This is a genomic window from Pseudomonas sp. TE4620 (genome assembly GCF_056279045.1).
The window spans coordinates 4,779,170-4,891,109 of the sequence record NZ_JBWBQO010000001.1 but is presented as its reverse complement, the minus strand read 5'-3'; the positions used below and the strand labels follow the sequence as shown (position 1 = coordinate 4,891,109).

The window sequence follows — 111,940 nt, the reverse complement described above, 5'->3', positions numbered from 1 at the left end:
ACGGGCTGCCTGGCGTTGTTCGGCCGGCGTCAGGGCACGGCGGGCATCGCGAAGCAGGCGGCGAAGTTGCGGGCGGGTCAGCGGCGCGGTGTCGGTCATGGCACGGGCGGTCCCAGAGAGGGCTGCCACCCGCCGGGTGACAGCTCGATTGCCCGCGCAGAAGGGCGGGCAAAGAATTCAGGCTCCCCGACGAACCGCTGTCGGTGTAGCCCTTGAACCCGAAAGTTCAAGGTGGAGATTGCAGGAGGCGTTAAGGCTTTCCGTCAAGCGGACATGCACACCGGCCCCACGTGCAACCCCCGTGGTTGTGCGTATCGGCTCAGGGACATGACCGACTGGCAAGCACTCCAGGGAGTGGCGCCAGTATACCGATACTCAACTCTTATTTGAATCTTGATCGTCGGCCAATGCCTGATCGACGCGTTCAAGCAGGTCGCGCACCTGTTCACGGTTGACCCCAGTGCCGGTCGCTTGCGGGCGTTCCTGGTTATGCAGCAGGTCGTGGGTAATGTTCAGCGCAGCCATCACGGCGATGCGGTCGGCACCGATGACTTTGCCGCTGCTGCGGATTTCGCGCATCTTGCCGTCCAGGTAGCGCGCGGCGCTGACCAGGTTGCTGCGTTCTTCCGGCGGACAGATGATCGAATATTCTTTGTCGAGAATCTGAACAGTGACGCTATTGCTTGAGCTCATGAGTCTTGCTCCAGGGCCTTGAGTCGCAAAATCATCGATTCGACCTTACGCCGGGCGATTTCATTTTTTTCGATGAGGTGGGCGCGCTCTTCGCGCCAGGATTTTTCCTGAGCTAATAAGAGTGCGTTTTGCCGTTTTAGTTGCTCGACCCGCTCAATCAGCAGTTCGAATCGGCCCATCAGCGCTTGCAGATCGTTCTCTTGCATTGGTTGCCACTCGATTCGGTCGTGCGGGTGGTTGCCCGGTTTATGCCCTGGCCGGCCCGGAGTTGGCCGCGTCGATGGTCTTGGCGCGCCTGCCGGTGCTAGGATACAAGGTCTTCATTCTAGTCATTGCGCCGTCTGGCGCCTAGTTGCCCATGCCCAATATCAATTCGCCGTACACCGCCTTCGCCACCTTGCTCAGCAGCAACGGGCATCCTGTTTCCCCTGCCGAACTGCACGGGCTGTTACTCGGGCGCAGCTGCGCCGGTGCCGGCTTCGATGCCGAGGCATGGTTGGCAGACGCCGCCGGCCTGCTGGAAAGCGAACCGGCAGACAACGTTCGTAACGCCTTGATCGGCCTGCAAGAAATGGTCAAGGGCGAACTGACCAGCGACGATATCACCGTGGTGCTGTTGCTGCCGGGTGATGATGAGCCGCTGACCGAGCGTGCCACCGCCCTGGGTCAATGGTGCCAGGGCTTCATTGCCGGTTTCGGTTTGAATGCCGGTGGCAAGGACCTGAGCACCGAGGCCAAGGAAGTGCTGCAGGACCTGGTCGCGATCTCTCAGGTCCAGGACGCCCTGGAAGAGTCCGAAGACGGCGAAAACGACTATATGGAAGTCATGGAATACCTGCGCGTCGCCCCGCTGCTGCTCTACACCGAGCTGAAGCAGCCGGTCGAGCCTGCGGCCAAACCTTCGTTGCACTGATTAACCACGGACTGCCACTGCCCATGAGCCACATCCCCAAGTCGGAATACGCCCGTCGACGCAAGGCGCTGATGGCGCAGATGGAACCCAACAGCATCGCCATCCTGCCCGCCGCCGCGGTTGCCATCCGCAACCGCGACGTCGAGCACGTGTACCGCCAGGACAGCGACTTCCAGTACCTCAGCGGCTTCCCCGAGCCCGAGGCGGTGATCGCCCTGATCCCCGGCCGCGAGCACGGCGAGTACGTATTGTTCTGCCGCGAGCGCAATCCCGAGCGCGAGCTCTGGGACGGCCTGCGCGCTGGCCAGGAAGGGGCGATCCGCGATTTTGGCGCCGATGATGCTTTCCCCATCACCGATATCGACGACATCCTCCCCGGCCTGATCGAAGGTCGCGACCGGGTGTATTCGGCCATGGGCAGCAACGCCGAGTTCGACCGCCACTTGATGGAGTGGATCAACGTCATCCGCTCCAAAGCGCGGCTGGGTGCGCAGCCGCCGAACGAATTCGTTGCCCTGGATCATCTGCTGCACGACATGCGCCTGTATAAATCGGCGGCGGAAGTGAAAGTGATGCGCGAGGCCGCGGCGATTTCCGCCCGTGCCCACGTGCGGGCCATGCAGGCCTGCCGCGCCGGTCTGCGCGAATACAGCCTGGAAGCCGAGCTCGACTACGAGTTCCGCAAGGGCGGGGCGAAGATGCCGGCCTACGGCTCGATCGTCGCCGCTGGGCGCAACAGCTGCATCCTGCATTACCAGGAGAACGACGCGCTGCTCAAGGACGGCGACTTGGTGCTGATCGACGCCGGTTGCGAGATTGACTGCTACGCCAGCGACATCACCCGCACTTTCCCGGTCAGCGGGCGTTTTTCGCCGGAGCAGAAGGCCATCTACGAGCTGGTGCTCAAGGCCCAGGAAGCGGCCTTTGCGGTCATCGCCCCGGGCAAGCACTGGAATCACGCCCATGAGGCCACGGTGCAAGTGATTACCGAAGGCCTGGTGGAACTGGGCCTGCTCAAGGGCCAGGTGCACGAACTGATTGAAAGCGAAGCCTATCGGGCTTTCTACATGCACCGCGCCGGGCACTGGCTGGGCATGGATGTGCATGATGTCGGCGAGTACAAGGTCGGCGGCCAGTGGCGAGTGCTCGAGCCGGGCATGTCCCTGACTGTTGAACCTGGCATTTACATTGGTGCCGATAACCAGAGTGTCGCGAAAAAATGGCGTGGCATCGGTGTGCGAATCGAGGATGACGTAGTGGTAACCAAGCAGGGCTGTGAAATCCTGACCTCCGGCGTACCCAAGACGGTTGCCGAAATCGAAGCCTTGATGGCTGCTGCGCGCAGTGCCGCAGCATGAGCCGGGTCAACCTCGCGATCATTGGCGGCGGCCTGGTCGGCGCCAGCCTGGCCCTGGCCCTGCAAGTCGGCGCCAAGGCGCGTGGCTGGAAGATCCTGCTGATCGAACCGTTCGCCCCGGGTGACAGTTTCCAGCCGAGCTATGACGCCCGCTCTTCGGCGTTGTCTTTCGGTACCCGGCAAATCTACGAGCGTCTTGGCCTGTGGCAACAGATCAGCCGCCGCGCCGAGCCGATCCGTCAGATCCAGGTCTCCGACCGTGGCCGTTTTGGCGCCACCCGCCTGGACGCCCTGGAAGAAGGGGTACCGGCGCTCGGCTACGTGGTCGAGAACGCCTGGCTTGGCCAGTGCCTGTGGCAGGGCCTGGACGCTGAGGTGGTGAGCTGGCGCTGCCCGGCGGAGGTCACCGCCCTGCAGCCGCTGGAAGACGGTTACCGGCTGTCGCTCAACGACGACACCACGCTTGAATGCGACCTGGCGGTACTGGCCGATGGCGGCCGCTCCGGCCTGCGCGAGCAACTGGGTATTCATGTCAGCCAGCGGCCGTACAACCAGAGCGCCCTGATCGCCAATATCACCCCGAGCGAAGCCCACTGCGGCCAGGCTTTCGAGCGCTTTACCGACGAAGGGCCGATGGCCTTGCTGCCATTGCCGGAGAACCGCTGCGCGCTGGTCTGGACCCGCGCCGGTATGGACGCCAAGCGCCTGGCCGAGCTGGACGAACGCAGCTTCCTCAGCGAGCTGCAGGACGTGTTTGGCTACCGCCTCGGTGCGCTGCGCCAGGTCGGCGCCCGGCACTTGTATCCGTTGTCGCTGGTCGAGGCCCAGGAGCAGGTGCGCCCGCATCTGGTAGTCCTTGGCAACGCTGCGCACAGCCTGCACCCGATTGCCGGGCAGGGCTTCAACCTGTCACTGCGCGATGTGCAGTCGCTGGCCGACGGCTTGCTGGCCAGCCCTGGAGTGCCGGGTGATTTCGCCACCCTGCAGGCCTACCGTGAGCGTCAGCGCCTGGACCAGGACCTGACCGTGGGCTTCTCCGACCGCGTCACCCGATTGTTCGGCAGCGCCCAACCCTTGGTCGCTACCGGCCGCAACCTGGGCCTGCTCGGCCTCGACCTGCTGCCTCCGGCCAAGCGCTGGTTCGCCCGCCAGGCCATGGGCCTGGGAACTCGCCCGGATCCACGGAGCTGAGCATGAGCGACCCGCGCAAACTGGCCCGGCGCGCGCGCAGGCTGCGCTGGCTGCTGAATATCTACCCGCCGTACCTGGGCGCGGGCATTCGCGTGCTCAGCGTCAGCCCCGACCTGCGCCACATCCGCGTGCGCATGGGCCTGCGCTGGTTCAACCGCAACTATGTCGGCACCCAGTTCGGCGGCAGCCTGTACTCGATGGTCGACCCGTTCTACATGCTGATGCTGATGGAGCTGCTCGGGCGTGAGTACATCGTCTGGGACAAGGCCGCCAGCATCGATTTCGTGTCGCCGGGCAAGGGCCCGGTGTTCGCCGACCTGCGCATCGACGATGCCCTGCTCGACGACATCCGCCAGCACACCGCCGGCGGCAAAAAGTACCTGCCACGACTTCAGGTCGATATCCGCGACGCCGCCGGTGAACTGGTGGCGCGGGTCGACAAAACCCTTTACGTGCGGCTCAAGCCGCAAGCGAGACAGGCTTAAGGCATGGAAATGCGCGCAGATCTGTTGATTGTCGGTGCCGGTATGGTCGGCAGCGCCCTGGCCCTGGCGTTGCAGCACAGCGGCCTGGAAATTCTCTTGCTCGACGGCAGCCCCTTGTCGATCAAACCCTTCGACCAGCAGTCGGCGTTCGAGCCGCGGGTCAGCGCCTTGTCGGCGGCCAGCCAGCGCATTCTCGAACGCCTGGGCGCCTGGCAGGGAGTCAGCGAGCGACGCCTGAGCCCCTACTCGGACATGCACGTGTGGGATGGCAGCGGCACCGGTCAGATCCACTTCTCGGCGGCCAGCGTGCACGCCGAAGTGCTTGGCCATATCGTCGAGAACCGGGTAGTGCAGGATGGCCTGCTGGAGCGTCTGCACGACAGCGAAATCGGCCTGCTGGCCAATGCCCGTCTGGAGCAGATGCGCCGCTCCGGCGACGACTGGCTGCTGACCCTGGCCGACGGCCGTACCCTGCGTGCGCCGCTGGTGATTGCCGCCGACGGCGCCAACTCGGCGGTACGCCGCCTGACTGGCTGCGAGACCCGCGAGTGGGATTATCTGCACCACGCCATCGTCACCAGCGTGCGTTGTGCCCGGCCACATCAGGCGACCGCCTGGCAGCGCTTTACCGACGAGGGGCCGCTGGCGTTCCTGCCGTTGTTGCGCGATGGCCAGCAGGACTGGTGCTCGATCGTCTGGTCGACCACGCCCGAGCAGGCTGAACACTTGATGGCCTTGAGCGACGAGGCGTTCTGCGCCGAGCTTGAGCGCGCCTTCGAAGGGCGCCTGGGCGGCGTCCTGCAGGCCGACCCACGGGTTTGCGTGCCGCTGCGCCAGCGTCACGCCAAGCGTTACGTGGCCGAAGGCCTGGCGCTGATCGGCGATGCCGCGCACACCATCCACCCGCTGGCCGGGCAGGGCGTCAACCTCGGTTTCCTTGATGCCGCGGTACTGGCCGAAGAGTTGCTGCATGCCTACGAGCGTGGCGAGCGCCTGGCTGATATTCGCGTGCTGAGCCGTTTCGAGCGCCGACGCATGCCGCACAACCTGGCCTTGATGGCGGCGATGGAAGGCTTCGAGCGCTTGTTCCAGGCCGATCCACTGCCGTTGCGCTGGTTGCGCAACAGCGGCCTGAAATGGATCGAGCAATTGCCGGAAGCCAAGGCCCTGTTCGTGCGCCAGGCCTTGGGCTTGAGCGGTGACCTGCCGGAACTGGCGCGGGCCTGAGGGCCCCGCAACATCTGGTAACTCCTCCCTTGTGAGTTCGGTTGAGAAGGCAAATGGGATTAACTACCATTTGCGCCTCTCATGAATTCCGAGGACTGCACCATGTTGCCACGCAAGCACGTAATGGCCGCCCTGGCTCTGACCCTGTTCGGCACGGCCGCCCAGGCGGCGGACGAGGTGGTGGTGTATTCCTCGCGCATCGACGAGCTGATCAAACCGGTATTCGATGCCTACACCAAAGAAACCGGGGTGAAGATCAAGTTCATCACCGACAAGGAAGCGCCGCTGATGCAGCGGATCAAGGCCGAGGGTGAGAACGCCACCGCCGACCTGCTGCTCACCGTCGACGCCGGCAACCTCTGGCAGGCCGAGCAGATGGGCATCCTGCAGCCGATCAAGTCGGACGTCATCGACAAGAACATCCCCGCCCAGTACCGCGCCTCGTCCCACGACTGGACCGGCCTGAGCCTGCGCGCACGGACCATCGCCTACTCCACCGAGCGGGTCAAACCCGAAGAGCTGAGCACCTACGAGGCCCTGGCCGACAAAAACTGGGAAGGTCGCCTGTGCCTGCGTACGGCGAAGAAGGTCTACAACCAGTCGCTGACCGCTACCCTGATCGAAACCCATGGCGAGCAAAAAACCGAAGAGATCATCAAGGGCTGGGTCAACAACCTGTCCACCGATGTGTTCTCCGACGACACCGCCTTGCTCCAGGCGATCAACGCCGGCCAGTGCGACGTCGGCATCGTCAACACCTACTACTACGGCCGCCTGCACAAGGAAAACCCCAAGCTGGCAGTCAAGCTGTTCTGGCCCAACCAGGCTGACCGTGGCGTGCACGTCAACCTCTCGGGTATCGGCCTGACCAAATATGCGCCGCACCCTGAGGCGGCGAAGAAGCTGGTCGAATGGATGACCGGTGCCGAGGCGCAGAAAATCTTCGCCGGCGTGAACCAGGAGTTCCCGGCCAACCCGGCCGTGGCGCCATCTGAAGAAGTGGCTGCCTGGGGCACCTTCAAGGCCGACAGCATTGCTGTGGAAGTGGCCGGCAAACGCCAGGCCGAAGCCATCCGCCTGATGGATCGGGCTGGCTGGAACTAAGCGCCAGGCTTTATCCTTCCGGGGCCCTTATCGGCCCCCTGTGGGGGCGGGCTTGCCCCGCGATTGCAATGTGACTGACACAATGCAATCGCGGGGCAAGGCCGCTCCCACAGAGCCTGTGCTTCTACATAGAGATTTTTCCTTTTGGCCCACCCCGCCCAACGCCGCTGGTACCCCCTGGTCTTCATCATCGCCGCCCTGGTGCTGCTGCCGCTGAGCGTGCTGTTGTTGTCCTGGCAGTCGGTCGACCTGCAGATCTGGTCGCACCTGCTCGATACCCAGATGAGCCGCCTGCTGGGCAACACCCTGACGCTGATCCTCGGTGTCGGCATTGGTGTGACGGTGCTGGGCGTGAGCCTGGCCTGGCTCACCAGCCTGTGCGAGTTCCCCGGGCGGCGCTGGCTCGACTGGGCCTTGATGCTACCGTTCGCGATTCCGGCCTATGTGCTGGCGTTCGTGTTTGTCGGCCTGCTGGATTTCGCCGGGCCGGTGCAAAGCTTGTTGCGCGAATGGTTCGGGCCCTTGCGCCTGCCGCGGGTGCGTTCTACCGGCGGGGTCATCACCGTGCTGGTGTTGGTGTTCTACCCCTACGTCTACCTGCTGGCCCGTAACGCCTTCCTGGCCCAGGGCAAGGGCCTGATGGAAGCGGCGCGGGTTCTGGGACTGTCGCCGCTGCAGGCATTCTGGCGGGTTGCCATGCCCATGGCGCGGCCGGCCATCGGTGCCGGGGTGGCCCTGGCATTGATGGAAACCCTGGCGGATTTTGGCGCGGTGTCAGTGTTCAACTTCGACACCTTCACTACCGCCATCTACAAGACCTGGTATGGCTTCTTCAGCCTCTCAAGCGCCGCGCAACTGGCCAGCCTGCTGTTGCTGGCGGTGATGCTGGTGCTGTACGGCGAGCGCCGGGCCCGTGGCGCCGTGCGCAGCAGCAACGAACGCCCGCGCGGCCAGGCCTTGTATCACTTGCGGGGCATCAAGGCCCTGGCCGCCAGCAGCTGGTGCCTGCTGGTGTTCGCCTGTGCCTTCGTGGTGCCGATGCTGCAGTTGCTGGTGTGGTTCTGGCAGCGGGGGCGTTTCGACCTTGACGAGCGCTATGCCGGGCTGATCCTGCATACCCTGTACCTGGGCGCCATGGCGGCACTGATTACTGTGTGTGTTGCCCTGATGCTGGCGTTTGCCCGGCGCCAGGCGCCGACCTCGACCATCCGCGCCGGCGTCGGCCTGGCCAACCTGGGCTATGCCTTGCCCGGCTCGGTGCTGGCAGTGTCGATCATGCTGGCCTTCAGTTACCTCGATAACCACTTGGTGGTGCCGCTGTCCGGCTGGCTCGGTGGTGCCGGCAAGCCGTTGCTGCTCGGCAGCCTGTCGGCCTTGTTGCTGGCGTATCTGGTGCGCTTTATCGCCGTGGCCTACGGCCCGCTGGAAAACAGCCTGGGACGGATTCGCCCGTCCTTGCCGGAAGCTTCGCGCAGCCTGGGGGTCAGTGGCCCGAGATTGTTTTTCAAGGTGTATCTACCCTTGCTGGTGCCCGGTGCCATGAGCGCGGCGCTGCTGGTATTCGTCGACGTGCTCAAGGAAATGCCGGCGACCTTGCTGATGCGCCCCTTTGGCTGGGATACCCTGGCGGTTCGGGTATTCGAGATGACCAGCGAAGGCGAATGGTCGCGGGCTTCGCTACCGGCGCTGACCCTGGTGCTGGTCGGCTTGCTGCCGGTCATCGGCCTGATTCGACGTTCGGCCCGCCACCCCGGTCAAACGCGCTGAGGGTGTAAGCCTGCTTGCTTGCAGCTACAATGCGCGGCATTCGCTGCGGCCGGTCCTACAGACCGGGTAGCTGCAACGCTGCCAGCCGCCGTAGCCTCGCCACGCCCGGAAGGAGAAACCCATGGGACAGCGTACGCCTCTTTATGACCTGCACTTGGCCCTCGGCGCCAAGATGGTCGATTTTGGCGGTTGGGATATGCCCCTGCATTACGGCTCGCAAGTCGAGGAACACCATCAGGTGCGCCAGGCCTGCGGGGTCTTCGATGTATCCCATATGACCGTGATCGATATCCGTGGCGCCCAGGCCGGTGCCTGGCTGCAACAGGTGCTGGCCAATGATGTCGCGCGCCTGAACGCCACCGGCAAGGCCCTGTACAGCACCATGCTCAACGAGCAGGGCGGGGTGATCGACGACATGATCGTCTACCGCTGTGAAGACGGTTACCGCCTGGTGGTCAACGCCTCGACCCGCGACAAGGACCTGGCCTGGCTGCAGGCGCGGATGATCGGCTTCGAGGTCGAGCTGAGCGAGCGCCCGGAACTGGCCATCCTTGCCATCCAGGGCCCGCAGGCGCGAGAAGAGGTCGCGAAGCTGGTAACCGCTGCCCGCGCCGCTTTGATCCGTGAACTCAAGCCCTTCGAAGGCCTGGCCGACGGTGACTGGTTCATCGCCCGCACCGGTTATACCGGTGAGGATGGCCTGGAAATCATTTTCCCGGCGGTACAGGCCCCGGCGTTTTTCAACGACCTGGTCGGCGCCGGCATCGCCCCCAGCGGCCTTGGCGCCCGCGATACCCTGCGCCTGGAAGCGGGCATGAACCTGTATGGCCAGGACATCGACGAAGCCCACACGCCGCTGACCTCGAACCTGGGCTGGAGCATCGCCTGGGAGCCGGCAGCGCGTGACTTCATCGGTCGCAAGGGCCTGCTGGAAGAAATCGAGCATGGCGTCGAGCAGAAACTGGTCGGCCTGGTGCTCGAAGAGCGCGGGGTTTTACGCGCCCATCAGGTGGTCCGTGTCGCCGGGATTGGCGAAGGGGAGATCACCAGTGGTAGTTTCTCTCCTACGCTGAGCAAATCCATTGCCCTGGCGCGGGTGCCGATGGCCACCGCCGATCGTGCCGAGGTGGAGATTCGCGGCAAGTGGTACCCGGTGCGGGTGGTCAAGCCGACCTTCGTGCGCCATGGCAAGATCCTGATCTGAACCCAATTCTGGCGGGCCAACCGCTGACCCAATCGAGGACAACAATTATGAGCAATATCCCCGCCGACCTGCGTTTTGCCGAAAGCCACGAATGGGCCCGGCTGGAAGCCGATGGCTCTGTGACTGTCGGGATCAGCGACCATGCCCAGGAAGCCCTGGGTGACGTGGTGTTCGTCGAGCTGGCGGAAGTGGGCAAGGTCTTTGCCGCCGGCGATGCGGCGGGCGTGGTCGAGTCGGTCAAGGCCGCTTCCGATATCTACGCACCGGTCAGCGGTGAAGTGATCGCGGTAAACGAAGAGCTGGCCGATAGCCCCGAGTCGCTGAACAGCGACCCATATGCCAGCTGGATCTTCAAACTCAAGCCAAGCGACAAGGCCGAGCTGGACAAACTGCTCGACGCCGCTGGTTACAAAGCCGCCATCGGCGAATAGTTTCACGCAGGCGGCAATCTCTTCCTAGACTCAATATGCCTCGAGTGCTCGAGGCTTGGTCGAGGAAGAGAGAGCCGCTATGTCCCAGTCGCCGTCCCTGAGCCAACTGCAAGACCGCAATCCTTTTCTGCGTCGCCACCTGGGCCCCGATGCCTCAGAGCAGCAGGCCATGCTCGCCACCCTCGGGGTTGGCAGCCGCCGCGAGCTGATCGAACAGACCGTGCCGCCGGGCATCCGTTTGAACCGGCCACTGGAGCTGCCTGAGGCCCTCGATGAACAGGCTGCCCTGGCCAAGCTCAAGGGCTATGCCGAGCAGAACCAGGTGTGGACCAGCCTGATCGGCATGGGTTATCACGGCACCATCACGCCAACCGTCATTTTGCGTAACGTCCTCGAAAACCCGGGCTGGTACACCGCCTATACCCCGTATCAACCGGAAATCGCCCAGGGCCGCCTGGAAGCCTTGCTCAATTTCCAGCAAATGATCATCGACCTCACCGGCCTGGACCTCGCCAACGCCTCGTTGCTCGACGAAGCCACTGCAGCGGCGGAAGCCATGGCTCTGGCCAAGCGCGTGGCCAAGTCGAAAAGCAATGCCTTCTTCGCCGATGAACACTGCCACCCGCAAACCCTCTCGGTGCTGCAGACCCGCGCCGAGGGCTTTGGTTTCGAACTGATCGTCGACGCTGTGGATAACCTCGCGAACTACCAGGTGTTCGGGGCCTTGCTGCAATACCCCGATACCCACGGCGAAGTGCGTGACTTGCGGCCGCTGATCACTCAGCTGCATGCCCAGCAGGCGCTGGCCTGCGTCGCTGCCGATCTGCTCAGCCTGGTGATGCTGATGCCGCCGGGTGAGCAGGGCGCCGACGTGGTACTGGGCTCCTCTCAGCGCTTCGGCGTGCCCATGGGCTTTGGTGGCCCGCATGCGGCGTACTTTGCCTGCCGGGACGAATTCAAGCGGGCCATGCCTGGGCGCATCATCGGCGTGTCCAAGGATGCCCGCGGCAACACCGCGTTGCGTATGGCCCTGCAAACCCGCGAACAGCATATCCGCCGCGAGAAGGCCAACTCCAACATCTGCACCGCCCAGGTGCTGCTGGCCAACATCGCCGCCTTCTATGCGGTGTACCACGGCCCGGAAGGCCTGCAGCGCATCGCCCAGCGCGTGCATGCGTTGACCTTCGTGTTGGCGGCGGGTCTGGAGAGCAAGGGCATCAAGCGCCTCAACGAGCACTTCTTCGACACCCTGACCCTGGAAGTCGGCGGCAGTCAAACGGCCATTATCGAAAGCGCCGAGGCGGCGCAGATCAACCTGCGGATTCTGGGTCGCGGGCAACTGGGCGTGAGCCTCGACGAGACCTGTGACGAAACCACGGTGATGCGCCTGTTCGATATCTTCCTGGGCGCCGACCACGGCCTGGATATCGCCGCGCTGGATGCTCTGGCGCAGCCCGAGGGCATTCCGTCGGCATTGGTGCGACGCTCGGCTTTTCTCAGCCACCCGGTGTTCAACCTGCACCACAGCGAAACCGAGATGCTGCGCTACCTCAAGCAGCTGGAGAACAAGGACCTGGCGCTGAACCAGTCGATGATCCCGCTGGGCTCGTGCACGATGAAACTCAATGCCAGCAGCGAGATGATCCCGATCACCTGGCCGGGTTTCGCCCTGCTGCACCCCTTTGCCCCGGCCGCGCAGGTGCAGGGCTACAAGGCGATGATCGACGAGCTGGAAAGCTGGCTGTGCGCGATCACCGGCTTCGATGCCATCTGCATGCAACCCAACTCCGGCGCTCAGGGCGAGTATGCCGGGCTGATGGCAATTGCCAAGTACCACCGCAGCCGTCATCAACCGCAACGTGATATCTGCCTGATCCCGGCCTCGGCCCATGGCACCAACCCGGCCTCGGCGCAGATGGCCGGGATGCAGGTGGTGATCGTCGAGTGCGACCAGGCCGGCAACGTCGACCTGGCCGACCTCAAAGCCAAGGCGCAGGCGGCTGGCGACAAGCTGTCGTGCCTGATGGCGACCTACCCATCGACCCATGGTGTGTACGAGGAAGGCATCAGCGAGATCTGCGAGGTTATCCACACGCACGGCGGCCAGGTGTACATGGACGGTGCCAACCTCAATGCCCAGGTCGGCCTGGCGCGGCCAGCGGATATCGGCGCCGACGTCTCGCACATGAACCTGCACAAGACCTTCTGCATCCCCCACGGCGGTGGCGGCCCGGGCATGGGCCCGATCGGTGTACGCGCACACCTGGCGCCGTTTGTCGCCAGCCACCCGGTCATCCCGCTGCCTGGCCCCGACCCGCAGAACACCGCAGTCAGCGCCGCGCCCTGGGGCAGCGCGAGCATTTTGCCGATCAGCTGGATGTACATCGCCATGATGGGCCCGCAACTGGCCGATGCCAGCGAGGTGGCGATCCTCTCGGCCAACTACCTGGCCGAGCAATTGGGCGGCGCCTTCCCGGTGCTTTATCGCGGGCGCAACGAACGGGTGGCCCATGAATGCATCCTCGATCTGCGCCCGCTCAAGGCCTTGACCGGCATCACCGAGGAGGATGTGGCCAAGCGCTTGATGGATTACGGTTTCCACGCGCCGACCATGTCGTTCCCGGTGCCGGGCACCCTGATGGTCGAGCCGACCGAGAGCGAGTCGAAGGCCGAGCTGGATCGCTTTGTCGAGGCGATGCTGAGCATTCGCGCCGAGATCCGTGAAGTGCAGGAGGGTAACTGGCCGGCCGAAGACAACCCGCTCAAGCATGCGCCGCATACGCTGGAGGATGTGCTAGGGGTGTGGGAGCGGCCCTACAGTATTGCCCAGGGCGTGGCGCCCAGTGCCCATGCGCGGCAGCACAAGTACTGGCCGGCAGTGAATCGCGTCGACAATGTGTATGGCGACAGGAACCTGTTTTGCGCCTGTGTGCCGGTGGATGACTATCGTTGAAGCGCTATTGGTGTGGGAGGGGATTTATCCGCTCCCACAGCGGTCGCGAGCTTACTCGCTGGCTAGCGCATTCTTGGCCAGGATCGCATTGGCCAGTTCCATGTCGCTGACTTGCAGCCCCGGGTTGTCGGCGCGCACTTTGTGCATCGCCGCTTCCAGGTACGGGCCGCGAATCGCGCCTTCGCTGGCGACGTAGCTGCCGGCATCATCCTGGGCCGCCATGACCAGTTTGTGGTCCTTGAAGGTCAGGTAGGTGGAACCGGTGGTGGCGCCGGACGAGATGACGTTGCGCCAGAAGGTATCGGCCATGGCAGAACCAACCGGCAGGGACAGCAGGGCGAGGGTGGCGACTGCGAATTTGAGGCGCATCGGGGGTGACTCCAACGTGAGGTGAACTGGGGCCTTTGATCGGCTTTGCGCAGATCTAGTTCCCTGCCCGGGTAAAAGCTTTGGCGCAGCCTCAGGCCGTGACGCGAAGCACTTCAGCCTGGCTTGTCTGCCCGGCCGCGACTTTGTCCAGGCCACTTTGCCTGAGGCTGTGCATCCCTTCCTTCAACGCCAGTTGGCGCAGGCCAGGCAGGTCGGCTTCACGGTTGATGAGTGACTTGAGCGCATCGCTGATGCCCAGCAACTCGAAGATCGCGCTACGGCCGTGATACCCGGTCTGCCGGCATTCCCGGCACCCCAGCGGCGCTCCCTTGCAGTGCCGGCACAGGGTACGCACCAGGCGCTGGGCCATGACCCCGATCAGGCTGGCCTTGAGCAGGTAGGGCGCAATGCCCAGCTCCAGCAGGCGGGTGATGGCGCTGCAGGCATCGTTTGTATGCAGGGTCGAGAGCACCAGGTGGCCGGTGAGGGCGGCCTGGATCGCCACCTGAGCGGTTTCCAGGTCGCGTATTTCGCCGATCATGATGACATCCGGGTCCTGGCGCAGCAGGGCGCGGGTGCCGGCGGCAAAGTCGAGGTCGATGGCTGGTTGCACCTGCAACTGGTTGAAGGCCGGTTCTACCATCTCGATCGGGTCTTCGACGGTGCACAGGTTGATCTGCGGGGTAGCCAGGTGTTTGAGGCTGGCGTACAGGGTGCTGGTTTTGCCCGAGCCGGTAGGCCCGGTGACCAGGATAATGCCGTGGCGATGGTCGAGCATGGCCAGCCAGCGCTTGAGGTCGGCGCCGCCGAGGCCCAGTTGGGCAAAGTCCTGTTGCAGCAACTGTGGATCGAAAACACGCAGTACGAGCTTTTCACCGAATGTGGTCGGCAGGGTCGACAGCCGCAGCTCGACCTCTGCGCCGCCTGGCAGGCGGGTCTTGATCCGGCCGTCCTGGGGCCGGCGTTTTTCTGCGACATTCATGCGCCCCAGGCTTTTCAGGCGGCTGACCACCGCCAGAGTCACCGGCCCCGGAAACTGGTAGACCGGGTGCAGCACGCCGTCGATGCGAAAGCGCAGCTGGCCCTGGTCGCGCCGGGGCTCGAGGTGGATATCGCTGGCGCGCTGCTCGAAGGCGTACTGCAACAGCCAGTCGACGATGCTGACAATGTGCGCATCGTTGGCTTGTGCGTCAGCCCCGCGCGCGCCCAGCTCAAGCAACTGCTCAAGATTACCCGCAGCGATTGGCGTCGACTGCTGCTGACTGGCGCCGCTGACCGATTGCGCGACCTGGAAAAACGTCTGGCTGAGCTGACGGATCTGCACCGGGCTGGCCAGCACGCGCTTGATTGGCCGTTGCAGCACCTGCGTCAGGTCCGCTTCCCAGGCGCGTACATAAGGTTGTGCGCTGGCCACGGTGACGCCGCTGGTATCGGCGGCCACCGCGAGGATGCCGTGGCGCCGGGCGAAGCCTGCAGACATCAGGCCGGTGAGGCGGGCGGGGTCGATCTCCAGGGGATCGATACGCAGGTACGGCTGCCCGGCCTGCCTGGCCAGCCATTGGCACAGGCTATCGAGGTCCAGGTGCTGGCCGGGATTAAGCAGGTCGGCAAGCTGCTGGCTGGCGATCCACTCCAGCGGGTGCTGGTCGTGCGGCACCGGCGGGCAATTGCCGCGATCAGCCGGGCTGATGCGTTGCTCGGCCAGCAGCTCGTCCAGCAGGGTGTTCAGGTCAAGCCAGCGATCTTCGCTAAGGTTGTGCATGGCTGCGGGCTTCCTTGCCGCGCCACCGACAGTGATGGCTTGAGCAAGGTTAGCGGCTGAGCCGGGGCTTCCCGCTGAACAAGGGTTACCAGGCTTTTCCGGCAGTGCTCAACTGCACTTCGCTTACGCAAATCAGGTTGCGCATTTTTTGCGCAATCAGCTCGGCGCGGTGCCAGCTAAGGCCGCTGATGCCAATCTCGACGTTGAGCAGGTCATCCTGCTGCTCGACATTCAAGCGATGTGGTACCAGAAATTGCAGGGCAAACAGGTTGAGCACCCGGCACAGGCTGTCGGGCTCGGCTTCGACCTGCAGTTGATAGCAGACATCGCTGTGGGCGTTGTTGGCGGCCCAGACATCGTGGCGCAAGGGCGTAAGGGGGCTGTCCAGCCGTTCGAGAGCGCTCATGGGTTTCTCCGCAGAAAGTGGAGAAATTTTTACATGCGGGCTGGGGTATTTCTTCTCTATGATCGTGCGATATTGCTCAATCTTGAATAGATCAATTCGCAGCTAATGACTTTGGAGAAATAATCATGCACAGCGAACTGGATGCTTATGACCGGCGCATCCTGGCCTTGCTGCAGGAAGATGCCTCGCTCTCCAGCGCACAGATCGCTGAGCGTGTAGGCCTGTCGCAGTCACCGTGCTGGCGGCGCATTCAGCGTCTGAAAGAGGAGGGGGTGATTCGCGCCCAGGTGACCCTGCTCGACCGCAAGAAGATCGGCCTGAACACGCAGATCTTCGCCGAGGTCAAACTCAACGCCCACGGGCGCTCCAACTTCACCGAGTTTACCGAGGCGATCCGCGGTTTTCCGGAAGTGTTGGAGTGTTATGTGCTGATGGGCGCAGTGGATTTTCTGCTGCGCATTGTCACCCCGGACATCGAAGCCTACGAACGGTTCTTTTTCGAAAAGCTGTCGATGGTGCCGGGGATCCAGGAGGTCAACTCGACCGTGGCCTTGTCCGAAATCAAGTCCACGACGAGTTTGCCGGTATTGCCTTGAGCCTTACTTGCGCAGCAGGTGTTTCCAGCCGCGGCTCTGGAACACGGCCATGGCCTGGTGGACGCGGGCTTCGAGCACTTCGTCGCTGATCGGCAGGTTGGCCAGTTCCTGGAGCTTGTTCAGCTCGCCGAACAGGCGGTCCAGGTCCGGGCTTTCCAGCACCTGGCGGGCATGATGTAGCCAGGCCAGCAGGCGCTCGATGCGCGGCAGCTGCTCGGCCAGGTCTTCGGGCTGGCGATGATACAGCGGCAGGTTGAGGGCCTTGGCTTCTTCGGCCAGCAGCACGTTCAGCCAGTTGGCCAGTTGTGCGGCGCCCTGGCGGTCGCCGCGCTTGTTGCGCTCGACGGTCCAGGCACGGGCCAGCAGCCAGCGCGAGGTCTCCAGGGAGAACTGGCCCCAGCGGGTTTCCAGCAGCTCCTCGGCGAACTGCTCGGGCGCTGCGCGGCGTACATCTTCGTCGTCGGCACCGGCGAGCACCAGCGGGCGCCAGTCTTCGAGCAGGGCGTCGAGGCTGTTGCGCAACTCGCGGGTGCTGGCGCGTGGGCCGGCCTGGCCGAGGCTGCTGGCCAGGGCACGCAGTTCCCAGAGGTTTTCGACCCAGTCTTGCAGCAGGCGCCAGTGACCGTTGAAACGGTACTGTTCGGCCAGGCGCTGGCTGCTGCCGAGCAACTGCCAGGCCAACGCGGCGAAGGCGTCGTCGAGGGTCATTTCGGCGTTCAGTTCGGCGGCTGGCAGGCTCAGGGCGTAGCTGCCGGCGTCGAGCAGGCGGTAGCCGCGCTCGGCCTTGCTGATGTCGCAGGGCATCAGCGGCAGCTTGGCTGACAGCTCGGCGGCCAGTTCCAGCAGGGCTTCGGGGGCGCCTTCGCGCAGCTCGAGCTCCAGCTCGCAGATCTCTTCTTTTTGCTTGCCGGCGACCACGGTGCCGAGGTCCAGGGCGGCTTCGATTACCACTTTGGCCTTGCCGCGGCCCCAGGCGACTTCGGCGTACTCACGGGTGAAATCGGTGGTGAACAGCGCCTTGATGGTTTTTTTGTCGACATCGGCCAGTTGCTCTGGCCAGCACTCGGCGTCGAGCTTTTTCAGGTCGAGCTTGGCCTTGGGCAACTGCCATTCGAACTCGTTGCGCTGGGACAGGCCGGCGACGCTCTGGCCGCGGGTCTTGAGGGTCTGGATGACCACCTCGCCGTCGCGGCGCAGGCGCAGGGCGACCTTGGCGGCGGCCAGGTCGCGCTCCGGAGTGTCGAAGTACTGGTTGAGCAGTTCGCGGCTTTGCCACCCGGACTTGTTGCGCTTGTTCAGCAATGGGTGTTCACGCAGGGCGGCGAGGGTCTCGCGGCTGACCCGCAGTTTGATTTCGGTTTCTTTATGCATTGCTGGGTAATCCAGGCTCGAATGACAGGGAGCGTCTTGGGGGTGCAGTGTACAGGAGTCGGCTCGCGGCGGTTTATTCCCGGTGCCGGATGGCCCTATGATGAGCTTCGCCCAAGGAGAAAGCGCATGCCGTTGCCATCGCTCAAAGAGCAGTTCGCCGCCCTGATCGCCGCGCCATCGGTCAGTTGTACCCAGCCGTCGCTGGATCAGTCCAACCGTGCGGTGATAGACCTGCTGGCCGGCTGGCTGGGGGACCTGGGTTTTGCCTGTGACATTCAGCAGGTGACCCCGGGCAAGTACAACCTGCTGGCGAGCTACGGCAGCGGCCCGGGCGGCCTGGTGCTGGCCGGGCACAGCGATACCGTGCCGTATGATCCCGAGCTGTGGCAGACCGACCCGCTCAAGCTGACCGAGGTCGACGGCCGCTGGGTGGGCCTGGGCAGTTGCGACATGAAGGGCTTCTTCGCCCTGATCATCGAGGCCGTGCAGCCGCTGCTGACGCATGACTTCAAGCAGCCATTGTTGATTCTCGCCACCTGTGACGAAGAGAGCTCGATGGCCGGCGCCCGCGCCCTGGCCGAGGCCGGACGGCCGCTGGGCCGTGCGGCGGTGATCGGCGAGCCGACCGGGCTCAAGCCGATCCGCCTGCACAAAGGGGTGATGATGGAGCGCATCGACATTCTTGGGCGCAGTGGCCATTCGTCCGATCCGAGCCTGGGCCACAGCGCGCTGGAGGCCATGCACCAGGTCATGGGCGAGCTAATGAGCCTGCGCCGGCAGTGGCAGCGGGAATACAACAATGCCCAGTTCAGCGTGCCGCAACCGACGATGAACTTCGGCTGCATCCACGGCGGCGACAACCCCAACCGCATCTGCGGGCAGTGCGCCCTGGAGTTCGACCTGCGCCCGCTGCCGGGCATGGACCCTGAAGTACTGCGCAACGCCATCCGGCACAAACTGGCGCCGCTGGCCGAGCAGCATCAGGTGCGCATCGACTACGCGCCGCTGTTCCCCGAGGTACCGCCGTTCGAGCAGGCCGCCGATGCGGAACTGGTACGGGTCGCCGAACGTCTTACCGGCCATCGCGCCGAAGCGGTAGCCTTTGGCACCGAAGCGCCTTATCTTCAGCGCCTGGGTTGCGAGACCCTGGTACTGGGCCCCGGCGACATCGCCTGCGCCCACCAGCCGGGCGAATACCTTGAAATGTCACGCTTGCAGCCTACCGTGCGTCTATTGCGTGAGTTGATCGAACATTATTGCCTCAGCCCGGTAATTGCCCGCTGAGCTGAACCGTTTTGCAGAGGAGATTGCGCGTGACGCCAAGCCTGTTCCGACGATAACCCTTCGAGCGCTGTGTGCTTTCCCGTTCTTGTCCCTATTTTCTACAGGCTCTCCGGTTATGCCCGAATACGTCAATTGGCTGCGTCATGCTTCGCCTTACATCAACGCCCACCGCGACTGCACCTTTGTGGTCATGCTGCCCGGTGACGGTGTCGAACACCCCAACTTCGGCAATATCGTTCACGACCTGGTGCTGCTGCACAGCCTTGGCGTGCGCCTGGTGCTGGTCCACGGCTCGCGCCCGCAGATCGAAAGCCGCCTGGCGGCCCGCGGCCTGACCCCGCACTACCACCGCGGCATGCGCATCACCGATGCGGCGACGCTTGAATGCGTGATCGATGCCGTAGGCCACTTGCGCATCGCCATCGAGGCGCGCCTGTCGATGGACATGGCCGCCTCGCCGATGCAGGGCTCACGCCTGCGCGTGGCTGCCGGCAACCTGGTTACCGCGCGGCCGATCGGCGTGGTCGAAGGCGTTGATTACCACCACACCGGCGAAGTGCGCCGGGTCGACCGCAAAGGTATCAATCGCCTGCTCGACGAGCGCTCTATCGTCCTGCTTTCGCCTTTGGGCTATTCGCCCACCGGCGAGATCTTCAACCTCGCCTGTGAAGACGTCGCCACTCGCGCCGCGATTGAACTGAATGCTGACAAGCTGCTGCTGTTCGGCGCCGAGCGCGGCCTGCTCGATGAACAGGGCCGGCTGGTACGCGAACTGCGCCCCCAGCAAGTGCCGGCGCACCTGCAGCGCCTGGGCAGCGACTACCAGGGCGAGCTGCTTGATGCCGCCGCCGAAGCCTGCCGGGGCGGTGTGGCGCGCAGTCATATCGTCAGCTATGGCGAAGATGGCGCCTTGCTCACCGAGCTGTTCACCCGCGATGGTGGCGGTACCCTGGTGGCCCAGGAGCAGTTCGAGAAGGTGCGTGAAGCCGCGATCGAGGATGTCGGCGGCTTGCTCGACCTGATCAGCCCGCTGGAGGAGCAGGGCATTCTCGTGCGCCGTTCGCGTGAGGTGCTGGAGCGTGAGATCGAGCAGTTCAGTGTGGTCGAGCGCGAGGGCATGATCATCGCCTGTGCGGCGCTGTACCCGATTGCCGATTCCGAAGCGGGCGAGCTGGCGTGCCTGGCGGTCAACCCGGAGTATCGCCACGGCGGTCGCGGTGACGAGCTGCTGGAACGGATCGAGACGCGGGCGCGGGAAATGGGGCTCAACACGCTGTTTGTGCTAACAACGCGGACAGCGCACTGGTTCCGCGAACGCGGCTTTGTGCCTAGCGGCGTCGAGCGGCTGCCGGCGGCGCGGGCATCGCTGTACAACTATCAGCGCAATTCGAAGATCTTCGAAAAAGCGCTGTAAAGCATCGCGGGTCAAGCCCGCTCCCACAGAAGATATTTGTGGGAGCGGGCTTGACCCGCGATAAGGCCCTCAAGCATCAAACGGTATGCAGATACCAGTTGTACTCAAGGTCGGAGATGGAGTGTTCGAACTCCTCCAGCTCGCTCTCTTTACAGGCCACGAAGATATCGATGTATTTCGGATCGATGTACCGGGCCAGGATCTCGCTGTCGTCCAGCTCGCGCAGGGCATCACGCAGGTTGTTCGGCAGGCTCTGCTCGTTCTGCTCGTAGGAGTTGCCTTCAACCGGTTCGCCCGGGTCGACCTTGTTGGTCAGGCCATGGTGAACACCGGCCAGTACAGCGGCCATCAGCAGGTACGGGTTGGCATCGGCACCGGCTACGCGGTGTTCGATGCGCACGGCGTCCGGGGTGCCGGTCGGCACGCGCAGGGCCACGGTACGGTTGTCCAGGCCCCAGCTAGGCGAGTTCGGCACGTAGAACTGGGCACCAAAACGGCGGTACGAGTTGACGTTCGGGCACAGGAACGCCATCGACGCCGGTAGGGTCTCGAGCACACCGCCGATCGCGTGACGCAGTGCGGCGTTCTGCTCGGGATCCTCGCTGGTGAAGATGTTCTTGCCATCTTTGTCCAGCACCGAGATATGGACATGCAGACCATTACCCGCCTGGCCCGGGTAGGGCTTGGCCATGAAGGTGGTGTCCATCTCATGGTCGTAGGCAATGTTCTTGATCAGGCGCTTGAGCAGTACCGCGTAGTCGCAGGCCTTCATCGGGTCGGCAACGTGGTGCAGGTTGACTTCGAACTGTGCCGGGGCGCTTTCCTTGACGATGGCGTCAGCCGGAATGCCTTGTTCCTTGGCACCCTCGAGGATGTCCTGGAGGCAGTCGACGTATTCGTCGAGGTCATCGATCAGGTAGACCTGGGTCGAGATCGGGCGTTTGCCGGAGATCGGCGAGCGCGGCGGTTGCGGGCGGCCGTTCACGTTCTCCTGGTCGATCAGGTAGAACTCAAGCTCGAATGCGGCGCAGATGGTCAGGCCCAGCTCGTCGAACTTGCTCACGACCTGGCGCAGGACTTCCCGCGGGTCAGCGAAGAACGGTTCGCCTTCGAGCTCGTGCATGGTCATCAGCAGTTGCGCGGTCGGGCGCTTTTGCCAGGGCTCGTTGGACAGGGTGTCCGGGATTGGATAGCAGATGCGGTCGGCATCGCCGATGTCCAGGCCAAGGCCGGTGCTTTCGACGGTCGAGCCGTTGATATCCAGGGCGAAGAGGGAGGCCGGCAGGTTGATGCCTTTCTCGTAAACCTTGTGGAGGCTGGTGCGCTCGATGCGCTTGCCGCGCACCACACCATTCATATCTGCAATCAGAAGGTCAACGTAGAGAACCTCAGGATGTTCCTTAAGGAACGCGTTCGCTTCGTTAAGCTGAACGGCACGCGGGGGTACCGACATGATGCAACACCTTTGTTGTTAAAAATATCAATCAATGGGGGCTTGCAGGTTCAGTCAATCGGAAAGCCTTGCTGAAGTCAAGCCAGCCCCATGATGCCCTAAAATGGCCCTCAAGCGGCATTTTTGCTGCAATTGGGGGCGCCGACAAGGGCTGCTTTCGTACGGTAACGGCGATCTTGAGCGGGCCGTGTTCTATTTTTTACGGGGGTGTTGTGTAAAAAAATGAACAAGGCTAAGCTCGGTGGCAACCCATAACACCAATAATACCGGGGGTTACATGTCACGCCTGCCGACAACCGGCATCATCGCCCGCCGTTCACAGAACGGTTTGCACGCATTCCTCGCGGGTGGGTTGCGCCCTGCGCCAGCACCTTGCGCCCCGGCTGAAATAATTGACGGCCCAGGCGTCCTGCCTGCTGTCGACGCTACTTCGAATGACCTCTGCCATCACTATAGCGGGCTCGTCAGCCTTGCGGGAACTGCCCGTTGCGGCCTCCCTGCGCCTGACTTTTGCTTTAGCCCCGTGGGGCATCCAGAATGTCTGGGACGGCCCACTCCGGGTCACGTCCTGACGTCAGTCCAGACATTTACCTCCTGAGGTATTTATGAGTAGCAACCTCGACCAGCTCACCGATTGGTTGAAAGAACACAAGATCACCGAAGTCGAGTGCCTGATCAGCGACCTCACCGGTATCACCCGCGGCAAGATCTCGCCGACCAACAAGTTCATCGCCGAAAAAGGCATGCGCCTGCCCGAGAGCGTGTTGCTGCAGACCGTGACCGGCGACTATGTCGATGACGACATCTATTACGAACTGCTCGACCCGGCCGACATCGACATGATCTGCCGCCCCGACGAGAACGCGGTGTTTCTCGTGCCCTGGGCCATCGAGCCGACCGCCCAGGTGATCCACGACACCTACGACAAGCAGGGCAACCCGGTCGAGCTGTCGCCGCGCAACGTGCTCAAGAAGGTTTTGAAGCTCTACGCCGACAAGGGCTGGCAGCCGATCGTGGCGCCAGAGATGGAGTTCTACCTGACCAAGCGCTGCGAAGACCCGGACTTCCCCCTGCAGCCGCCGATTGGCCGCTCCGGGCGCCCGGAAACCGGTCGCCAGTCCTTCTCTATTGAAGCGGCCAACGAATTCGACCCGCTGTTCGAGGACGTCTACGACTGGTGCGAGCTGCAGAACCTGGACCTCGACACGCTGATCCACGAAGACGGCACGGCGCAGATGGAAATCAACTTCCGTCACGGGAATGCCTTGTCGCTGGCCGACCAGATTCTGGTGTTCAAGCGCACCATGCGCGAGGCTGCGCTCAAGCACAACGTCGCCGCCACCTTCATGGCCAAGCCGATGACCGGCGAGCCGGGCAGCGCCATGCACCTGCACCAGAGCATCATCGACGTGCACACCGGCAAGAACATCTTCTCGGACGAAGACGGGCGCATGAGCGAGCTGTTCCTCAACCACGTCGGCGGCCTGCAGAAGTTCATCCCGGTGGTGCTGCCGCTGTTCGCCCCCAACGTCAACTCGTTCCGCCGCTTCCTGCCCGACACCTCGGCGCCGGTGAACGTCGAGTGGGGCGAAGAGAACCGTACCGTCGGCCTGCGCGTACCGGATGCCGGCCCGCAGAACCGCCGGGTCGAGAACCGCCTGCCAGGCGCCGACGCCAACCCCTACCTGGCGATCGCCGCCAGCCTGCTGTGCGGTTTCATCGGCATGGTCGAAGGCATCAAACCGAGCGCGCCGGTACAGGGTCGTGGTTACGAGCGGCGCAACCTGCGCCTGCCGCTGACCATCGAGGACGCCCTCGAGCGCATGGAAAACTGCAAGGCCCTGGAACCCTACCTGGGCAAGAAATTCATTACCGGCTACGTCGCCACCAAACGCGCCGAGCATGAAAACTTCAAACGCGTAATCAGCTCCTGGGAACGTGAGTTCCTGCTGTTTGCGGTCTGATCAACCCGGAGCCGCAGGACCGCGGCCGTCAACAAACGGAGAAGCACATGAGCGTCAACAACCCGCAAACCCGTGAGTGGCAAACCCTTAGCAGTGAGCATCACCTGGCACCTTTCAGTGACTACCAACAGCTGAAAGAGAAGGGGCCGCGGATCATCACCAAAGCCGAGGGCGTGCACCTGTGGGACAGCGAGGGCAACAAAATCCTCGATGGCATGGCGGGCCTGTGGTGCGTGGCGGTCGGTTATGGCCGTGAAGAGCTGGTTGAAGTGGCCGCCAAGCAGATGCGCGAGCTGCCGTACTACAACCTGTTCTTCCAGACTGCCCACCCACCGGCACTGGAGCTGGCCAAGGCGGTTACCGCCGTGGCGCCCAAGGGCATGACCCATGTGTTCTTCACCGGTTCCGGTTCTGAAGGCAACGACACCAACCTGCGCATGGTCCGCCATTACTGGGCGCTCAAGGGCAAGCCGCAGAAACAGGTGATCATTGGCCGTATCAATGGCTATCACGGCTCCACCGTGGCCGGCGCCGCCCTGGGCGGCATGAGCGGCATGCATGCCCAGGGTGGCACGCTGCCGGGCATCGAGCACATCCCGCAGCCATACTGGTTCGGTGAGGGCGGTGACATGACCCCGGACGAATTCGGGGTCTGGGCTGCCGAGCAGCTGGAAAAGAAAATCCTCGAAGTCGGCGAAGACAAGGTCGCCGCCTTTATTGCCGAGCCGATCCAGGGCGCCGGCGGGGTGATCATTCCGCCAGAAACCTACTGGCCGAAGATCAAGGAGATCCTCGCCAAGTACGACATCCTGTTCATTGCCGACGAAGTGATCTGTGGCTTCGGTCGCACTGGCGAGTGGTTCGGTTCCGATTACTACGACCTCAAGCCCGACCTGATGACCATCGCCAAGGGCCTGACCTCCGGTTACATCCCCATGGGCGGTGTGATCGTACGTGACGAAGTGGCCAAGGTGCTTAGCCAAGGCGGCGACTTCAACCACGGCTTCACTTACTCCGGCCACCCGGTGGCGGCGGCGGTAGGCCTGGAAAACCTGCGGATTCTGCGCGACGAGAAGATCATCGAGCGGGTTCAGGCCGAAACGGCACCGTATTTGCAGAAACGTCTGCGTGAGCTCAACGATCACCCGCTGGTGGGCGAAGTGCGTGGCCTGGGCATGCTCGGTGCCATCGAGCTGGTCAAGGACAAGGCCACCCGTGCCCGTTACGAAGGCCAGGGTGCGGGCATGATCTGCCGCCAGTTCTGCTTCGACAACGGCCTGATCATGCGCGCCGTGGGCGACACCATGATCATCGCGCCGCCGCTGGTGATCAGCCACGCCGAGATCGACGAGCTGGTGGAAAAGGCGCGCAAATGCCTGGACCTGACGCTCGAAGCGCTGAAATAGCCAGGTGCTAGGCTAGCGTAATGGCATCAATGGGTTTCAAGGCGCCTCTGTTGTTGAAAGAGCGCCTTGTAACTTGCCAGACTAGCGGCTGTTTCAGTCGCTCGGAGCTTGCGCCGAATAAGCCGGCCGCTGAACAGATGGCTAAATAAAAAATTCTGGAGCATTACGCATGAAGAAATTGGGCAAGACGTTGTTGGCCGTGTCCCTGATGGGCGCCATGGCCAGTGCTGTTCAGGCGGATGACAAAGTACTGCACGTCTATAACTGGTCCGACTACATCGCACCAGACACCGTCGCCAAGTTCGAGAAACAGTCCGGTATCAAGGTCGTCTACGACGTCTTCGACAGCAACGAAACCCTCGAAGCCAAGTTGCTGGCAGGCAAGTCCGGTTACGACGTGGTGGTACCGTCGAACAACTTCCTGGCCAAGCAGATCAAGGCTGGCGTCTATCAGGAGCTGGACAAGTCCAAGCTGCCAAACTGGAAGAACCTCGACGAAGACCTGCTCAAGGCCGTTGGCGATGCCAGCGACCCGGGCAACAAGCATGCGTTCCCGTACATGTGGGGCTCCATCGGCATCGGCTACAACCCGGAGAAGGTCAAGGCGGCGCTGGGCGTCGACAAGATCGATTCCTGGGACGTGGTGTTCAAGCCGGAAAACATCGCCAAGCTCAAAAGCTGCGGCGTGAGCTTCCTCGATGCCCCGACCGAGATGATTCCGGCGGCGCTGCACTACCTGGGCAAGCCGACCAACAGCACGAAAAAAGAAGACCTCAAAGCCGCCGAAGACCTGTTCCTCAGCGTGCGTCCTTCGATCGGCTACTTCCACTCCTCCAAGTACATCTCGGACCTGGCCAACGGCAACATCTGCGTGGCCGTAGGTTATTCGGGTGACCTGGAGCAGTCCAAGGCTCGTGCCCACGAAGCCGGCGACAAGGTCAAGCTCGACTACATCATTCCGAAAGAAGGCGCCGGTACCTTCTACGACATGGTTGCCATCCCTAAAGATGCCGTCAACGTCGAGGCTGCCTACAAGTTCATGGACTTCCTGATGCAACCGGAAGTCATGGCCGAGATCACCAATGCCGTCCGTTTCCCGAACGGCAACAAGGCGGCCACCGCACTGGTGGACAAGGACATCTCGGGCGATCCGAGCATCTACCCACCGGCTGATGTGAAGAAGCAGCTGTACGCAATTGCTGACCCGGGTGCCAAGGCCCAGCGCGAAATCACGCGCAGCTGGACCAAGATCAAGTCGGGCAAGTAACAGCGGTGACCTCCCTGGGCGCGGTGTAAATCCCGCCCGGGGAGCATGAAAGCACAAATTTTTTTTGCGGCATGAGTGCATCGAAGGTAAGTTGCGCGCCGGTTTGCTTATCCGGCAGGTATTTCTGCCGTTTGCCACGGGCACATTTGTGAGGACCTCCCACTTGTCTATTTCTGTATTTCGCAAGGCCATGTTGGCTGGAGCGGGTCTGACGCTGGCGATCAGCGTCCAAGCGGCGCCCACGGTGCACATTTATAACTGGTCCGACTACATCGGTCAGACCACCCTCGCGGACTTCGAAAAAGCCACTGGCATCAAGCCGGTGCAAGATGTCTTCGACTCCAACGAAACCCTGGAAGGCAAACTGCTGGCCGGTCGCACCGGCTATGACGTGGTGGTGCCGTCCAACCATTTCCTCGGCAAGCAGATCAAGGCGGGCGCGTTTCAGAAGCTCGACAAGGCGCTGCTGCCAAACTATGCGAACCTCGACCCGGCGCTGATGAAGCGCCTGGAAAAGAACGACCCGGGCAACCAGTACGCCGTCCCCTACCTGTGGGGCACCAATGGCATCGGCTATAACGTCGACAAGGTCAAGGCGGCGCTGGGTACCGACAAGATCGATTCCTGGGCCGTGCTGCTCGAGCCGGAGAACATCAAGAAGCTCTCCAAGTGCGGAGTCGCGTTCCTCGACTCGGCCGACGAGATGCTCCCGGCGGTGCTCAACTATATGGGGCGCGACCCCAACAGCACCAACCCCAAGGACTACGCCGATGCCGAGAAAAAGCTGCTGGCCGTGCGTCCCTACGTGACCTACTTCCACTCCTCCAAGTACATCTCCGACCTTGCCAACGGCGACATCTGCGTGGCTGCCGGTTTCTCCGGCGATGTATTCCAGGCCAAGTCCCGCGCCGAAGAAGCCGGCAAGGGCGTCAAGGTGGCCTATGCGATTCCCAAGGAAGGCGGCAACCTCTGGTTCGACATGCTGGCGATCCCCAAGGACTCCAAGAATGTCAAAGAGGCCCATGCCTTCATCAACTATTTGCTGCAGCCTGAGGTAATTGCCCAGGTCAGTGATTACGTCGGTTACGCCAACCCGAACCCCAAGGCTGGCGATCTGATGGACCAGAGCGTGCGAACCGACGCAGCGGTTTACCCACCGCAAGAAGTGCTGGACAAGTTGTACGTCAACTCCGAGCTGCCTCCCAAGGTGCAACGGTTGATGACCCGTAGCTGGACCAAGGTCAAGTCGGGCAAGTAAAAATCCAGGGTCCGTCACGGCAGGGGCGGACGCAAAAAATCTTGTTGGGAGTTTCACAAATGGCAGTTGCCTCCGGTGCCTATAAGAAAGCCCTCGAGGGCGACCAGCAACCTAAACAGGTGCTGGTCAAAATCGACCGGGTCACGAAAAAGTTCGACGAAACGGTCGCCGTGGACGATGTGTCCCTGGAAATCAAGAAGGGCGAGATCTTCGCCCTGCTCGGTGGTTCCGGTTCGGGCAAATCCACCTTGCTGCGCATGCTCGCCGGCTTCGAACGGCCCACCGAAGGGCGCATTTTCCTCGATGGCGTAGACATCACCGATATGCCGCCCTACGAGCGGCCGATCAACATGATGTTCCAGTCGTACGCATTGTTCCCGCACATGACCGTGGCGCAGAACATCGCCTTCGGCCTGCAGCAGGACCGCATGCCCAGGTCTGAGATCGACGCCCGCGTGGCCGAGATGCTCAAGCTGGTGCACATGACCCAGTACGCCAAGCGCAAGCCGCACCAGCTCTCCGGTGGCCAGCGTCAGCGTGTGGCCCTGGCCCGTTCGCTGGCCAAGCGGCCGAAACTGCTGCTGCTCGATGAGCCGATGGGCGCGCTGGACAAGAAGCTGCGCTCGCAGATGCAACTGGAGCTGGTGGAGATCATCGAGCGGGTCGGCGTGACCTGTGTGATGGTGACCCACGATCAGGAAGAGGCCATGACCATGGCCCAGCGCATCGCCATCATGCACCTGGGCTGGATTGCCCAGATCGGCAGCCCGATCGACATCTATGAAACCCCGACCAGCCGCCTGGTTTGCGAGTTCATCGGCAACGTCAACCTGTTCGAGGGCGAAGTGGTCGACGATGCCGAAGGCCACGCGGTGATCGCCAGCCCCGAGCTTGAGCGCAAGATCTACGTCGGCCACGGTGTCACCACTTCGGTGGAAGACAAGCGCATCACCTACGCCCTGCGCCCGGAAAAACTGCTGGTGACCACCGAGCAGCCGACCTGCGAGCACAACTGGTCGCGCGGCAAGGTCCACGACATCGCCTACCTGGGTGGCCATTCGGTGTTCTACGTCGAGCTGCCTGGCGGCAAGATCGTCCAGTCGTTCGTTGCCAACGCCGAGCGCCAGGGCACCCGGCCGACCTGGGACGACCAGGTCTACGTCTGGTGGGAGGATGACAGCGGCGTGGTACTGCGCTCATGAACGCCCGCAAGCTCAAGCGAGCCTTCAACCGAATAAAGCCCGAGGGGCGCCATGTGGTGATCGGCGTGCCGTTCATCTGGCTGTTCCTGTTCTTCATGCTGCCGTTCTTCATCGTTCTGAAGATCAGCTTCGCCGAAGCCGACGTGGCGATCCCGCCGTACACCGAGATCTACAGCTACGTCGAAGACAAGGTGCAGCTGGTGCTCAACCTGGCCAACTATGGCCTGTTGACCGAAGACGAACTGTACATCTCGGCGTACCTGGGGTCGTTGAAGATGGCCTTCGTCAGCACGCTGCTGTGCCTGCTGATCGGCTATCCGATGGCCTACGCCATCGCCAACGCCCGCAAGGAAACCCAGACGGTACTGTTGCTGCTGATCATGATGCCGACCTGGACCGCAATCCTGATCCGCGTCTATGCCTGGATGGGCATCCTCAGCAACAACGGCCTGCTTAACGCCCTGCTGCTGTGGCTGGGCTGGATCGATCAGCCGTTGCAGATCCTCAACACCAACCTTGCGGTGTATATCGGCGTGGTCTATTCGTACCTGCCGTTCATGATCCTGCCGCTCTACGCCAACCTGGTGAAGCATGACCAGAGCCTGCTTGAAGCCGCCTCGGACCTGGGTTCGAGCACCTTCAACAGCTTCTGGAAAATCACCGTGCCGCTGTCGAAGAACGGCATCATCGCCGGCTGCATGCTGGTGTTCATTCCGGTGGTGGGCGAGTTCGTCATTCCTGAGCTGCTTGGCGGCCCGGAAACCCTGATGATCGGTAAAGTGCTCTGGCAAGAGTTCTTCAACAACCGTGACTGGCCGGTGGCCTCTGCCCTGGCGGTAGTGATGCTGGCGATCCTGATCGTACCGATCCTGCTCTTCAACCGTAGTCAGGCCAAAGAGATGGAGGGCAGGGCATGAAGCGTTTCAGTTTCTCCAAATTGATGTTGGTCCTGGGCCTGCTGTTCATCTACCTGCCCATGCTGATCCTGGTGATCTACTCGTTCAACGCCTCCAAGCTGGTGACGGTGTGGGGCGGCTGGTCGGTGAAGTGGTACGTCGGCCTGCTCGACAACACCCAGTTGATGGGCTCGGTGATGCGCTCGCTGGAGATCGCCTGCTACACCGCGATCGCCGCCGTGGCGCTGGGCACCCTGGCCGCCTTCGTGCTGACCCGGGTCACCCGCTTCAAGGGCCGCACGCTGTTCGGTGGCCTGGTTACCGCACCGTTGGTAATGCCCGAGGTGATCACCGGTCTGTCGCTGTTGCTGCTGTTCGTGGCCATGGCGCAGATGATCGGCTGGCCGCAGGAGCGTGGCATCGTCACCATCTGGATCGCCCACACCACCTTCTGCGCAGCCTATGTGGCGGTAGTGGTGTCGGCGCGCCTGCGTGAGCTCGACCTGTCGATCGAAGAAGCGGCCATGGACCTCGGTGCCCGGCCGTGGAAGGTGTTCTTCCTGATCACCATCCCGATGATCGCACCGTCGCTGGCAGCGGGCGGGATGATGTCCTTTGCCCTGTCGCTGGATGACCTGGTACTGGCCAGCTTCGTCTCGGGCCCGGGTTCGACCACCCTGCCGATGGAAGTCTTCTCTGCCGTGCGTCTGGGCGTGAAGCCGGAAATCAACGCCGTGGCCAGCCTGATCCTGCTCAGCGTGTCGCTGGTGACCTTCATGGTCTGGTACTTCAGCCGTCAGGCCGAAGAGCGTCGCCGTCGGGCGATCCAGCAGGCTATCGAAGAAAGCGCTGCCGACTCGTGGAAACAACCGGACGTGCGTCGCGCGCCGGCGCCGGTTTCGGCGTGATCTGAAACCCTTCGCGGGGCAAGCCCGCTCCTACAAATGGGCAGGAGCGGGCTTGCCCCGCGATTGGTTTTCACTCCGGCCAGTGCCAGGCCGGCTCGTCGAGCATCCCCTGACCGGCAACGCGGGTCTGCCCCAGCACCTTCTCCAGCACGATCGAATTGCAGCTCGCATCCTGTTCCAGCGCTGCCACCAGGCGGCGTGCATGTGACACCACCCACACCTGACACTGCTCCGAGGCGCGAACGATCAAGCGCGCCAACGCTGGCAGCAAATCCGGGTGCAAGCTGGTTTCCGGCTCGTTCAGCACCATCATGGTCGGCGGCCTTGGCGTCAGCAGCGCGGCGACCAGCAGCAGGTAGCGCAAGGTACCGTCCGATAGCTCGGCGGCGCTCAGCGGCCGCAACAAGCCCTCTTGATGAAACAACACCCCGAACGCCCCACCCGGCACTGCATCGATCTCCAGGCGTGCGCCCGGGAAGGCATCGGCGATGGTTGCCTGCAAGGCCTGCGGGTCGCCGATCTCGATGATGGTCTGCAGCGCGGCGGCCAGGTCGCGGCCGTCGTGGTGCAGTACCGGCGTGCGCGTACCCAGTTGCCGGCGGCGGGCCGGGGCATCACGGTCGGTGCGAAAGTGATCGTAGAAGCGCCAGCCACGGATGCGCTCGCGCAGCAGCAACACCTCCGGTGAGGAGCGCAGGTTGCCGACCTGGTCGAACAGGCTGTCGAAGCTCGGCGTGTGCTGCGCCAGCACCTCCCATTGGCGGCCTTCACGGACCTTGACCATCGGCCCCTGGCGGTCCACCAGCAGGCTGGCCGGGCGGTACAACGGACCTGCCCAGATGCTTTCGCGCTTGATCTGCGGGTCGAGGGCGAAAGATGACCTGCTCGGCTCCGGCAGGCCGAGACCGATGGCGTAGCCGAATTCTTCGTCGCCAAAGCCCAGGCGCAAGCGCCGTGCATGCTGGCGCGGGCCGCCCTGGATGGCGACTTCGCCGTTGCTCATGCGCCGGCTGATCTGCTCGGGGCCGGCCCAGAACGTCGACTCCAGCCCGCCCTCCACCGCCAGGGCGTTGACCACACCGCCTTGCGCCGTTTCGGCGAGCAGGCGCAGGGCCTTGTACAGGTTGGACTTGCCGCTGCCGTTGGGCCCGGTGATGACGTTAAGGCGTGCCAGTGGCAGTACCAGGTGATTGATCGAGCGGTAGTTGGCGACAGCCAGGGTGGTCAGCATGGCAGCGTCCATTCAGGTAAAGAGGGCAGTATCGCCGATTCCGCGTGGTGAACGAATTGTGTACACCGACAAGCGATCAAGGGAACCCTGATCTACGCTAACACTCGCATTCCTAAATAGATCTGGCACATGCAAGGAGCCTGCATGAGGGTGTTGCGTCCTTTATCGCTCGTCTGCCTGGGGGTGTCGCTGGTGCTGACGGGATGCGGGGAGAAAAAAGCCCCTGAAGCCGAACTGCCCAGGGTTGGTGTTCAACGTGTTCAGCCCAGTGATTTCGCAGCGTCCGTAACCCTGACCGGCGATGTTCAGGCGCGGGTGCAGACCGATCTTTCCTTTCGCGTGGGCGGCAAGATCATTGCCCGCAGCGTCGATGTCGGCGATCACATCAAGGCCAACCAGGTACTGGCCAGGCTTGACCCCAAGGACCTGCAGACCAACGTCGACTCGGCCAAGGCCGAGGTCTTCGCCGAGCAGGCGCGCGTGACCCAGACTGCCGCGGCCTTTGTTCGCCAGCAAAAACTGTTGCCCAAGGGCTACACCAGCCAGAGCGAGTACGACTCGGCCGAAGCCGCCTTGCGCAGCAGCCAGAGCGCACTCAAGGCCGCCCAGGCGCAACTGGCCAACGCCCGAGAGCAGTTGAGCTACACCGCGCTGGTCGCCGAGGCGGACGGGGTGATCACCGAGCGCCAGGCCGAGGTCGGCCAGGTGGTTCAGGCCACGGTGCCGATCTTCAGCCTGGCCCGCGATGGTGAGCGCGATGCGGTGTTCAATGTCTACGAAGCCTTGCTGGTGGCCCCGGCCACCCGTGAGGCAATCAAGGTCAGCCTGGTGGATAACCCGAAAATCCAGGCTCAGGGTTACATCCGTGAGGTCACCCCGACGGTTTCGGCGCAAAGCGGCACGGTGCAGGTCAAGGTGGCATTGAATGATGTGCCGCCCGGCATGGACCTGGGCTCGCCAGTTACTGCCACCGGCAAAGTTCAGGGCAAGCCGAGCGTAGAGTTGCCCTGGTCAGCGCTGACCAAAGACCTGCATGAGCCGGCGGTGTGGCTGGTGGGCGAGGGTGACAAGGTGCGCTTGCAGAAGGTCAAGGTGATGCGCTACCTGACCGGCAAGGTGGTGGTGGGCGATGGCCTCAAAGGTGGGGAAACCGTTGTGGTAACGGGCGGGCAACTGCTAAATCCGGGCATGCAGGTGGAAATCGCGCCGCTCAAGGACAGCGGGGTGGCGCAATGAAAGCAATCACGTTTGTCTTGGGCGGCGTACTACTGCTCGTAGGTTGCGGCAAGCAAGCCAGTGCGCCAGAACCTGTGCGACCAGTGCTGTCGGTCATTGCCCAGCCACAGGTACAGGCCAATCTTGGACGTTTCGCTGGCAGCATCCAGGCCCGTTTTGAAAGCACCCTGGGCTTTCGTGTGGGGGGCCGGATTGCCCGGCGCTGGGTCGATGTCGGCAGTCAAGTGCAACCAGGCGATGTGCTTGCCAGCCTTGATCCCACCGACCAGCGCAACCAGTTGCGCGCCGCTGAGGGCGACCTGGCGAAGATCCAGGCGCAGTGGATCAACGCCCAGGCCAACGCCCGACGTCAGCAGCAGTTGTTTGATCGCGGCGTGGGTGCGCAAGCCCAGCTGGACATCGCGCAGACCGACCTGAAGACCACTGGAGCCTCCCTCAAGCAGGCGCGGGCGGCGGTTGACCAGGCCCGTGATCAACTGGGTTACAGCGAGCTGAAGGCCGACCATGGCGCCGTAGTCACCAATTGGCAGGCCGAGGCCGGGCAAACGGTGAGTGCCGGCCAGGCCGTGGTGACCCTGGCGCGACCGGATATCAAGGAAGCGGTGATCGACCTGCCGACCAGCCTGGCCGAGCAATTGAACACGCAGCTTCAGTTCCTGGTGGCCTCGCAACTGGACCCGGATATCAACACCACAGCAACCCTGCGTGAGCTGGAGCCGCAGGCCGATGCCACCACGCGCACCCGTCGCGCCCGCCTGACCTTGGTCGATACGCCGAATGCGTTCCGTCTCGGCACGGCTATCAGCGTCACCCTGACCTCGGCGGTTTCGCCACGCACCGAACTGCCGGCGTCGGCCTTGCTCGAAAGCGACGGCAAGACCCGGGTATGGGTGGTCGATCCGCAGCAAAAAACCGTCGCCACACGTGATGTGAAGCTGCTTGAGCGTACCCCCGGCAGCGTAGTGCTGGCCTCGGGCGTACAGCCTGGCGAGCGAGTAGTAACCGCCGGTGTAAACAGTCTCAAACCGGGCCAGAAGGTCATCGTCGACGAGGAAGACCCGCAATGAATGGAAGCTTCAACCTGTCGGAGTGGGCGCTGAAGCACCAATCCTTTGTCTGGTACCTGATGTTCGTCGGCTTGCTGATGGGCGTGTTTTCCTACATGAACCTGGGGCGTGAGGAAGACCCTTCGTTCACCATCAAGACCATGGTCATTCAGACCCGCTGGCCGGGTGCGACCCAGGATGAAACCCTGTACCAGGTCACCGACCGCATCGAAAAGAAGCTCGAAGAGCTGGACTCCCTCGACTATGTGAAAAGCTACACCCGCCCTGGCGAGTCGACCGTTTACGTCAACCTGCGCGACACCACCAAGGCGGCGGACATCCCGCAGATCTGGTATCAGGTGCGCAAGAAGATCCAGGATATTCGCGGCGAGTTTCCACAAGGCATTCAGGGCCCGGGTTTCAACGATGAGTTCGGTGACGTGTTCGGCTCGATCTACGCCTTTACCGCCGATGGCCTGAGCATGCGCCAGCTGCGCGACTACGTCGAACAGGTGCGCGCCGAGATCCGTGAAGTGCCCAACCTGGGCAAGGTGGAAATGATCGGCACCCAGGACGAGGTGCTCTACCTGAACTTCTCGACCCGCAAGCTGGCGTCGTTCGGCATCGACCAGCGCCAGGTATTGCAGGCCCTGCAGAGCCAGAACGCAGTCACCCCGGCCGGGGTGATCGAGGCCGGTCCCGAGCGCATTTCGGTACGCACCACCGGGCAGTTCGCTTCGGAAAAAGACCTGGAAGCGGTCAACCTGCGGATAAACGACCGTTTTTTCCGCCTGGCGGATATCGCCGAGATCCAGCGAGGCTTTGTCGACCCACCCGCGCCGATGTTTCGCTACAACGGCCAGACCGCCATTGGTCTTGCCATCGGCATGAAGGCCGGCGGCAACATCCAGGTGTTCGGTGCCGACCTGCACAAGATGATGGACCGCGTGGTCTCCGAGTTGCCGGTTGGTGTTGGCGTGCATACGGTGTCTGACCAGGCGGTGGTAGTAGAGGAGGCCGTGGGCGGCTTTACCAGCGCCCTGTTCGAGGCGGTGGTGATCGTCCTGGTGGTCAGCTTCATCAGCCTCGGGGTACGCGCCGGTCTGGTGGTGGCCTGTTCGATTCCGCTGGTGCTGGCCATGGTCTTCATCTTCATGGAATACAGCGGCATCACCATGCAGCGGATCTCCCTGGGCGCGCTGATCATTGCCCTGGGCCTGTTGGTGGACGATGCGATGATCACCGTCGAGGTCATGGTCACGCGCCTGGAAATGGGCGAGTCCAAGGAGCAGGCAGCCACCTTCGCCTACACCTCGACCGCCTTTCCGATGCTTACCGGTACCCTGGTGACGGTCGCGGGCTTCGTGCCGATCGGCCTCAATGCCAGCTCGGCAGGGGAGTACACCTACACCCTGTTCGCGGTGATCGCGGCCGCCTTGCTGGTGTCCTGGGTGGTGGCCGTAGTATTTGCCCCGGTACTCGGCGTGCATATCCTCAGCACCAAGGTCAAACCGCACAGCGAAGAGCCGGGGCGTATCGGCAAGGCCTTTGGCAACAGCCTGCTGTGGTGCATGCGTCATCGCTGGCTGACCATCATCGGCACTGTGTTGCTGTTCGTGCTGGCGGTGTTCTGCATGCGATTCGTGCAGAACCAGTTCTTCCCGTCCTCGGACCGCCCGGAAATTCTCGTCGACCTCAACCTGCCGCAAAACGCCTCGATCGAGGAAACCCGCAAGGCGGTGGATCGCCTGGAAGCGACGCTCAAGGGCGACCCGGATATCGTGCGCTGGAGCACTTACATCGGCCAGGGCGCGATCCGTTTCTACCTGCCGCTGGACCAGCAACTGCAGAACCCGTACTACGCCCAGCTGGTGATTGTCAGCAAAGGCCTGGAGTCGCGCGAGGCATTGATGGCGCGCCTGCAAAAGCGTCTGCGTGAAGACTTCGTCGGCATTGGCAGCAACGTCCAGTCACTGGAAATGGGCCCGCCGGTCGGGCGACCAATCCAGTACCGGGTCAGCGGCAAGGACATCGATGAAGTGCGCAAGCACGCCATTGCCCTGGCCTCGCTGCTCGACCAGAACGAGCACATCGGCGAGATGATTTACGACTGGAACGAGCCGGGCAAGGTGCTGCGGGTCGAGATCGCCCAAGACAAGGCGCGCCAGCTCGGGTTGTCGTCCGAAGACGTGGCCAATGTGATGAACAGCATCGTCAGCGGCGCGCCGGTGACCGAGGTCAACGACAACATCTACCTGATCGACGTCATCGCGCGCGCCGTAGACAGCGAGCGCGGCACGCCGCAGACCCTGCAAAACCTGCAGATCGTCACCCCCAACGGCACCTCGATCCCGCTGCTGGCCTTCGCCACCGTGCGCTATGAGCTGGAACAGCCGCTGGTATGGCGTCGCGACCGCAAACCGACCATCACCATCAAGGCCTCGGTGCGCGGCGAAATCCAGCCGACCGACCTGGTGGCCGAGCTCAAGCCGCAGATCGACGAATTCGCCAGCAAACTGCCGGTGGGTTACGCCGTGGCCACCGGCGGTACCGTAGAAGAAAGCGGCAAGGCCCAGGGCCCGATCGCCAAGGTGGTGCCGCTGATGCTGTTCATGATGGGCACCTTCCTGATGATCCAGCTGCACAGCGTGCAGAAGCTGTTCCTGGTCGCCAGCGTGGCGCCGCTGGGCTTGATCGGCGTGGTCCTGGCGCTGGTGCCGACCGGCACGCCGATGGGCTTTGTGGCGATCCTGGGGATTCTTGCGCTGATCGGCATCATCATCCGCAACTCGGTGATCCTGGTGACCCAGATCGACGAGTACGAAGCCCAGGGCTACTCGCCCTGGGATGCGGTGCTGGAAGCGACCAACCACAGGCGCCGGCCGATTTTGCTGACTGCGGCAGCGGCGAGCCTGGGCATGATCCCGATCGCCCGCGAAGTGTTCTGGGGGCCGATGGCCTACGCCATGATCGGCGGGATCATCGTCGCCACCTTGCTGACCCTGCTGTTTTTGCCGGCGCTGTACGTGGCCTGGTACAAGATCCGCGAGCCGCAGCGCCAGTGATTACGCCATCGCGGGTCCAGCCCGCTCCCACAGTTTCAACGGTGTATTCTGTGGGAGCGGGCTTGACCCGCGATGCTTTTAGATCCAGACCGCATCCCAATGAGGATAGTCACCAATTCGCTGCACCAGCCCTGCACGAATAGGGTTGGCAACAATGTAACGAGCTACTGCCTGGACATCTTCTTCATAGCGCAATGCACGATCATGAAACCCAGGCTGCCAGAGTCTGCTTTTGAGTTTGCACGCCTTGCAAATGGCGCAGCCACTGCGTGACTTGAGCCTGCGCATTAGTGTTTTCAATGTGCAGGACTGCAACTCGATGAGCCAATGAAAGTGATCAGGCATTACTACCCAGGCCAGTGATCGCGCAGCGCCTTCTTGCTCAGCTAGTTTGAATTGGGCAACGACGAGCCGGGCCAAGCCAAACTCTCTGAGTATGGGGGCCCGGTTTTCAGTGATGCTCGTCAGTAGATACAACCTGCCGGGTTCGGAAATTCGCCCCCGTCGCAGGCGCTTGGAGTGTGGACGGTCCATGTCGACTTCCTTGAGTTTGAAACTTCAAGGTAGCTGGACTCGCTGGGGGAGCATGGAGGTCTTGAAAACAGAATGTTTCCCTGTGCCATAGATGTGGGAGCGGCGACCCGACTTGACCCGCGATAAATTCAGCGCTTGTTCAAGCCCTTCGCCAACCGGTCCCCGCCCAGCTGAATCAACGCCACCAGCACCACCAGCATGACGATCACCGTCAGCATGATCTGGCTGTCGAAGCGCTGGTAGCCATAGCGATAGGCGATGTCGCCCAGGCCTCCGGCACCGATGGCGCCGGCCATGGCCGAGGAGTTGATCATGGTCACCAGGGTGATGGTAAAGCCGCCAACAATGCCCGGCAGGGCTTCGGGCAGCAGTACATGCCAGACGATATGCCAGCGCCGGCAGCCCATGGCCTGGGCCGCTTCGATCAGGCCGTGGTCGACCTCGCGCAGGCTGACTTCGGCAATGCGCGCAAAGAACGGTGTGGCGGCAATGGTCAGCGGTACCACTGCCGCCCAGACGCCGTAGGTGGTGCCGACGATCAAGCGGGTGAAGGGAATCAAGGCCACCATCAGGATCAGGAACGGAATCGAGCGGAACAGGTTGACGAAGGCGCCGAGCACCCGGTTCAGGGCAGGCGCTTCAAAGATCCCGCCCTTGCCACTGGTGACCAGGATCACCGCCAGCGGCACGCCGGCGAGCAGGGCGATCAGCGATGAGACGCCGACCATCAGCAGGGTGTCGAGCACGCCCTGGAGCAAGCGATCAAACCACATAACCCAATACCTCCACTTGTGCCGCCCATTGCCGGGCGCGCTCAATCACTTGCTCGTGGCGGTGCGGCGAGTTGGCCACCGACACAACAAGCTGCCCCAACGCGCGGCCCTGGATCGGTTCGATGCCGCCTTGCAGCAAGCTGATCCGACCGCCGAGCAAGGCGAATAATGAAGACAATTCCGGCGCCTGCTTGTCTTTGCCACTCACCCGCAAGCTCAACACCAGTGCTGCCTCAGGCCCCGCCGGTTGCGGCTGCAAGCGAGCCTGCAACGCAGCTGGCAGAGCAGGCTGCAAGGGCGCGAGCAGGGTCTTGCTGACCTCATGCTGCGGATCGCCGAACACCTGCCAGACAGCGCCTTGTTCAACGATGCGCCCACGCTCGAGCACCACTACCCGGTGGCAGATATCGCGGATCACCGCCATCTCGTGGGTGATCAACACGATGGTCAAACCCAGGCGCTGGTTGATATCGCGTAGCAGGCCGAGGATCGACTCGGTGGTTTCCGGGTCGAGTGCCGACGTAGCCTCGTCACACAGCAGGATCTCGGGGTCATGCACCAGCGCCCGGGCAATGCCGACGCGCTGCTTCTGCCCGCCGGACAACTGCGCCGGGTAGACGTGATGCTTCTCCTGCAGGCCGACCAGTTCCAGCAATTGGGCAACCTTGCGCTGGCGCTCGGCCTTGGGCACGCCGGCGACCTTGAGCGGTAGCTCGACGTTCTGCCAGACGGTCTTGGCCGACATCAGGTTGAAGTGCTGGAAGATCATGCCGATGCGCCGACGCAGGCGCACCAGGCGGTCTTCGTCGTACTCGCCGATGTCTACCTGGTCGATCAGCACCCGACCCTGGCTGGGTTGCTCCAGGCGGTTGATGGTGCGGATCAGCGACGACTTGCCGGCGCCGCTGCGGCCGATGATGCCGAAGATCTCGCCGTGCTGGATGTTCAGGTCGATGCCGTCCAGCGCCGGGGCCTGTTGGCCAGGGTACGTCTTGCCGAGGCCAATGAAGCGTACATGGGCGTTGCCCAGCTCCGGGTGCAAGGCCCGTTGCCGGGCCTGTTGCAGGGGCGCGAAAGTGGCCTGCTGCTCCTGCGCCACGCGGGCGCTGATGGCGCTCATTTCAGCTCTCCCAGCCGGCTTGGTAGAGCTTGCCGTGGGCCTGGTCGAGGGCAGCACGCACCACCGGCGAGTGCTGGTAGATGTCGATGAACCTGGCCAGGCGCGGGTCGTCCTTGCTCTGCGGGCGGATGACGAACTGGATCACGTATTCCTTGTGGTCGAGGCCGTCGAACAGCAGCGCCGAAGTGGCGTCGAAGGTCTTGGCCAGGCGGATGTAGGCCGGGTAGCCCTGAACCAGGTCGGCGTCGTCGTAGGCACGCACCAGTTGTACTGCTTCAACCTGGAGGATCTTCAGCTTCTTCGGATTGGCGACAATGTCTTCTTCGGTAGCCTTGTAGCCGACGCCGGGCTTGAGGGTGATCAGGCCGGCCTTGGCCAGCAACTGCAAACCGCGGCCGCTGTTGATCGGGTCGTTGGCGATGGCCACGCTGGCGCCCTCGGGCAGCTCGGCGAAGCTCTTGTACTTTTTCGAATACAGGCCGACGTTGTTGATGATCCCCGGGGCGAAGGGCACCAGGTCGAAACCGGCAGCAGCCTTGGCGTTTTCCAGGAACGGGATGTGCTGGAAGTAGTTCACGTCGATGTCGCCGGCCGCCAGGCTGACATTCGGCGCGATCCAGTCGCTGAACTCGATCAGTTCGACGTCCAGGCCCTGTTTCTTGGCCTCGCTGACGGCGGCTTCAAGCGGGATCGAGAAGGCTGCGGTGGTGCCGACTTTCAGGGCATCGGCGGCCTGGGCGGCGCCGAACAGGCCGAGGCTCAAGGCCAGGGCTGCGACCGGGCGGGCAATAAAGGTCTTAAGCATGCTGTAGCGCTCCCGTCGGGGTCGTGGTGGTGTGGCGATAGCTGGCGCCAGGATGGTCTGCCGGCAGGTGAGGCTGGTCGCTGGCGAAGAGTTTTTCGCGCAGGCTGCCCTGTTCGTAGGCGGTCTTGTACGAGCCGCGGCGTTGCAACTCGGGGATGACCAGGTCGATGAAGTCGACATAGCTTTCCGGGGTGACCGTGCGCGCCAGGTTGAAACCGTCGAGGCCGGTTTCGGCGATCCAGCTTTCCAGCGCGTCGGCGACCTGGATCGGCGAGCCGATCAGGGTGATGTAGCGCCCGCCCAGAGCGTGCTGTTCGAGCAGCTTGCGCCGGGTCCAGTCGTTGTTCTGCAGGTTCTTGGTTGCAGACTGGATGGCATTGCTTTTCACGTACTGGATCGGCTCGTCCAGTTCGTACTCGGAAAAATCGATAGCGGTGGAACTGGCAAAGTGCGCAACACCGGCCTCGGGGCTGGCATAGCGTAGGTACTCGGCGTGCTTGGCCTTGGCCTGTTCTTCTGTGCGGGCGACGATCACCGTCAGGCCCATGAACACCTTGATGGCTTGCGGGTCGCGCCCGGCTGCGACGGCGGCAGCGCGGACCTTGTCGACCTGGGCGCGGGTGGCGGCCTTGTTCTGGCCGCTGATGAACACGCATTCGGCATGGTTGCCGGCAAAGCCCAGGCCACGCTCGGAGCTGCCAGCCTGGAACAGCACCGGCGTACGCTGCGGCGACGGCTCGCAGAGGTGATAGCCCTCGACCCGGTAGAACTCGCCTTGATGCTTGACCTTGTGCACCTTGTCGGGCTGGGCGTAGATCCGCTGCTGCTGATCATTGAGCACCGCGCCGTCTTCCCAGCTGCCTTCCCAGAGCTTGTACAGCACCTGCAGGTACTCGTCGGCCTGGTCATAGCGGCGGTCGTGCTCGGGTTGCTGGTCCAGGCCCATGGCCTTGGCAGCGCTGTCGAGGTAGCCGGTGACGATGTTCCAGCCGACCCGGCCACCGCTCAGGTGGTCGAGGGTGGAAAGGCGCCGGGCAAACAGGTACGGCGGCTCGTAGGTGAGGTTGGCGGTCAGGCCGAAACCCAGGTTGCGGGTGACTGCGGCCATGGCCGAGACCAGCAGCAGCGGGTCGTTGACCGGTAGCTGGATCGACTCTTTGAGCGGTACATCGACCGACTGCTGGTAGACGTCGTAGACACCGACGATATCGGCGATGAACAGCCCGTCGAACAGCCCGCGCTCGAGCAACTGGGCAAGCTCGGTCCAGTATTCGAGGGTTTTGTACTGGCTCGAGTTGTCCCGCGGGTGGGTCCACAGGCCGTGGTTGATATGGCCAACGCAGTTCATGTTGAAGGCGTTGAGCAGGATCTTTTTCTTGGCCATCAGATGGTGCCCCGCAACGGTGGGTTTTCATCGTTGAGGTAGTAGTTGCCGATGGCGTGGTACTTCCAGCGCACCGGGTCGTGCAGGGTGTGCACCCGGGCGTTGCGCCAGTGCCGGTCGAGGCCATGCTCGGCCAGGGTGGCCTGGCTGCCCGACAGCTCGAACAGAGTGGTGCCGGCGGCGAGGGAAATCTCGGTGCTGATCGCCCGCGCTTCGGCCACGGCGATGGAGGCGGCGGCGACGGTTGCGGCATTGGGCTCGGCCTGGGCGCGGTCGAGGTATTCGCCGGCGCGTTCGAGCAGCGCTTCAGTGGCGTGCAAACGGATCGCCAGGTGGCCGAAGGATTTCAGCGTCAGTGGATCTTCGCTGGCCTTATCGACCCCGGAGTCGACCCATGGCCGGCTGCGGGTGCGCACGAAGTGCAGGGCATCTTCGTAGGCGGCGCGGGCGATGCCGGTGTCGATGGCGGCGTGGAGGATCTGCGCCAGCGGGCCGACCGTGGTCGGGCGCTCGAAGGCGCTCTGGAACGGCAGCACGTCTTCGGCGCCAACCTGGACGTTATCGAACAGCACCGAACCGCTGCCGGTGGTGCGCTGGCCGAAGCCGCTCCAGTCGTCGATGACCTTCAGCCCGGTACTGTCTGCCGGGACGAAGGCCAGGCGCTGGATGCCGTCCTCATCGACAACCGAGGTGGGAATGCGCTGGGCATAGAGCGCACCGGTGGCGTAGAACTTGCGCCCGTTGATGCGGTAAGCATCGCCGTCGCGGCTAAGGGCGGTGGTGCGGTCGTGGGCGGTCTTGGTGCCCAGCTCGGCCAGGGCATTGCCCAAGCGCTGGCCGGCCAGTACTTCGGCGTACAGGCGCTGCTGTTGCGCCGCGCTGCCGTTGACCCGCAGCACTTCGAGGGCATAGAAGTGGTTCTGCGGAATCTGCCCCAGCGAGGCGTCCGCCTGGGCGATGCGGGCGATGACCTTGGCCAGGGTGACGCTCGATACGCCTGCGCCACCAAAGGCCTTGGGTACGCTGATGCCCCACAGGCCGGAGCGCGAGAACAGTTCAAGTTCAGGGTGTGGCAGGCGTCGTTCGCGGTCGCGCAGGGCGCTGTCGCGGCGCAGCTGGACGGCGATTTCCTCGGCGACTTGCAATGCCTGGGCGTCAGTGTGGATGACCGCGACGTTGGCGTGCGGTTGTGGCAAAAGGCTCATAAACAGGGCTCCAGTGGTCTGGTCAAATCCAGGAGTGCCGGGCAGGCAAGGTACCGTTGAGGTGATAGGCGCCGACGGCGTGGTATTTCCAGCGCACCGGATCGTGCAGGGTGTGCACGCGGGCATTGCGCCAGTGCCGGTCGAGGTTGAACTCGGCCAGGGTGGCGCGGCTGCCGGAGAGCTCGAAGAGCTTCTCGCTGGCCAGCAGCGAAATCTCGGTGGTCAGCACCTTGGCTTCGGCCACGGCAATCGAAGCGCGAGCGGCCGCAGCGGCATCGACCGGCGCGGCGCTGACTTCGTCGAGCACCCGCGCAGCCTTGGAAAGCAGCGCCTGGGCGGCATGCAGCTCAAGCTGCAGGCGGCCGACGTCGGCGATTACATAGAGATCATCGCTGGCACGATCGACCTTGGCGTCGATCCATGGCCGGGCTTTGTCGCGAACGAAGGCGATGGTGTCGGCAATCGCCGCTTCGGCGATACCGGCATCGATGGCCGCCTGGATCAGCTGCGAAGCCGCGCCCTGGATGTTTGCTACTTCGCTCTGTTTCCAGGTGTCGATCACCAGCTCCGCATCGACCTGCACCTTGTCCAGCAGCACGGTGCCGCTGGCGGTGGTGCGCTGGCCGAAACCCGACCAGTCATCGACGATGCGCAGGCCCGGGGTGCCGCGGCGGACAAAGGCCATGACCTGACGGCCGTCATCGTTCAACGCCTTGACCGCGACCCAATGGGCAAACAGGGCGCCGGTGGAATAGAACTTCTGGCCGCTGAGCACATAGTGATCGCCCTCGCGGGTGATCCGTGCCTTGAGGTCCAGGGTGTGCTTGGTGCCGCGTTCCGGCCCGGCATTGCCGATGCGCCAGCCATCGAGCACCGAGGTGAACAGCAGCTCTTTCTGCCGCTCCGTGGCGGTGCCTTTGAGCAGTTGCAGGATGCCGAACTGGTTTTGCGGGATCTGCCCCAGCGCCGGGTCGGCAGCGCTGATGATGCGAAAGACTTCCGCGATGGTGACAAACGACACCTGCGCGCCGCCAAAGGCGCGCGGGATGCTGATGCTGCCCAGGCCGCTGCGGGTGAACTGCTCGATTTCTGCCCAGGGCAGCTTGCGCTGCTGGTCGCGCTTGGCCGCCTGGGTGCGTGCTGCTTCGGCCAGCTCGTGGGCTGCCTGCAGGGCTTGTTCGTCGTTGCTCAGCACCTTGGCCGGCAGCAACAGCGGGGCGCTGTCCAGATCGCTGTGGACTGTGGTTTCTGCCAGATTGGACATCAGTACCGCTCCTTGGCTGCACTCAATGCCCTGGCGTTACGCACTGGGGTGATTGTGTTCCTGACCATACCTACCTCACGAATTGAAAACGTCGGCGCGGGTTGCGACGACAAAATTGCGCTGGTCCGGTGGTCCGGTGCATATACCCTAATAGTGTATAAAAATTAAATAAACTAACTTTTAGGAATAAATATAGAAGTACTTGGCGGTCGCTGGACGAACGCCTGCCGGAGCTGGGCAGGCGCTGTAAGAGGGGCGGGGAAAGGGCGGGGAAAACTCAGTAGCCGGTGTTCTGCGTACCGAGGAACTTGCTCAGGAATTGGCGTGTGCGGTCTTCCTTGGGGTGGGCGAACAGCGCCTTGGCTTCGCCCTGTTCAACGATCACGCCCTTGTCGAAGAAGATCACCCGGTTGGCCACGTCGCGAGCAAAACTCATCTCGTGGGTGACGATGATCATGGTGCGCTTTTCTTCAGCCAGGCCACGAATGGTCGCCAGCACTTCGCCGACCAGCTCGGGGTCGAGCGCCGAGGTCGGCTCGTCGAAGAGGATCACTTCCGGCTCCATCGCCAGGGCCCGGGCAATCGCTACCCGCTGCTGCTGACCGCCGGAGAGCTTGCGCGGGTAGGCGGCTTCCTTGCCGGCCAGGCCGACCTTGGCCAGCAGCTTCATGCCCAGGGCCACGGCTTGTTCGTGCGGAGTTTTCTTGACCACCAGCGGGCCTTCGATGACGTTCTCCAGCGCGGTACGATGGGGGAACAGGTTGAAGTTCTGAAACACGAAGCCGACTTCCTGGCGCAACTGGCGGATCAGCCCGCTTTGCTGGCCCAGCGGGCGGTTGGCGTCGATTTCTACCTTGCCGACCTTGATGCGCCCGCTGCTGGGGGTTTCCAGCAGGTTCAGGCAACGCAGGAAGGTGGTCTTGCCCGAGCCGCTGGGGCCGATGATGGCGATCACCTCGCCGGCCTCGACCTTGAGGCTGATGTCATCGAGCACGGTCTGGCCGTTGAACTGCTTGCTCAGTCGTTGTACCTCGATCATGCCTCAGGACTCCTGGTCGTGCCGGTTGACCCGCGCTTCCAGGCGGTTCTGCAGGTGCGCGAGAACGCTGGCCAGCACCCAGTAGATCAGTGCGGCGGCAAGGTACATGGTGAAGATCTCGAAGGTGCGCGCAGTAATCAGCTGCGCCTGGCGGAACAGCTCCGGCACCTGGATGGTGGCGGCCAGGGCGGTGTCCTTGACCAGCGAAATAAAGCTGTTGCCCAGTGGCGGCAAGGCGGTGCGCGCCGCTTGCGGCAGGATTGCCCGGCGCATGGCCTGGCCACGGGTCATGCCGATGCTGGCGGCAGCCTCCCACTGGCCGCGGTCGATGGAACTGATCGCGGCGCGGAGAATTTCACAGGCATAGGCGGCCATGTTCAGCGAGAAGCCGATCAACGCTGCGGGCAGCGGGTCGAGCTCGATGCCCAGTTGCGGCAGGCCGTAGTAGATCATGAACAGCTGCACCAGCAGCGGCGTGCCGCGAAAGAACGACACGTAGACTCGCGCCGTCCAGCTCAGCAGCTTGATCGACGACAGGCGCATCAGCGCCAGGCCAAAGCCCAGCAACAGGCCAAAGAACATCCCGCCGAGGCTGAGAATGACCGTAAAGTATGCGCCCTTGAGCAAAAAGGGCGCGGACTCCAGCGCCAGTTGCAAAGCTGCTTCCATTATTGGGTGACGTCAGCGTTGAAGTACTTTTCCGAAAGCTTTTTCAGTGTGCCGTCGGCGCGTAGCTTGTCGAGAGCTTTGTTCACTGCTGCCAGCAGTTCCGGCTCGCCTTTGCGCAGGGCAATACCGGCTTCCTGGCGGGAGAAGGCGTCACCGGCGGCAGTGGTGTCCTTGGCTTTCTTGGCGTATTCCAGCGCCGCCAGACGGTCGATCAGGATGGCGTCGATCCGGCCGACGCGCAGGTCCTGGAACTTGGTCGGATCGTCTTCGTAGGTGCGCACGTCCGCGGTCGGCACGTTGGCTTTGACCCACTGTTCGTAGTTGGTGCCCAGGCCCACGCCGACTTTCTTGCCGCCCAGGTCGGCAGCGGACTTGATGTTCAGCTCGGCGGCCTTTTTCGTCAGCACCAGCGCCTGAATCCCGGAAACGGTGTAGGGCGCGGAGAAGTCATACTTCTTCTTGCGCTCATCGGAGATGGTCACCTGGTTCACCACCGCGTCCAGGCGCTTGGACTCCAGTGCCGCGAGGATGCCATCCCACTTGGTTGGCTGCAGCTTGACCTTGACCCCCAGCTCCTTGGCCAGGGCTTCGGAAAGCTCCACTTCGAAGCCGGCCAGCTTGCCGTCGGCGTCGACGAAGCTGAACGGTGGATAAGTGCCTTCAAGGCCGATGTTGATCACGCCCTTGTCTTTGATCTGCTGCAGTTGCTCACCAGCGACAGCCTGGCCGAGCAGGCTGGCGCCGAGCAGCAAGCCGAGGCCTGCGGCGACTGCCTGTTTACCGAAAGCGGAAATCTTCATGGTTAGCCCCAATGTTGTTGTGAGTGTGGCGCTGACTATAGGGTGACGCTTTTAGTCTTAAAAATAATATAAATTCATTTTCTTATATTATTTTCAAATAAGTTAGTTAGCCGTTCCAGACCTCAGGGTAGGCGAATAATGCCGGGGCCCCACCGGTATGCAGAAAAATCAGCGGGCCGTCATCGAATCGCTGACGGGCAATACCATCAAGCAGCCCGGCCATGGCCTTGCCGGTGTATACCGGGTCAAGCAGCAAGCCTTCCTGGCTGGCCAGCAGGCGGATGGCGGCGAGGGTACCGGCGTTCGGTTCGCCATAGCGCGGGGCGAAGTACTCATCCCACAATTCGATCTTGAAGGTGGCCGGCAGGCGCAGGCCCAGCAGCTCGGCGGTGCGCTCGGCCAGGCCTTGGACTTTCGGGCGCTGGTCTTCGTCGCTGCGCGACACGGTGACGCCGATCACCGGCAGCTTCGGCAGTTTTTCTGCCAGGGCGATGGCCAGGCCGCTGTGGGTACCGGCACTGCCGGAGGCCAGCAGCACCCCGGCGAACTGCTCGCCGCAATGTTCGATCTGTTCGGCCAGCTCCAGGCCTGCGCGTACATACCCCAGGGCACCGAGGGCGTTGGAGCCGCCAATCGGCACGATGTAGGGCTTGCGGCCACTGGCGTGCAGGCGCACAGCCAGGGCTTGCAGTTGTTCGTCGGCATTGTCGAGGTTATCGACCAGCTCGACCTTGGCGTCGAACAGCTCCAGCAACAGGCGGTTGCCGTTGTGCTGGTAGTTGGCTGAGTCGCTGGCGATCGGGTTTTCCAGCAAGGCTACGCAGGCCAGGCCCAGTTGCGCGGCCAGCGCCGCGGTCTGGCGCACATGGTTGGACTGGATGGCGCCTGCGGTGACCAGGGTGTCGGCGCCCTTGGCCAGGGCATCGGCGGCCAGGTATTCGAGCTTGCGTAGTTTGTTGCCGCCCAGCGCCAACGGCGTGCAGTCGTCGCGTTTGACGTAGATGTCGCGGCCGGCCCAGGCTGACAGCCGATGCAGTTTTTCCAGCGCGGTAGGGGCGCCAAGCAGGTCCAGACGATTGAAGCGGGCAAGCTGTCGGTCGATCATGGGGTCACGTCGGCTAGGTAAAATTCGACTATAGGCAGCCCGGGGCAGGTGGGCAACTCCCGGGCTTATGCCCCCTTTATTGCGTTCTGGAATAAAGGGTTATTTTTTCTGTCGCAGGAAATTGCCGTAAAGTAATCGGCACTTCGGCGGCACCACCATCCACCGACCGCCGCTGCAGCAGGAGAGGTAACCGTGAGCGACAACGCGCAAACAGGGCATTGGCAGTTGCAGACCATCGTCGGCCAGCTGCGTGCCGCCCGCGACCAGTGGCGCAGCAGTAACGGGCGCAGCAGCGGCGAGCAGGGCGGCCGCGAGCTGCCGTCACGCGAGGCCATGCGCCATATTCTCGAGCAGTTGTGTGGTGCCCTGTTCCCCATGCGCCTGGGCCCGGTCGACCTGCGTGAAGAGAGCGAAGACTTCTATGTTGGCCATACCCTCGATGCCGCGCTGACCGCCTTGCTCGCCCAGGCGCGCCTGGAGCTGCGCTACGTGGCGCGCCACGGCAAGCAGGCCACGGCCGAGATCGACGCCACGGCGCTGCGCCTGATCCAGGACTTTGCCGCCGCCCTGCCAAGCCTGCGCAGCATCCTCGATACCGATGTGCTGGCCGCTTTTCATGGCGACCCGGCGGCGCGCAGCGTCGATGAAGTGCTGCTGTGCTACCCGGGCATCCTCGCGGTGATTCACCACCGCCTGGCCCACCATCTGTACCGCGCTGGCCTGCCATTGCTGGCGCGGATCAGCTCGGAGCTGGCGCATTCGGCCACCGGCATCGACATTCACCCGGGGGCGCAGATCGGCCCGAGCTTCTTCATCGACCACGGTACCGGCGTGGTGATCGGCGAAACGGCGATCATCGGCGAGCGGGTACGCATCTACCAGGCCGTGACCCTGGGCGCCAAGCGCTTCCCTGCGGACGAGGACGGGCAGTTGCAGAAGGGCCATCCGCGCCACCCGATTGTCGAGGACGACGTGGTGATTTATGCCGGCGCGACTATTCTGGGACGAATCACCATTGGCAAGGGTTCGACCATCGGCGGTAACGTCTGGCTGACCCGCAGCGTGGCGCCGGGCAGCAACCTGACCCAGGCCAATCTGCAGCATGATGACGGTACCCAGAAGTAGGCAATCCGAGGCTTGGCTTGCGGCAACGGGTCGCATCGCGACCCCCATCCATGTTTAACTTGAACGCTTGTTCAAGTTAAAACGGTGGTCCGCTGCCGGTGTTCAACAGGAGGAAACCCTTTGCTGAACCCGTTCAATCCAAGCTTCTCCCCCCTCGGCGAGGTGCACAACCAATGAGTGCACCCAGCTCCGAATCCAGCGGCAAGATCCGCATGAACCCGCCGGTTTTCTACTTCGCGGCGAGCTTTATCCTGATATTCGGCCTGGTGGTCATCAGCAACCCGCAAGCCGCTGGCGAGTGGCTGCTGGCGGCGCAGAACTGGGCGGCCAACACCGTTGGCTGGTACTACATGCTGGCGATGACCCTGTACCTGGTCTTCGTGGTGGTCACCGCCTTGTCTGGCTACGGCAAGATCAAGCTCGGTGCCGACCACGACGAGCCCGAGTTCAGCTACCTGTCCTGGGCCGGCATGCTGTTCGCCGCCGGCATCAGCATTACCCTGTTCTTTTTCTGCGTCTCCGAACCCCTGACCCACATGCTGCAGCCGCCGCAAGGCGAGGCCGGCACGGTCGAGGCCGGGCGCCAGGCCATGCAGTTGCTGTTCCTGCACTGGGGCCTGCATGGCTGGGGGGTGTTCGCCTTTGTCGGCATGGCCCTGGCCTATTTCGCCTACCGCCATAACCTGCCGCTGGCCCTGCGCTCGGCGCTGTATCCGTTGATCGGCAAGCGCATCAACGGTCCGATTGGTTATGCCGTCGACGGCTTCGGCATCATCGCCACGGTGTTCGGCCTGGGCGCCGACATGGGCTTTGGCGTGTTGCACCTGAACTCCGGCCTGGACTACCTGTTCGGCGTGCCGCACACCCAGTGGGTGCAGGTGATCCTCATCACCCTGATGATGGGCGCGGCGGTCGCGGTGGCGGTTGCCGGGGTCGAGAAGGGCGTGCGGGTGATGTCCGACATCAACATGTTCCTGGCCTGCGCGCTGCTGCTGTTTGTGCTGTTCGCCGGCCCTACCCAGCACCTGTTCAACACCCTGATCCAGAACCTCGGTGACTATCTTGGCGCCTTGCCGCGCAAGAGCTTTGACGTTTATGCCTACAACCAGGCCAATGAGTGGCTGGGCGGCTGGACGGTGTTCTACTGGGCCTGGTGGATTGCCTGGGCGCCGTTTGTCGGCCTGTTCATCGCGCGGATTTCCCGCGGCCGGACCATCCGCGAGTTCGTCTTCGGCGTGTTGCTGATTCCGCTGGGCTTCACTCTGGCGTGGATGTCGATCTTTGGTAACAGCGCGTTGTTCCAGGTGCTCGAGCACGGCATGACCGCGCTGGGCCAGTCGGCCCTCGACAACCCGTCGATGACCCTCTACCTGTTGCTGGAAACCTACCCGTGGAGCAAGGCGGTGATCGCCGTCACGGTGTTCATCAGCTTCGTGTTCTTCGTCACCTCGGCAGACTCTGGCACCGTGGTGCTCTCGACCCTCTCCGCCCGTGGCGGCAATGCCGATGAAGACGGGCCGAACTGGCTGCGGGTGTTCTGGGGCGCGATGACCGCACTGGTGACCAGCGGCTTGCTGTTCGCCGGCAGTATCGATTCGCTGAAATCGGCGGTAGTGCTCACCTCGCTGCCGTTCTCGGTGATCTTGTTGCTGATGATGTGGGGCCTGCACAAGGCCTTCTATCTGGAGTCGCAACGACAGATCGCCCAGTTGCATTCGCTGGCGCCGTTCGCCAATTCGCGGCGCGGCCGCGGTGGCTGGCGTCAGCGCCTGAGCCAGGCCGTGCACTTCCCGTCACGCGACGAGGTGTACCGCTTCATGGACGACGTGGTGCGCCCGGCGATTGCCGAGGTGACCGAGGTGTTTAGCGAGAAGGGCCTGCACGTCATCACCCAGGAAGACCCGAGCCACGACAACGTCAGCTTGAAGATCGGCCATGGCGAAGAGCAGCCGTTCATTTACCAGGTGCAGATGCGCGGTTACTTCACGCCGTCATTTGCCTTGGGCGGCCTGGGTACCCAGGAGCTGAAGAACCGTCGTTACTACCGTGCCGAGGTGCACCTGAGCGAGGGCAGCCAGGACTATGACCTGGTGGGCTACAGCAAGGAGCAGATCATCAACGACATTCTGGATCAGTACGAACGGCATATGCAGTTCTTGCATCTGGTGCGCTAAAAGCATCGCGGTCTTGCCCGCTCCCACAGTGTGGACTGCTGGGAGCGGGCAAGACCGCGATGGATCTTAAAACGGCGCATCCCCGAGAATCGTCGCCCGGTGCATCACCCGCCGCGCCGGCCGGTAATCATCCACCGCGTAATGCTGGGTCACGCGGTTATCCCAGAACGCCACGTCGTTTTCCTGCCAGCGCCAGCGAATGGTGAACTCCGGGCGGGTCGCGTGGGCGAACAGCAGCTTGAGAGTCGCCTCGCTTTCAGCCTCGCTCAGTTCGTTGATGCGGGTGGTGAAGCCCTCATTGACGAACAGTGCCTTGCGCTTGCTCACCGGGTGGGTACGGATTACCGGGTGCGACAGCGGCGGGTTGTTACGCCGTGCCGTTTCCCAGCGCGCCAGGTCCTCAGGGGTGGTGCCGAAACGCTCCAGCGGGAACGACTTGGTGAAATCATGGGTGGCGGTGAGGCCAGCCAACAGCTGCTGCAGCGGTGCCGACAGTGCCTCATAGGTAGCAATGCCACTGGCCCACAAGGTATCGCCACCGTAGGCCGGCAGTTGCTTGGCACTGAGCACCGCACCCAGTGCCGGGGTTGGCAGGAAGGTCACATCGGTGTGCCAGATGGCGTTGTCGCGCACGTCGGTGACGGCGGTGTCGAGCACCAGCACCTGCGGGGTTTCCGGTACATTGGGGTAGATCGGGTGGATATGCAGGTCGCCAAAGCGCGCGGCGAAATCGGCCTGCTGCTGCGGGTTGATCGGCTGGTCGCGAAAGAACAGTACCTGGTGCTTGAGCAGCGCCTGTTCGATGGCGTCGCGTTGTTCTTTGTTGATTTCGCGGCTGAGGTCGATGCCGCTGATCTGGGCGCCGAGCGCCGGGCTCAGCGGGGTAATGGTCAGGCTCATGGTTGTTCTCTGTTCGTTTTCAATGGCTCTGGCCGTGCCAGGGCACCAGCTTGCGCTGCAGGGCGCGCAGGCCCATTTCCAGGGCAAAGGCAATCAAGGCGATCACCAGGATGCCCAGCACCACCACGTCGGTGACCAAAAACTGCGCCGCCGACTGCACCATGAAACCCAGGCCGCTGGTGGCGGCGATCAGCTCGGCGGCCACCAGGGTTGACCAGCCAACCCCCAGGCCAATGCGTACGCCGGTAAGAATGTCGGGCAGGGCGCTGGGCAAAATCACGTGGCGAATCAGCTGCCAACGGGTGGCGCCCAGCGACTGCGCCGCGCGCAGCCTGGTCGGGTCGACGGTGCGCACGCCAGTGGCGGTGGCAATGGCGATCGGGGCGAAGATCGCCAGGTAAATCAGCAGCACTTTCGACAGCTCGCCGATACCGCACCAGATCACGATCAGTGGCAGGTAGGCCAGGGGCGGAATCGGCCGGTAGAACTCGATCAGCGGGTCGAGAATGCCGCGGGCTATACGGTTATGGCCGATGGCGATGCCGATCGGGATTGCCGTGACAATCGCCGCGCCAAGGGCCAGGCCGATACGTTGCAGGCTGGCGCCCAGGTGCTGCCACAGGGTGGACTCCATGTAGCCCTGGGTCAGCAGCAACCAGGCCTTGCCCAGCACCGCTTCCGGCGAGGGCAAAAAAAGTGGCTCGATCCATTCGGCGGCGGTCACCGCCCACCACAGCAGCAACAGCGTGGCCAGGGTCAGGCCGCTGATCCAGCGGGTGCTCAGGCTGCGCCGGGGTTTGCTCGGCGCAGTGTGGCTGGCGGTGCGTTTGCTCGCTACCGGGACATCCAGGCTGCTCATGCGGACTCCTGCCGCGTTGCGGCACTGCGTTGGGAGAACACCCGGGCCAGCACGTGCTCGCGGGTTTCGATAAAGCGCGGGTCGGACTTGATCGAACGGGCCGACTCGCCGGCGCTGTAGCGCTGGCCAAAGTCCAGTTGCAGGCGTTCGACGATCTGCCCGGGGTTCGGCGCCAGCAACACCAGTTCGGTGGCGAGGAACACCGCCTCTTCAATGTCGTGGGTAATCAGGAATACCGGCTTGGCGGTACGCTGCCAGACCTGCAACAGCAACTCCTGCATCTGTTCACGGGTAAAGGCATCCAGCGCGCCGAACGGCTCGTCCATCAGCAGAACCCGCGGATCGGCGGCCAGCGCCCGGGCCAGGCCCACGCGCTGCTTCTGGCCACCGGACAATTGCCAGATGCGCCGGTTGCCGAAGTCCGCCAGGTCGACCAGGGCGAGCATTTCGCGGGCCTTTTTCTCGCGGCTGGCGCGTGGCACGCCGGCCAGTTCCAGGCCGAAGGCGACGTTGGCCAGCACGTCTTGCCAGGGCAGTAGAGCATCATCCTGGAACACCACGCCGCGCTCGGCGCCCGGACCTTGTACCGGCTCGCCGTCGAGGGTGATACGGCCACTGCTGGGCGCCACGAAACCGGCAATCAGGTTGAGCAACGAGGTCTTGCCGCTGCCCGAAGGGCCGAGGGCCACCAGCAATTGCTGCGGGCCCAGGCTCAGGTTGATATCGGCTAGCACCGGCTCGGCCGCGCCGGGGTACTGTGCGCTGATGCGCTCCAGTTGTAACAGGGCCATGGTCTGCTCCGAGTCTCAGTTGGCGATGAATTTGGCGCTGACGTAAGGCGCGTAGTCCGGCAGCACCGCTTCGACCTTGCCTTGCTCCTTGAGGAAGGTGGCGGTGTCGGTGATTGCCTGGGTGGTCGGTGCACCGAGTGCTGCGACCTGGTCGGCGGCCAGCGGGAACACGTTGCCTTGCAGCAGGCCAGGGATGTCAGCCGCCTTGGCGCCGGAGAGCTTGACCAGCTTGTCGACGTTACTCTGGTTTGCCAGCCACGCTTGCGGGTCCTTGCGGTAGTCGGCGTAGGCATCCAGGGTGACCTTGGCGAAGGCCTTGACGATCTCCGGGTGCTTGGCGGCGAAGTCCTTGCGCACGATCCAGGCATCGAAAGTCGGCGCGCCTTTTTCGGCCAGCTCAGCGGAGGTGATCAGCACCTTGCCGTTTTCCTTGGCCACGCCCAGGGCCGGGTCCCAGATGTAGGTGGCGTCGATGTCGCCGCGCTTCCAGGCGGCGATGATTGCCGGTGGCGCGAGGTTGAGGATCTGTACCTTGGCCGGGTCGATGTTCCATTGCTTGAGTGCGGCCAGCAGGCTGTAGTGACCGGTGGAGACGAACGGCACGGCAATCTTCTTGCCGATCAGGTCCTGTGGCGAGTTGATGCCGGCGCCGTCGCGGGCGACCAGGGCTTCGGCTGCGCCGATCTGGGTGGCGATCAGGAAGGTTTCCACCGGCAGTTTGCGGGTCGCAGCGGCGGCCAGCGGGCTGGAGCCGAGGTAGCCGATCTGCACGTCGCCGGAGGCCACGGCGGTGATCACGTCGGCGCCGCTGTCGAATTTGCGCCAGTCGATATCGGCCTTGCTGGTTTTCTCGTAGGTGCCGTCGACCTGGGCGACTTTCGCCGGGTCGACGGTGGTCTGGTAGGCCACCGTCAGGTCGGCCGCCTGGGCAAACCAGCTGGTGCCGGCCAGGGTCAGGGCGGCGAACAGGCGCAGGGGAGCATGCAGGGTCATGGTTAACTCCTTGTCAGGCGGGCGATTGTGTTGGTGTGGGATAAGACTAGATGATCTAAGAAAGTTAAAATAAATAACTTTTTAGCATTAGCTTAGGAGCCAATTGATTTAAGGCTTGCGAAAGGGGGGAGTCATCGCGGGGCAAGTCCGCTCCAGCCTATAGGCGCCATCGGCCTGGGCGACAAAAGTGACGCTGGTCAAGGTCAGGGCGCAGAGGAAACGCAATGATGGCCTGGCCATGAGGGCTACTTTGTCGAAGGGGAAGGATCGGCGAAGCTAAGCGATCTAAAAAACCGCTTTGAAATATCCTTTAGGAATTAGCTTATGTGCCGATAACGGCAGCGAAGAAAAATCTTGGGTGATATTCCGTAATAATCTGAAAAATTACGAAATAAGTCTTTTTGGATTTATAGGATTGTCATTATCCTTCACCCCCACCGCTGGTGCATTAGACCAAAGTAGTGAAATGAATAGTTACGATTGACTTGACGGTCACCCTTTGGTGCTAATCGCCCATCGACGTCGAGCGGGACACAAAGATCCTGCCGTAAGCGACACACAAGAATTAGAACGTAGAGGAGCAAAACATGTACAAGTCCACCTTGGCACTTGCCGTGGCCGTTGGGGTTCTGGCCCAGCAGGCGGGTGCTGCCGGCTTCATCGAAGACAGCAAGGCAACACTGAAGCTGCGCAACTTCTATATCAACACCGACAACCGTAACCACGGTACCAACACCAGCACCAACTACCAGGAAGAATGGGGTCAGGGCTTCCAGGTCGATTACGCCTCGGGCTTCACCCAGGGCACCGTCGGCTTTGGTGTTGACGCTATTGCCCTGTTGGGCGTGCGTCTGGACTCGGGCAAGGGCCGTCATGGCAACCCGACCAGCGCCTCCTATGGCGGTTCGGTGTTCCCGACCGACAGCAACGGTCGTGCAGTTGACGAGTACTCCAGCCTGGGCCTGACCGCCAAGGCCAAGATTTCCCAGACCGAACTGCGCTACGGCACCCTGCTGCCGAAGCTGCCGGTCATCTCGTACAACGATGGTCGCCTGCTGCCGCAAACCTTCGAAGGTGGTCAGATCACCTCGAACGAGTTCAAGGACCTGACCCTGATCGGTGGTCAGATCGAGCACGTCAAAGGCCGTAACTCCAGCAACAACGAAGAAATGTCGATCGCTGGCGCCAACAACGCCCGTACCGGCAAGTTCAGCAACAAGTTCCTCTACGCCGGTGCCGACTACAAGGTCACCAAGGACCTGCTGCTGCAGTACTACTATGGCAACCTGGAAGACTTCTACAAACAGCACTTCCTGGGTGCGGTACACAACTGGGCAATCGGCCCGGGCGTGCTGAAGTCCGACTTCCGTTACTTCCACAGCACTGACGACGGCGCCAACAGCAACGATCCGGCCTACTTCACCAGTGGCTGGTACGGCAACGGCACCAAGGGCAAGGTTGATAACGATCTGTACAGCGCCCTGTTCCTCTACACCGTCCAGGGTCACACCTTCGGTGGCGGTTACCAGGTCTCTAGCGGTGACAGCGACTTCCCTTGGCTGAACCAGGGTGACGGCTCGTCCAACTACACCATCACCGACTCGCAGATCCAGAAGTTCGGCCGTGCCGGTGAGCGTACCTGGCAGGCTCGCTACTCCTACGATTTCGCCAAGGTCGGCCTGGCGGGCGCTACTGCCGGCGTCACCTACCTCAAAGGCGATAACATCGATTCGGCAATCGGTGACCGTACCGAGTGGGAGCGTGATATCACCGTGGCCTACGTGGTACCGGAAGGCACCCTCAAGGGCCTGGGCATCATGTGGAAAAACGCCACTTGGCGCAGCGACATTGCCAACACCAAGGACCAGGACGAAAACCGTCTGATCCTCAGCTACTCCATCCCGCTGCTGTAAGGCGAGAAAAGCGCGCCCGCCCGGCCCTGTGCCGCGCGGGCGTTGTTTTGCCTGTTTTTTGATATTTCTGTTAGTTCTAAATAAATCAATATTTATTCTTTTTAATTTCAGCAGGAAGCAGGCACAGTGAAGCCATAACGAACCCAGCCAAGGAGCCGCACCATGAGCCTCAGACTCGGCGATATCGCCCCCGACTTCGAACAGGATTCCAGCACCGGCAAGATCCGCTTCCACGAATGGCTGGGCGACAGCTGGGGCGTGCTGTTCTCCCACCCGGCCGACTTTACTCCGGTGTGCACCACCGAACTGGGTTTCACCGCCAAGCTCAAGGAGCAGTTCGCCGAGCGCGGAGTCAAGGCCATTGCCCTGTCGGTGGACCCGGTCGATTCGCACCACCGCTGGATCGAAGACATCAACGAAACCCAGAACACTGTCGTCAACTTCCCGATCCTGGCTGATGCCGATCGCAAGGTTTCTGACCTCTACGACCTGATTCATCCCAATGCCAGCGACACCCTGACGGTGCGTTCCCTGTTCGTCATCGACCCGAACAAGAAGATCCGCCTGACCATCACCTACCCGGCCAGCACCGGGCGCAACTTCCACGAGATCTTGCGGGTAATCGATTCGCTGCAACTGACCGACAACCACAAGGTTGCCACCCCGGCCAACTGGCAGGACGGTGACGAAGTGGTGATCGTGCCATCGCTCAAGGATGAAGACGAAATCAAGCGCCGCTTTCCCAAGGGTTACCGGGCGGTCAAGCCATACCTGCGCCTGACCCCGCAACCCAATCGTTGATCTTTAGCCATAGCAGGGAACTCGGGCCGTTTACGGCCCTTTTTTTATTCCCCTGGAGGCCGGTAGGAGCGGGCTTGCCCCGCGATGCTCCTATAGTTCCGTAAAGAATAAACAAATGAAAAAATATGATTTATAGATATATGTATCGAGCTGTTAAGGTCACTCCACTCCAGCGAGAACTGCAACTCGCGGCCCTCTAGAACACGATCAAGGATGCGCTCCAATGCTGGTTGTTTCTCTCGGTGGTAGTCCCAGTCTGCGTTCGCGCTCCGGCGTCCTGCTTGAGCGCAGCCGCCAGTGGCTGCAGGGTCAGGGCGTGGAAGTGGTGACATTCCAGGTGCGCGACTTTCCCGCCGAAGACCTGCTGCATGCACGCTTCGACAGCCCCAGGGTGCAGCATTTTCTGCAGTTGGTAGAGCAGGCCGACGGCTTGGTGGTTGCCACTCCGGTGTACAAGGCTTCGTTTGCCGGTGCGCTGAAAACCCTGCTCGACCTGCTGCCCGAACGCGCCCTGAACCACAAGGTGGTGCTGCCGATCGCAACCGGCGGCAGCATCGCCCATATGCTCGCTGTGGACTACGCGCTCAAGCCGGTACTGTCTGCGCTCAAGGCCCAGGAAACCCTGCAAGGCATCTTCGCCGACGACAGCCAGATCGCCTACGGCGAAGGCAGTGCCGCCGCGCAACTGGCGCCGGCGCTGGAGCAGCGCCTGCTGGAATCGCTCGAACTGTTCCACAGCGCCCTGGCGCGTCGACCCAAACCGGTCGCCCCGGGCGTGTTGAATGAACGTCTGCTCAGTGCTCGCTGGAGCATCTGAGGCTTTCCACCCGTTACCTGTAATTCCCACCTTACTCGCCCGCCAACGGGCAAGCAGGTGCAGCCTGAACCCCAACAGCAAAGGAGAGCGCTATGCGCACTGTCATTTTGCGTCGTGGTCTGGTCGCTCTGTTTGCTGCGGCTGTGTCCTTCGGCGCCATTACTCAAGCCCAGGCTGAAAGCCTGCGTATCGGTTACCAGAAGTACGGCACCCTGGTGCTGCTCAAAGCCAAGGGCACGCTGGAAAAACGCCTTGCCGCCCAGGGCGTGCAGGTGCAATGGACTGAATTCCCCGGTGGCCCGCAACTGCTCGAAGGCCTGAACGTCGGCTCGATCGACTTCGGCGTCACCGGCGAAACCCCGCCGGTGTTCGCCCAGGCCGCTGGCGCCGACCTGCTGTATGTCGCCTACGAGCCGCCGGCGCCGCACAGCGAAGCGATCCTGGTGCCCAAGGGCTCGCCGATCCAGTCGGTGAAGGAACTCAAGGGCAAGAAAGTCGCGCTGAACAAAGGCTCCAACGTTCACTACCTGCTGGTTCGCGCCCTGGAAGACGCCGGCCTCAAGTACAGCGACATCCAGCCGGTGTTCCTGCCGCCCGCCGATGCCCGCGCCGCCTTCGAGCGCGGCAGCGTCGATGCCTGGGTGATCTGGGACCCGTACCAGGCGGCTGCCGAGCAGCAGCTGCAGGCGCGAACCCTGCGCGATGGCCAGGGCATCGTCGACAACCACCAGTTCTACCTGGCGACCAAGCCTTATGCGCAAAAGCACCCTGAAGTGATCAGCGCGCTGGTCGATGAAGTGCGCGCGGTGGGCGAGTGGTCCAAGGCCAACCCGCAGGAAGTCACTGACCAGGTCGCGCCGCTGCTCGGCCTGCCGGCCGACATCACCCTGACCTCGGTCAAGCGCCAGGGCTACGGCGCTGCCTTCCTGACCCCGCAAGTGATCGCTGCCCAGCAGAAGATCGCCGACACCTTCAAGACGCTCAAGCTGATTCCCAAGCCCTTGAGCATCAAGGATGTGATCTGGACCCCACCGGCCAAGGTCGCCAGCGCCCCTTGACGATTTGCCCGCGCCGGGGCGCCGCCCCGGTCTGCGCCACCCCTAGGAGACAACTCCAATGAGCCTCAACGTATTCTGGTTTCTTCCCACCCATGGCGACGGCCATTACCTTGGCACCGCCGAGGGCGCGCGCGCCGTCGATCACGGCTACCTGCAGCAGATTGCCCAGGCCGCCGACCGCCTCGGTTTTGGTGGCGTGTTGATTCCGACCGGGCGTTCCTGCGAGGACTCCTGGCTGGTTGCCGCGTCGCTGATCCCGGTAACCCAGCGCCTGAAGTTCCTGGTCGCGCTGCGCCCGGGGATCATCTCGCCGACCGTGGCGGCGCGTCAGGCGGCAACCCTGGATCGTCTTTCCGGTGGCCGTGCCTTGTTCAACCTGGTCACCGGCGGCGATCCGGAAGAGCTGTCCGGTGACGGCCTGTTCCTCAGCCATGAAGAGCGCTACCAGGCCTCGGTGGAATTTACCCGCATCTGGCGCCGGGTGCTGGAAGGCGAAACCGTCGACTACGACGGCCAGCACATCCAGGTCAAAGGCGCCAAGCTGCTCTATCCGCCGATCCAGCAGCCGCGTCCGCCGCTGTACTTTGGCGGCTCTTCAGAAGCGGCCCAGGACCTGGCAGCCGAGCAGGTCGAGCTGTACCTGACCTGGGGCGAGCCGCCTGCGGCGGTGGCCGAGAAGATCGAGCAAGTGCGCGCCAAGGCCGCCAAGCAAGGCCGCACGGTGCGCTTCGGCATCCGCCTGCACGTGATCGTGCGTGAAACCAACGCCGAAGCCTGGCAGGCCGCCGAGCGGCTGATCTCGCACCTGGACGACGACACCATCGCCCGCGCCCAGGCCTCGCTGGCACGCTTCGATTCGGTCGGCCAGCAACGCATGGCCGCGCTGCATGGCGGCAACCGCGACAACCTCGAAGTCAGCCCCAACCTCTGGGCCGGTGTCGGCCTGGTGCGCGGCGGTGCCGGCACGGCGCTGGTCGGCGACGGCCCGACCGTGGCCGAGCGGGTCAAGGAATACGCAGCATTGGGCATCGATACCTTCATCTTCTCCGGTTATCCACACCTGGAAGAGTCGTACCGGGTCGCCGAGCTGCTGTTCCCGCACCTGGACGTGGAGCGCCCGCAACTGCCGCAAAGCGGTGGCTACGTGAGCCCGTTCGGCGAGATGGTCGCCAACGACATCCTGCCTAAATCCTCGGCGCAGCGCTGAGGGCCGGGCCATGAGTCGTAAATCCACTCCCTGGCAGCAACGCCTGGCGCCCTGGGCGTTGCCGCTGCTGTTGTTGGCGGTCTGGCAACTGGCAGTCAGCGTCGGCTGGCTGTCGACGCGGATTTTGCCGGCGCCCAGCGCGGTATTAAGCGCTGGCGTCGAGCTGGTACGCAGCGGCGAGATCTGGACCCACCTGGCAATCAGTGGCTGGCGCGCCGCCGTCGGTTTTGTGATTGGCGGTGCCATCGGCCTGGCGCTGGGCTTTATCACCGGCCTGTCGAAATGGGGCGAACGCCTGCTCGACAGTTCGGTGCAGATGATCCGCAACGTACCTCACCTGGCGCTGATTCCGCTGGTGATCCTGTGGTTCGGCATCGACGAGTCGGCAAAGATTTTTCTGGTGGCCCTGGGCACTTTGTTCCCGATCTACCTGAACACCTACCACGGCATCCGCAACGTCGACCCGGCGCTGGTGGAAATGGCCCGCAGCTATGGTTTGTCCGGCTTCGAGCTGTTTCGCCAGGTGATTCTGCCCGGTGCCTTGCCGTCGATCCTGGTCGGCGTGCGCTTTGCCCTGGGCTTTATGTGGCTGACCCTGATCGTTGCCGAAACCATTTCGGCTAACGCCGGCATCGGCTACCTGGCAATGAACGCCCGCGAGTTCCTGCAGACCGATGTGGTGGTCCTGGCGATCGTTCTCTATGCCGTGCTCGGCAAGCTTGCCGATCTGGCCGCACGCGGCCTCGAGCGGGTCTGGCTGCGCTGGCATCCGGCCTATCAAGCGAGCAGGGGAGAGGGCGCATGACCATCCTCAAGGATCCACCACCACGGCTGCTGCGCGGGATTCCGCTGGCGGCGCAGAACCTGCAGAAGACCTTCGGCCAGCGCCAGGTACTGCGCGATATCGACCTGCACATTCCGGCTGGGCAGTTCGTCGCCATTGTCGGGCGCAGTGGCTGCGGCAAGAGCACCTTGCTGCGCTTGCTCGCCGGCCTCGACCAACCCAGTGGCGGCGAGTTGCTGGCAGGTTCCGCGCCGCTGCGCGAAGCCCAGGAAGACACCCGCCTGATGTTCCAGGAAGCGCGCCTGCTGCCGTGGAAGAAGGTTATCGACAACGTTGGCCTGGGCCTCTCGGGCAACTGGCGGCCACGGGCGCTGGAAGCGCTGGCAGCGGTCGGCCTGGCCGAGCGTGCCAATGAATGGCCGGCGGCCTTGTCGGGTGGCCAGAAGCAGCGCGTGGCCCTGGCCCGGGCACTGATTCACCAGCCACGCCTGTTGCTGCTCGATGAGCCGCTGGGGGCACTGGATGCCCTGACCCGGATCGAGATGCAGCAGTTGATCGAACGGCTGTGGCGCCAGCACGGCTTCACCGTGTTGCTGGTTACCCACGACGTCAGCGAGGCGGTGGCGGTAGCCGACCGGGTGATTCTCATCGAAGACGGCGAGGTGGGCCTGGACCTTATCGTCGACCTGCCACGCCCGCGGGTACGCGGCTCACATCGCCTGGCTGCACTGGAAACCGAAGTTCTCAACCGGGTTCTGTCGATTCCGGGCACACCGCCCGAGCCGGAACCTGTCGCACCTTTGCCGACGCAATTGCGTTGGGCTCTCTGACCTGTAAGGAACCAAGCAGATGACTATCAAAGCGATCAACGTACGCAACCAGTTCAAAGGCACCGTCAAAGAAATCCTCGAAGGCCCGGTATTGTCGGAAATCGATGTGCAGACCGCCTCGGGTATCGTCACCTCGGTGATCACCACCCGTTCGGTGCGTGAGCTGGAATTGACTATTGGCAGCGAGGTGATTGCCTTTGTGAAGTCGACCGAAGTGTCGATCGCCAAGCTCTGAAAATCGCGGGTCAAGCCCGCTCCCTGTAGGAGCGGGCTTGACCCGCGATGAGGCCGTCAGCGTTTAGGCAGAAAGGGCGGTAGGTACAAGCCCAGATACGCATCAAACACCCGCATCCCTTCCTCGGCCATGCGCGGCGTAATCTGCCCATGCAACTGCACCGAACGGGCATACACCCGGTCTCCCAGCTCCATGGCCAGGGCAAACACATCGACATCTTCCGGTAACACCGGCAACTGGAAATGCGCGGCAAACAGCCTGTGCATCAGGTCGCCCAGCTCGATGTCGTGCTGGCGGTCAGCCTGGGTCACTTCGCTCAGGCCATGCTGGGCGAGAATCAATTGCCGGGCCGCGGCGTCTTCGTTGTAGATCACCAGCATGCGCTGCTCGACCAGGCGCGACAGGTCGTGCCAGGTGTTCAGCGCCGCTGAATCAATCGGTGCTTCAAGGCAGGCGCGAAAGGCGCCGTGCACGTCGGCGGTGAGTGCTTCAAGCAACGCCGGGACACTGGCGAAGAAGTGATACACCGACGACGGCGGAATCTGCGCGCGCTCGGCCACGCTGTAAATCGACAGGCTGGCCACCCCTTCGCTGGCCAGCAGCGTGCGCGCCGCCTCGAGGATCGAATCGATCCTCGCCTGGCTGCGGGCCCGGGGTTTGCGCGGGGTAACGGTGCGGGTCATGTCAGTTGCTGATCGCCAGGATGCTCGCCTGGTAAGCGCTGACGAACAGGTCGAAATCAGCCTTGTCCTCTTCACGCTCAAGCTTGGCCTGGGCTTCCAGGGACTGGCGCGCTGCGCTTTCGAAACCTTGCTGCTGCTCGGCTGAAAGGGCTTGGGCGCGGAAGAACTCGGCATGCACCTGGCTTTGGCGCAAGGCGAAGCGGCTGAAGCTTTCCTTGTGCTCGGTCATGCTCGCCAGCACCTGCGCCGATGGCGTCAGGGCAGGGTCGCTGACCTTGGCTTTCTGCGCCTGCAGGGCCTTGGCGTGTTCGTCGCCGCCCTGGCTGCGGTCAAGCAGTTCGGCCAGTGGCGCGATGCGTTCGAGCAATTCATCGGCCCACTGCTTGAGTTCGACCGGCTGGCCGTCACGCTGCAGTTGCAGGCCCGGGCGGCGACCTTCCTTGACCACGCTGAGGAAGTTGCCGGTGCAGTTGCCGCACTCCTGGTTGCCCAGCAGCGGGCTGTCTTCCAGGGCGCAGAACAGCAGGAAGGCGTCGAGGAAACGCGCTTGCGGCAGGTCGATACCGGTGGGCAGGAACGGGTTGATGTCCAGGCAGCGTACTTCGACGTACTGGATGCCACGGGCCATCAGCGCCTGGATCGGCCGCTCGCCGCTGTAGGTGACGCGCTTGGGGCGAATGTTGGAGTAGTACTCGTTTTCGATCTGCAGGATGTTGGTGTTCAGCTGAACCCACTCGCCATCCTTGTGCGTACCGATCTCGACATAGGGCGCGTACGGCGTGGCCACCGCCTTGCGCAGGCTGTCGGTGTAGCTGGCGAGGTTGTTGTAGCACGGCGTCAGGCCGGCCTGGGCGTTGCTCTGGTAACCCAGGTCGCTCATGCGCAGGCTGGTGGCGTAGGGCAGGTACAGGGTGTCGGCGTCGAACTGCTCAAGCTGGTGCGGGCGGCCACGCAAGAAGCCGGCATCCAGGGCCGGCGAGGCGCCGAACAGGTACATCAGCAGCCAGCTGTAGCGACGGAAGTTGCGGATCAGGGCGATGTAGGCCGACGACTGATAGTCGCGATCATCCACCGTGCTGTGTTCCGCTTCGCGCAGCAGCGGCCAGAGTTTTTCTGGCAGCGAGAAATTGTAGTGAATCCCGGCGATGCACTGCATGGTGCGGCCGTAGCGCAGGGCCAGGCCCTTGCGGTAGACGTACTTGAGCTGACCGATGTTGGAGGTGCCGTACCAGGCGATCGGAATGTCTTCCTCGGCCGGCAGCGGGCAGGGCATCGACGGGCTCCAGAGGAACTCGTTGCCAAGCTTGGTGTAAGCGAAGCGGTGGATGTTCTCCAGGCTTTCGAGGGTCTGCGCCGGGTCCGCCAGGGCTGGGGTGATGAACTCCAGCAGCGACTCCGAGTAGTCCGTGGTGATCTGCTCGTGGGTCAACGCCGCGCCCAGGGCTTCGGGGTGCGGAGTCTGGGCCAGACGACCTTCCTCGGTCACACGCAGGCATTCACGCTCGATGCCGTGCAGGCACTGCTTGAGCAGGGAGAGGTTGTCGCCTTGGCCGAGCAGGCTCAGGCGGCGGTTGAGAAGTTCGCTCAAGATGGATTCCTTCACGCGTCAGTCGCCCCAATATGGGGGTAGAGATGACGGTCTACAAGGGTGGACAGAGGAACTGGCGTTGTCGCCTGGTTTTGGCCGGCTTTCGGCAGCGCCTGCGCTCTGCCGAAAGTACCGCAGTTTGGCCATTTGCGGCTAGAGGACGACGAAAGTCCCCTGTGCTTTTGCCACCAGTTTGTCGCCCTGGAGTACATCTGCGTCGACCACCAGCGTGCGCCGCCCGGCATGCAGCACCCGGGCGATGCACAGCACGTCACCTTCGCTGACCGCGCGCAGGTAGTTGATCTTGCATTCGAGGGTCACGCTCTGCTGGTCGAAACCATGGGAACTGGAGCAGGCCAGGCCCATGGTGGTGTCGACCAGGCTGAAGATTGCCCCGCCATGCAGCTTGCCGCCGCGGTTGCGCAGGTGCGGCTCCAGGGCCATGGCCACCTCGGCAACGCCGTTTTCCAGGCGTTGCAGACGGCAGCCGAGCAACTGGCTGAAGGCGCTGAAGACGACGTCGTCGGGAACCGTCATCACTTCTTCTTCAGCTGCTTGGCGTTGGCGAACAGCGAGGCCATGGCGTTGTTGGCCGGTGCCGGGGTTTCCTTGGCGCGGGCTGGGGCACTCTGTTGGCGCGGGGCCGAGCCCGGGCGGCTGCCACGGGCGCCGTCGATCTTCTCGCCCGGGGTGTCGCTCATGCGCATCGACAGGCCGACGCGTTTGCGCGGGATGTCGACTTCCATGACCTTGACCTTGACCACGTCGCCGGCCTTGACCGCTTCACGCGGATCCTTGATGAACTTCTCCGACAGCGCCGAGATATGCACCAGGCCATCCTGGTGCACGCCGATGTCGACAAAGGCACCGAAGTTGGTGACGTTGGTCACCACGCCTTCGAGGATCATCCCCAGTTGCAGGTCCTTGAGGTCTTCGACGCCTTCCTGGAACTCGGCGGTCTTGAACTCCGGGCGTGGGTCGCGGCCGGGTTTGTCCAGTTCCTGGAGGATGTCGGTGACCGTCGGCAGGCCGAAGGTTTCGTCGGTGAACTTCTTCGGGTCCAGGCGCTTGAGGAAGCCGCTGTCGCCGATCAGCGAACGGATGTCACGGTCGGTCTCGGCGGCAATGCGTTGCACCAGCGGGTAGGCTTCCGGGTGCACCGCCGAGGCGTCCAGCGGGTTGTCGCCGTTCATGACGCGCAGAAAGCCTGCGGCCTGTTCGAAGGTTTTTTCGCCCAGGCGGCTGACTTTCTTCAGCGCGGCGCGGGTCTTGAAGGCGCCGTTGGCGTCGCGGTGGGCGACGATGTTCTGTGCCAGGGTGCTGTTGAGGCCGGAGATGCGCGCCAGTAGCGCCACCGACGCGGTGTTGACGTCGACGCCGACGGCGTTCACGCAGTCCTCGACCACCGCATCCAGGCCACGGGCCAGCTTCAACTGCGAAACATCGTGCTGGTACTGGCCGACACCGATGGATTTCGGCTCGATCTTCACCAGTTCCGCCAGCGGGTCTTGCAGGCGGCGGGCGATCGACACAGCGCCACGGATCGACACGTCGAGGTCCGGGAACTCCTTGGCCGCCAGCTCCGAGGCCGAGTACACCGAAGCACCGGCTTCGGAGACCATGACCTTAGTCATTTTCAGCGCTGGATATTTTTTGATCAGTTCGGCGGCGAGCTTGTCGGTTTCGCGGCTGGCGGTGCCGTTACCGATGGCGATCAGCTCGACCGAGTGCTTGGCGCACAGCGCGGCGAGCACGGCGATGGTCTGGTCCCACTGGTTTTTTGGTACGTGCGGGTAGACGGTGGCGGTGTCCAGCAGCTTGCCGGTGGCATCGACCACGGCGACCTTGCAACCGGTGCGCAGGCCCGGGTCCAGGCCCAGGGTGGCGCGCGGGCCGGCCGGGGCGGCCAGCAGCAGGTCGTGCAGGTTGTGGGCGAAGACGTTGATCGCCTCGCCTTCGGCGTTGTCGCGCAGCTCGCCGAACAGGTCGGTTTCAAGGTGGCTGTAGAGCTTGACCTTCCAGGTCCAGCGCACCACTTCGGCCAGCCATTTGTCGGCAGGACGGTTCTGATTTTGCAGGCCGAAACGCTCGGCGATCATCATTTCGCACGGGTGCAGGGTGCCCGGCAGTTCTTCGCCGACTTTCAGCGAAGCGGACAGCACGCCTTCGTTGCGGCCGCGGAAAATCGCCAGGGCGCGGTGCGACGGTACGCTCTTGAGCACTTCGTCGTGCTCGAAGTAGTCACGGAACTTCGCCCCTTCCTCTTCCTTGCCGGCCACCAGGCGGGCGCTGAGCACCGCTTCCTGCTTGAGAAAGCTGCGCAGCTTGTCGAGCAGGCTGGCGTCTTCGGCAAAGCGCTCCATGAGGATGTACTTGGCGCCTTCGAGGGCGGCTTTGACATCGGCCACGCCTTTTTCGGCGTCGACGAAACGCGCGGCTTCGGTTTCAGGGCTCAGTTGCGGGTCGCTCAGCAGGCCGTCGGCCAGCTCGCCGAGGCCGGCTTCCAGGGCGATCTGGCCCTTGGTGCGGCGCTTTTGCTTGTACGGCAGGTACAGGTCTTCGAGGCGGGTCTTGGTGTCGGCCAATTTGATTTCACGGGCCAGTTCCGGGGTCAGCTTGCCTTGCTCTTCGATGCTGGCAAGGATGCTGACACGCCGTTCGTCCAGCTCGCGCAAGTAGCGCAGGCGCTCTTCAAGGTGACGCAGCTGGGTGTCATCCAGGCTACCGGTGACTTCTTTCCGGTAACGGGCGATAAAAGGCACGGTCGAACCTTCATCAAGTAGAGCCACGGCCGCTTCGACCTGTTGTGGGCGGACACCGAGTTCCTCGGCGATGCGGCTGTTGATGCTGTCCATAAAACCACCTGACAAATTGTGAATACAAAGGCCGCGGGCGGGCGCTGTAGAGCGCTTGTGGTCAATGCGGCGCTGGCTGAAAGCGGCGCATTATACCCAGCGCGTCCGGCTTGCGGTGATAGCAGCAGGCCAGTTGTCGGCCCGGCAATACTGGCACCCGGGGAAAAATCTGCTAACAATGCACACGGCACGGCCATTGATGGCTAAGCCATAATGCGTGCCGAGATTAGAGGAGCTACCCATGAGCAGCACTGCACAAACCGCCGAAGGCGACAAAATTCTCATCGTCGACGATGACCCGGGCCTGAGCAGCCTGCTGGAACGGTTCTTCACCAGCAAGGGTTATCGCGCCCGTGCAGTACCCAATACCGAACAGATGGACCGCCTGCTGGCCCGCGAGGTTTTCAACCTGGTGGTGCTCGACCTGATGCTGCCCGGCGAAGACGGCCTGACCGCCTGCCGCCGCCTGCGCGCCGCCAACAACCAGATCCCGATCATCATGCTCACCGCCAAGGGCGACGAGCTGAGCCGCATCAAGGGCCTGGAGCTGGGTGCCGACGACTACCTGGCCAAGCCGTTCAACCCCGACGAACTGATGGCCCGGGTCAAGGCCGTGCTGCGCCGCCAGGCCCCGGCAGTACCGGGTGCACCGGGCAGCGAGGACGAAACCGTCACCTTCGGCGACTACGCGCTGTCGCTGGCCACCCGCGAACTCAAGCGCGGCGAAGAAGTGCACATGCTCACCACCGGTGAGTTCGCCGTGCTCAAGGCGCTGGTGATGCACGCCCGCGAGCCGTTGACCCGCGACAAGCTGATGAACCTGGCCCGTGGCCGCGAGTGGGACGCCCTCGAACGCTCCATCGACGTGCAGATCTCGCGCCTGCGCCGGATGATCGAACCCGACCCGTCCAAGCCGCGTTACATCCAGACCGTCTGGGGCGTTGGTTATGTGTTTGTGCCGGATGGTAATGCCAGCAAGTGATGTTTCGTTTGCAGGAGTAGCTCACCGCCAGCAGGGCAGGCCTTCGGGGTTGCCCTGTTTTTGCCTGTGCAGCGCTTTGCAAAGCCTGCGAGCCCCGCTCGTTCCCGCATAGTGTGTAGCCGTTGTCGATGAAAACGCCCCTGTGGTTCCCGCAAAGCTTCTTCGCCCGCACCCTCTGGCTGGTGCTGATCGTTGTGCTGTTCTCCAAGGCCCTGACCCTGGTGTACCTGCTGATGAACGAGGACGTGCTGGTCGACCGCCAATACAGCCATGGCGTGGCCCTGACCCTGCGCGCCTACTGGGCTGCCGATGAGTCCGATCGCGACAAGATCGCCGAGGCGGCGGGGCTGATCCGGGTGGTTGGCTCCGGGGTGCCCGAGGGTGAGCAGCACTGGCCGTACAGCGAAATCTACCAGCGCCAGATGCAGGCCGAACTTGGCGCCGACACCGAGGTGCGCCTGCGTGTACATGCGCCGCCGGCCTTGTGGGTACGGGCGCCGAGCCTGGGCGATGGCTGGCTGAAGGTGCCGCTGTATCCGCATCCGCTGCGTGGGCAGAAGATCTGGAGCGTGCTTGGCTGGTTCCTGGCCATCGGCCTGTTGTCGACCGCCTCGGCCTGGATTTTCGTGCGCCAGCTCAACCAGCCGCTCAAGCGTCTGGTGTTCGCCGCCCGGCAATTGGGCCAGGGGCGCAGCGTGCGCTTGCCGATCAGCGATACGCCGAGTGAAATGACCGAGGTGTACCGTGCCTTCAACCAGATGGCCGAGGATGTCGAGCAGGCCGGGCGCGAACGTGAACTGATGCTCGCCGGGGTCTCCCATGACCTGCGCACACCGCTGACGCGCCTGCGCCTGTCGTTGTCGTTGCTGGCCAACGAAAGCGACCTGACCGACGACATGGTCCGCGATATCGAAGACATGGACGCGATTCTCGACCAGTTTTTGGCGTTCATCCGCGATGGTCGCGATGAGCCGGTCGAAGAGGTCGATTTCAGTGAACTGGTGCGTGAGGTGGTGGCGCCGTTCAACCAGCCGGAGGAACAGGTGCGCCTGTGCCTGGAGCCGATCCCGCCGTTCCCGCTGCGCCGGGTGTCGCTCAAGCGCTTGCTCAACAACCTGATCGGCAACGCCCTGTACCACGCCGGCAAGGGCGTTGAAGTGGCGGCCTATGTGTCTGGCGAGAATGGCGCGCCCTACGTGGTATTGAGCGTGCTCGACCGCGGCGCCGGGATCGACCCGGGCGAGCTGGAGGGCATCTTCAACCCGTTCATCCGCGGCGACCGTGCCCGCAGCGGCAAGGGCACCGGGCTGGGCCTGGCGATCGTCAAGCGGATCGCCGCCCAGCACGGTGGCAATGTGCAGTTGCGCAACCGTTCAGGCGGCGGCCTGGAGGCGCGGGTGCGGCTGCCGCTGGGGCTGATGCTGCCGCGCGACGCTGTTTAGCCTTTGCCCTTGGTGCGGGTCAGGTTCGGCCCGCCATTCTTCTCCAGGTGTTCGATGATCATCCCTGCAACGTTCTTGCCGGTGGTGACTTCGATGCCTTCCAGGCCAGGCGAGGAGTTGACCTCCATCACCAGCGGGCCGTGATTGGAGCGCAGGATATCCACACCGGCCACGCTCAGGCCCATGACCTTGGCGGCGCGGATGGCGGTCATGCGCTCTTCCGGGGTGATCTTGATCAGGCTGGCGCTGCCGCCGCGGTGCAGGTTGGAGCGAAACTCACCGGGCTTGGCCTGGCGCTTCATCGAGGCGATGACCTTGTCGCCGACCACGAAACAGCGGATATCGGCGCCTCCGGCTTCCTTGATGTATTCCTGGACCATGATGTTCTGCTTCAGGCCCATGAAGGCTTCGATCACCGACTCGGCCGCCTTGGTGGTTTCGCACAACACCACGCCGATGCCCTGGGTGCCTTCGAGCACCTTGATCACCAGCGGCGCGCCATTGACCATCTGGATCAGGTCGGGGATGTCGTCCGGCGAGTGGGCAAAACCGGTGACCGGCAGGCCGATACCCCGGCGCGACAGCAGCTGCAGCGAGCGCAGCTTGTCCCGCGAGCGGGCGATGGCCACCGATTCGTTGAGCGGGAACACCCCCATCATTTCGAACTGGCGCAGCACCGCGCAGCCGTAGAAGGTCACCGAAGCGCCGATTCGTGGGATCACCGCGTCGAAGTTTTCCAGCGGCTTGCCGCGGTAGTGGATCTGCGGTTTATGGCTGGCAATGTTCATATAGGCGCGCAGGGTGTCGATCACAACCACCTCATGGCCTCGTTCGGTACCGGCTTCGACCAGGCGACGAGTGGAATACAGACGCGGGTTTCGCGACAGCACGGCGATCTTCATGCAACACCTGTGGAGGGAGTGATAGTGGCCGGGAATGCCGGCTTGTCCTGAACGTACTTGAGCCCCGGGTTGACCACCAACTGGCCATGGATCAGGGCTTTGGAACCGAGCAACAGGCGATAGCGCATGGCCTTGCGGCAGGCCAGGGTGAATTCCACCTCCCACACCCGGTCACCCAGCGCCAGGGGCGTGCGGATCACGTAGCGGGTCTGGGCTTGGCCGTTGGAGCTCTTGATGGTTTTCATCGTCACCAGCGGCGCCTCGCAGCGCCGGTGACGCAGTTGTACCACCGAACCCAGATGGGCGTTGAAACGCACCCACTGTTCGCCATCGCGCTCGAAGGGTTCGACTTCGGTGGCGTGCAGGCTCGAGGTGCTGGCGCCGGTGTCGATCTTGGCCCGCAGGCCGGCCAGGCCGAGGTCCGGCAGGGCCACCCACTCGCGCAGGCCGATCACGGTCAAATGGTCAAATGTCTTCAAAATGCTCAACCAGCGTAGTAAGTCGTCAGGCACCAGGGCGGGCATGAACGACAGGTCGGTGAACTGTAAGCACGCCGCGTGTTTTTTGCATCCGCCAGATACGGTAGTACAGTTCCCTTTACGAAAATAAGTGGGGAAATGTCATGGCACAAAAGCCGGAAGAGGATGACAAGGTCCGTCTGGACAAATGGCTATGGGCGGCGCGCTTCTACAAGACCCGGGCGCTGGCCAAGGCGGCCATCGAAAGCGGCAAGGTGCATTGCCGGGGCGAGCGCTGCAAGCCGGGCAAGGAGCCGCGGTTGGGCGATGAGTTCGTCCTGCGTACCGGCTTTGACGAGCGTACGGTGGTGGTCAAGGCGCTGTCGGTAGTGCGTCGCGGCGCGCCTGAAGCTCAGGCGCTATACGAGGAAACCGCGCAGAGCATCGCCCGCCGGGAACAGGCTGCGGCGATGCGCAAGGCCGGTGCCCTGGGGGTCAGCACTGATGGCCGGCCCACCAAGAAACAGCGGCGCCAGCTGCATCAGTTGCATGACAGCGCCGGTTAAGCGCGCGGGTTGACCACATTCAGGCGCCCGAGCAGTGGCAGCCGCGCCATGAGCTCGAACAGCGGTGCGCTCAGGCGCATCAGGGCAGCGCTGGCCTTGGCGGCAAACGGGGTATAGCAGCTCCAGCCCAAGGCCAGTACCGCCATCAGCACGCCGCCGATGTAGTCGTCCTGGCCCCAGTGCGCGCCTGCCACCAGGCGCGGCAACATGAACAGCAGCGCCAGGGCCCAGACCAGCAATTGCTGTAGCAGCTTGCGGCTGAACAGGCTCATGAACATCGCCCAGATCAGCAGCACCGAGGCGTGATCGCCAGGGAAGCTCTGGCTGGAGCGGTCCTTGAGTTCCCAGCGTGCTTCAAGTTGCGGGTAGAAGTCGCTGAGGTGAATGGCATCGCTGAACACCATCGACGGGCTGTTGTGCTGCCAGCCCATGGCGTTCATCCATTTCGAGAACAGCGCGCGGATCACCAGCAGCAGGACCAGGGTAGCGAAGAAGCCGAAGAAGGCCTGGCGCACCTGGCTGGCCTTGAATACCCAGTCGCCACGGATCAGCAGGCTGAGGAGGATCAGGCCGACGACAATATCGAACGGGCGCAGGCTGCCGACGGTCCAGATGTAACGCCAGACGCTATTGTCGGCCAGTGGCCGGTTGAGCAGGTGAAACAGCCATTCGTCGAAAGTCAGGCAGATGATCTGGCCAACAGGCCACAACCAGAAACACAGTAGAGCAACGGGCAAAACCGTGCAGAGAATCAAGGGACCCCAAGCCCACCTTGCTTGGAACAGTGAAGAATTGTCCATAAACTACCTCTTTGCTGCGAACCACGAGTGCACCATTCTGGTGCTCTAGACTGGGCTTTATAGGCCCTTGAAATTATTTTGTCATCATTCAGAAAGCCAAAGCCCATGTCCGATTTGCCAGATACCGACTACACACAACGCTTCCTTTTCGACGACCGCGACGTTCGCGGTGAAATGGTCGGGCTGGAGCGCAGCTACGCCGAAGTGCTGGCCAAGCACCCTTATCCGCAGCCTGTGGCACAGCTGCTCGGCGAGCTGATGGCGGCAGCCGCGCTGCTGGTCGGTACGCTGAAGTTCGATGGCCTGCTGATCCTCCAGGCGCAGTCGAGCGGGCCGGTGCCCCTGCTGGCTATCGAGTGCACCAGCGAGCACGAAATTCGTGGCCTGGCCCGTTATGCGGCCGAGCAGATCAAGGATGATGCAACCCTCGCCGATCTGATGCCTGGCGGCCACCTGGTGCTGACCATCATTCCGGTCAACGGCCAGCGCTATCAGGGCACGGTGGAACTGGACGGCAAGGATCTGTCGGAATGCTTCACCAACTATTTCGTCATGTCCCAGCAGGTCAACACCTGCATCACCCTGGCCGCCGACGGCATTCGTGCCCGTGGTCTGCTGGTGCAGCAGCTGCCGGCCGACCGCCAGAAGGACATTGAGGAACGCGAGGAAAGCTGGAACCACGTCAAGGCGCTGGCCAATACCCTGAAGGCTGAGGAATTACTAGGCCTGGACAACGAGACCGTTCTGCATCGCCTGTATCACGAGGATGCCGTGCGCCTGTTCGATATCCAGCCGCTGCATTTTCGCTGCAGCTGCTCCCGTGAGCGCTCCGGCAATGCCCTGGTGAGCCTGGGCAAGCATGACGCGCTGGAGCTGATCAACGAGCATGGCGGCCAGATCGAAGTCGATTGCCAGTTCTGCAATCAGCGCTACCAATTTGATGCCGCCGATATCGAGCAATTGTTCGCCGGTGGCGGTGTAGACACACCGTCAGATACTCGTCACTAAAACGTTTCACCACAGGTAAATCTCCTGTCTAACGCCGGAAACACGCCGTTCTGACAGGAGGGCCCTACTTTTTTTGGGCGTTTCTGGCATAATCCGGCCACTTTTTTCGCTGTAGTAGTTTTCAAAGCTCTACTACAAAACGTTTGGAGCACTCGGCCGCAGGCCGGATGGGGAATCTCATGACGCAAGCCAACAACACCGTCTACACCGACCTGAGCGTCGATGAGCTGGTAAAAGAAGCGCTGAACCGCGGTGAAGGCGAGCTGGCCGATACTGGCGCGCTGGTCGTGAAAACCGGTCACCGTACCGGTCGTTCGCCGGTGGATCGTTTCATCGTCGAAGAGCCGTCCACTCAGGACGCCATCGCCTGGGGCCCGATCAACCGCAAGTTCCCGGCCGACAAGTTCGATGCCCTGTGGGACCGCGTCGAGGCGTTCAACAACGCCCAGGATCACTTCGTTTCCTACGTTCACGTAGGCGCGGCTGCCGATCACTACCTGCCAGTGAAGATGACCACCCAGACTGCCTGGCAGAACCTGTTCGGTCGTTGCCTGTTCATCAATCCTGAACAGTACAACCCTGCTGGCCGTGACCAGTGGCAAGTGCTCAACGTTGCCAACTTCGAGTGCGTGCCTGAGCGTGACGGCACCAACTCCGATGGTTGCGTGATCCTCAACTTCGCCCAGAAGAAAGTCCTGATCGCCGGCATGCGTTATGCCGGTGAAATGAAAAAGGCCATGTTCTCGGTACAGAACTTCCTGCTGCCGGCTGCCGACGTGCTGCCAATGCACTGCGCCGCCAACATCGGCGAAGAGGGCGACGTGACCCTGTTCTTCGGTCTGTCGGGTACCGGCAAGACCACCCTGTCGGCTGACGAAAGCCGCTACCTGATCGGCGACGACGAGCACGGTTGGGGCGAAGGCGTTGTCTTCAACATCGAAGGTGGCTGCTACGCCAAGTGCATCGACTTGTCCGAGAAGAACGAGCCGGTCATCTGGAAAGCCATCAAGCACGGCGCAGTACTGGAAAACGTCGTCATCGACGATGCCAAGCACGCCGACTACACCGATGTCAGCCTGACCCAGAACAGCCGCGCCGCCTACCCGCTGGAGCACGTTGCCAAGCGTTCCGAGAAGAACCTCGGTGGCGAGCCTAACGCGGTCATCTTCCTGACCTGCGACCTGACCGGCGTGCTGCCGCCAGTGTCGATCCTCAACGAAGAACAAGCGGCCTACCACTTCCTGTCCGGCTACACCGCTCTGGTGGGCTCGACCGAAATGGGTTCGGGCAGCGGCATCAAGTCGACCTTCTCCACCTGCTTCGGCGCGCCGTTCTTCCCGCGTCCGGCTGGCGAATACGCAGAGCTGCTGATCAAGCGTATCCGCGGTTTCGGCTCCAAGGTCTACCTGGTCAACACCGGCTGGACCGGCGGTGGCTACGGTGTGGGCAAGCGCTTCAACATCCCGACCACCCGCGCGGTGATCGCAGCGATCCAGAGCGGCGCCCTGATCGGCAGCGAAACCGAGCACCTGGACACCATCAACCTCGACGTGCCACTGGCCGTACCGGGTGTTGAAGCCAACCTGCTCAACCCACGCAACACCTGGGCTGACCAGGCTGCTTACGATGAAGCTGCAAAAGCCCTGGCTGGCTTGTTCATCGAAAACTTCAAGAAGTTCGAAGTGTCCGACGCCATCAAGGCTGCTGGCCCACAGCTGTAAGCTGAAGCCTGCGTAAACAAAAAGCCGCCCTCAGGGGCGGCTTTTTGTTTTCCGGCTGTTCAATCATGGCCATTGTTGCCTGGCATGCAGCACCCGGATGATCTCGACGCAGTCTTCCACCACGCGATAGATCATTAAGTAGTTGGGACGAACCACGATTTCATGCGTACCGGGAAATCTTCCCGCTTTGTACATCGTCGGTGAGTATTGCGCTTTCCGGGCTTTGCTTTCAAAAGCCTCGTCCAGCGCGATTGCCGCTTCCGGGTTGTCGGCTGCAATGTGGTCCATGATCAGTTCGCGGTCGCTCAGTGCCATGGCTCGCCACACCAGTCTCATCAATGCGAACGAGCTTTCAGCGCTGCGCGGCGCTCGGCGAACAAGCGGCGAGCTTCATCATCCTCGATTGACGGAGTAGTGTCCTGCAGGCTGGCTTCGACTTGTGCGCTGAACCAGGTTTCGTAGGCCGCCGCTTCATGTGCTGTTTTAAGGGCCTGGGCACGATCAGGTCTTTGATAGGTCTGGAGTGTCTCGGGGTCGTAGCTGGAAGTGTCGACCTTGAAGTAGTCAATGCCTAGCGCCTGGAGATAGCTCACCAGCGTCTCGAGTTTTTTGAACAACCGGACATTGCCACTGCGTTGTGCAGTGAGTATGTGCTCCTGGTCCCTGGCGGAGACTTGAACAGCCCAGCCCCCCGCTTGCGCGACTACATGCGTGGTGTTGATGCAGCCAATCTCGACCATCTTGCTGAGTTCGGCATGGTCCATGTTATGAGTTGGCATGGGTGAATGTCTCTGCTTCATAAGGTCGATCCATGCTATGCAATCTATAGTTGATTGCAACTATAGGGCTTCTGAAGTGTTTGTGGGAAGCTTCGCACTCTTCCACAAGTGTCTCAGGTCCCTCATGTCCGAACTCCCACAACGCCAAGCCTTCCGCCATCTGCACCCGATCCTCAGCCGCTGGCAGGACAGCGACCTCAATGGTCATATCGCCGGTGCCACGGTTTACGCCTACTTCGACACTGCGATCCAGGCCTACCTGCTGCAACAGGCCGGGCTGGATTTGCAGGAAGGCGAGGTGGCCGGGTTCGTGGTCAGTTCGGCGGCGGATTTTTTCGCCTTGCCGGCCTTCCCCGACACCCTTGAAGTCGGCCTGCGGGTGGCACGCCTGGCGGGCAGTTCGGTGGAGTACCAGTTGGCGTTGTTCCGGGTCGAGGACGGGCAGCCTTGCGCGGCCGGCAAGGTGGTGCAGGTGTTCGTCGAGCGCGAGTCAGGGCGGCCGGCGCAGTTGCCGGCCACGCTGCAGGCGGCACTGGAGCGCTTGCAAGGCTGAGACCGCTCAATCGTTGAGGCGGATGATGCCTTCGCGTACGGCAAACAGCACCAGGCCGGGTACATCGTGAATCTGCAGGCGATGCATGATCTGCGAGCGGTGCGCCTCGATAGTCTTCACGCTCAGGCCGAGGCCGTCGGCAATCGAGCGGGTCGACTCGCCGCGGGCAATCAAGCGCAGGATTTCCAGCTGGCGCGCAGTCAACTGCATCGTGGTGCTGCCGCTGGGACGCTTGCGGCTGTGCTTCACCGCCTGGCCAATGACCATCGGCAGCACCGCTGACGACAGGTACTGGCCGCCGTTTTTCAGCGCCTGCAGGGCTTGCTCCAGCTCCAGTACGGTGGCGCTCTTGAGCAGAAACCCGTGAGCACCCAGCTGCAGGCAACGCATGACGAAGTCCAGCTCCGAGCGCGACGAGAGCATCAATACATGGCTTGAGGGCACGCGCAAAAACAGCTCACGCAGGATCTGCTCGCTGTCGAGGGTGTCGGCGGTCATGTCCAGCAGGATGATGTCGGGCTTGAGCTTCTCGGCCAGGGCGACAGCGGTCATGCCGTCGCCTGCGTCACCGACTACGGCGTATTGTTTTTTTTGTTCGAGCAGCGCTCGCAGGCCCGCTCGAAAGAGCGGCGAGTCATCGGCAAGTAGTATTCGGCAAAGCATGGGTTCGAGCCTGTTTCGCAAAAGAAGAGGGGCGGCAGGTTTGCTCGGTCCGGATGAGCGCTGCCGCGCGGTGGCGCGATCAGTATCGGGGGCCTGCCGCAGGTCCCGACAGCGCCGGCCATCATAGGCGTTCGAACACCGAGGGCAGGATCGGCCGCAAGGGCAGGTCGAGGCCGTGGATGCTCTCGCTATGCCCGATCAGCAGCAGGCCACCCGGGCGCAGGCAGGCCAGCAGGCGATGAACCACGCGCTGCTTCTCATCCTGACTGAAATAGGTCAGCAAATTGCGCAGAAAAATCACATCGAACAGGCCCAGGTCGGTGGGCAGCGACTGGATCAGGTTGATCGGGCGAAACCGCAGGCGCTCGCGCAGGGACGCCACCATGCGCATGCGCCCGGCCATTTCGCCGACGCCGCACAAGCAGTAGCGTTGCAGCCAGCCTTCGGGAAAGTAACGGGCCTGGGCGACGTCATAGATGCCTTCGCCTGCCTGCTCGAGCAGGTTGCGGCTGACGTCGCTGGCCAGCACGCTCCAGTCGTCGTTCACGGCGTGTTCGTTGGCGACCATGGCCAGGCTGTAGGCTTCTTCGCCAGAGGCGCAGGCAGCGCTCCAGAGCCTTAACGGGCGGGGCATGTCGCGCAGCCACTGGGCGAGGAATTCGAAATGGCGATGTTCGCGGAAGAAGTAGCTGTCGCGGGCAACCAGCAGGTCGAGCACCCGCTGTTGTTCCTGCTGCTGATCAGGCTGTTCGACCAGATGCAGGTACTGTTCGAAGGAGGCCAGTTGCAGGTGCCGCAGGCGCTTTCCCAGGCGCGCTGCCACGGCGGCGCGGCGGTCGGCGGCGAGGAACACGCCGGTGCGCTGGCTGACCAGGGTGCGAAAGCGCAGGAACTGGGCTTCGCTCAGTAACGGAGGGCGGCTGCCGGCAGGCATCTCACACCCCTCGTGCACAGGGCAATCGGGCCGTCTTTGCGTGATAGCTGCGCATTCCCTGCGTCCATTGGCTGATTGGGAACGGCCGATGATAGCTACTGGCTATAACCGCCAGAATCGGGGTTGCCCCTAGGTCACAGGTGGCTGGCAAGCAGAAGGGAATTCAGGGCCTGCCGGGACTGGCCGGAAGATCGGCCTGCAGGGCTTGATCGGTAACGCGCGGGGTGATGCAGCGATCCCTGCCCATGGGGGCAGGGACTAGGAGTTTGGCTTAAGCCCGAAAGGCTTCAGCGGTGACGCCAGTGCTTTTTGTGCTTGCGGTGGCCGTAGTGGTGGCCACGGTCGTAGTAACGACGGTCGTCGTAGCCGCGACGGTAGCGACGGTCATCGCGCTCGTCTTCATCGGCCTTGTTGCCCATGTAGTTACCCAGCGCGCCGCCGGCACCACCGCCTGCGGCCGCACCGATATAGCTACCGGTGGTGCCGCCCATGCTGCGGCCGACCACGTTGCCGCCGGCTGCGCCCAGGGCACCACCGATTGCGGCTTCACCGCGCTGGCGCTTGTCGGCACCGACCGCACTGCCGGCTGCGCCGCCCAGGCCCGCACCGATTGCACCGCCGGTGCTGCCGCCGATCGACTGACCGACCACCGAGCCCAGTACCCCACCCAATGCGCCGCCAATACCGGCTTCGGTGGTGCCACCTGCCGAGGCAACGCCGCTGAGCAGGCCAAGAGACAACAACAGAATCGAGGAGTACTTCATCAAGAAAGCCTCATAGGGATGACGAGGCGATCCTGAGGCTGGGGAGGGGGGCTGGCAAACGAAATCCGACGAGTAACACGAGTTGTACACAATTTTCTAAGTTACTGTTTTCACTGTGAAACTTTATCGTTTTTCGCGTGTCTGAGCTTACTTGGAACGCGGCCCTGACAGTGATGTCAGGGCCTTTTTTGTGCCTGTTTGCCGCCGATTCTGTCAGAGGATCCGGGCGTTGTCGCTGGCAGGTTGCAACTGGATCGCGACGAACTTGGAGGTCGGCGTGTGGCTGCCATCGCCCACGCTCTCCAGCGGTACCAGCGGGTTGACCTCCGGATAGTAGGCCGCCGCCTGGCCGGCCGGAATATCGAAGGCCAGCAGGGTGAAGCCCTTGACCCGCCGCTCGCGACCATCGCTCCACAACGAGACGATATCGGCCTTGTCCCCGGGGTGGAAGCCCAGGCGGACGATGTCGGCCTCATTGGCGAACAGCACGTTGCGCTGGCCCTTGACCCCACGGTAGCGGTCATCCAGGCCATAGATGGTGGTGTTGTACTGATCGTGCGAGCGCATCGACTGCATGATCAGGTCCGGCATCTGGCCGCTGGCGCGCACACGCTCGTGCAGCAGGTCGTCCGGCAGGGCGTTGGCCTTGAAGTTGGCCCGGCCGCTGGCGGTCTTCCATTGCCGCTGGCCGGCGCTGTTACCCAGGTAGAAGCCGCCCGGGTTTTGCAGGCGCTGGTTGAAGTTGTCAAAGCCGGGGATGGTCTGGTCGATCAGGTCGCGGATGCGCCCGTAATCGGCGATCAGCCAGTTCCAGTCCACAGGCTTGGCACCGAGGGTGGCGTTGGCAATCCCGGCGATCACTGCAGGCTCTGAGCGCATTTGCCGCGACAGTGGCTGCAACTGGCCATTGGAGGCGTGGACCATGCTGAACGAGTCTTCCACCGTTACTGCCTGAGGGCCTTGGCCCTGCAGGTCGATATCGGTCCGGCCCAGGCACGGCAGAATCAGCGCCTGCTTGCCATGCAGCAGGTGGCTGCGGTTGAGCTTGGTGCTGATCTGCACGGTCAGCGCGCAGTTGCGCAGGGCCTGGGCGGTGCGTACGGTGTCCGGGGTGGCTTGGGCGAAGTTGCCGCCCAGGGCAATAAACACCTTGGCCTGGCCGTCGGCCATGGCGCGGATCGCCTCGACGGTGTTGTGGCCATTGTGGCGCGGTACCTTGAAGCCGAAGCGGCGCTCCAGGGCGTCGAGCAGGGCCACCGGCGGCCGTTCGTTGATGCCCATGGTGCGGTCGCCCTGCACGTTGCTGTGGCCACGCACCGGGCACAGGCCGGCACCGGGAACGCCGAGGTTACCGCGCAGCAGCATCAGGTTGGCGATTTCCTGGATGGTCGCCACCGAATGGCGATGCTGGGTGATGCCCATGGCCCAGCACATGATGACCTTCTTGGCCTTGCAGTACATGCGCGCGGCTTGCTTGATCTCGGCCAGGGTCAGGCCCGACTGCGCGGTGATCTGCTCCCAGGAGGTGGCGTCGACCGCGGCCAGGTAGCCCAGTACGTCCTGGGTGTGCTGGTTGAGAAAGTCGTGATCGAAAATTGCCGGGGCACCGCTGGCCTGGGCTTCACGCTCCCACTGCAATAGGAACTTGGCCATGCCGCGCAGCACCGCCATGTCGCCGCCCAGGGCTGGGCGGAAGTAGGCGGTGTTGGTCGGGCGGTCGCCGTTGGTGAGCATCTCCAGCGGGTGCTGCGGGTGCTGGAAACGTTCCAGGCCGCGTTCTTTCAGCGGGTTGACGCAGACCACCTGGGCGCCGCGCTTGACCGCTTCGCGCAGCGGTTCGAGCATGCGCGGATGGTTGGTGCCGGGGTTCTGGCCCCAGACGAAGATCGCGTCGGCATGTTCGAAATCGTCGAAAGTCACCGTGCCTTTACCGACCCCGACACTCTGCCCAAGCGCCACGCCGCTGGCCTCGTGGCACATGTTCGAGCAGTCGGGGAAGTTGTTGGTGCCGTAGGCGCGCACAAACAGTTGGTACAGGTAGGCCGCCTCGTTGCTGGCCCGGCCAGAGGTATAGAACTCGGCCTGGTCCGGGCTTTCGAGCTGTTGCAGGTGTTCGGCGATCAGGGCGAAGGCGCCATCCCAGTCGATTGGTTGGTAGCGGTCGGTGCTGGCGTCGTAGACCATCGGTTCGGTCAGCCGGCCCTGGTATTCGAGCCAGTAGTCGCTCTGGGCCAGCAGCGAAGTGACGCTGTGGCGGGCGAAGAACGCGGCATCGACGCGGCGCTTGGTCGCTTCCCAGTTCACCGCCTTGGCGCCGTTTTCGCAGAACTTGACCATGCCGCTTTCCGGCGAGTCGCCCCAGGCGCAGCCAGGGCAGTCGAAGCCGCCGTTCTGGTTGGTCTTGAGCAGCGCGCGGATGTTCTTCAGGGCATTGTCGCTGCCGATCCAGGCCTGGGCCACGCTGCGCAGCGCGCCCCAGCCGCCAGCGGCGCCGTGGTAGGGTTTGTAGCGGGGCACAGGCTTGTGGTCGGCTTGGTGATGCAGGCTCACGTTCGGTTCTCCCGCACGGGGCTGAACACCCGTGGTGCGCTGTGTTTGGGCAGGTGAATAAGGTTGAGGTTGTGCCGCCGTGCCCACTGCAGGGCCAGGCCGGTAGGCGAGGACAGGCTGACCAGGGTCTGGATGCCGGCGCGCAGCACCTTCTGGATCAACTCCAGGCTGCAGCGGCTGGTGACGATCGCCAGGCCGCCGTCGAGGCTGATGTGCTGGCGCACCAGGGCACCGATCAACTTGTCGAGGGCGTTGTGCCGGCCGATGTCTTCGCGGCCCAGGAGGATCTCGCCCTGGTTGTTCATGAACAGTGCCGCATGCACCGCGCCGCAGTGCTGGCCCAGGGGCTGGAAGGCATCCATGCGCTGGCGCAGGCCGGCCAGCCATTGCGCGGGTGGCAGCGGAGCACCGGGCAGCACGGCAAGGTCGGGCAGCGCCTGCTCCACCGCCTCAACACCGCACAGGCCACAGCCACTGGTGCCGGCCAGTTGCCGGCGCTGGGTCTTGAGGTTCCAGAAGGCGCGGTTGGCAATCTCGACTTCGGCATGCACGGCAGAACCGTTGCCGGTGAACTTGACGTCGTAGATCTCGTTGGCCGAAGCGATGATGCCGCTGCCGATGCTGAAACCGACGATAAAGTCTTCAAGGTCCGTGGGGCTGACCAGCATCACGGCCTGGCTGATGCCGTTATAGGCGATCGCCAGCGCGACTTCCTCGGCCAGTGCGGTATGGGCCTGGCTGTCGTCGTCAAGGTGGCAGTAGTCGTAGGTGTTGCTGGCCGCGGGCGCAGTCACAAGCGGGGTGGACGCCGCACAGGCCGGGGGTTTAGTGCTCATCAGCAGAGGTACCGGCGGCTGTTCAGCTTTAAGCCTAGGCTTGCGCTCGGGTATCGTCTAATCGCTAATGCTGATGCTTTGATAGACGGCGTCGATCAAGCCTCGCCGCGCAGCGCTTGATATTCGCCCAGGCACACCTCGGCCAGGGCCGAGCGCGGCGCCGTGCGGCGCATGATCAGGCCCAATGGTGCCAGGGTGCAGGCCTGTTCGATCGGTTGCAGGCGCAGCCGTTCGGTGAGCACTTCCAGCCCTGCCGCCAACGGCATGATCGCGCAGCACAGGCCGCCGCTGACGGCCTGGGCCAACTGATGGACGGCATCGGTCTGCAGCAACAGCTGCGGGGTCAGGCCGCGGCTGTGGAAGTTATGGTCGATCGACTGGCGAAAATGCATGCCGGCGGTGAGCAAGCCCAGCGGCAGTTCGGTCAGCTGTTGCCAGCTTAGGGGCTGCTCGTCGAAGCGGAAATGATCTGGATCATATAAAAGCCCCATGCGCGTCTCGCCCAGCGGCAGCGCCTGGAAGCGTTCGTGGTCGAGCCGGTCGAGGTATGACACGCCCAGGTCCAGCTGGTTGCTGGTCAGCTGTTCGAGGATCTGCTCGGAGCTCAGGGCGCTGAGTTCGAAGCGCAGTTCCGGGTGCTGCTGGTGCATGCGCCGTAACAATGGCAAGGGGTCGAAGCTCGACAACGGCACCACGCCCAGGCGCAGGGTACCGACCAGGTGGCCACGGCAGGCGGCCGCTTCGGCGTTCAGGCCATCGTAGGCGGCGATCACCGAGCGCGCCCAGGCCAGCACCCGCTCGCCCTGGGCGGTGAAACCCTCGAAGCGCTGGCCACGGTTGACCAGGGCCAGGTCCAGCTCTTGCTCCAGGTTGCGCAAGCGCATCGACAGGGTTGGCTGGGTCACGTGGCAGCGGGCGGCGGCCTGGCCGAAGTGGCGGGTTTCATCCAGGGCGATGAGGAATTTGAGTTGTTTGATGTCCATCGTCGCTCCACGGCGCAAAGCAGGCGAAGCATTCTAACCTGTCCTAGACTCCAGGCTCCGAGATTCATCACCAAGGAGAGCGGTATGAGCATTTTCAGTTTCGTCAAAGAAGCAGGCGAGAAACTTATCGACCTGTTGACCCCGGGTAATGCCAATGCCAGCGAGCAGTTGAAGGAGCATGTCTCCAAGGTAGGCTTGGGCAATCCGAACATTCAGACAACTGTCGAGGGCAGCAAGGTGACGGTCACCGGCGAGGTGGCGACCCAGGAAGAGAAGGAAAAAATCCTCCTGGCCCTGGGCAACATTGCAGGTGTGGAGTCGGTGGATGACCAGATCACCGTTACCGGCCCGGTTGTTGCGGCGGCCCGCTTCGTCGTGGTCAAGAAAGGCGACACCCTGAGCGCCATTTCCCTGGCCGTGTACGGCAATGCCAACCAGTACAACAAGATTTTTGAAGCCAACAAGCCGCTGCTCAGCCACCCGGACAAGATCTACCCGGGCCAGACCCTGCGCATCCCCGAGTAATCACAACCCTTCGAGCAACGCCCGGTAGTCTTCCACCGCGGCGAACTCTTCGGTATCCCGCGGCCCTTTGCGGCTATCGGGCTGGCGCACCGCAAGCAGGTGCGCCACGCCGAAGTCGCGGGCGCTGCGCAGGATCGACAAGGTGTCATCGATAAACAGGCTGCGTTGCGGGCTGAAGCCGATATCGGCCTGCAGGGCGCTCCAGAACTGCGGGTTCTCCTTGGGGTAGCCGTAGTCATGGGAGCTGATCAGGCGCTCGAAGTAAGGCGCCAGCTCCACCCGCTCCAGTTTCAGCGACAGCGAATCGCGATGGGCGTTGGTGATCAAGATCACCCGCTTGCCGGCCTGTTTGATCGCCTGCAAAAAGGTGTCGGCATCCGGGCGCAGGGCGATCAGGTGGGCGGTCTCAAGCTTCAGCTCGCGCACCGGGAGGTTCAGCTCGCGGCTCCAGAAGTCCAGGCAGTACCAGTTCAGCGAGCCGGCGTGCTGCTCGAACAGCGGCTGCAGCTCGAGCTCGGCCATGGCCCGGCTGATGCCGTGCAGTTCGGCGTAGCGCTGGGGCAGCTGCTCGAGCCAGAAATGGTTGTCGAAGTGCAGGTCGAGCAGGGTGCCGTCCATGTCCAGCAGGACGGTATCGATGGTGGACCAGGCTAAAACGGGCATATGAAATTCTCGAACAGTCATTAGGCAGCGGCCGGGCAAGCCACGGTATAGTAACCCGTTCACGCCAAGGAGCCGCCCCATGCGCCAGAAACCCACCGTCCTCTCTCGCGAGATTGTCGCCAGCAGTCGCCTGTTTCGCGTCGAAGCCGTGCAATTGCGCTTTGCCAACGGCGCCGAGCGCACCTATGAGCGCCTGGTCGGGCGCGGCAACGGTTATGGCGCGGTGATGATCGTGGCGATGCTCGACGCCGAGCACGCGGTGCTGGTGGAGGAATACTGCGGCGGTACCGACGAGTACGAGCTGTCGTTGCCCAAGGGCCTGATCGAGCCGGGCGAAGACGTGCTGGCGGCGGCCGACCGAGAGCTCAAGGAAGAAGCAGGTTTCGGTGCCCGGCAACTGGAGCACCTGACCGAGCTTTCGCTGTCACCGGGTTACATGAGCCAGAAGATCCAGGTGGTGCTGGCCACCGACCTCTACGAGGAACGCCTGGAAGGCGATGAGCCCGAGCCGATGCGTGTCGACAAGATCAACCTGCGCGAGCTCTCGGCCCTGGCCCAGCATCCGCAGTTTTCCGAAGGCCGGGCCCTGGCGGCGCTGTACCTGGTGCGCGACTTGCTGAGCCAGCGTGGGGTGTTCCCGCTATGAACGATATTGAACTGATGCAGCACGTGGTGGAGCTGGCTCGCCAGGCGGGCAAGGCCATTTTGCCGTTCTGGCGTGCCGATGTGGCGGTGACGGCCAAAGCCGACGAATCGCCGGTCACCGCCGCCGACCTGGCTGCCCATGACGTCATTGCCGAGGGTTTGCGCGCCCTGGCGCCGCAGATCCCGGTGTTGTCGGAAGAGGACTGCGATATTCCCCTGGGCGAACGGCAAGGCTGGCAGCGCTGGTGGCTGGTCGATCCGCTGGATGGCACCAAGGAATTCATTGCCGGCACTGAAGAATTCACCGTCAACATCGCTCTCATCGAGCAAGGCCAGGTGGTGTTTGGCGTGGTGGCGATTCCCACCAACGGGCGTTGCTATTACGGCGGCAAGGGCTTCGGGGCCTGGCTGGCGGAAGCGGGCGGCGTGCCTAAGGCCATCAGCGTGCGCAACGCGCCGACTGCGGGTGAGCGATTTACCGTGGTTGCCAGCCGCCGGCACTCCAGCCCGCAACAGGAAGCCTTGCTGGCCGGCCTGAGCCAGTCGGTAGGGGAGCTGGAGCTGGCCAATATCGGCAGTTCGCTGAAGTTCTGCTTATTGGCTGAGGGCGTTGCCGATTGCTACCCGCGCCTGGCACCGACCTCGCAGTGGGACACCGCAGCAGCCCAGGGCGTGCTCGAAGGCGCCGGCGGCGAAGTGCTTGGCCTCGATGGCCAGGCCTTCGTCTACCCTGCGCGCGAGTCCTTGCTCAACCCGTTCTTCCTGGCCTTGCCGGCGGCCGCGCCGTGGCGCGACAAGCTGCTGCAACAAGCCCTAGCGGTGTAGCACGTACTGGCCGCTGAATAGCACGGCAGCCTCGCTGCTGCCGGCATTGCTGACCTGGGTGTGCAGGTTCAGCCGCGCCCGGCCCCGGCGCTGATAGGTGGCGATGAAACGCTCCCAGACCTTCTCCTCCGGTGCCGCGCAGGTGGCGATGGCCGCGCCGGTGACCGGCAGCGGATAACTGATCTGGCCTTCCTGGATGACGATATGCCCGTCATCGACCCCCGCTTCGCGCAACCTCAGGTGCAGCCAGCCCCAACCGACCAGCACCGCCGCGCAGTACAGGCTGCCGCCGAACATGGTGCTCTTGTGGTTGACGTTGGCCTCCAGCGGTAGCTGCAGGCGCAGGCAATGCTGCTGCCAGTCGAGCACCTGCAGGCCCATTTGCCGGGTCAGCGGGATGTCGCTGTGCAGTACCGATTCCAGGTAGTGGCTGTCCGTGCTCATGGACGGTTGTCCTCCAGGTCATCGCTGTGATGGTTGTCGCCGAAGCTCAGGCCGTGTTTACGCAGCTTGTCGTGCAGGGTCTTGCGCGGGATGCCGAGGGCCTCGGCCAGGCTGCGTAGCGAACTGTGCGAGCGCGCCAGCTCCGCGGCGATCAGCGAGCGTTCGAACTGCTCGACCTGTTCGCTGAGGTTGCCGCTGCCGATGCTGGCCACGGGACCGTTGGCCGCAGGCGGCAGGTCACCGTCCAGGGCCAGCAGGCGGCAGGTCACCGTCCAGGGCCAGTTCCAGGCCCAGGGCGAAGCGCTCGGCAGCGTTTTGCAGCTCACGGACGTTGCCCGGCCATTCATGGCGCAGCAGCAACGCCCGTTGCGCCGGTTGCAATGCCGGCACTGGCAGGCCGTGGCGCTCGCCGGCGGCGTGGGCAAAGTGCTGGAACAGCACCAGGATGTCTTCGCCGCGCTCGCGCAGCGGCGGAATGCGCAGTGGCGCGACGTTCAGGCGGTAATACAGGTCGGCGCGAAAGCGCCCCTGGTCAGCGGCCTGGCGCAGGTCTTCCTTGGTTGCGGCAATGATGCGGATATCCAGCGGGATCAACTGGTTGCCGCCCAGGCGCTCGACTACACGCTCCTGCAGCAGGCGCAGCAGCTTGACCTGGACATCCAGGCTCATGCTTTCGATTTCATCGAGGAACAACGTGCCGCCGTTGGCGAATTCGAATTTGCCGATGCGACGCTTCTGCGCGCCGGTGAAAGCCCCTGGCTCGTGGCCGAACAGCTCGCTCTCGACCACCGATTCGGCCAGGGCGCCGGCGTTGATGGCCACGAACGGGCCGTCGCGGCGGCTCGACAGGTCGTGCAGGGCGCGGGCCACCACCTCTTTGCCGGCGCCGGTTTCGCCAAGGATCAGCACATCGGCGCGGGTGCCGGCCAATGCGCCAATTTGCTCGCGCAGGCGCAGCATCGGCGCCGAGTGACCGACTAGGCGCGTGCTCAACTCCTGGCGATCGCTCAGGGCCAGGCGCAGGCTGCGGTTGTCCAGCACCAGGCGGCGCAGGGCCAGGGCGCGGCGCACACTGTCGAGCAGGGCATCGCTGGCGAAGGGTTTCTCCAGAAAGTCGTAGGCGCCGGCACGCATGGCCTGCACCGCCAGCGGCACGTCGCCGTGGCCGGTGATCAGCAATACCGGCAGTTCCGGGTCCTGGGCGTGCAGTTGCTGCAGCAACTCAAGGCCGTCGATGCCAGGCATGCGGATATCGCTGACCACCACGCCCGGCCAGTCGCGCGCTCGATGCGCCCGGCCAGGCCCTGGGCGTCGCTCAGGGGCAGGATCTTCAGCCCGGCGAGGTCGAGGGTCTGGCTCAGCGCCTGGCGCAGGTGCGGGTCGTCGTCGACCAGGATCACCTGCGTGCGGCTGTCGATGAGCGGCTCGGTCGTCATGCCGATGGGTCCTCCGAAGTGGGTAGGGTGGCGCCGGGCTTGGCGATGCGCAGTTGCAGGGTAAGCAGGGCGCCGCCTTCCGGGTGGTTGCCCAGCAGCAGCTCGCCGCCCAGCGCCCGCATCAAGGTATCGCAGATTGCCAGGCCCAGGCCAAGGCCCTGAGTGCGCGTCTTGGTGGTGAAAAACGGCTCGCGGGCGCGGGCCAGGGCCTGGCTGCTGAAGCCCGGACCGTTGTCGCGTATGTACAGGTAGACGTTGCCATCGCGCTGTTCGGCACTGAGCCAGAGTTTGCGCGGGTTGGCTTTTTCGGTCAGCGCGTCGAGGGCGTTGGCCAGCAGGTTGCCGAGCACCTGGCGCAAGCGGGTTTCGCCGGCCTGGACCCACAGGGTTGCCTCTGGCAGGTCGCGCACCAGTTCCACGGCCATTGCCCGCCGACGCTTGGCCAGCAGCGCCAGTGCGTCGTCCAGCGCCGGCTGCAGGGCCACGCTTTCCGGGGCGTGGCGGTCGCGGCGGGCGAAGGCGCGCAGATGGGCGATGATCGAGGCCATGCGCCCGGTCAGTTCGCTGATCAGCTTAAGGTTGCTGCGGGCATCGTCGGTACGCTGGTGATCGAGGAGGATCTCGGCGTTCTCGGCATAGCTGCGGATCGCCGCCAGCGGCTGGTTGAGTTCGTGGCTGATGCTTGCCGACATGGTGCCCAGTACCGACAACTTGCCGGCCTGCACCAGCTCGTCCTGGGCGCGCACCAGTTCTTGCTGGGCCTGTTCGCGCTCCAGCACTTCTTCCTTGAGGCGGCTGTTGAGGCCTTCGAGGTCGGCGGTGCGCTCGATCACGCGCTTTTCCAGCTCCTGGCGGCCGTGGGCTTCAAAGTCGATGCGGTCCATGTAGTGGCGGCGCCGCTGCATGATCAGGCCGAGCAGCAGCATTAGCACCAGCAAGGTGGCGCCGCCGATGGCCACCACCGTGCGTACCGAGCGGTCGATCAGCGTGCGCGGGGCGAGGATGCTGACCTGCCAGCCGGTCTCGTCGATGGCCTGGGTCTGGGTCAGCCAGGCCTTGGGGTCGAGGGTCAGCGGCTTGGGTGACTGGGTCGGGTAGGGCTGGATGGCAACGATGGCTTCGCGCTCGGCGTCGCTCAATGGCCGGGTGGCACGGAAGCGCCAGTCGGGGCGCGAGGTCAGGATCACCACGCCATTGTGGTCGGTCAGCAGCAGCTGCTCCGGGGTCTTGCCCCAGAGGGTTTCGGTATGGTCCAGATCGACCTTGACCACCAGCGCGCCGATCACCTGATCGCGGTCGCGCACCGCGGCGGCGAAGAAGTAACCACGCTTGGCCGAGGTAGTGCCCTGGCCGAAGAAGCGCCCCAGGCGCCCGGCAATGGCTTCGCTGAAATAAGGGCGGAAGGCAAAGTTGCGGCCGATGAAACTGTCGTGCTTGTCCCAGTTGGAGGCCGCCAGGGTGTTGCCGTTGGCGTCCATCAGGTACATGACTTCGGCGCCGGTCTGGGTGGCGATGTCCTTGAGCAGGCGGTTGGCGTTGGTCAGGGTTTCCAGGCGCAGCGGGTCGGCCAGCACTGCGCGCAGGGCCGGCAGGTCGCCGAGGATCTGCGGCAGGGTTTCGTAACGGTGCAGGGTGCCGAGCAGGTTGGCCACGTAGAGGTCGAGGGTCTGGCGGTTCTGTCCGGCCAGTTCGTCCTGGTAGTAGCGCTCGGCGAGGTGCTGCAACGGCCACAGCAAGGGTGCCAGGCACACGGCAAGGATGGCCAGGCTGCGCCAGCGAGGGCGGCGGGGTACGGGTGGAGTTATGTTCATCGCAACTGCGCCAGAATGATCTGGCGCATTATGCGCTACTTCAGGCAGTCGATCAGCGCCTGCTGCCAGTGCGGCTGGCTGACGTGCCACTCGCGTTGCAGGCGGCTGCAATCGAGGCGCGAGTTCAGCGGGCGGCGAGCCGGGGTCGGATAATCGCTGGAGTCGATTGGCAACAGCTTGGCGCAGGACAGGCCCTGGGCCTTGAGTTGCTCGCCAATGGCCTGGGCAAAACCGAACCACGAGGTCTCCCCTTGCGCGGTCAGGTGATAGACACCCCAGGCACCGGCCTGGCCAGCCTGCCAGCGTTCGATCAGGGCACGGGTGCTGTGGGCGATGGTGCCCGCCCAGGTCGGCGCGCCGATCTGGTCGGCGACGATGCGCAGCTCGGGCTTTTCCTGCAACAGGCGCTGCATGGTCAGCAGGAAGTTGCGTCCGTGGCGTGAGTACACCCAGCTGGTACGCAGGATCAGATGCTGGCCACCTACCGCGGCAATCGCCTGTTCGCCGGCCAGCTTGCTGTGGCCGTAGACGCCGAGCGGGTTGGGCTCGTCGCCCTCCGTGTAAGGGGTGGCCTTGCTGCCATCGAACACGTAGTCGGTGGAGTAGTGGATCAGCGGAATGCCAAGCTTCGCGGCTTCCTCGGCAAAAATGCCAGGGGCCTGGGCGTTGATCGCAAAGGCCAGATCCGGCTCGTTTTCGGCCTGATCCACCGCAGTGTGGGCCGCGGCGTTGATGATCAGGTCGGGCTTGAGCTGCTGCACCTGGCCACGGATGGCTTCGGGGTACGCCAGGTCGAGCTGGTCACTGCCCAGGACCTGCAACTGCGCCAGGTCGCCCAGTTGCTGTTGCAGCGCCTGGGAAACCTGGCCGTTGCGGCCGGCGATAAGGATGCGCGGTTGGCTGTGCTTCACGGGAACAGGTCTGCCTCATGCAGGAACTTGCCGACCTGGTCCTTGGCTGAAAGCACCGGTGCGCTTTCAAGTTCCCAGTCGATCGCCAGGTCCGGGTCATCCCAGCGGATGCAGCGCTCGGCAGACGGCACATAGTAGTCAGTGGTCTTGTAGAGAAACTCGGCGAAGTCGCTCAGCACCAGAAAACCATGGGCAAAGCCCTTGGGAATCCACAACTGGCGATTGTTCTGGGCCGAAAGCCTGACACTGACCCAACGGCCAAAGGTCGGTGAGTGGCGGCGGATATCGACGGCCACATCCAGCACTTCGCCTGCAGTTACCCGCACAAGCTTGTCCTGGGTATGTTCAACCTGGTAATGCAAACCGCGCAGCACATTTTTTTGTGAGCCGGAATGATTGTCCTGAACAAAGTGGGCATCGATGCCTGTTGCTTCCTGGAACGAGCGCTCATTGAAGCTCTCGAAGAAAAAGCCTCGTTCATCACCGAAGACCTTCGGCTCGATCACAAGAACATCAGGCAGCGCGCTGGCTGTTACTTTCATTAACGTTTCCCTACGAGACCGAACAGGTACTGACCGTAGCCGGTCTTGCCGAACATCTTGCCTCGCTCCAGCAGATGCGCTTCATCGATCCAGCCCTGCTGGTACGCGATTTCTTCAAGGCAGGCGACCTTGAGGCCCTGACGGTGTTCGATGGTCTGCACGTATTGCGATGCTTCCAGGAGACTGTCGTGGGTGCCGGTGTCCAGCCAGGCGAAACCGCGCCCGAGCAACTGGACATTGAGGTCGCCGCGCTTGAGATAGGCGTTGTTGATGTCGGTGATTTCCAGCTCGCCGCGTGGCGAAGGTTTGACCGCCTTGGCGATCTCGACCACGTCGTTATCGTAGAAATACAGGCCTGTCACTGCGTAACTGGACTTGGGTTGTGCCGGTTTCTCTTCGATGGAAAGGGCGCGGCCTTCATCGTCGAATTCGACGACGCCGAAACGCTCCGGGTCCTTGACCCAGTAGCCGAACACGGTGGCACCGGCACCCTGCTGGGCTGCCTTGCGCAACTGCGGAGTGAAGCCCTGACCGTGGAAAATGTTGTCGCCCAGGATCAGGCACACCGAATCATCACCAATGAATTCTTCGCCGATCAGGAAGGCCTGCGCCAGGCCGTCCGGAGAGGGCTGCTCGGCATAGCTCATTTCGATACCGAACTGGCTGCCATCACCCAGCAGTTGCTTGTAGTGCGGAAGATCCTGCGGGGTGGAGATCAGCAGGATTTCGCGAATACCGGCCAGCATCAGTACCGAGATCGGGTAGTAGATCATCGGTTTGTCGTAGATCGGCAGCAGTTGCTTGGAAACACCCAGGGTGATGGGGTGCAGGCGGGTGCCGGAGCCGCCCGCCAGGACGATACCTTTGGTCATGCAATCAGATCCTTGAATTCGCTGGCGCCCAGGCGCTGGCCTTGATAACTGCCGTCTTGTACCCGCTGGCACCATTGCAGGTTGTCCAGGTACCACTGTACGGTCTTGCGCAGGCCGGTCTCGAAGGTTTCTTCGGGAACCCAGCCCAGTTCACGCTCGATCTTGCTGGCATCGATCGCGTAGCGCTGGTCGTGGCCCGGGCGATCCTGAACGTAGGTGATCAGGTCGGCGTAGTTGGCAATGCCAGCCGGACGTTGTGGCGCCAGCTCTTCGAGCAGGGCACAGATGCCGCGTACGACGTCGATGTTCTTCTGCTCGTTGTGGCCGCCAATGTTGTAGGTCTCGCCAACTTCGCCTTCGGTTACCACCTTGAGCAGGGCGCGGGCATGGTCTTCGACGAACAGCCAGTCACGCACCTGCAGGCCGTTGCCATACACAGGCAACGGCTTGCCTGCCAGGGCATTGAGGATCACCAGCGGAATGAGTTTTTCCGGGAAGTGGAATGGGCCGTAGTTGTTCGAGCAGTTGGTGATCAGTACCGGCAGGCCATAGGTGCGCTGCCAGGCGCGGACCAGGTGGTCGGACGCAGCCTTGCTGGCGGAGTAGGGCGAGCTTGGTGCGTAAGGCGTGGTTTCGGTGAACAGGTCATCGACGCCATGCAGGTCGCCATACACTTCGTCGGTGGAAATGTGATGGAAACGGAACGCCGTGCGCTCATCGGCCGGCAGGCTCAGCCAGTAGGCGCGGGTGGCCTCGAGCAGGCTGTAGGTGCCGACGATATTGGTCTGGATGAAGTCCGAAGGGCCGTCAATCGAGCGGTCGACATGCGACTCTGCCGCCAGGTGCATGATCGCATGTGGCTTGAAGCGCTCAAGCACAGCGCTAACGGTGGCCTGATCGACGATATCCGCCTGGACGAACTCATAGCGGGTGTCGGTCGCGATACTGGTCAGCGATTCCAGATTGCCTGCATAGGTCAGTTTGTCGAGGTTGAGCACTTCGTGCTCGGTATTGGTGATCAGGTGACGCACCAGCGCCGAGCCGATAAAGCCGGCCCCGCCGGTGATAAGAATTCGCATGTCGGACTGCCTTTCTTCCGTAACTGACATTGAACTTAGGGTGCACAGCTTGTGGCCGGGTGCAGGCAGGCGCAAGCAAAAAGCGCCGAACAGTCCTTCTTACCCGGGCTGCTCGATAAAACTGAGCAAATGTTGCGCAATTTTAGCCGTTATTCTTGCCAACCGGCACAAGCAGTGGCGATATAGGCAACAAAAAAATGAGGTCCCCCTGCCCATGTCGCTCAGTACCCTGATCCATCGCTCCAGCCAGCCATGCCCTGAAGTCAGTGAACAGCAGGCCGCAACCCTGTTGCAGGAACACTTTGGCCTGAGCGGCTCATTGCAGGCATTGGGCAGCCAGCAAGACCTGAATTTTCTTATCGATTCGGACCATGGGCGCTACGTGCTGAAGGTTTGCCATGGCGCCTATGCCGAGCAGGAACTGCAAGCCCAGCATGCCGCCCTCGGCTTCCTGCGCGATCAGGGGCTGCCAGTGCCTGCGGTGCAGGCTGCCCGATCCGGTGAGCAACTGCTGACGGTGACTGTCGACGGCCAACCGCTACGCGTGCGCTTGCTCGACTATATAGAAGGCCAGTCACTGACCCGCATCAAGCACATGGAGCCGCGCCTGGTAGCTGAGCTCGGCCGCCTGTGCGCGCGGGTCGACCAGGCTCTGGCCAGTTTCACCCACCCGGGCCTTGAGCGCACATTGCAGTGGGATCCGCGCCATGCCCAGGCGTTGATCAATCACCTGTTGCCGATACTGGATAACAACCCGCAGCAAGCCAGGGTAAAAGCCGCCGCAGATCAGGCCTGGGGACATCTGCAGCCGTTGATCAACGATCTGCCATCGCAAGCCGTGCACCTGGACATTACCGATGACAACGCCGTATGGGCGCGCGATGAGCAACGCCAGTGGCAACTGCAGGGGGTCATCGATTTCGGCGACCTGATGCACACCTGGCGCATTGCCGACCTCTCGGTCACCTGCGCGGCCTTGCTGCACCACGCCGAAGGCGATCCCCTGCGCATCTTGCCGGCGATCGAGGCTTATCATGCGTTCAACCCGCTGAGCGCCGCCGAACTCAACGCCTTGTGGCCATTGGTGGTGGCCCGCGCTGCGGTGCTGGTATTGAGCAGCGAGCAACAACTGAGCGTCGACCCCGGCAACAGCTATAGCCGGGACAATCTGGCCCATGAGTGGGAAATTTTCGACGTCGCTACCAGCGTGCCTTCCGAACTGATGCAGGCGGCGATTCTGCAGGCGACCGGGCATGAGCTGCCTGCGCTGGCGCTGGAAGGCTCGGCGCCACTCCTGCCGAACCCGGTGGCTGCCCAGGTGATTGGTGTGGACCTGGGCGTGCTAAGCGAGCATTACCAGGCGGGCAACTGGCAGCAAGCCGGCATTGACCAGCGCGTGCTGGCGCAGCAGGGCAGTGCTTCAGGCGCTGCCAGCAGCCTGTATGGGCAGTACCGCCTGTCGCAGACCCACATCGACAATCCCGCGGAACCTGCGACGTTCGCCCTGCATGTCGAACTGCATCTGCCTTGCGCCACGGTGCTCCAGGCTCCTTGGGCCGGGACCTGGCACCAATATGGCGAAGGCAGTGGCTGCCTTGAGGGCAGTGAATGCAGCCTGTGGTTGCACGGGCTGGATCAGACGCCGGCCGACGGGCAGGCATTGGCCATCGGACAGTCTCTGGGCGCCACTGGCGCATTGTTGACGGTCCAGTTATGCCGGGTGGCCGGCTTGTATCCGCCAGCTTTTGTCGTGCCTTCGCGGGCCCAGGCCTGGCAGGCACTGTGCCCCTCGCCGCAAGCCATCCTCGGCTTTGCCTGCGACGCCGAACCGCTGGTCGATGCCCAGGCTTTGCTGGCTCGGCGCGATGCCAGTTTCGCCCGCTCGCAAAAACACTATTACCAGCAGCCGCCGCATATCGAGCGCGGCTGGCGCAACTACTTGTTCGACATGCAGGGGCGGGCCTACCTGGACATGCTCAACAACGTTGCGGTGCTCGGCCACGGGCACCCGCGCATGGTCGCCGAGTCGGCGCGGCAATGGTCGTTGCTCAATACCAACTCGCGTTTTCATTATGCCGCCATCGCCGAATTCTCCGAGCGCTTGCTGGCCCTGGCACCAAGCGGCATGGACCGGGTATTTCTGGTCAACAGCGGCACCGAGGCCAACGATCTGGCGATCCGCCTGGCCTGGGCCTACAGCGGTGGGCGTGACCTGCTGAGCGTACTTGAGGCCTATCACGGCTGGTCGGTGGCCACCGATGCGATTTCCACCTCCATCGCCGACAACCCCCAGGCCTTGAGCACCCGGCCGGACTGGGTTCACCCGGTGATTGCGCCCAACACCTATCGCGGCGCCTACCGTGGCGCCGAGAGCGCCGCCGACTATCTGCGCGACGTCGATGCCAAGCTCGACGCGCTGGCTGCCGAGCAGCGGCAACTGGCCGGGTTCATCTGCGAGCCGGTGTACGGCAATGCCGGCGGCATCTCGTTGCCTGCGGGTTACCTGCAGCAAGCCTATGCCAAGGTGCGGGCGGCGGGCGGGGTATGCATCGCCGACGAAGTGCAGGTCGGCTATGGCCGGCTGGGCACCTGGTTTTGGGGTTTTGAAGAGCAGGGCGTGGTGCCGGACATCATCACCATGGCCAAGGGCATGGGCAACGGCCAGCCACTGGGCGCGGTCATCACCCGCCGCGAGATTGCCGAGGCGCTGGAAGCCGAGGGCTATTTCTTCTCCTCCGCCGGCGGCAGCCCAGTCAGTTGCCGAATCGGCATGGCCGTGCTTGATGTCATGGAAGAAGAAGGGCTATGGGACAACGCCCGGGAAGTCGGCGGCTACTTCAAGTCACGGCTGCAACAATTGGTCGATAAACATCCGCTGGCGGGTGCCGTGCACGGCTCCGGCTTCTACCTGGGGCTGGAATTGGTGCGTGACCGCCAGAGCCTGGAGCCGGCCAGTGCCGAGACTACCCTGCTGTGCAACCGCCTGCGTGACCTGGGTATCTTCATGCAGCCTACGGGCGATTACCTCAACATCCTCAAGATCAAGCCGCCGATGTGCACCACCCGCGCGAGCGTGGACTTCTTCGTCGACAGCATCGACCGGGTACTGTTGGAAGACCTGTAACCCTTGAGCTAAAGCCGGTTAATCCGATTGTTATCGAATTAACCGGCTTTTTTACGCCTGATATTTTCTATTTGCCACTTTTAAAGCCGATATTTATCGGATATAAATGCCTCCATTATCACCAGGGTGGCCTGGCCTTGTTGGCCCGAGCACCTGCCGAGGAGGAATGCATGAGCCGCACTGTCACTGTTGCCGCCACCCAGATGGCCTGCTCCTGGGACCGCCAGGGCAACCTGGAAACCGCCGAGCGGCTGGTCCGCGAAGCGGCTGCCAAGGGCGCGCAGATCATCCTGATCCAGGAACTGTTCGAAACCCCGTACTTCTGCCAGAAGCCCAATCCGGACTACCTGCAACTGGCCACAGCGGTTGAAACCAACGCCGCCATCGGTCATTTCCAGAAGCTCGCCAAAGAGCTGCAGGTGGTGCTGCCGATCAGCTTCTACGAGCTGGCCGGGCGTGCGCGTTTCAACAGCATCGCGATCATCGATGCCGACGGCAGCAACCTCGGTGTGTACCGCAAGACCCATATTCCGGATGGCCCCGGCTACCACGAAAAGTACTACTTCAACCCGGGCGACACCGGCTTCAAGGTCTGGCAGACCCGCTACGCGAAAATCGGCGTCGGCATCTGCTGGGACCAGTGGTTCCCCGAGTGTGCACGCAGCATGGCCCTGCTCGGCGCCGAGGTGCTGTTCTACCCGACCGCCATCGGTAGCGAGCCGCACGACCAGAGCATCTGCTCGCGCGACCACTGGCAGCGTGTGCAGCAAGGTCATGCCGGTGCCAACCTGATGCCGCTGGTGGCCAGTAACCGTATCGGCCGCGAACAACAGGACGGCTACGACATCACCTTCTACGGCTCCTCCTTCATCGCCGACCAGTACGGCGAGAAGGTCCAGGCGCTGAACGAGACCGAGGAGGGTGTGCTGGTGCATACTTTCGACCTCGATAAACTTGAGCACACCCGCAGTGCCTGGGGTACTTTCCGCGACCGTCGTCCGAATCTGTACGGCCCGCTGAAGACCCTCGACGGCGCGCTGCAATCCTGAAAGTTCAGCAAGGATCCTCTATGAAAACGCTTACCAGTACCCCGCGCGCCGACGGCTTCCACATGCCTGCCGAATGGGCGCCACAAACCCAGGTCTGGATGGTCTGGCCCGAGCGCCCGGACAACTGGCGCCTGGGTGGCAAGCCGGTACAGGCTGCCCACGTGACCCTGGCCAAGGCCATCGCCCGTTTCGAGCCGGTGACCGTTGCCGTCTCGGCCGCGCAGTACGACAACGCCCAGGCCCGTCTGGACCTGCCGAACATCCGCGTGGTGGAAATCAGCAACGACGACGCCTGGGTGCGTGATACCGGCCCGACCTTCGTCATCAACGACAGCGGTGAAGTACGCGGCGTCGACTGGGGTTTCAATGCCTGGGGCGGCTTCGAGGGTGGCCTGTACGCGCCGTGGAACCGCGACGAGCAACTGGCCAGCAAGGTGCTGGAGATGGAGCGCTGCCAGCGCTACCACACCGAAGGCTTCGTGCTCGAAGGCGGCTCGATCCATGTCGACGGTGAAGGCACCCTGATCACCACTGAAGAATGCCTGCTCAACCACAACCGCAACCCGCACCTGAACCGCGAGCAGATCGAAGCCATCCTGCGTGACCACCTGGCCGTGGACAGCATCATCTGGCTGCCCGATGGTCTGTACAACGACGAAACCGACGGCCACGTCGACAACTTCTGTTGTTACGTCCGCCCAGGAGAAGTGTTACTGGCCTGGACCGATGATCCGCAAGACCCCAACTATGCACGCTGCCATAGCGCACTTGAGGTGCTGGAAAACAGCCGTGACGCCAAAGGTCGCGCCTTCACCGTGCACAAGATGCCGATTCCGGGGCCGCTGTTCGCCACTGAAGAAGAGTGCGCCGGGGTCGATCCGGTGGCCGGCAGCCAGGAGCGCAACCCGTCGGTGCGCCTGGCTGGCTCCTACGTCAACTTCCTGATCGTCAACGGCGGCATCATCGCCCCGAGCTTCGACGACCCGGCAGATGCCGAGGCTAGAGCGATTCTGGCGCGGGTGTTCCCTGACCATGAAGTGGTCATGATCCCCGGGCGCGAGATGCTCCTGGGCGGCGGCAACATCCATTGCCTGACCCAGCAACAACCGGCGCCAGCCAAAGGCTGAAGTGCAGTAAGAAAACAGCCCGTCGATTGACGGGCTTTTTTATGCGTGGACGACGACCGGCATAGTCTTCTGGCACACCTCTTGTATTTGTTTTGCATTGTATTTCAAACAGATAGACCAGCATGGTTCTGTCACAAAGTTTGAGTAGGTTAGCCGCTCACGGCCCCAGGGAGTACGTGTCGAAATGAATGCAGCAAGTGAGCCGGCTTCGCCCCCATCAGCGGTGAATCACGAGTCCCTCCAGCGCGTGGCGCAGTGGTTGAAACACCATGGAGCAAACCGGGTCAGGAAGGCCGATCAGCGTCGCTCGTTACTGGCGCGTTATCCGGCAGGCCTGCTGAGCGAGGCAGAGCTGGAAGCGCTGCTGGGTGATGGCAGCCGCTAGAGGGTTCGGCAACAACAATGAAAAGGGCGGCATTGCCTGAACAATGACGCCCTTTTTTTATTGCCTGGTGTTTAGAAGCTGTAGGTGCCGGTCACGATCAGGCTGCGCGGGTCGCCAAACTGGATCTGCGCGGCGCTGGTGGCCGAGCTGTAGTAGGTTTTATCGGTGATGTTGTTGAGCGCCGCGCGCAGGTCCCAGTCCTTGGTACGAAAGCCCGCCAGCGCGTCCCAACGGCCATAGCCGGGCAGCACGGCGGTGTTCTGGTTGTCGGCATAGCGCTCGCCGACCAGGGTCAGGCCGGTTTCGCCGTACCAGCCCATTTCCGGTTTCCAGGTAACGAACAGGCTGCCGTTGCGCTTGGCAACGTTGCTCACGCGGTTGCCTTCCTGGCCGTTGTTGTCCTCGACGATGGTTGCATCCTGGATACCGATACCGCCGCGTACGTACCAGTTGCCAACGATGTTGCCGGTGGCGGTCAGCTCGACGCCGCGTGAGCGCTGCAGGCCGCTGAGCAAGGTGATGCCCGGGTTGTTCGGGTCGCTGGTGCGGCGGTTGTAGAGTTCCAGCTCATAGACCGCCAGAGTGGTGCTCAGGCGTTCGTCGAGCCAGTCGCTCTTGACCCCGATTTCCTTCTGCCGGGTCTGCTCCGGGCTGGTTTCGTTGGTATTGCCGGCCGCACCCGGGGTAATGCCGATCAGGCCGCCGCCGACTGGCGAGAAGGTCTTGCTCCAGGAGGCATAGAAGGAGTGTTCCTTCCACGGCAAATAGACCACGCCCAGACGCGGGCTGGTGCTGTTGCTGTCCTGCTTCTCGGAGATACCGCGGACCTTGTTGGTGGTTTGCACTTCGAACTGGTCGAAACGCACCCCGGCCAGCACTTGCCACTGATCATTCAGGCGCAGTTGGTCCTGAAGGTACAGGCCGCGGCTGTCGACCACGGTGTGGTTGTTGCTGGAGACCACCATGGTGCCGTTGTGCTGCAGGTTACGGTTGGGGTTGTTCAGGTCCAGGCCCGGCACCGGGCGAGCGCCTGCGCCGGAAGTCGCTGCAGTGTAGAGGATCGGATCGCGGCGCTGGTTACCGAACTCAAGGCCGGTGAGCAGGGTGTGCTGCAGGCCGAAGGTGTCGAAATTGCCTTCCAGTTCCAGGTTGTTGAACAGGTTGCGGGTGTTCAGGTCCTGCTGCCAGCGCTGGCGGGTAACCTGGTTGGTGGTGGCGTTGTAGCCGGTCAGGTAAGTGTTGTCGAAATCGCTGTTGAGCTTGAACAGGCCCAGGGTGTGGCGCACTTGCCAGGTGTCGTTGAGCTGGTAGTTCAGGCGCGAGCGCAGCGATTGCGCCTTGTCGTCGATGAAGTCGCGCTGGGTATCGCCGTAGGTGGTGTCGCGACCAACGTCGGCCGGGCGGCCGTTGACGCTGGGGATGCCGCGATCGGGGGTACGGTTGTAGCGGCTGTACTCGTATTGCACCAGCCAGTTCAACTGCGGGGTCAGCTGCCAGCTCATCGAGGGTGCGAACAGCTGGCGGCTGCCGTCGATGCCGTCGCGGAAACTGTTGTTGTCCTGGTTGCCCATGTTCAGGCGCAGGCTGATGTTGTCGCTCGGGTCGGCGCTGAGGTCGGCATACAGGCTGCGCAGGTCCTCGCTGCCGCCCTGGGCCTCGATGCTGGAACGGCGGCCGGCTTCCGGCATCTTGCTCACCCGGTTGACGATCCCGCCCTGGCTGCCACGGCCATAGAGCACCGCGGCAGGGCCCTTGAGCACCTCGACCCGCTCGATATTGTGCAGGTCGCGCACGTATTGGCTGTCGTCGCGAATACCGTCGAGGTAGAAGTCGTTGCTGGCATCGAAGCCACGGATGCGCACGCTGTCAAAGCGCGTATCGGCGCCGCTGCTGACGTTGGGGATGCCGCTCAGGGCTTTGCCAAGGTCGTTGCTGCCGTAATCCAGCACGTTGCTGGTCTTCACCGAATCGATAGCCTGCGGCACGTAGCGGGCGGGCGTGGCGGTACGGGTTGCGGTGCTGACTTCACGTACCCGCGGGTCATCGCGTTCACGGTCAGACTCGGCGGTAACCGAGACTTCGGGCAACGTGGTGGTGGCAGCAGTGACCAACCCTGAGCTGAAAAACAGCGACAGGCCCAGGGTCAGGGGAGAGAGGCGGCAAGGGGCAAGCATGACGGACATCCGGGCATTTATTAGAGTGAGGAAATTTTGCGCGAATGATAATGCTTGCCATTTACTAACGTTAATTGTTTCTGGATCTATCGACGAGCTGTTTGTTTCAAAATATTTCTGTCTATCAGCCTTTAGTTTTAGCGGTGAATTTGTACTGTTTTTCGCAACAAAGCTGTAACCCGTGCAGCGTTTTTCGCAACCTTCATCCGGCCTAACCTGACGTCATCATTTTTTCAGGAGGCGCTCATGCCGGTACAAACCACCCTTCACTATGTGTTCGATCCGCTGTGCGGCTGGTGCTACGGCGCCGAGCCGTTGATCAATGCGGCCAGCGGGCTGATGCCGGTTGTGCTGCACGGTGGCGGGATGATGGCCGGAGCCAATCGCCAGAAGGTCTCGGCGCAGTTGCGCGACTTCGTCATGCCCCATGACCGGCGTATTGCCGAGTACACCGGGCAGCCCTTCGGCCAGGACTACTTCGAGGGCCTGTTGCGTGACAACGACGCCGTCTTCGATTCACAGCCACCCATAGCGGCGATCCTGGCAGCAGAGCAGCTCGCCGGGCGTGGCCTGGAGTTGCTGGCGCGCTTGCAGCGTGCGCACTACGTGGAAGGCCGGCGGATTGCCGATGATGGCGTGCTCAAGGCCATCGCCGCCGAGATGGGCCTGCCTGCACCCGCCTTTGCCAGTGCATTGCGCGATGTGGATACCCAGAGCCATATGCGCACCAGTCGTGCGTTCATGGCCAGCGTCGGTGGCCAGGGCTATCCAACCCTGGTGCTGGAACGCGAAGGGCGGCTGCAGGTCATCGACATCGGTCCTTTCCTCGGCAAGCCTGAGGCCTTCGTGCATTGGCTGGACAGGGAGTTCTATCTGAGCGCGGAGAAAGATACCGCAAACGCGGCGTTCTGTGCCGCGGATGGCTGCGATCTGTAAGCAGAAACACTTACTTTTCACGAATTTTTGACATGCTGATCCGCACACGGATAGGATTCGGTCAACGCCTGTAGGCCCATCGGCCAAGAGTCCAGAAAAAAGGCCCGCTGCGAACACTCGCAGGCGGGCTTTTTATTTTCAGACCCGTGAGCGTCAACCCACGCAGGGGGCGTGGTTTTTGGCGTTTGGTCGCAGAGCGTCTTTGACTAAGTAATAAGGAAAATAAAATGTTGAAAACCAGGATCAGTCTGGTCGCGCTGGGGCTTATGGCCGCGACTCAGGCTATGGCCAATGACCAGGCCGAGGCCAAGGGCTTCGTAGAAGACAGCAAAGCCAGCGTTCTGCTGCGCAATGCCTTCATCAATCGTGACAAGAAGCACCATACCAACGACCAGAGCGAGTGGGGCCAGGCCTTCATCGGCAAGTTCTCCTCCGGCTACACCCAGGGCACCGTTGGTGTCGGTGTCGACGCCTTCGGCCTGTACGCAGTGCGTCTGGACGGTGGTAAAGGCCGCAACGGCGGTGGCGGTATCGACTTCTTCAAGCCGGCGGACGGCGACTCGCCGACCAACCAGCAGAACTCCCCGCACAACCTGGCCCGTGGTGGCGCAGCAATCAAGTTCCGCATCTCCAACACTGTACTGAAGTACGGTGACCAGATGCCTGAGCTGCCAGTGCTGCAGTACGACGATGGTCGCCTGCTGCCAGAAAGCTACACCGGTACCCTGATCACCTCCAAGGAGATCAAGGGCCTGGAACTGAACGCCGGTCGTTTCACCCAGGAAGCCCGTAAAAGTGCTGAAGGCCGTGACAGCGGTGGCCTGAAGTCGATCAACGTATTCGGCGGCAGCTACAAGTTCAGCGAAAACCTCTCGGCTTCGCTGTACACCTCCGACGTCGAAGACGTGCTGAAGAAGCACTACCTGGGCGTGAACTACGTTCACCCGATCGCCGACGACCAGTCGCTGACCCTGGACTTCAACGGCTACAAGTCGGACATCGACAAGAAGTACGTCGCTGCCGCCGACCTGACCGGTGACTCCAACACCATCTGGAGCCTGGCGGCTACCTACGCCTTCGGCCCGCACTCGATTACCATCGCCCACCAGCGCAGCACTGGCGACACCGGTTATCAGTACGGCTTCTACCAGAACGCCGGTGGCGTGGGTGACGGTGGCTCGACCATCTACCTGGCCAACTCCTACTGGTCCGACTTCAACGCTGAAGACGAGCGTTCCTGGCAGCTGGGCTACGGCCTGGACTTCGGCGCCTTCGGCGTACCGGGCCTGACCTACAAAGTGGCCTACGTGCGTGGTGACAACATCAACACCCACGGCTTCGGCGAAGGTAAAGAGCGCGAAATCTTCAACCAGTTCAAGTACGTGGTTCAGGAAGGCCCGGCCAAGGACCTGTCCGTCAAACTGCGTAGCTCGTTCCTGCGTACCTCCGAAAGCGTTCGTCAGAACGGCTACAACGACGACGGCAACGAAGTTCGCGTGTTCGTCGAGTACCCGATCAGCATCCTCTGATAGCTGTCTGGTGTCTCCAGCAACCCCGGCCTAGGCCGGGGTTGTTTGTTTTCGCCGCACAGCAGGTTTGATCGCCTGCACCTCGCCGCTCTCCGGCTCGAAGCTGTCGCTGCGGGCCATGCGCCACATCCGTGCATAGAATTCACTGTCGATCGAGCCGCTGAGCAACTCACCGGGCTTGAGGAACACATGCAACTGCGAAAACAGGCGGATCTCGCTGGCGCTGATGCGCCGAACCAGGTGCTTGGGCTTGAGCTCGGCCGGGTGATCCAGGCCTGCAGCAGCCAGCATTTCGGCCAGGGCATGCAGGGTGTTGCGATGGAAGCTGTAAACCCTGTCGGCCTTTTCCGGCACCACCAGGGCGCGTTGGCGTAACGGATCCTGGGTCGCCACGCCGGTCGGGCATTTGTTGGTGTGGCAGCTTTGCGACTGGATGCAGCCGATGGCGAACATGAAGCCGCGGGCCGAGTTGACCCAGTCGGCGCCAATGGCCAGCACGCTGGCAATGTCGAAGGCGCTGACGATCTTGCCGCCGGCACCAATGCGAATCTTGTCGCGCAGGTTCAGGCCCACCAGGGTGTTGTGCACGAACATCAGCCCTTCGCGCATCGGCACGCCGATGTTGTCGCTGAACTCCCGTGGCGCGGCGCCGGTGCCGCCTTCCTTGCCGTCGACGACAATGAAGTCCGGGACGATGCCGGTAGCCAGCATGGCCTTGGCGATACCCATGAATTCCCACGGGTGGCCAAGGCAGAACTTGAAGCCCACCGGTTTACCGCCAGACAGCTCACGCAACTGGCCAATGAACTGCAGCAGTTGCACGGGGCTACGGAAGGCGCTGTGCGCCGCCGGTGAGATGCAGTCCTGGCCCATCAGCACGCCACGGGTGGCGGCGATTTCGGCGCTGACCTTGTGCCCAGGCAGGATCCCGCCGTGGCCGGGTTTGGCGCCCTGGCTGAGCTTGACCTCGATCATTTTCACCTGTGGGTCGCCGGCCTGTTCGGCGAAACGCTGCGGATCGAAACGACCCTCCGGGGTGCGGCAGCCAAAATAGCCGCTGCCGATTTCCCAGATCAGGTCGCCACCGTGCTCGCGGTGATGGGGGCTGATGCTGCCTTCGCCGGTGTCATGGGCGAAGCGGCCACGTTTTGCGCCCTTGTTCAGCGCGGCAATGGCATTTGCACTGAGTGCCCCAAAGCTCATCGCCGAGATATTGAAGATCGACGCCGAGTAAGGCTGGCGGCACTGCGGGCCGCCGATGTTGATGCGAAATGAGGCAGGGTCGGGGGTTTCGACTGGCAGCATGGAATGGCTGATGAACTCGAAGCCTGGCCGGTAGACATCGTTGAGCGTACCAAAGGCCTTCTCGGCGCTCTCGTTCTTGGCCCGTGCATACACCAGCGAGCGCTGGGCCCGGGAGAACGGCAGCTTGTCATCGTCGCCTTCCAGCAAGTACTGGCGGATCTCCGGGCGGATGGTTTCGATCAGGTAGCGAATGTTGCCCAGGATCGGGTAGTTGCGCCGCACCGCGTGGTGGCTCTGGCGCAGGTCATTGAGGCCGACCAGGCTGAGCAGGGCGCTGATCAGGGTGAACGGCCACAACCAGGAATGGGCAGAAACAAACGGCAGGCTGGCAAAACTGAAAACGAGACAGCCGACAAGGCAGGCGTAGCGGCTGGGAAGCGAAGCTTTCATGGATCTTCCGCTGATATGAGAGATCCTTCCTAGGATAGGCAAAGCGTCCCGCCAGAAAACCAGTGGTTTCGGTAAAACACTTTTATCCCGGGCGTGCTTGCCAGAGGGCCGTGCTCATGCGCAGGGTGTGGTTGCCCGGGCAAGTATTTGCAGAAACGCCTCGGCTGCCCGCGAGCGCCGCTGGCGGTGGCTGATGGCGAGCAGGTCGATGCTGGCGGCTGCTTCGTTCAGGGGCCGGTAGCACACGCCGCGCTGGTTCAGGGCACGGGTGCAGGCAGGCACCAGGGCAATGCCCTGGCCGGCGGCTACCAGGGCAATGATCGAAGTGATCTGCCGTCCGCGCGGGCCCCGCAGCAAGGGCAATTGGCAATGCTGGAACAAGCGCTCGATGGCATCGTTGAGCCCGGTGCCTTGCTCGTCGGTGTACAGCACCACAGGATGCGCTTGCAGCTGGGTGAGGCTGATGGTGTCGAGTGCCGCCAGCGGATCGTTCGTGGCCAGTGCCACCAGCAGCGGCTCCTGGTCGAGTGGCTGGACGTGCAGCTCCGTGAACTCCTGGGGTGGCAACAGCCGACTGAGGCCGATTTCCAGGGTGCCTTCGACGATGTTGCGCCATTGCGCGCTGGAGGCTTCTTCAACCAGGGTCAGGCGAACCTGCGGGTAGGCGTGGGAAAACTGCTGGATTGCCTGGGTGAAGTGGTCACTCAAGGCCACCGAGCTGGCATAGCCGATGCTCAACTGCCCGGCTGTGCCGGCGGCCAGCTTGGCGGCGAAGCTTTCGCTGCGTGTCAGTTGCTCCAGTACCCCGCGGGCGTAAGGCAGGAACTGCTGGCCTTCGCCGGTCAGACTGACTGCACGGCTGCTGCGCTCGAACAGGCGAAAACCCAGCTGGCTTTCCAGGGCCGAGATCTGCCGGGTCAGTGCCGGTTGCGCCAGGTGCAGGCGCTGCGCGGCGCGGCCGAAATGCAGGTCGTCGGCGACGGCAATGAAATAGCGCAGCTTTCGCACATCGAGCATGTTGCACCTTGAGGTATCAATCGGTCGGAAATCGGTATTGGCCAGTGCCAATGACCGCACCTTATAAACAATACTCGTCACTGTAACGAGTTTTCCCATGCAATCGCGCCTGTCTGCCGCACGAATCGCGATGTTCCTCTGCGGATGCGCCGCGTTTCTGCCGCTCTACGCTACCCAGGGCATCCTCGCCGAGCTGGCGCAGAGCTTCGCCGTGGATGCGCGGCACGTCAGCTGGAGCATCACCGCCACGACCCTGGCCGTGGCCCTGGTCGCGCCCTTCGTCGGCGTGCTGACCCGGCGCTGGAGCCAGAAGACCGTGCTGGTGGCGGCAACCCTGTTGCTCAGCGTGCCGGGCTTGATGCTGGCAGGGGCCAGTGACCTCAACAGCCTGCTGTTCTGGCGCTTTGTCCAGGGCATGCTGATCCCGGTGATCTTCGCCACCAGCGTGGCTTACGTCGGCGAGCGCTGGCAGGGGGCGAAAGTCACCGAAGTTACCAGCCTGTACGTCGCCGGGACCATTCTCGGCGGTTTCGCCGGGCGTTTTCTGACCGGGGTCATGACCCAATACCTGGGCTGGCGCGAAGCGTTCATCCTGCTGGCGTTGCTGACCGTGCTGATCGGCCTGAGCATTCACCGGCTGCTGCCCAGCGGCGCGCGCCTGATCGAAATCACCATCGCCAACAGTCGTATCAGCATGCTGCGCAACCGACCGTTGCTGGCGGCCTATCTGGTTGGTTTCTGTGTGCTGTTTTCGCAGATCGCCACCTTCACCTATGTCGGCCTGCACCTGCTGGCCGCGCCGTTCAACCTTGGCGTTGCCGCGCTGGGTTCGGTTTATGCGGTGTTTTTGCTGGCGCTGGTGGTCACGCCGATTGCCGGCAAGCTGGCCAGCGCCAGGCCGCCGGCGCACTTGGTGGTATTCGCCGGGGTACTGGGGCTGCTGGGCTCGATGCTGACCTTGCTCAGCAGCCTGTGGTGGATCGTGCTGGGGCTGGCGCTCAGTTCCACCGGCGTGTTCCTGGCCCAGGCGGCGGCCAATGCCTTTGTTACGTCCACTGCCAGGCACAACAAGGCCGGCGCGGTGGGCTGCTATCTGACGTTCTATTACCTGGGCGGCAGCGTCGGTGCGCTGTTGCCGGCGCTGCTGTGGCAGCGCTGGGGCTGGTCAGGCTGTGTGCCGCTGATCATGGCCGCGCAGTTGCTGGTGATGCTGATCGCCTGGTTCGGCTGGCAGCCCACCGATTCCACCGACAAGAACGCGTTCAAAGAAACCGCTGACCCCTCCATTACAAGGACGTAAATACGCCAATGAACACCGTGATAGCCCTGCACAGCAAGCTGCTTTCGATCGTCGAGCCGGTCCTCAATGACATGCCGGCCAGCACCCTCAAGCACGCGTTGTTCGAAGCCTTCTGGGCGGTAGAAGAAGAGCTGATGGAGATTGAAAAGGCCTTTGCCCTGTTGACTGAGCGCAAGCATTCACCGGCAGTGCTGCGCAAGTTCTTCGCCAGCTGGTCGAAAACCAACAACTCCGCGGCCAGTGTCTCGGGCCTTGCCAACCGCCTGACCCTGCTGGCCCGCTCCGACGCCGGCTCCATGGCTGCCGACCAGCTGTATCGGGCCTGCGGCAGCCTGCAGCGGATCACCGATGAAGACCTCGGGGCCCTGGGCAATACCCTGCACGCCGATTTGTTCTACAACATGGCGACGCCCCTCTGCGGTGATGATCAGTGGATGCTCAAGGCCAACTGCCTGCCTTCGGCCCAGTCCTTCAAGGACTGGACCGATCGCCAGCGCCTGCGCGAGCGCGACCTGCTGCAAGGCCTGCTGACCACCCTGGTGCATGAGGTTTATACCCACGGCGAGGTCGAGTTCATCCATCCGTTGTTCAAGCAGTGGTTCGTCCGTGACATGGGCATACCGGCAGAGCGCGCGCGGGCAACGGTGGCCTGGGTCACCGTGCACACTGGCGGCACCGAGAGCAATCATTTTGCCCACGCGGTGGCGGCGGTCGAGCAGTTTGTCGAAGCCATGCAGATCAATATCGACCAGGCGGCGGCGCGAGAGATTTTCGAGCACTACCTGCGGTTGAAGGCTGGCGTGATGAAGGAATGCGCCGAGCTGTTGCACTGACCGCTGGATAGGCCGCGCGCAGGCACAGTTCGCTGCCGGCTGAACCCAACTCCGGCAGTTTTATAACGGTCGTGGAGCAAGGCCATGCTACAAAGCAGCTCCACTTCGCCGAGTGACGTCCGAGCATGTCCGCCATCCGTACCGAACAAGCTGCCCCTGGCTTTGGCCTGCTGTGCCTGGCCAGCTACCTGCTGTCGTTGTCCTATGGCTCGACCTTCCTGTTGTCGCTGTTGGTCAGCAGCCGTGGCGGCAACGAGCAGGATGCCGGGCAGATCATTTCAGTTGCCATGCTTAGCACCATCGTCGCCGTACTTGGCAGTGGCCATCTGGCCGACCGCTTGGGTTCGGCACGAGCCATCGCCCTGTCGGCGCTGAGCCTGGTGGCGGCTTGCCTGGGCTTCGCCCTGGTGCCTGGCACCGGCGCGGGCTTGATGCTCTGCGGCCTGATGCTGGGCCTGGGTTGGGGGGCTTTTTACACCCTGGGCCCGATCCTGGTGGCCGAGCGGGTCGAAGCCCAGCGGCGTACCCACTGCTTCGCTTTGCTCTCGGGCAGCATGATGAGCGGCATCGGTTCCGGGCCGCTGGCGGGCAAGCTGGCAGCGCTGTTGCAACTGCCGGTGCAGACGGCGTTCTACACCGCCGCGGGTGCCGCAGTCGCGGGCCTGCTGATCTTCAACCATCTGGCCCGCCAGCCACGGCACGCCACTCAGCCGGTTGGCATCAGCCGCCGCGCTGGCGCAACCGTACTGGCCTCGCCCGCACGCTGGCCGGTTCTCATGGTCGGCCTGGGCGGCGCGATCTTCGGTGGTCTGGGCAGCTTCCAGACCTCTTATGCCGCCGGGCGCGGCCTGGATTATTCGCTGTTCTTCATCGGCTTCATGAGTGCGGCCATCAGTTGCCGTTTGCTGATCGCCGGCTGGGTGGTCAAGCGTGATGCCTACCGTGCCTCGTGCCTGCTCTCGGGCTTTATCGTGCTCGCCGTGCTGGCGCTGGGCTGGTGGGTACAGGGCAACCTTGGCTATCTGCTGGCCGCAGCGCTGCTGGGGGTTGGATACGGTCTGAACTATTCGGTAATCAACGGCCTGGCCGCCAACCAGGCACCGCCCGGGCATACCCCGCAGGCCTTGCTGCTATTCAGCCTGGCGTACTTTCTCGGGGTGTTCGGCTTTCCCTGGCTGGCCGGGCAGCTGATCGTCAGCGGCGGCACCGAGGCGATGATGCTGTGCCTGCTGCTGGTGGCGTTGCTCAACTGGGCGGTCAGCCTTGGCCGCCTGTTCGGGCGCAGGCGCGCCCGTAGCGTTGCGCAGGCGTTACTGGTCCGGGGCGATGGCAAACATTAACTGGTCGGCTTCCAGGTAAACGATCGCCTCGCGGCCGATGACATCCACCGGGCGAGCGGCAACTGCCTCATGCTCGGGGACGATCTTCTCCAGGCGCTTGGTCACCAGGTCGACCCTCCAGATGCAGGCGAAGCCGCCGTTGTTGTCGAAGTACAGGACCGGCCGGGTCGGGCTCCAGGTCGGGTTGACCAGGCTCCAGCCGCCGGCATCCTTGTCCATCACCCGGTCGTAGGGGTTGCTGTCGCCGGTAAGGTGCGGGTAATAGATCAGCAGGCCGGAGTTATCGTGGTTGAGGTCGCCGCTGATCTGCGCCTTGGCGAAACGCTTGCTGTTGGACTCGGCCGCGTACAGTTGCGTTGAAGGCTGCGGCGTGGCCTTGGAACCCAGTGTGTAGGCCATGCTTTGCTGCGCCTCGCCGCTCATTTTCTGCCGGTAGTAGAACACCCCGTCAATGATCCCGGCATAGCGCCGGCCCTGATCGTTGGCGGTGATACTGTTCCAGCCATCAAAGCGCACATTGCGCGCGAACGGGTGCAGGCCAGGGCGTGCGTCGGAGTATTCGTAGAGGGTGCCGATCGGGCGGCTGTCATAGATATTGCCGGGGTTGCTGCCTTCGTCATCCTGCTTTTCGGCAACGAACAGCACCACGTTCAGCACGCCATCGAGGGTGGCAACGTCCACCAGATAGGCAAAACTGTCTTCGCTCATGTCGGCAACGGTGGCCAGGGGAAAGCGCTGCCACGGCTCATCCTCGACCTGGGTATAACGCTGGTCGCGGGGCAGGGGCTGCAGGCTTTTGGGATCAACCTGGGAGAGTGCCGGTACTGGCGTCAGCAGTTTGATCTGCTGGTCGTAGGCGACTTCCAGGCAGGCGGCAGTCTCGCAGCGGTTACGCACCTCGCGCAGCCAGAAGTTTTCCAGCTCGCGGAAGATCTTGCGGTCCTTGAGCGGCTTGTAGCGCTCGTTGAGCGTGTCGTCCTTGGCCGACAGCGACGGTGTGGTGCAGATCGCGGTTTCCAGCAGGGTGCTGGCCTTGCTGCAGTCAAAGCCTGCGGCAAGGGTCGCGGGGCTGTGCAGGCAGGCAGCGAACAGGGCAGCAGGAAGCAAGCGCGCGGCGGCTTTCATCGGACATCCATGTGAGGTTGAGCAGGGTGCGGATGATACGTCAGCAAGGGCCATTGCGGAATCTGCCGCAGTAATGTGCCTGGGGTTCATTGGCCGTTGAGTTGTGCGCTCAGGTAGCAATGCAGCTGCTCTGCAATGATCTCTGCGTGTGCAGATTTGACGATCAGGTTAAAAAAATAATATTGCTCGAACAGAGGCTCGATATCGATCTGAGGCACAAGGTAGAACGCAACATAACTTGTGTAGATCGCTTTCACTGCTTCGGAAATTTCTTCGAGGTCCCCTGACAGATTGGTAATGTCGTAGAAAACATTCTTGTACGTTTCATTGATGTCGCTGATCTCTATGTAGGGCGCCTGCTGCCGCTCGCACTGTTCCCAGTGGCTCTTCTGATTTTTGCTGTTTCGATGGGTGTAGTTCATCTTCAGTCCTTTATCTTGAAGTCAGTGACGTGGGTCATTTTCCCTTTAGGATCGAGCTTGGCCATGTAGTGGACGTTGACCCCGTTTACTTTACGCTCCATTTTTGACCAGCCCTTGCCTTTGAAGTGAGGGTCTCCGATCTGGTCGGGCTTGATGATCTCTATCCCGTTTTCCGGATGTTTCTTGACATGATCCAGAGCGAACTCTTCGTTGCGGTTCCGGGGTCTGGTGCGCCCCGTTGATTTGCTTTTTACCCGTCGGGGTTTTCGGAAGCTGCATTTCTTCTTCCAACCCAGCGGGTCGATCCAACCGAGCGGATTCGGTGCGTATTGATAAAGGTTGATGCCCCCCAGCAGGCCGATGGGATCGGGTGTGGTGAAGCGTCCGATATCAGGATCATAGAAGCGAAACGTGTTGTAG

At 62.9% G+C, this 111,940-nt stretch carries 103 protein-coding genes, 1 other RNA gene and 1 pseudogene (2 of these 105 cut by a window edge); 51 read left to right on the top strand and 54 right to left on the bottom strand.

Annotation, left to right across the window (positions count from 1 at the left end; genetic code table 11):
- The 4 genes from ACZ9A3_RS22745 to ACZ9A3_RS22730 all read right to left on the bottom strand — a co-directional run.
- Positions 1–99, bottom strand: partial view of a 5-formyltetrahydrofolate cyclo-ligase gene (locus tag ACZ9A3_RS22745; RefSeq protein ID WP_093378227.1) — the 5' end (the start) only. Its footprint begins 522 nt before the window's first position; 99 of the gene's 621 nt are visible here — the first part of the coding sequence; it begins with the start codon at positions 97–99; its stop codon lies off the left edge, out of view.
- Positions 100–179: 80 nt separating this feature from the next.
- A non-coding RNA gene (gene ssrS / locus ACZ9A3_RS22740) (6S RNA) lies at positions 180–357 on the bottom strand.
- Between the two features lie 18 nt (positions 358–375).
- The gene (locus ACZ9A3_RS22735) at positions 376–693 is read right to left on the bottom strand and encodes a cell division protein ZapA (RefSeq protein ID WP_476253145.1); all 318 of its coding nucleotides are present in this window, start codon (positions 691–693) and stop codon (positions 376–378) included.
- Positions 690–899 (bottom strand): TIGR02449 family protein, encoded by a 210-nt coding sequence (locus tag ACZ9A3_RS22730; protein WP_010221172.1) that lies wholly within the window; start codon positions 897–899, stop codon positions 690–692. The genes ACZ9A3_RS22735 and ACZ9A3_RS22730 overlap by 4 nt, the downstream gene beginning before the upstream one ends.
- 152 nt (positions 900–1,051) lie before the next feature.
- On the opposite strand from ACZ9A3_RS22730, the gene ACZ9A3_RS22725 reads away from it, so the two are divergent.
- From ACZ9A3_RS22725 to gcvP, 10 genes are all read left to right on the top strand, one after another.
- Positions 1,052–1,606 (top strand): YecA/YgfB family protein, encoded by a 555-nt coding sequence (locus tag ACZ9A3_RS22725; protein WP_093378230.1) that lies wholly within the window; start codon positions 1,052–1,054, stop codon positions 1,604–1,606.
- 23 nt (positions 1,607–1,629) lie between these two features.
- Positions 1,630–2,964: a Xaa-Pro aminopeptidase gene (gene pepP / locus ACZ9A3_RS22720; RefSeq protein ID WP_093378235.1), complete on the top strand. Its 1,335-nt coding sequence runs from the start codon at positions 1,630–1,632 to the stop codon at positions 2,962–2,964.
- Positions 2,961–4,154, top strand: coding sequence for a 2-octaprenyl-6-methoxyphenyl hydroxylase (gene ubiH, locus ACZ9A3_RS22715; protein WP_476253144.1), 1,194 nt, complete (start codon positions 2,961–2,963; stop codon positions 4,152–4,154). The genes pepP and ubiH overlap by 4 nt, the downstream gene beginning before the upstream one ends.
- Before the next feature lie 2 nt (positions 4,155–4,156).
- Complete coding sequence (locus ACZ9A3_RS22710; RefSeq protein WP_045201076.1) at positions 4,157–4,639, top strand: DUF4442 domain-containing protein; 483 nt, start codon at positions 4,157–4,159, stop codon at positions 4,637–4,639.
- Positions 4,640–4,648: 9 nt separating this feature from the next.
- Entirely contained in the window at positions 4,649–5,866 is a 1,218-nt protein-coding gene (locus ACZ9A3_RS22705; protein WP_176794311.1) for a 2-octaprenyl-3-methyl-6-methoxy-1,4-benzoquinol hydroxylase, read from the top strand.
- A gap of 102 nt (positions 5,867–5,968) precedes the next feature.
- Entirely contained in the window at positions 5,969–6,970 is a 1,002-nt protein-coding gene (locus ACZ9A3_RS22700; protein WP_045201202.1) for an extracellular solute-binding protein, read from the top strand.
- A 144-nt stretch (positions 6,971–7,114) separates the two neighbouring features.
- Entirely contained in the window at positions 7,115–8,737 is a 1,623-nt protein-coding gene (locus ACZ9A3_RS22695; RefSeq protein ID WP_045201080.1) for an ABC transporter permease, read from the top strand.
- Positions 8,738–8,858: 121 nt separating this feature from the next.
- Complete coding sequence (gene gcvT / locus ACZ9A3_RS22690; RefSeq protein WP_476253143.1) at positions 8,859–9,941, top strand: glycine cleavage system aminomethyltransferase GcvT; 1,083 nt, start codon at positions 8,859–8,861, stop codon at positions 9,939–9,941.
- Positions 9,942–9,988: 47 nt separating this feature from the next.
- On the top strand, positions 9,989–10,372 hold the full coding sequence (gcvH, locus tag ACZ9A3_RS22685; protein ID WP_093378249.1) for a glycine cleavage system protein GcvH: 384 nt from the start codon (positions 9,989–9,991) through the stop codon (positions 10,370–10,372).
- A gap of 79 nt (positions 10,373–10,451) precedes the next feature.
- A complete protein-coding gene (gene gcvP, locus ACZ9A3_RS22680) occupies positions 10,452–13,325 on the top strand; it encodes an aminomethyl-transferring glycine dehydrogenase (protein WP_476253142.1) in 2,874 nt (957 codons plus the stop codon).
- A gap of 51 nt (positions 13,326–13,376) precedes the next feature.
- Here gcvP and ACZ9A3_RS22675 read toward each other — a convergent pair whose 3' ends face one another.
- The 3 genes from ACZ9A3_RS22675 to ACZ9A3_RS22665 all read right to left on the bottom strand — a co-directional run bounded on the left by ACZ9A3_RS22675 (position 13,377) and on the right by ACZ9A3_RS22665 (position 15,862).
- A complete protein-coding gene (locus tag ACZ9A3_RS22675; protein WP_045201089.1) occupies positions 13,377–13,694 on the bottom strand; it encodes a DUF2388 domain-containing protein in 318 nt (105 codons plus the stop codon).
- A 91-nt stretch (positions 13,695–13,785) separates the two neighbouring features.
- The gene (locus ACZ9A3_RS22670) at positions 13,786–15,456 is read right to left on the bottom strand and encodes a GspE/PulE family protein (protein WP_476253141.1); all 1,671 of its coding nucleotides are present in this window, start codon (positions 15,454–15,456) and stop codon (positions 13,786–13,788) included.
- An 85-nt stretch (positions 15,457–15,541) separates the two neighbouring features.
- Complete coding sequence (locus ACZ9A3_RS22665) at positions 15,542–15,862, bottom strand: hypothetical protein (protein WP_195885282.1); 321 nt, start codon at positions 15,860–15,862, stop codon at positions 15,542–15,544.
- 125 nt (positions 15,863–15,987) lie between these two features.
- Between ACZ9A3_RS22665 and ACZ9A3_RS22660 the strand changes: the two genes are divergently transcribed.
- On the top strand, positions 15,988–16,458 hold the full coding sequence (locus ACZ9A3_RS22660; RefSeq protein WP_123565204.1) for an Lrp/AsnC family transcriptional regulator: 471 nt from the start codon (positions 15,988–15,990) through the stop codon (positions 16,456–16,458).
- A gap of 3 nt (positions 16,459–16,461) precedes the next feature.
- Here the strand turns inward: ACZ9A3_RS22660 and ACZ9A3_RS22655 are convergent, their stop codons facing one another.
- Positions 16,462–17,829, bottom strand: coding sequence for a CYTH domain-containing protein (locus ACZ9A3_RS22655; protein WP_476253140.1), 1,368 nt, complete (start codon positions 17,827–17,829; stop codon positions 16,462–16,464).
- A gap of 126 nt (positions 17,830–17,955) precedes the next feature.
- On the opposite strand from ACZ9A3_RS22655, the gene argE reads away from it, so the two are divergent.
- Positions 17,956–19,113: an acetylornithine deacetylase gene (argE, locus tag ACZ9A3_RS22650; RefSeq protein WP_093378277.1), complete on the top strand. Its 1,158-nt coding sequence runs from the start codon at positions 17,956–17,958 to the stop codon at positions 19,111–19,113.
- A gap of 115 nt (positions 19,114–19,228) precedes the next feature.
- Complete coding sequence (gene argA / locus ACZ9A3_RS22645; RefSeq protein ID WP_195885279.1) at positions 19,229–20,527, top strand: amino-acid N-acetyltransferase; 1,299 nt, start codon at positions 19,229–19,231, stop codon at positions 20,525–20,527.
- A gap of 76 nt (positions 20,528–20,603) precedes the next feature.
- On the opposite strand, the gene ACZ9A3_RS22640 is transcribed toward argA, so the two are convergent.
- On the bottom strand, positions 20,604–21,980 hold the full coding sequence (locus ACZ9A3_RS22640; RefSeq protein WP_045201104.1) for a glutamine synthetase family protein: 1,377 nt from the start codon (positions 21,978–21,980) through the stop codon (positions 20,604–20,606).
- 605 nt (positions 21,981–22,585) lie between these two features.
- On the opposite strand from ACZ9A3_RS22640, the gene ACZ9A3_RS22635 reads away from it, so the two are divergent.
- The 7 genes from ACZ9A3_RS22635 to ACZ9A3_RS22605 all read left to right on the top strand — a co-directional run bounded on the left by ACZ9A3_RS22635 (position 22,586) and on the right by ACZ9A3_RS22605 (position 30,881).
- A complete protein-coding gene (locus ACZ9A3_RS22635) occupies positions 22,586–23,944 on the top strand; it encodes a glutamine synthetase family protein (RefSeq protein ID WP_045201108.1) in 1,359 nt (452 codons plus the stop codon).
- A gap of 47 nt (positions 23,945–23,991) precedes the next feature.
- On the top strand, positions 23,992–25,350 hold the full coding sequence (locus ACZ9A3_RS22630) for an aspartate aminotransferase family protein (RefSeq protein ID WP_093378291.1): 1,359 nt from the start codon (positions 23,992–23,994) through the stop codon (positions 25,348–25,350).
- Positions 25,351–25,519: 169 nt separating this feature from the next.
- The gene (locus ACZ9A3_RS22625; RefSeq protein ID WP_123565207.1) at positions 25,520–26,617 is read left to right on the top strand and encodes a polyamine ABC transporter substrate-binding protein; all 1,098 of its coding nucleotides are present in this window, start codon (positions 25,520–25,522) and stop codon (positions 26,615–26,617) included.
- Positions 26,618–26,780: 163 nt separating this feature from the next.
- The gene (locus tag ACZ9A3_RS22620) at positions 26,781–27,875 is read left to right on the top strand and encodes a polyamine ABC transporter substrate-binding protein (protein WP_093378296.1); all 1,095 of its coding nucleotides are present in this window, start codon (positions 26,781–26,783) and stop codon (positions 27,873–27,875) included.
- Positions 27,876–27,934: 59 nt separating this feature from the next.
- Positions 27,935–29,077 carry a polyamine ABC transporter ATP-binding protein gene (gene potA, locus ACZ9A3_RS22615; RefSeq protein WP_045201117.1) on the top strand — a complete coding sequence of 381 codons (1,143 nt, stop codon included), beginning with the start codon at positions 27,935–27,937 and terminating at the stop codon, positions 29,075–29,077.
- A complete protein-coding gene (locus tag ACZ9A3_RS22610) occupies positions 29,074–29,994 on the top strand; it encodes an ABC transporter permease subunit (protein WP_093378301.1) in 921 nt (306 codons plus the stop codon). The genes potA and ACZ9A3_RS22610 overlap by 4 nt, the downstream gene beginning before the upstream one ends.
- Complete coding sequence (locus ACZ9A3_RS22605; RefSeq protein WP_010221198.1) at positions 29,991–30,881, top strand: ABC transporter permease subunit; 891 nt, start codon at positions 29,991–29,993, stop codon at positions 30,879–30,881. The genes ACZ9A3_RS22610 and ACZ9A3_RS22605 overlap by 4 nt, the downstream gene beginning before the upstream one ends.
- 70 nt (positions 30,882–30,951) lie before the next feature.
- On the opposite strand, the gene ACZ9A3_RS22600 is transcribed toward ACZ9A3_RS22605, so the two are convergent.
- Positions 30,952–32,112 (bottom strand): AAA family ATPase, encoded by a 1,161-nt coding sequence (locus ACZ9A3_RS22600; RefSeq protein ID WP_476253139.1) that lies wholly within the window; start codon positions 32,110–32,112, stop codon positions 30,952–30,954.
- A gap of 144 nt (positions 32,113–32,256) precedes the next feature.
- Between ACZ9A3_RS22600 and ACZ9A3_RS22595 the strand changes: the two genes are divergently transcribed.
- From ACZ9A3_RS22595 to ACZ9A3_RS22585, 3 genes are read left to right on the top strand one after another with little or no spacing between them, the layout of a single operon-like run.
- The gene (locus tag ACZ9A3_RS22595; RefSeq protein WP_093378311.1) at positions 32,257–33,348 is read left to right on the top strand and encodes an efflux RND transporter periplasmic adaptor subunit; all 1,092 of its coding nucleotides are present in this window, start codon (positions 32,257–32,259) and stop codon (positions 33,346–33,348) included.
- Complete coding sequence (locus tag ACZ9A3_RS22590; RefSeq protein ID WP_476253138.1) at positions 33,345–34,415, top strand: efflux RND transporter periplasmic adaptor subunit; 1,071 nt, start codon at positions 33,345–33,347, stop codon at positions 34,413–34,415. Before ACZ9A3_RS22595 ends, ACZ9A3_RS22590 begins: the two co-directional genes overlap by 4 nt.
- Positions 34,412–37,459, top strand: coding sequence for an efflux RND transporter permease subunit (locus tag ACZ9A3_RS22585; protein ID WP_093378316.1), 3,048 nt, complete (start codon positions 34,412–34,414; stop codon positions 37,457–37,459). The genes ACZ9A3_RS22590 and ACZ9A3_RS22585 overlap by 4 nt, the downstream gene beginning before the upstream one ends.
- A 78-nt stretch (positions 37,460–37,537) precedes the next feature.
- Here ACZ9A3_RS22585 and ACZ9A3_RS22580 read toward each other — a convergent pair whose 3' ends face one another.
- The 11 genes from ACZ9A3_RS22580 to ACZ9A3_RS22530 form a co-directional block, all read right to left on the bottom strand.
- The gene (locus tag ACZ9A3_RS22580; protein ID WP_045201130.1) at positions 37,538–37,993 is read right to left on the bottom strand and encodes an REP-associated tyrosine transposase; all 456 of its coding nucleotides are present in this window, start codon (positions 37,991–37,993) and stop codon (positions 37,538–37,540) included.
- Between the two features lie 128 nt (positions 37,994–38,121).
- Complete coding sequence (locus ACZ9A3_RS22575) at positions 38,122–38,766, bottom strand: methionine ABC transporter permease (RefSeq protein ID WP_093378325.1); 645 nt, start codon at positions 38,764–38,766, stop codon at positions 38,122–38,124.
- Positions 38,756–39,886 carry a methionine ABC transporter ATP-binding protein gene (locus ACZ9A3_RS22570; RefSeq protein WP_195885273.1) on the bottom strand — a complete coding sequence of 377 codons (1,131 nt, stop codon included), beginning with the start codon at positions 39,884–39,886 and terminating at the stop codon, positions 38,756–38,758. The genes ACZ9A3_RS22575 and ACZ9A3_RS22570 overlap by 11 nt, the downstream gene beginning before the upstream one ends.
- Position 39,887: 1 nt before the next feature.
- A complete protein-coding gene (locus tag ACZ9A3_RS22565) occupies positions 39,888–40,691 on the bottom strand; it encodes a MetQ/NlpA family ABC transporter substrate-binding protein (protein ID WP_258608556.1) in 804 nt (267 codons plus the stop codon).
- Complete coding sequence (locus ACZ9A3_RS22560; protein ID WP_476253137.1) at positions 40,684–42,075, bottom strand: LLM class flavin-dependent oxidoreductase; 1,392 nt, start codon at positions 42,073–42,075, stop codon at positions 40,684–40,686. Before ACZ9A3_RS22560 ends, ACZ9A3_RS22565 begins: the two co-directional genes overlap by 8 nt.
- The gene (locus ACZ9A3_RS22555) at positions 42,075–43,280 is read right to left on the bottom strand and encodes an SfnB family sulfur acquisition oxidoreductase (protein WP_093378338.1); all 1,206 of its coding nucleotides are present in this window, start codon (positions 43,278–43,280) and stop codon (positions 42,075–42,077) included. The genes ACZ9A3_RS22560 and ACZ9A3_RS22555 overlap by 1 nt, the downstream gene beginning before the upstream one ends.
- 22 nt (positions 43,281–43,302) lie before the next feature.
- Positions 43,303–44,544, bottom strand: coding sequence for an SfnB family sulfur acquisition oxidoreductase (locus tag ACZ9A3_RS22550; RefSeq protein WP_093378342.1), 1,242 nt, complete (start codon positions 44,542–44,544; stop codon positions 43,303–43,305).
- 277 nt (positions 44,545–44,821) lie between these two features.
- On the bottom strand, positions 44,822–45,583 hold the full coding sequence (tcyN, locus tag ACZ9A3_RS22545) for an L-cystine ABC transporter ATP-binding protein TcyN (protein ID WP_045201142.1): 762 nt from the start codon (positions 45,581–45,583) through the stop codon (positions 44,822–44,824).
- Positions 45,584–45,586: 3 nt separating this feature from the next.
- On the bottom strand, positions 45,587–46,252 hold the full coding sequence (tcyL, locus tag ACZ9A3_RS22540; protein ID WP_045201143.1) for a cystine ABC transporter permease: 666 nt from the start codon (positions 46,250–46,252) through the stop codon (positions 45,587–45,589).
- A complete protein-coding gene (gene tcyJ, locus ACZ9A3_RS22535; protein ID WP_093378350.1) occupies positions 46,252–47,052 on the bottom strand; it encodes a cystine ABC transporter substrate-binding protein in 801 nt (266 codons plus the stop codon). The genes tcyL and tcyJ overlap by 1 nt, the downstream gene beginning before the upstream one ends.
- A 106-nt stretch (positions 47,053–47,158) precedes the next feature.
- The gene (locus ACZ9A3_RS22530) at positions 47,159–48,157 is read right to left on the bottom strand and encodes a D-cysteine desulfhydrase (protein ID WP_093378354.1); all 999 of its coding nucleotides are present in this window, start codon (positions 48,155–48,157) and stop codon (positions 47,159–47,161) included.
- 192 nt (positions 48,158–48,349) lie between these two features.
- On the opposite strand from ACZ9A3_RS22530, the gene epsC reads away from it, so the two are divergent.
- Positions 48,350–49,282: a serine O-acetyltransferase EpsC gene (gene epsC / locus ACZ9A3_RS22525; RefSeq protein WP_045201146.1), complete on the top strand. Its 933-nt coding sequence runs from the start codon at positions 48,350–48,352 to the stop codon at positions 49,280–49,282.
- Positions 49,283–49,455: 173 nt separating this feature from the next.
- Complete coding sequence (gene betT / locus ACZ9A3_RS22520) at positions 49,456–51,456, top strand: choline transporter BetT (RefSeq protein ID WP_045201147.1); 2,001 nt, start codon at positions 49,456–49,458, stop codon at positions 51,454–51,456.
- 66 nt (positions 51,457–51,522) lie between these two features.
- Here betT and tauD read toward each other — a convergent pair whose 3' ends face one another.
- From tauD to tauA, 4 genes are read right to left on the bottom strand one after another with little or no spacing between them, the layout of a single operon-like run.
- The gene (gene tauD, locus ACZ9A3_RS22515; RefSeq protein WP_476253136.1) at positions 51,523–52,356 is read right to left on the bottom strand and encodes a taurine dioxygenase; all 834 of its coding nucleotides are present in this window, start codon (positions 52,354–52,356) and stop codon (positions 51,523–51,525) included.
- A gap of 19 nt (positions 52,357–52,375) precedes the next feature.
- A complete protein-coding gene (tauC, locus tag ACZ9A3_RS22510; protein WP_093378363.1) occupies positions 52,376–53,215 on the bottom strand; it encodes a taurine ABC transporter permease TauC in 840 nt (279 codons plus the stop codon).
- On the bottom strand, positions 53,212–54,006 hold the full coding sequence (gene tauB / locus ACZ9A3_RS22505; RefSeq protein WP_045201150.1) for a taurine ABC transporter ATP-binding subunit: 795 nt from the start codon (positions 54,004–54,006) through the stop codon (positions 53,212–53,214). The genes tauC and tauB overlap by 4 nt, the downstream gene beginning before the upstream one ends.
- A gap of 15 nt (positions 54,007–54,021) precedes the next feature.
- On the bottom strand, positions 54,022–54,999 hold the full coding sequence (gene tauA, locus ACZ9A3_RS22500) for a taurine ABC transporter substrate-binding protein (RefSeq protein WP_476253135.1): 978 nt from the start codon (positions 54,997–54,999) through the stop codon (positions 54,022–54,024).
- A 587-nt stretch (positions 55,000–55,586) separates the two neighbouring features.
- On the opposite strand from tauA, the gene ACZ9A3_RS22495 reads away from it, so the two are divergent.
- The 8 genes from ACZ9A3_RS22495 to ACZ9A3_RS22460 all read left to right on the top strand — a co-directional run bounded on the left by ACZ9A3_RS22495 (position 55,587) and on the right by ACZ9A3_RS22460 (position 62,644).
- The gene (locus tag ACZ9A3_RS22495) at positions 55,587–56,912 is read left to right on the top strand and encodes an OprD family porin (RefSeq protein WP_093378368.1); all 1,326 of its coding nucleotides are present in this window, start codon (positions 55,587–55,589) and stop codon (positions 56,910–56,912) included.
- Between the two features lie 162 nt (positions 56,913–57,074).
- Positions 57,075–57,713: a peroxiredoxin gene (locus tag ACZ9A3_RS22490; protein WP_476253134.1), complete on the top strand. Its 639-nt coding sequence runs from the start codon at positions 57,075–57,077 to the stop codon at positions 57,711–57,713.
- 223 nt (positions 57,714–57,936) lie between these two features.
- Positions 57,937–58,530: an NADPH-dependent FMN reductase gene (gene ssuE, locus ACZ9A3_RS22485; protein ID WP_045201154.1), complete on the top strand. Its 594-nt coding sequence runs from the start codon at positions 57,937–57,939 to the stop codon at positions 58,528–58,530.
- A 92-nt stretch (positions 58,531–58,622) separates the two neighbouring features.
- Positions 58,623–59,588 carry a sulfonate ABC transporter substrate-binding protein gene (locus ACZ9A3_RS22480; RefSeq protein ID WP_045201155.1) on the top strand — a complete coding sequence of 322 codons (966 nt, stop codon included), beginning with the start codon at positions 58,623–58,625 and terminating at the stop codon, positions 59,586–59,588.
- Positions 59,589–59,646: 58 nt separating this feature from the next.
- Entirely contained in the window at positions 59,647–60,795 is a 1,149-nt protein-coding gene (gene ssuD / locus ACZ9A3_RS22475) for an FMNH2-dependent alkanesulfonate monooxygenase (RefSeq protein WP_045201156.1), read from the top strand.
- A 10-nt stretch (positions 60,796–60,805) separates the two neighbouring features.
- The gene (ssuC, locus tag ACZ9A3_RS22470; RefSeq protein ID WP_045201157.1) at positions 60,806–61,600 is read left to right on the top strand and encodes an aliphatic sulfonate ABC transporter permease SsuC; all 795 of its coding nucleotides are present in this window, start codon (positions 60,806–60,808) and stop codon (positions 61,598–61,600) included.
- A complete protein-coding gene (gene ssuB / locus ACZ9A3_RS22465) occupies positions 61,597–62,409 on the top strand; it encodes an aliphatic sulfonates ABC transporter ATP-binding protein (RefSeq protein ID WP_093378378.1) in 813 nt (270 codons plus the stop codon). The genes ssuC and ssuB overlap by 4 nt, the downstream gene beginning before the upstream one ends.
- 19 nt (positions 62,410–62,428) lie before the next feature.
- Complete coding sequence (locus ACZ9A3_RS22460) at positions 62,429–62,644, top strand: TOBE domain-containing protein (RefSeq protein WP_010221227.1); 216 nt, start codon at positions 62,429–62,431, stop codon at positions 62,642–62,644.
- 56 nt (positions 62,645–62,700) lie between these two features.
- Here ACZ9A3_RS22460 and ACZ9A3_RS22455 read toward each other — a convergent pair whose 3' ends face one another.
- The 4 genes from ACZ9A3_RS22455 to ACZ9A3_RS22440 all read right to left on the bottom strand — a co-directional run bounded on the left by ACZ9A3_RS22455 (position 62,701) and on the right by ACZ9A3_RS22440 (position 67,770).
- A complete protein-coding gene (locus ACZ9A3_RS22455; protein WP_045201159.1) occupies positions 62,701–63,327 on the bottom strand; it encodes a TetR/AcrR family transcriptional regulator in 627 nt (208 codons plus the stop codon).
- 1 nt (position 63,328) lies between these two features.
- Positions 63,329–64,915, bottom strand: a complete 1,587-nt coding sequence (gshA, locus tag ACZ9A3_RS22450) for a glutamate--cysteine ligase (RefSeq protein WP_045201160.1) — start codon at positions 64,913–64,915, stop codon at positions 63,329–63,331.
- A gap of 153 nt (positions 64,916–65,068) precedes the next feature.
- Positions 65,069–65,452, bottom strand: coding sequence for a PaaI family thioesterase (locus ACZ9A3_RS22445; RefSeq protein ID WP_045201161.1), 384 nt, complete (start codon positions 65,450–65,452; stop codon positions 65,069–65,071).
- Positions 65,452–67,770: a Tex family protein gene (locus tag ACZ9A3_RS22440; protein WP_093378382.1), complete on the bottom strand. Its 2,319-nt coding sequence runs from the start codon at positions 67,768–67,770 to the stop codon at positions 65,452–65,454. The genes ACZ9A3_RS22445 and ACZ9A3_RS22440 overlap by 1 nt, the downstream gene beginning before the upstream one ends.
- A 241-nt stretch (positions 67,771–68,011) precedes the next feature.
- On the opposite strand from ACZ9A3_RS22440, the gene ompR reads away from it, so the two are divergent.
- The gene (gene ompR / locus ACZ9A3_RS22435; protein WP_195885264.1) at positions 68,012–68,752 is read left to right on the top strand and encodes an osmolarity response regulator transcription factor OmpR; all 741 of its coding nucleotides are present in this window, start codon (positions 68,012–68,014) and stop codon (positions 68,750–68,752) included.
- Positions 68,753–68,880: 128 nt separating this feature from the next.
- The gene (locus ACZ9A3_RS22430; protein ID WP_038998193.1) at positions 68,881–70,194 is read left to right on the top strand and encodes an ATP-binding protein; all 1,314 of its coding nucleotides are present in this window, start codon (positions 68,881–68,883) and stop codon (positions 70,192–70,194) included.
- Here the strand turns inward: ACZ9A3_RS22430 and rimK are convergent.
- Both rimK and rimB read right to left on the bottom strand, forming a co-directional pair.
- The gene (rimK, locus tag ACZ9A3_RS22425; RefSeq protein WP_010221234.1) at positions 70,191–71,096 is read right to left on the bottom strand and encodes a 30S ribosomal protein S6--L-glutamate ligase; all 906 of its coding nucleotides are present in this window, start codon (positions 71,094–71,096) and stop codon (positions 70,191–70,193) included. The two genes, ACZ9A3_RS22430 and rimK, sit on opposite strands and share 4 nt — an antisense overlap.
- Positions 71,093–71,575, bottom strand: a complete 483-nt coding sequence (gene rimB / locus ACZ9A3_RS22420) for a retropepsin-like aspartic endopeptidase RimB (protein WP_038998194.1) — start codon at positions 71,573–71,575, stop codon at positions 71,093–71,095. The genes rimK and rimB overlap by 4 nt, the downstream gene beginning before the upstream one ends.
- Before the next feature lie 143 nt (positions 71,576–71,718).
- On the opposite strand from rimB, the gene ACZ9A3_RS22415 reads away from it, so the two are divergent.
- Entirely contained in the window at positions 71,719–72,120 is a 402-nt protein-coding gene (locus ACZ9A3_RS22415; protein WP_038998195.1) for an RNA-binding S4 domain-containing protein, read from the top strand.
- On the opposite strand, the gene ACZ9A3_RS22410 is transcribed toward ACZ9A3_RS22415, so the two are convergent.
- On the bottom strand, positions 72,117–72,920 hold the full coding sequence (locus ACZ9A3_RS22410) for a phosphatase PAP2 family protein (protein ID WP_093378385.1): 804 nt from the start codon (positions 72,918–72,920) through the stop codon (positions 72,117–72,119). The two genes, ACZ9A3_RS22415 and ACZ9A3_RS22410, sit on opposite strands and share 4 nt — an antisense overlap.
- Before the next feature lie 105 nt (positions 72,921–73,025).
- Between ACZ9A3_RS22410 and hslO the strand changes: the two genes are divergently transcribed.
- A complete protein-coding gene (gene hslO / locus ACZ9A3_RS22405) occupies positions 73,026–73,928 on the top strand; it encodes an Hsp33 family molecular chaperone HslO (protein ID WP_045201165.1) in 903 nt (300 codons plus the stop codon).
- A gap of 179 nt (positions 73,929–74,107) precedes the next feature.
- The gene (locus tag ACZ9A3_RS22400; protein ID WP_476253133.1) at positions 74,108–75,649 is read left to right on the top strand and encodes a phosphoenolpyruvate carboxykinase; all 1,542 of its coding nucleotides are present in this window, start codon (positions 74,108–74,110) and stop codon (positions 75,647–75,649) included.
- A gap of 63 nt (positions 75,650–75,712) precedes the next feature.
- Here the strand turns inward: ACZ9A3_RS22400 and ACZ9A3_RS22395 are convergent, their stop codons facing one another.
- Entirely contained in the window at positions 75,713–75,985 is a 273-nt protein-coding gene (locus tag ACZ9A3_RS22395) for a type II toxin-antitoxin system RelE/ParE family toxin (RefSeq protein WP_093378391.1), read from the bottom strand.
- A complete protein-coding gene (locus ACZ9A3_RS22390) occupies positions 75,985–76,449 on the bottom strand; it encodes a hypothetical protein (RefSeq protein WP_230090912.1) in 465 nt (154 codons plus the stop codon). Before ACZ9A3_RS22390 ends, ACZ9A3_RS22395 begins: the two co-directional genes overlap by 1 nt.
- 103 nt (positions 76,450–76,552) lie before the next feature.
- Here ACZ9A3_RS22390 and ACZ9A3_RS22385 point away from each other — a divergent pair, with 103 nt between their 5' ends.
- On the top strand, positions 76,553–76,981 hold the full coding sequence (locus ACZ9A3_RS22385) for an acyl-CoA thioesterase (RefSeq protein WP_093378395.1): 429 nt from the start codon (positions 76,553–76,555) through the stop codon (positions 76,979–76,981).
- A gap of 6 nt (positions 76,982–76,987) precedes the next feature.
- Here ACZ9A3_RS22385 and ACZ9A3_RS22380 read toward each other — a convergent pair whose 3' ends face one another.
- From ACZ9A3_RS22380 to ACZ9A3_RS22355, 6 genes are all read right to left on the bottom strand, one after another.
- Positions 76,988–77,644, bottom strand: coding sequence for a response regulator (locus ACZ9A3_RS22380; RefSeq protein WP_026001197.1), 657 nt, complete (start codon positions 77,642–77,644; stop codon positions 76,988–76,990).
- A 121-nt stretch (positions 77,645–77,765) separates the two neighbouring features.
- Positions 77,766–78,578, bottom strand: coding sequence for a CheR family methyltransferase (locus tag ACZ9A3_RS22375; protein ID WP_401290645.1), 813 nt, complete (start codon positions 78,576–78,578; stop codon positions 77,766–77,768).
- Between the two features lie 287 nt (positions 78,579–78,865).
- Entirely contained in the window at positions 78,866–79,345 is a 480-nt protein-coding gene (locus ACZ9A3_RS22370; RefSeq protein ID WP_176794206.1) for a glycine zipper domain-containing protein, read from the bottom strand.
- A gap of 210 nt (positions 79,346–79,555) precedes the next feature.
- Entirely contained in the window at positions 79,556–81,892 is a 2,337-nt protein-coding gene (locus tag ACZ9A3_RS22365; protein ID WP_476253132.1) for an FdhF/YdeP family oxidoreductase, read from the bottom strand.
- Entirely contained in the window at positions 81,889–82,728 is an 840-nt protein-coding gene (gene fdhD / locus ACZ9A3_RS22360; protein ID WP_045201171.1) for a formate dehydrogenase accessory sulfurtransferase FdhD, read from the bottom strand. The genes ACZ9A3_RS22365 and fdhD overlap by 4 nt, the downstream gene beginning before the upstream one ends.
- Before the next feature lie 95 nt (positions 82,729–82,823).
- Entirely contained in the window at positions 82,824–83,711 is an 888-nt protein-coding gene (locus ACZ9A3_RS22355) for a LysR family transcriptional regulator (RefSeq protein ID WP_045201172.1), read from the bottom strand.
- Between the two features lie 84 nt (positions 83,712–83,795).
- On the opposite strand from ACZ9A3_RS22355, the gene lysM reads away from it, so the two are divergent.
- Positions 83,796–84,236: a peptidoglycan-binding protein LysM gene (lysM, locus tag ACZ9A3_RS22350; protein WP_093378408.1), complete on the top strand. Its 441-nt coding sequence runs from the start codon at positions 83,796–83,798 to the stop codon at positions 84,234–84,236.
- On the opposite strand, the gene yrfG is transcribed toward lysM, so the two are convergent.
- Positions 84,237–84,899 carry a GMP/IMP nucleotidase gene (gene yrfG, locus ACZ9A3_RS22345; RefSeq protein ID WP_195885258.1) on the bottom strand — a complete coding sequence of 221 codons (663 nt, stop codon included), beginning with the start codon at positions 84,897–84,899 and terminating at the stop codon, positions 84,237–84,239. It lies immediately after the preceding gene.
- A 79-nt stretch (positions 84,900–84,978) separates the two neighbouring features.
- On the opposite strand from yrfG, the gene nudE reads away from it, so the two are divergent.
- Positions 84,979–85,545, top strand: coding sequence for an ADP compounds hydrolase NudE (gene nudE / locus ACZ9A3_RS22340; protein ID WP_038998207.1), 567 nt, complete (start codon positions 84,979–84,981; stop codon positions 85,543–85,545).
- Complete coding sequence (gene cysQ, locus ACZ9A3_RS22335; RefSeq protein ID WP_093378418.1) at positions 85,542–86,369, top strand: 3'(2'),5'-bisphosphate nucleotidase CysQ; 828 nt, start codon at positions 85,542–85,544, stop codon at positions 86,367–86,369. Before nudE ends, cysQ begins: the two co-directional genes overlap by 4 nt.
- Here cysQ and ACZ9A3_RS22330 read toward each other — a convergent pair.
- The 7 genes and pseudogenes from ACZ9A3_RS22330 to rfbB all read right to left on the bottom strand — a co-directional run bounded on the left by ACZ9A3_RS22330 (position 86,358) and on the right by rfbB (position 93,464).
- Positions 86,358–86,813 (bottom strand): YiiD C-terminal domain-containing protein, encoded by a 456-nt coding sequence (locus tag ACZ9A3_RS22330; RefSeq protein ID WP_045201176.1) that lies wholly within the window; start codon positions 86,811–86,813, stop codon positions 86,358–86,360. The two genes, cysQ and ACZ9A3_RS22330, sit on opposite strands and share 12 nt — an antisense overlap.
- Positions 86,810–88,249, bottom strand: a pseudogene (locus ACZ9A3_RS22325) (sigma-54-dependent transcriptional regulator). Before ACZ9A3_RS22325 ends, ACZ9A3_RS22330 begins: the two are co-directional and overlap by 4 nt.
- Positions 88,246–90,060, bottom strand: coding sequence for a sensor histidine kinase (locus ACZ9A3_RS22320; protein ID WP_045201178.1), 1,815 nt, complete (start codon positions 90,058–90,060; stop codon positions 88,246–88,248). Before ACZ9A3_RS22320 ends, ACZ9A3_RS22325 begins: the two are co-directional and overlap by 4 nt.
- A gap of 35 nt (positions 90,061–90,095) precedes the next feature.
- Positions 90,096–90,971: a dTDP-4-dehydrorhamnose reductase gene (gene rfbD, locus ACZ9A3_RS22315; RefSeq protein WP_476253131.1), complete on the bottom strand. Its 876-nt coding sequence runs from the start codon at positions 90,969–90,971 to the stop codon at positions 90,096–90,098.
- A complete protein-coding gene (rfbC, locus tag ACZ9A3_RS22310) occupies positions 90,968–91,513 on the bottom strand; it encodes a dTDP-4-dehydrorhamnose 3,5-epimerase (protein ID WP_045201180.1) in 546 nt (181 codons plus the stop codon). Before rfbC ends, rfbD begins: the two co-directional genes overlap by 4 nt.
- Positions 91,513–92,385 (bottom strand): glucose-1-phosphate thymidylyltransferase RfbA, encoded by an 873-nt coding sequence (rfbA, locus tag ACZ9A3_RS22305; RefSeq protein ID WP_093378435.1) that lies wholly within the window; start codon positions 92,383–92,385, stop codon positions 91,513–91,515. The genes rfbC and rfbA overlap by 1 nt, the downstream gene beginning before the upstream one ends.
- Complete coding sequence (gene rfbB, locus ACZ9A3_RS22300) at positions 92,382–93,464, bottom strand: dTDP-glucose 4,6-dehydratase (protein WP_045201182.1); 1,083 nt, start codon at positions 93,462–93,464, stop codon at positions 92,382–92,384. The genes rfbA and rfbB overlap by 4 nt, the downstream gene beginning before the upstream one ends.
- A gap of 214 nt (positions 93,465–93,678) precedes the next feature.
- Between rfbB and ACZ9A3_RS22295 the strand changes: the two genes are divergently transcribed.
- The 4 genes from ACZ9A3_RS22295 to ACZ9A3_RS22280 all read left to right on the top strand — a co-directional run bounded on the left by ACZ9A3_RS22295 (position 93,679) and on the right by ACZ9A3_RS22280 (position 99,149).
- Entirely contained in the window at positions 93,679–96,588 is a 2,910-nt protein-coding gene (locus ACZ9A3_RS22295; RefSeq protein ID WP_476253130.1) for an aminotransferase, read from the top strand.
- A 170-nt stretch (positions 96,589–96,758) separates the two neighbouring features.
- Positions 96,759–97,637 carry an N-carbamoylputrescine amidase gene (aguB, locus tag ACZ9A3_RS22290; RefSeq protein WP_093378447.1) on the top strand — a complete coding sequence of 293 codons (879 nt, stop codon included), beginning with the start codon at positions 96,759–96,761 and terminating at the stop codon, positions 97,635–97,637.
- Between the two features lie 20 nt (positions 97,638–97,657).
- Positions 97,658–98,764 carry an agmatine deiminase gene (aguA, locus tag ACZ9A3_RS22285; RefSeq protein ID WP_093378450.1) on the top strand — a complete coding sequence of 369 codons (1,107 nt, stop codon included), beginning with the start codon at positions 97,658–97,660 and terminating at the stop codon, positions 98,762–98,764.
- Positions 98,765–98,948: 184 nt separating this feature from the next.
- Positions 98,949–99,149 carry a hypothetical protein gene (locus tag ACZ9A3_RS22280; RefSeq protein WP_045201186.1) on the top strand — a complete coding sequence of 67 codons (201 nt, stop codon included), beginning with the start codon at positions 98,949–98,951 and terminating at the stop codon, positions 99,147–99,149.
- A gap of 71 nt (positions 99,150–99,220) precedes the next feature.
- Here the strand turns inward: ACZ9A3_RS22280 and ACZ9A3_RS22275 are convergent, their stop codons facing one another.
- Complete coding sequence (locus tag ACZ9A3_RS22275) at positions 99,221–101,323, bottom strand: TonB-dependent receptor (protein WP_476253129.1); 2,103 nt, start codon at positions 101,321–101,323, stop codon at positions 99,221–99,223.
- Between the two features lie 246 nt (positions 101,324–101,569).
- Here ACZ9A3_RS22275 and ACZ9A3_RS22270 point away from each other — a divergent pair, with 246 nt between their 5' ends.
- Positions 101,570–102,259 (top strand): DsbA family protein, encoded by a 690-nt coding sequence (locus ACZ9A3_RS22270; RefSeq protein WP_093378455.1) that lies wholly within the window; start codon positions 101,570–101,572, stop codon positions 102,257–102,259.
- 227 nt (positions 102,260–102,486) lie between these two features.
- A complete protein-coding gene (locus tag ACZ9A3_RS22265) occupies positions 102,487–103,788 on the top strand; it encodes an OprD family porin (RefSeq protein ID WP_045201189.1) in 1,302 nt (433 codons plus the stop codon).
- A gap of 30 nt (positions 103,789–103,818) precedes the next feature.
- Here the strand turns inward: ACZ9A3_RS22265 and ACZ9A3_RS22260 are convergent, their stop codons facing one another.
- Together ACZ9A3_RS22260 and ACZ9A3_RS22255 are read right to left on the bottom strand one after the other, a co-directional pair.
- The gene (locus ACZ9A3_RS22260; protein WP_093378458.1) at positions 103,819–105,483 is read right to left on the bottom strand and encodes an FMN-binding glutamate synthase family protein; all 1,665 of its coding nucleotides are present in this window, start codon (positions 105,481–105,483) and stop codon (positions 103,819–103,821) included.
- Positions 105,484–105,597: 114 nt separating this feature from the next.
- Positions 105,598–106,500 carry a LysR family transcriptional regulator gene (locus tag ACZ9A3_RS22255; protein ID WP_093378461.1) on the bottom strand — a complete coding sequence of 301 codons (903 nt, stop codon included), beginning with the start codon at positions 106,498–106,500 and terminating at the stop codon, positions 105,598–105,600.
- A 97-nt stretch (positions 106,501–106,597) separates the two neighbouring features.
- Here ACZ9A3_RS22255 and ACZ9A3_RS22250 point away from each other — a divergent pair, with 97 nt between their 5' ends.
- From ACZ9A3_RS22250 to ACZ9A3_RS22240, 3 genes are all read left to right on the top strand, one after another.
- Positions 106,598–107,800 (top strand): MFS transporter, encoded by a 1,203-nt coding sequence (locus ACZ9A3_RS22250; RefSeq protein ID WP_045201192.1) that lies wholly within the window; start codon positions 106,598–106,600, stop codon positions 107,798–107,800.
- A gap of 8 nt (positions 107,801–107,808) precedes the next feature.
- A complete protein-coding gene (locus ACZ9A3_RS22245) occupies positions 107,809–108,633 on the top strand; it encodes a hypothetical protein (RefSeq protein WP_045201193.1) in 825 nt (274 codons plus the stop codon).
- 125 nt (positions 108,634–108,758) lie between these two features.
- On the top strand, positions 108,759–109,973 hold the full coding sequence (locus ACZ9A3_RS22240) for an MFS transporter (protein ID WP_213602973.1): 1,215 nt from the start codon (positions 108,759–108,761) through the stop codon (positions 109,971–109,973).
- On the opposite strand, the gene ACZ9A3_RS22235 is transcribed toward ACZ9A3_RS22240, so the two are convergent.
- The 3 genes from ACZ9A3_RS22235 to ACZ9A3_RS22225 form a co-directional block, all read right to left on the bottom strand.
- A complete protein-coding gene (locus ACZ9A3_RS22235; RefSeq protein ID WP_045201195.1) occupies positions 109,944–111,098 on the bottom strand; it encodes a lysozyme inhibitor LprI family protein in 1,155 nt (384 codons plus the stop codon). The two genes, ACZ9A3_RS22240 and ACZ9A3_RS22235, sit on opposite strands and share 30 nt — an antisense overlap.
- An 86-nt stretch (positions 111,099–111,184) precedes the next feature.
- A complete protein-coding gene (locus ACZ9A3_RS22230; protein ID WP_093378468.1) occupies positions 111,185–111,520 on the bottom strand; it encodes a hypothetical protein in 336 nt (111 codons plus the stop codon).
- 2 nt (positions 111,521–111,522) lie between these two features.
- On the bottom strand, positions 111,523–111,940 hold the 3' portion of the coding sequence (locus ACZ9A3_RS22225) for an RHS repeat-associated core domain-containing protein (RefSeq protein ID WP_476253128.1). It continues 3,878 nt past the right edge of the window; only the last 418 of its 4,296 coding nucleotides appear in the window; its start codon lies beyond the right edge, outside the window; its stop codon occupies positions 111,523–111,525.

Coding starts and splice junctions, on each gene's coding strand:
- tauC (WP_093378363.1), bottom strand. CDS start 53,215: ATGAGCAGCCTGGATGTCCCGGTAGCGAGCAAACGCACCGCCAGCCAC.
- argE (WP_093378277.1), top strand. CDS start 17,956: ATGCCGTTGCCATCGCTCAAAGAGCAGTTCGCCGCCCTGATCGCCGCG.
- cysQ (WP_093378418.1), top strand. CDS start 85,542: ATGAACGATATTGAACTGATGCAGCACGTGGTGGAGCTGGCTCGCCAG.
- aguA (WP_093378450.1), top strand. CDS start 97,658: ATGAAAACGCTTACCAGTACCCCGCGCGCCGACGGCTTCCACATGCCT.
- ACZ9A3_RS22590 (WP_476253138.1), top strand. CDS start 33,345: ATGAAAGCAATCACGTTTGTCTTGGGCGGCGTACTACTGCTCGTAGGT.
- ACZ9A3_RS22355 (WP_045201172.1), bottom strand. CDS start 83,711: ATGGACATCAAACAACTCAAATTCCTCATCGCCCTGGATGAAACCCGC.
- gcvP (WP_476253142.1), top strand. CDS start 10,452: ATGTCCCAGTCGCCGTCCCTGAGCCAACTGCAAGACCGCAATCCTTTT.
- ACZ9A3_RS22480 (WP_045201155.1), top strand. CDS start 58,623: ATGCGCACTGTCATTTTGCGTCGTGGTCTGGTCGCTCTGTTTGCTGCG.
- ACZ9A3_RS22245 (WP_045201193.1), top strand. CDS start 107,809: ATGAACACCGTGATAGCCCTGCACAGCAAGCTGCTTTCGATCGTCGAG.
- ACZ9A3_RS22320 (WP_045201178.1), bottom strand. CDS start 90,060: ATGAACATAACTCCACCCGTACCCCGCCGCCCTCGCTGGCGCAGCCTG.
- rfbA (WP_093378435.1), bottom strand. CDS start 92,385: ATGACCAAAGGTATCGTCCTGGCGGGCGGCTCCGGCACCCGCCTGCAC.
- ACZ9A3_RS22555 (WP_093378338.1), bottom strand. CDS start 43,280: ATGAGCCTTTTGCCACAACCGCACGCCAACGTCGCGGTCATCCACACT.
- ACZ9A3_RS22705 (WP_176794311.1), top strand. CDS start 4,649: ATGCGCGCAGATCTGTTGATTGTCGGTGCCGGTATGGTCGGCAGCGCC.
- ACZ9A3_RS22565 (WP_258608556.1), bottom strand. CDS start 40,691: ATGCTTAAGACCTTTATTGCCCGCCCGGTCGCAGCCCTGGCCTTGAGC.
- tcyJ (WP_093378350.1), bottom strand. CDS start 47,052: ATGAAGATTTCCGCTTTCGGTAAACAGGCAGTCGCCGCAGGCCTCGGC.
- ACZ9A3_RS22660 (WP_123565204.1), top strand. CDS start 15,988: ATGCACAGCGAACTGGATGCTTATGACCGGCGCATCCTGGCCTTGCTG.
- rimK (WP_010221234.1), bottom strand. CDS start 71,096: ATGAAGATCGCCGTGCTGTCGCGAAACCCGCGTCTGTATTCCACTCGT.
- tauB (WP_045201150.1), bottom strand. CDS start 54,006: ATGGCCCTGTTACAACTGGAGCGCATCAGCGCACAGTACCCCGGCGCG.
- ACZ9A3_RS22725 (WP_093378230.1), top strand. CDS start 1,052: ATGCCCAATATCAATTCGCCGTACACCGCCTTCGCCACCTTGCTCAGC.
- ACZ9A3_RS22455 (WP_045201159.1), bottom strand. CDS start 63,327: ATGACCCGCACCGTTACCCCGCGCAAACCCCGGGCCCGCAGCCAGGCG.
- ACZ9A3_RS22375 (WP_401290645.1), bottom strand. CDS start 78,578: ATGCCTGCCGGCAGCCGCCCTCCGTTACTGAGCGAAGCCCAGTTCCTG.
- ACZ9A3_RS22330 (WP_045201176.1), bottom strand. CDS start 86,813: ATGAGCACGGACAGCCACTACCTGGAATCGGTACTGCACAGCGACATC.
- gcvH (WP_093378249.1), top strand. CDS start 9,989: ATGAGCAATATCCCCGCCGACCTGCGTTTTGCCGAAAGCCACGAATGG.
- ACZ9A3_RS22730 (WP_010221172.1), bottom strand. CDS start 899: ATGCAAGAGAACGATCTGCAAGCGCTGATGGGCCGATTCGAACTGCTG.
- ACZ9A3_RS22700 (WP_045201202.1), top strand. CDS start 5,969: ATGTTGCCACGCAAGCACGTAATGGCCGCCCTGGCTCTGACCCTGTTC.
- ACZ9A3_RS22440 (WP_093378382.1), bottom strand. CDS start 67,770: ATGGACAGCATCAACAGCCGCATCGCCGAGGAACTCGGTGTCCGCCCA.
- ACZ9A3_RS22250 (WP_045201192.1), top strand. CDS start 106,598: ATGCAATCGCGCCTGTCTGCCGCACGAATCGCGATGTTCCTCTGCGGA.
- ACZ9A3_RS22235 (WP_045201195.1), bottom strand. CDS start 111,098: ATGAAAGCCGCCGCGCGCTTGCTTCCTGCTGCCCTGTTCGCTGCCTGC.
- ACZ9A3_RS22560 (WP_476253137.1), bottom strand. CDS start 42,075: ATGGCCAAGAAAAAGATCCTGCTCAACGCCTTCAACATGAACTGCGTT.
- ACZ9A3_RS22255 (WP_093378461.1), bottom strand. CDS start 106,500: ATGCTCGATGTGCGAAAGCTGCGCTATTTCATTGCCGTCGCCGACGAC.
- ACZ9A3_RS22610 (WP_093378301.1), top strand. CDS start 29,074: ATGAACGCCCGCAAGCTCAAGCGAGCCTTCAACCGAATAAAGCCCGAG.
- ACZ9A3_RS22665 (WP_195885282.1), bottom strand. CDS start 15,862: ATGAGCGCTCTCGAACGGCTGGACAGCCCCCTTACGCCCTTGCGCCAC.
- lysM (WP_093378408.1), top strand. CDS start 83,796: ATGAGCATTTTCAGTTTCGTCAAAGAAGCAGGCGAGAAACTTATCGAC.
- ACZ9A3_RS22395 (WP_093378391.1), bottom strand. CDS start 75,985: ATGAGACTGGTGTGGCGAGCCATGGCACTGAGCGACCGCGAACTGATC.
- ACZ9A3_RS22445 (WP_045201161.1), bottom strand. CDS start 65,452: ATGACGGTTCCCGACGACGTCGTCTTCAGCGCCTTCAGCCAGTTGCTC.
- ACZ9A3_RS22280 (WP_045201186.1), top strand. CDS start 98,949: ATGAATGCAGCAAGTGAGCCGGCTTCGCCCCCATCAGCGGTGAATCAC.
- ubiH (WP_476253144.1), top strand. CDS start 2,961: ATGAGCCGGGTCAACCTCGCGATCATTGGCGGCGGCCTGGTCGGCGCC.
- ACZ9A3_RS22390 (WP_230090912.1), bottom strand. CDS start 76,449: ATGAAGCAGAGACATTCACCCATGCCAACTCATAACATGGACCATGCC.
- ACZ9A3_RS22575 (WP_093378325.1), bottom strand. CDS start 38,766: ATGTGGTTTGATCGCTTGCTCCAGGGCGTGCTCGACACCCTGCTGATG.
- ACZ9A3_RS22495 (WP_093378368.1), top strand. CDS start 55,587: ATGTACAAGTCCACCTTGGCACTTGCCGTGGCCGTTGGGGTTCTGGCC.
- ACZ9A3_RS22430 (WP_038998193.1), top strand. CDS start 68,881: ATGAAAACGCCCCTGTGGTTCCCGCAAAGCTTCTTCGCCCGCACCCTC.
- pepP (WP_093378235.1), top strand. CDS start 1,630: ATGAGCCACATCCCCAAGTCGGAATACGCCCGTCGACGCAAGGCGCTG.
- ACZ9A3_RS22655 (WP_476253140.1), bottom strand. CDS start 17,829: ATGCATAAAGAAACCGAAATCAAACTGCGGGTCAGCCGCGAGACCCTC.
- ACZ9A3_RS22385 (WP_093378395.1), top strand. CDS start 76,553: ATGTCCGAACTCCCACAACGCCAAGCCTTCCGCCATCTGCACCCGATC.
- ACZ9A3_RS22585 (WP_093378316.1), top strand. CDS start 34,412: ATGAATGGAAGCTTCAACCTGTCGGAGTGGGCGCTGAAGCACCAATCC.
- ACZ9A3_RS22595 (WP_093378311.1), top strand. CDS start 32,257: ATGAGGGTGTTGCGTCCTTTATCGCTCGTCTGCCTGGGGGTGTCGCTG.
- ACZ9A3_RS22490 (WP_476253134.1), top strand. CDS start 57,075: ATGAGCCTCAGACTCGGCGATATCGCCCCCGACTTCGAACAGGATTCC.
- gcvT (WP_476253143.1), top strand. CDS start 8,859: ATGGGACAGCGTACGCCTCTTTATGACCTGCACTTGGCCCTCGGCGCC.
- ACZ9A3_RS22670 (WP_476253141.1), bottom strand. CDS start 15,456: ATGCACAACCTTAGCGAAGATCGCTGGCTTGACCTGAACACCCTGCTG.
- argA (WP_195885279.1), top strand. CDS start 19,229: ATGCCCGAATACGTCAATTGGCTGCGTCATGCTTCGCCTTACATCAAC.
- ompR (WP_195885264.1), top strand. CDS start 68,012: ATGAGCAGCACTGCACAAACCGCCGAAGGCGACAAAATTCTCATCGTC.
- yrfG (WP_195885258.1), bottom strand. CDS start 84,899: ATGCCCGTTTTAGCCTGGTCCACCATCGATACCGTCCTGCTGGACATG.
- ACZ9A3_RS22675 (WP_045201089.1), bottom strand. CDS start 13,694: ATGCGCCTCAAATTCGCAGTCGCCACCCTCGCCCTGCTGTCCCTGCCG.
- hslO (WP_045201165.1), top strand. CDS start 73,026: ATGTCCGATTTGCCAGATACCGACTACACACAACGCTTCCTTTTCGAC.
- ACZ9A3_RS22460 (WP_010221227.1), top strand. CDS start 62,429: ATGACTATCAAAGCGATCAACGTACGCAACCAGTTCAAAGGCACCGTC.
- ACZ9A3_RS22580 (WP_045201130.1), bottom strand. CDS start 37,993: ATGGACCGTCCACACTCCAAGCGCCTGCGACGGGGGCGAATTTCCGAA.
- ACZ9A3_RS22260 (WP_093378458.1), bottom strand. CDS start 105,483: ATGAAAGCTTCGCTTCCCAGCCGCTACGCCTGCCTTGTCGGCTGTCTC.
- rfbC (WP_045201180.1), bottom strand. CDS start 91,513: ATGAAAGTAACAGCCAGCGCGCTGCCTGATGTTCTTGTGATCGAGCCG.
- nudE (WP_038998207.1), top strand. CDS start 84,979: ATGCGCCAGAAACCCACCGTCCTCTCTCGCGAGATTGTCGCCAGCAGT.
- ssuD (WP_045201156.1), top strand. CDS start 59,647: ATGAGCCTCAACGTATTCTGGTTTCTTCCCACCCATGGCGACGGCCAT.
- ssuC (WP_045201157.1), top strand. CDS start 60,806: ATGAGTCGTAAATCCACTCCCTGGCAGCAACGCCTGGCGCCCTGGGCG.
- ACZ9A3_RS22735 (WP_476253145.1), bottom strand. CDS start 693: ATGAGCTCAAGCAATAGCGTCACTGTTCAGATTCTCGACAAAGAATAT.
- ACZ9A3_RS22230 (WP_093378468.1), bottom strand. CDS start 111,520: ATGAACTACACCCATCGAAACAGCAAAAATCAGAAGAGCCACTGGGAA.
- tcyL (WP_045201143.1), bottom strand. CDS start 46,252: ATGGAAGCAGCTTTGCAACTGGCGCTGGAGTCCGCGCCCTTTTTGCTC.
- ACZ9A3_RS22600 (WP_476253139.1), bottom strand. CDS start 32,112: ATGCTGACCACCCTGGCTGTCGCCAACTACCGCTCGATCAATCACCTG.
- ACZ9A3_RS22380 (WP_026001197.1), bottom strand. CDS start 77,644: ATGCTTTGCCGAATACTACTTGCCGATGACTCGCCGCTCTTTCGAGCG.
- rfbB (WP_045201182.1), bottom strand. CDS start 93,464: ATGCGAATTCTTATCACCGGCGGGGCCGGCTTTATCGGCTCGGCGCTG.
- ACZ9A3_RS22625 (WP_123565207.1), top strand. CDS start 25,520: ATGAAGAAATTGGGCAAGACGTTGTTGGCCGTGTCCCTGATGGGCGCC.
- ACZ9A3_RS22550 (WP_093378342.1), bottom strand. CDS start 44,544: ATGTCCAATCTGGCAGAAACCACAGTCCACAGCGATCTGGACAGCGCC.
- ACZ9A3_RS22295 (WP_476253130.1), top strand. CDS start 93,679: ATGTCGCTCAGTACCCTGATCCATCGCTCCAGCCAGCCATGCCCTGAA.
- ACZ9A3_RS22275 (WP_476253129.1), bottom strand. CDS start 101,323: ATGCTTGCCCCTTGCCGCCTCTCTCCCCTGACCCTGGGCCTGTCGCTG.
- tauA (WP_476253135.1), bottom strand. CDS start 54,999: ATGACCCTGCATGCTCCCCTGCGCCTGTTCGCCGCCCTGACCCTGGCC.
- potA (WP_045201117.1), top strand. CDS start 27,935: ATGGCAGTTGCCTCCGGTGCCTATAAGAAAGCCCTCGAGGGCGACCAG.
- ssuE (WP_045201154.1), top strand. CDS start 57,937: ATGCTGGTTGTTTCTCTCGGTGGTAGTCCCAGTCTGCGTTCGCGCTCC.
- ACZ9A3_RS22630 (WP_093378291.1), top strand. CDS start 23,992: ATGAGCGTCAACAACCCGCAAACCCGTGAGTGGCAAACCCTTAGCAGT.
- ACZ9A3_RS22570 (WP_195885273.1), bottom strand. CDS start 39,886: ATGAGCGCCATCAGCGCCCGCGTGGCGCAGGAGCAGCAGGCCACTTTC.
- ACZ9A3_RS22400 (WP_476253133.1), top strand. CDS start 74,108: ATGACGCAAGCCAACAACACCGTCTACACCGACCTGAGCGTCGATGAG.
- ACZ9A3_RS22710 (WP_045201076.1), top strand. CDS start 4,157: ATGAGCGACCCGCGCAAACTGGCCCGGCGCGCGCGCAGGCTGCGCTGG.
- betT (WP_045201147.1), top strand. CDS start 49,456: ATGAGTGCACCCAGCTCCGAATCCAGCGGCAAGATCCGCATGAACCCG.
- fdhD (WP_045201171.1), bottom strand. CDS start 82,728: ATGAGCACTAAACCCCCGGCCTGTGCGGCGTCCACCCCGCTTGTGACT.
- ACZ9A3_RS22640 (WP_045201104.1), bottom strand. CDS start 21,980: ATGTCGGTACCCCCGCGTGCCGTTCAGCTTAACGAAGCGAACGCGTTC.
- ACZ9A3_RS22265 (WP_045201189.1), top strand. CDS start 102,487: ATGTTGAAAACCAGGATCAGTCTGGTCGCGCTGGGGCTTATGGCCGCG.
- ssuB (WP_093378378.1), top strand. CDS start 61,597: ATGACCATCCTCAAGGATCCACCACCACGGCTGCTGCGCGGGATTCCG.
- tcyN (WP_045201142.1), bottom strand. CDS start 45,583: ATGATCGAGGTACAACGACTGAGCAAGCAGTTCAACGGCCAGACCGTG.
- ACZ9A3_RS22530 (WP_093378354.1), bottom strand. CDS start 48,157: ATGATCGACCGACAGCTTGCCCGCTTCAATCGTCTGGACCTGCTTGGC.
- tauD (WP_476253136.1), bottom strand. CDS start 52,356: ATGAGCCTGACCATTACCCCGCTGAGCCCGGCGCTCGGCGCCCAGATC.
- aguB (WP_093378447.1), top strand. CDS start 96,759: ATGAGCCGCACTGTCACTGTTGCCGCCACCCAGATGGCCTGCTCCTGG.
- ACZ9A3_RS22240 (WP_213602973.1), top strand. CDS start 108,759: ATGTCCGCCATCCGTACCGAACAAGCTGCCCCTGGCTTTGGCCTGCTG.
- ACZ9A3_RS22270 (WP_093378455.1), top strand. CDS start 101,570: ATGCCGGTACAAACCACCCTTCACTATGTGTTCGATCCGCTGTGCGGC.
- ACZ9A3_RS22605 (WP_010221198.1), top strand. CDS start 29,991: ATGAAGCGTTTCAGTTTCTCCAAATTGATGTTGGTCCTGGGCCTGCTG.
- ACZ9A3_RS22415 (WP_038998195.1), top strand. CDS start 71,719: ATGGCACAAAAGCCGGAAGAGGATGACAAGGTCCGTCTGGACAAATGG.
- ACZ9A3_RS22635 (WP_045201108.1), top strand. CDS start 22,586: ATGAGTAGCAACCTCGACCAGCTCACCGATTGGTTGAAAGAACACAAG.
- ACZ9A3_RS22410 (WP_093378385.1), bottom strand. CDS start 72,920: ATGGACAATTCTTCACTGTTCCAAGCAAGGTGGGCTTGGGGTCCCTTG.